Origin of the sequence: Streptomyces sp. NPDC048637 (genome assembly GCF_040650675.1) — a bacterium.
Taxonomy (GTDB): domain Bacteria; phylum Actinomycetota; class Actinomycetes; order Streptomycetales; family Streptomycetaceae; genus Streptomyces.
In genome coordinates this window covers 1-110,971 of sequence record NZ_JBEZHQ010000021.1, presented here as the reverse complement: position 1 = coordinate 110,971, position 110,971 = coordinate 1, and the positions used below count along the sequence as shown (strand labels likewise).

Genomic DNA, 110,971 nt, shown 5'->3' with positions numbered 1-110,971 from the left:
GCGAGCGGGCGCGGGTCCCGGGCGCGAGTCTGCTGCTGTCCATGACGGGCCTGCTGACCCGCCATTGGGCGACGGGCCAGAGCGTGCTGGAGGACCAGCACCTGGGCGCGCTGCTCTCCTGGATCGACCCGCCGCCGGGGTTGTCGGGCCGGGAGGCGGCCGAGCACGCGGAGTCGGCACGGGACGCGGACGGCCAGTTGCGGTGCCCGCCGGCCGGCCCGGCCACCGACCCGGCGTTCGACAACCGGCTGCTCGCCCCCGCGATGGCCCGCTACGACGCCGGGCTGCCGGGCGCCGAGGACGCGCTCCGCACCCTTGTCGAGGGGCAGCTGCGGCCGGCCTGGGACGCCGTCTGGCACGGCATCGACCTGCTGCGGGCGCTCCCCGCTGGCACCCGGGTCCCCGATCGCTGGAAGCGCGACCGCTGGTCGTACACGGCGCACCGGGACCGGATCCGCGCCGGGGAGCCCCCGCAGCCCAAGCAGGACGACGCGGTCACCGCCGCGCAGAAGCTGTCCGCACGGGAGACCGCACAGGCCCAACTGGAATCCCAGGAAGCCCTGGACGACCCGCTGGTGATGGCGGGGCGCCGGCTGGCCGGCGAGGCGTTCCAGGGCACGGTCACCGCCGTCGAGATGGCCTACTCCGAGGGCCGGCGGCCGATGCCGCGCCCGCTGGTCACGCTGTGGACGGCCGACCGGCCGCAGCTGTCCGAGGGCGGCAAGCTCTACCGCCCCTTGGCGGACGGCAAGACCCAGACCGCCGAATTCGTGGTGCATACGGCCGGGGAGCCGGGGACGCTGGTGGTGCGGCTGACGGGCGGGATGGGGCGCGGGAAGACGCCGGAGCCCGGTTCGGTACCGGAGCCGGACGACGCGGTGTGCTGGACGCTGTTCGAGCACGCCCCGCGCGGCGGCCCGGAGCTCCCGGACCCCGAGGACACCCCGTGGACCCATGGCGGTCCGCCGCCCGGCGCCGCGGACGCACCGCACGCCGCCCCCGACCCCGTGACCGCGGAGGACTTCCTGTGACCCGCGCCCGGCCCTCGACCGCACTGGAGAACACTCCCGTATGACGGCCACTCAGGAACCACGGGGGTACCTCCCACGCCCTTCAGGCAGTGGGGGACCCACCACGTCCGCCCCCTTCGACCCCGCTGCCGCGGCCGCCGCGGCGACCGACGCGATCCTGCGGGACACCCTGCACGGCACCCGGCGCGGTGTGGTCGTGGACTCCCCGCCCGGCGCCGGCAAGTCCACCCTCGTGGTGCGGGCGGCCCGCGAACTGGCCGCCGCCGGACGCCCGCTGATGGTGGTCGCGCAGACCAACGCCCAGGTCGACGACCTCGTACTGCGGCTCGCCGAGAAGGATCCGCAGCTGCCGGTCGGCCGGCTGCACAGCAGTGAGCCCGGCGCGTTCGACCCGGCGCTGGCCGAGCTGCCCGCGGTCCGTACGTCCGCGAAGATCGCCGATCTGGCCGGGATGGACATCGTGGTCTCGACGGCCGCGAAATGGGCGTACACCAAGGTCGACGAGCCCTGGCGGCACGCCATCGTGGACGAGGCCTATCAGATGCGCTCCGATGCGCTGCTGAGCGTCGCCGGGCTCTTCGAGCGGGCGCTGTTCGTCGGCGACCCGGGCCAGCTGGATCCGTTCAGCGTGGTCGGCGCGGAGCAGTGGGCGGGGCTGGCCTACGACCCGTCGTCGAGCGCGGTGTCCACCCTCCTGGCGCACAACCCCGATCTGCCGCAGCACCGGCTGCCGGTCTCCTGGCGGCTGCCCGCCTCGGCGGCGCCGCTGGTCTCCGCCGCGTTCTATCCGTACACCCCGTTCCGCAGCGGCACCGGCCACGGCGACCGCCGGCTGGCGTTCGGGGTGCCGGGCGACGGCTCGGGCGTGGACCGCGTCCTGGACGAGGCCGCCGGGTCCGGCTGGGGCCTGCTGGAACTCCCCGCCCGCCACACACCGCGTACGGACCCGGAGGCGGTCCGCGCGGTGGCCCAGGTCGTGCGCCGGCTCCTGGACCGCGGCGGCGCCACGACCAGCGAGGCCCACGGGGCCGCGGAGCGGGCGGCGCCCGCCCCGGCGCCGCTGACGGCCGGCCGGATCGCGGTCGGCACCGCCCACCGTGACCAGGCGGCGGCGGTCCGCGCCGCGCTGGCCGGTCTGGGGGTGACCGGCGTCGCGGTGGACACCGCCAACCGTCTCCAGGGCCGCGAGTTCGATGTCACGGTCGTCCTGCATCCGCTGTCCGGCCGGCCCGACGCCACCGCCTTCCATCTGGAGACCGGCCGGCTGTGTGTGCTCGCCTCCCGCCACCGGCACGCCTGCATCGTGGTCTGCCGGGCGGGCGTCGCCGATCTGCTGGACGAACACCCCTCGACCGAGCCGGTCCGCCTCGGCGTCACGGTCAAGTTCCCGGACGGCTGGGAAGCCAACCACGCCGTCCTCGCCCAGCTCGCGGAACACCGGGTGACCTGGCGTCCTTAAGGAGGTGTCCGACGGGCCTGCCGGACGGCGGCCCGGCAGGGCGTACGGCCACTGCCCGGGGCGCACTTGCGCGCAGCGGGACAATGGAATGCGGCACACGATCTGGAGGTAGGTACATGTCCGAGCCGCGACCGGCTCCCGACCCGCGTGGTACGGCGCCCGGACCACGGCGGATGAAGCCCGCGCAGCTGCTCTTCGAGCCGCCCGAGGCCGTCGCCGACCCCGAGCACTTCTTCGGCCTGGAGTCGATGGAGGACCCGCGCGAGCTGCTCGGCCGCGCCACGGAGCTGACCCTCGCCTTCCGCGCCGCGGCCGACCGCGCCACGGAGTTCCAGGCGCTGGCGGCGGCCCAGCTGTCGGACCCCAGCCGGTTCGACCGGCTGCCGCTGGCCGCGCTCGCGGAGCAGGCGGAGTGGACCGAGGACTATGCGCAGAAGATGATCGAGTTCGGCCGCAGCCTGATGCGGAGCGGCGGCACCCTGCCGGGCGATATGGACTGACCGCCCCGGCCCCGCCCACCGGCCCCCAGGAACCCCGCCCGCCCGACGCGCCCCACGACGGCTCATGGTCCATGATCATGAGCCGCTGGCATATGCAAGGGGGGAAAGATAGCGGCTCCCCCACCGCCCCGTCCCGGTTTCCGCCAATCGGCCAAGTCCCGTGTCCCGGCTGGGTAGACCTGTCTCCATGAGCGACTGGCTGCCTGAGACCCCCCGCACCCTGGCCTTTCCGACCGCGGCATATGTCACCCTCGCGGGCGCCGACTGGCTCGCCTCCGCCAGCCCCCATCCGGACGAGATGCACACACTGTGGGCCACCCGGCCGGCCGCGCCCAGCGTGCTGCCCTGCGGCACCGCCTTCGACGTGATCAACGCCCCGGCGCTCTTCGGGCGGCGCATGGTGGACCGCTTATGGTCCACCGGCCCCGGTTCGGGGCCGGTGGCGGCGCACCGCGGCAGGATCCTGCTGTTCGCCGCCCCGGGCACGGCCCAGCGGCTGCCGGCGCTGCTCGTCTGGGAGGAGTGGGCCACCGCCGTCCCGCCGCTGCTGTGCCACGGCAGCGGGGACGCGGTGACCGTCCCGCCGCTGCACCCCCGCCTGAGCCCCGCCGCGGACCGGGCCGCGGGCGCCGGCACCCCGGCCGACGAGGACCCGGCCGGCCCGTCCGTCTCCCGCTGGCTGGTGGCACCGGATGTCCGCAGCCCCTGGCTGCCCGGCCCCGACGTACTCCTCTGGGCCTGTGTCCGCGAGGCCCGCTCAATGGCCGGCCCGGTGCAGGAATCCGCAGCTCAGCACCCCTTTTCGCTGCTGACCGCGGGCTGAGACAAACCGATTTTTGTCCTCCCCGACCAGGATGCTAATGTTTTCCCCGTCAGCAGGCGCCGCTAGCTCAGTTGGTTAGAGCAGCTGACTCTTAATCAGCGGGTCCGGGGTTCGAGTCCCTGGCGGCGCACAGACGGTCGAAGGCCTCCACTCCGGTGGGGGCCTTCGTCGTTCCGGTGTACGGCGCGGTCAGCCGCGGTTCACCTTCACCGCCCAGTCCCCGTCGGCCGTCCGGCCCTCGACCTGGATGCGCAGGCCGTCCTCGGCGTCGTCCATGCTCTCCCCCACGCCCAGCGGCGCGTCCGCGAGCGGCGGGTAGACGGAGGTGCCCCAGCAGGCCGAGGTGGCCGGGTGCCCGTCGAGCACCTGCACGGGGCCCGACCCGGAGGCCGTCCGGCTGTGCACGCGGTAGACGAGGACGCCCTCGGTGCACAGGGAGCGGTCGTTGCCCATGGCACCGCGTGCCTCGATGACCAGTGCGCTCTCGGGGCCCGTACGGACCACCAGGAGCCGCGGCCGGCGCTGGGGGTGGGACTCCTCGGGGGCGGACAGGGTCCGCAGGGAGTGCATGGCGGGCCCGGTCAGATCGACGCAGTCAACCTGGCTGTCGGCGATCCAGCCGAGCTTCCACTTGTGCCAGGCGAAGGGGTCGGGCGCCAGTCCGAACTGGCTGCCCATGAGGTCCCAGTCGCCGACGTAGGTATCCCAGTCGCCCTTGCCGTCCTCCGGCCGGTGATAGAGGTCCGGCAGGTCGAAGACGTGCCCGGTCTCGTGGGCGAGGACATTGCGGTCCGGCGGGCTCTGCTCGAAGACGGTGACGAACCGGCTCAGATCGTGGTCGTCGGCGTGCATCGGCCGGTCGAGGTTGACGACCTTGGTGGCGTCCGAATCGACGCCGGGGGCGTCCGGGTCGGCGACGAAATAGACCACGTCGTAGCGGCTGAAGTCCACGGAAGGGTCGGCGGCGGTGACCGCGTCGCGCAGGTAGGACGAGCGCCGGCCGGCGTCCCAGTCGCGCTGTATCCCGTAGGAGGCGGACGGGCGCGGCATCCGCACCCAGTGGCGGTGGACGTGCGGGCGCAGCCGGAACTTTCCGTACGAGGCGCGGTCGAAGAAGCCCGAGGTGGCGGGGAAGTAGTCGTGGGACAGCTCCTGGGGCGCCGAGAGGGGCCGGGAGTCCGGGAAGGACAGGAAGATCATGACGGCGTTGAGGGTGCGGTCCGGGCGCGGATAGGACCCGTTCCAGCTGTCGACGCCCTCGGAGTGGTGCGCGTCGGTGCGTCCCAGGGCGCACGGGAGCACGGCCTCGGAGGCGGTGGCGGGTCCGGCGACGATCGAGGTCGCGATGAGTGCGCTCAGAGAGGTGGCGACGGCCGCGACCCGCCGCAGGCTGCGGCGATCCACCCCGTCGGGTGTCTGGGCGCGCGGCACACATACCTCCAGGGACGGATTCGGCGACCTCATCTACCCTGTGGCGATTTAATGCTATTCGTCCTGTTTTGAAGGTCCGGACGAGTGACCGGCGCGTCTTGGCCGTCTCGTAACGGAAAGTCACAAACGGCCAACGGGGCAATCCGTACGAACAGACCCGGGCAGAAATGGCTGAAGTTCCGTCATGCGCGCGGACGATCACGGCTGCGTCGCTGGATCGGCCGTCGTGCCAGCCTCTATGATCGCCACACTTTCCAGCGCGAGACCCCCCTCCATCACGAGACAGCGCCACGCGGGAGCGAGCAGTGAGCGGACACCCCGACAGCCCGGGCCGCACGCCCGGAGCGACGCTCCCCTCAGTGACGGAGCGTGATGAAACGACCAAAGAATCCGCCGAGGCCCGGCCCGCCCCCGGCGGGCACTGCGACGACACCGCGGCCTCGCTCGGCGACTACCGCGCCACGTTCTACGCGGCACGGGTGGCGATGGCGGTCCTCAACCGCGACGGTCTGGTCCTCGCCGCCAACCCGGCCTTCGGTGAGCTGGTCGGCGCCGACCCGGCCGAGCTGGTCTCCGCCACCGCGGCGGACCTCACCGACCTCGGCGCCGACCCACGGGTGTGGACCGCCTACCGCGAGGTGCTGTGCGGCCGCAGCGACCGTCTGCGCTGCACCCGCCGCCTCAAACATCCCGCAGGACACTCCGTCTGGGTGGAGGTGACCGTCGAGCCGCTCACCCCGGAGCCGCTCAGCGGCGAGGAGCGGATGCTGCTGTCGGTGGCGGACATCAGCGACCGGCACGATCTGCTGGCCCGGCTGCGGCATCTGCAGATGCACGATCCGGTGACCCGGCTGCCCAACCGGGCGCTGTTCTTCGAGCGGCTCTCCTCCGCCCTGGAGACCGCCTCCTTCGAACCGTCCGGCACCGGCCGCATCGGGCTGTGCTACCTCGACCTCGACGGCTTCAAGGCCGTCAACGACACGCTCGGGCACCGCGTCGGCGACCGGCTGCTGAGCGCGGTGGCGCAGCGTCTGACGCGCTGCGCGGAGAGCGCCGCGGACCGCGGGCCGGGCCGGGCCGGGCACCTGGTCGCCCGGCTCGGCGGTGACGAGTTCGCTCTTTTGGTGGAGGACTCCACCGGCACCGACCAGCTCGCCGAGCTGGCCCAGTGCGTCCTGGACGCGCTGCAGCGCCCGTTCGACCTGGCCGGGCAGCGGCTGTCGGTGTCGGCGAGCATCGGCGTCGTGGAGCGGACCGCCACCGGCACCACCGCCACCGGCCTGATGCAGGCCGCGGACACCACGCTGTACTGGGCCAAGGAGGACGGCAAGGCCCGCTGGACGCTCTTCGACCCGGAGCGCAACGCCCACCGGATGACCCGGCAGGCGCTCTCCAGCACCCTGCGCCCGGCCGTGGACCGCGGCGAATTCACCCTGGAGTACCAGCCGCTGGTCGGGCTGGGTGACGGCCGGGCACAGGGGGTGGAAGCGCTGGTGCGCTGGCGGCATCCGCAGTTCGGGATGCTGTCGCCGAATCGGTTCATCGCCCTGGCGGAGGAGAACGGCGCGATCGTCGAGCTGGGCCGCTGGGTGCTGGAGCGGGCCTGCTATCAGGCGCGCGCCTGGCAGCTGGCGCACCCCGGCGAGCCGCTGTTCGTCAGCGTCAATGTGGCCGTACGTCAGGTGTGGGACTCCGACCTGGTCGCGGATGTCGCCGGGATCCTCGCCGAGACCGGGCTGCCGCCGGAGCTGCTGCAGCTGGAGCTGACCGAGTCGGCGGTGATGGGCTCGGCCGGCCGGCCGCTGCAGGCCCTGCAGGCGCTGAGCGACATGGGTGTACGGATCGCCATCGACGATTTCGGCACCGGCTACTCCAACCTCGCCTACCTCAGCCGCCTCCCGGTGTCCGTGCTGAAGCTGGACGGGTCCTTCGTCCGCGGCTTCCGCTCGCAGGAGCATCCCAACCCGGCGGACGAGATGATCGTGGAGGCGCTGGTGGCGCTGGCGCACCGGCTCGGCCTCACGGTCACCGCCGAGTGTGTGGAGAGCGCCGAGCAGGCCGAGCGGCTCCGCCGGATCGGCTGCGACACCGGCCAGGGCTGGCTCTACTCCCGCCCCGTCGCCCCCGACCGGGTCGAGGCCCTGCTCGACGCGGGCCGGCACACGGGCGCCTGAGGACTCCCCATACGGAAGGCGCCGGTGCGGGCGGAACCTCGTTCCGCCCGCACCGGAAAGGGAATCCCGCCGCGACGGTGCGCACCCCCACGGCGAGGGTCCGGCGGAATCAACGAGAGCCGGCCACCACCACGTACGCCGCCCTCACCCCGGCAGGCCGTATGCGTCCGCGATCAGCTCGTACGAGCGCAGCCGGGCCGCGCCGCCGTGGGCGTTGGCGGTGATCATCAGCTCGTCGGCGCCGGTGCGCTTGGCGAGATCGTCCAGGCCCTGGCGGACGGCGTCCGGGGTGCCGTGGACGACATTGCCGAGCCAGCTGTCGACGAAGTCCCGCTCCAACTCGTTGAAGCGGTACGCCTCGGCCTCCTCGGGGCTCGGGACCAGGCCGGGGCGGCCGGTGCGCAGCCGGACCATGGACAGCGCGCCGGTCAGTACCTGGCGGCGGGCCTCGTGCTCCTCCTCGGCGGCCAGCGCCGCGACCCCGATCAGGGCGTACGGCTCCGACAGCACCTCGGAGGGGCGGAAGGACGCGCGGTAGAGGTCCAGCGCGGGGACGGTGTTGGCCGCGGAGAAGTGGTGCGCGAAGGCGAACGGCAGACCGAGGGAGCCGGCGAGCCGGGCGCTGAAGCCGGAGGAGCCCAACAGCCACAGGGGCGGGCGGTGGGCGGACTGGACACCGCCGGGCGAGGTGGCCTGGACCGGGCCGGGAACCGCGTGGATCTTGGCGTACGGGTGGCCGTCCGGGAAGGAGTCGTCGAGGAAGCGGGTCAACTCGGCCAGTTGCTGCGGGAAATCGTCCGCACCTTCATGCAGCCTCTCGGTCCTCCGCAGCGCCGCGGCGGTGGCGCCGTCCGTGCCCGGCGCGCGGCCCAGGCCGAGATCGACCCGGCCGGGGGCCATCGCCTCCAGGGTGCCGAACTGCTCGGCGATCACCAGTGGGGCGTGATTGGGAAGCATGACGCCGCCGGAGCCGAGGCGGATGCGCTCGGTGTGGGCGGCGAGGTGGGCGAGCAGCACCGCGGGCGAGGACGAGGCGACGCCCGGCATGGAGTGGTGCTCGGCGACCCAGTAGCGGTGGAAGCCGCGGCGTTCGGCTGTGCGGGCGATGTCGACGGCCGTGCGCACCGCGGCGGCGGCGGTGCTGCCGGCGCCGACCGTCACCAGGTCGAGCACCGACAGCGGGACCGGTGCGGTGCCCGGGGCGGTGCCCCGTATCCCGTCACCGGCCGTCTCGCCGCTGCCCCGGATTTCCTCGTCTTCGCCGCTCACGGTGCGGGTCCTCCTCGCGTCGGTGGTCTGCGAGGAGGACAACCGGAGAGGATCTCCACTTATTCCCGGGTCAGATCCCCGGCGCGGCACCGCGGTCGGCGGGGCCGCCGGACCTCCCTCGTCCGGGGCTCTACGTGTGCGCCGTCCGCGAGAAGAGGGTGCCGAGCGCCGGACAGCTGAGCGTGCGGTCGAGCAGCCGCAGTCCCTCCCAGGCCGTCACCTGATTGGCGGTGAGCACCGGCTTGCGCAGCTCCGCTTCGAGGGCCGGCAGATGTTCGGCGGTGTGCAGTGCGGTGTCGGGCAGCAGCACCACCTCGGCATCCGGATGGTCACCGGCGCGGGCGAGCGCCAGCACCTCCGCAAGGCCCCAGGTGCCGACCTCGGCGGCGGTGATGATGCCGCTGCCGCGGGTCGAGACGACCTCCGTCCCGGCGGACTTCAGGAAGGCGTGGAAGCGCTCGGCCACGTCGTCGGGGTAGGTGGCGGCGATCGCGACTTGCCGGGCGCCGAGCGCCTGGACGGCATGGGCGAAGGCGAAGGACGTACTGGAGGCGGGCAGGCCGGCGGTGGCGGACAGCTCCCTGACCTGTTCGTGGGCGCCCTCCCAGCCGAAGACGAAGCTGGCGCTCGTACAGGCCCAGACGACGGCCTCGGCGCCGCGCTCCTTGAGCTCCTCGACGCCGGCCGCCAGCCGCCCGGCGGAGCCCATCTCCAGCAGCGCGTCGACGCGGTGGGCGTCCTCGCCGATATCGGTGTGGACGAGCGGCAGGCGGACCGCGCCGCCCAGGAGCGTTTCGAGCCGGGGGTAGTCGTCCTCCGCGGAGTGGCCGGGGTAGAGGAAGCCGACCGATGCCATGCAGTTCTCCCTTGCGTGTACGGCTGCGGGTGCAGGGGCGTTCGTGGGTGCGGATGCGCTCACGGGTGGTGCGGTGACGCCGGGCAGGAGCGCTGCCGGCGAGCGTGACGACGCCGGCAGCTTCCAGGGTGGAGGTCAGGTGCGGACCCCTCTTCAAACCGGGGGCAGACCTCCCGTGTCATCGGGCGGATACGGCGGCGGATCAAGGCCGTCGAGGGGGTCCCCGTCCGGTGGGGCAGGCGGGCCGGCGAAAGCCGCCTCGGGGGTCGCCCGCGGTAGCCCTCCTTCCGGTCCTTCCGCCGTTCCGGTCATCGCGGCCGGGCCGCGCCGCGCCACCGGATCGAGCAGCGCCTGGTACGGGCCCACCGCCTGGACCCCGATGGCGCGCAGCGCGGCCCACATCGTGACCTGGTTGGCGGACAGCACCGGCATCCGCAGCTCCGCCTCCAGCTGCGGGATGACGTCGTAGGTCGGCAGGTTCGTACAGCTGATGAAGAGGGCATCGGTGGCGCCGACCACGGCCGCGCGGGCCATGTCGACGACATCGCGGTACGGCACTTTCCAGATGTGCCGGGTCAGCCCGAGGTAGGCGCGGCCGGTGACCGTGATGCCTGCCTCACCGAGATAGTCCTCCAGTGAGTCGGTGACCGATTTCGTATAGGGCGTGACGACGGCGATGCGCCGGGCGCCGATCTCGCGCAGTGCTTCGATCAGTGCGCCCGAGGTCGTGAGGGAGGGAACCTCCCCCGCCTGGACCATGGCAGCGCACATGGCCCGCTCGCCCGCGACCCCGCCGACGAAGCTGCCGGAAGTGCAGGCATAGGAGATGACCTGCGGTGATACCGCACACAGCGCCTGGACGGCGGCGTCCAGGGTTTCGTGCTCGCTGACCAGACGGGCCAGATCGAGGCTGACCTCGACGGGCACAAAAGGGGTGCGGGTGAGGTGGAGGGACACGTCGTCGGGCACCCAGCGCCAGAGCTCTCGGTCGAGCGCGAAGTCGAAGGGAGCGACGACACCCACGCCGAGCTGCGGCTGTGGGCCACCCAGAAAAGAGACGTCCATGAAGGCCCCTAGAAGAAACGAAGGGCTGGAAGGCCAGGCCAGTGGCCGGGGATGAGGTGCAGCCGGATCAAGCCGGGACGTCGGGACAGAGCCGTTGTTGACACGGTAGATACGACTTCCTAGCGTGGTCAATCCTCGCATCTCAGGCATCTGTCGGCGCCCCTTTCCATGGAAAGGGGCTCACGTTTCAGAACGGTTTCTGGCTATGTCCAAAAGCACCGTCCTCGTCCTCGGTTCCGACCCGCCGCCGAAGCTGGACCGGCTCACCGGCCGCGCTCGGGTGATCTTCACCGACGAGGACTCGCTCGCCGACCGACTGCCCACCGCCGACGTGCTGTTGGCCTGGGACTTCACCTCCGATGCGATCCGCAGAGCCTGGCCGGAGGAGGGGCCCAGGCCGCGCTGGGTGCACACCGCCAGCGCGGGTGTGGATCAGCTGCTGTGCCCGGCGCTGGTCGCCGACGACACCCTGGTGACCAACGCCCGGGGCGTCTTCGAGCAGCCGATCGCAGAATATGTGGCCGGGCTGGTGATCGCCATGGCGAAGGACTTCTACGGAAGTTGGGAGCTGCAGCGGCAGCGGCGCTGGCAGCATCGCGAGACGCTGCGGCTGGCCGGCAGCCGGGCCGTCGTGGTGGGCTCCGGGCCGATCGGCCGGGCCATCGGCAGCACCCTCCTGGCACTGGGTGTCAAGGTCGATCTGGTCGGCCGCCGGGAGCGCTCGGACGATCCGCAGTTCGGCCTCGTGCACGCGAGTGACGCGCTGAACGGCCTACTGCCCCAAGCGGATTGGGTGATCTGTGCGGCGCCCCTGACCGAGGCCACCCGCGGCCTGTTCGACAAGGCGGCGTTCGCCCGGATGCCGCCGCGGGCCCGGTTCATCAACGTCGGGCGCGGGCCCCTGGTGGTCGAGGACGCTCTGATGGCGGCGCTGCGCGAGTGGCGGATCGCGGCGGCGGCGCTGGACGTCTTCGAGGAAGAGCCGCTCACCGCGGACAGCCCGCTGTGGGACGTCCCGCATCTGATCGTCTCGCCCCACATGAGCGGCGACACCCTGGGCTGGCGGGACGCCCTCGCCGAGCAGTTCCAGGACAACTTCGAGCGGTGGTCGGCGGGCGAGCCGCTGGACAACCTCGTCGACAAACGGCTCGGGTACGTGCCGGTGCAGTGACGGGGCCGGCTGCCGGGCCCCGGCGCGGCAGCCGCGCTCCCCCGCCGCCGCCCCGCCCGGGGCGGCCAACGCTCGGAGGACGCATGACCACCGAACCGACCCACCTCGCCGACCTCTCCGCCACCCGGCTCACGGCCGGGTACGCGGCCGGCGAGTTCTCCCCCGTCGAGGCGGTCCGGGCGGTGCTGGAACGCGCCGAGGCCGCCCAGTCCGCGACGAACTGCTTCACCCGGATCGACGCGGACGAGGCGCTGTCCGGCGCCAAGGAGTCGGCGGAGCGCTGGCGGGCCGGGGAACCGGCCGGGCCGGTGGACGGGGTGCCGGTCACCGTCAAGGATCTGATCCTCACCCGGGGCACCCCGACGCTGCGGGGTTCGCGCACGGTGCGGGCCGAGGGTCCGTGGCAGGAGGACGCCCCGTCGGTCGCCCGGCTGCGGGAGTCCGGTGCGGTGTTCGTCGGCAAGACCACCACCCCGGAGTTCGGCTGGAAGGGCGTCACCGACAGTCCGCGGCACGGGGTGACGGGCAATCCGTACGACCCGGCGCGCACCGCGGGCGGCTCCAGCGGCGGCAGCGCGGCGGCGGTGGCGCTGGGCGCGGGCCCGTTGAGCCTGGGCACGGACGGCGGGGGCTCGGTGCGTATCCCGGCGTCGTTCTGCGGGATCTTCGCGCTCAAGGCGACCTACGGGCGGGTGCCGCTCTATCCGGCGAGCCCCTTCGGGACGCTGGCGCATGTCGGGCCGATGACCCGGGACGCGGCGGACGCGGCGCTGATGATGGAGGTGATCTGCGGGGCGGACTGGCGGGACTGGTCCCAGCTCGGTCCGGCCGCCGGCTCGTTCCGGGAGGCGCTGGCCGGTCCGGTCTCCGGGCTGCGGGTGGCCTTCAGTCCGTCGCTCGGCTGGGACGTGCCGGTGGCGCCGGAGGTCGCCGCGGCGGTCCGGTCGGCCGTCGACACGCTGGCCGGGCTCGGCGCGGTCGTCGAGGAGATCGACCCCGGCATCACCGACCCGGTGGAGGCCTTCCACACGCTGTGGTTCAGCGGCGCGGCGCGGGTGGTGCAGCCTCTCGACGACGCGGACCGGGCGCTGCTCGACCCGGGGCTGCGGGAGATCTGCGAGCAGGGTGCGCGCTACAGCGCGCTGGACTATCTGGCCGCGGTCGATACGCGGATGGCGCTCGGCCAGGCCATGGGCCGCTTCCACAGCGCCTACGACCTGCTGGTGACGCCGACCGTGCCGCTCACCGCCTTCGAGGCGGGCGCCGAGGTCCCGGCCGGCTCCGGTCACACCCGCTGGACGGGCTGGACGCCGTTCACCTACCCCTTCAACCTCACCCAGCAGCCGGCCGCGACGCTGCCCTGCGGGGCGGACGCGGACGGGCTGCCGATCGGTGTCCAGCTGGTCGGCGCACGGCACGCCGACGCGCTGGTGCTGCGCGCCGCGCATGCCCTCTACGAGGCGGGGACCGCGGAGATCCCCGCGCCGTCTGCCCCTAGGCCCGCCGGAAGTTGAGGGTCTCCCCCAGGGCTCCGGCCCGCCAGAGGTCCTGACAGGCATCGGCCATCCGGTCCAGGCCGTCGACGACACTGCCCCACACGATGCCCGGCACCCAGCCCGCGTCACCGTTGATCAGTAGATTGTTGCGCTCGTAGAACAGCGCAAGATCGACGACGGTGGTGCGGCCCTGGTGTGCGGCCTGGGTCTCGTACCCGTAGGACTTGGTACCCAGTTGGGTGTCGGTGAAGGTGAAGTAGCACAGGTCGCCGGGGATCGGGGTGATCGTCGGATTCTCCAGCGGCGGCTCCTCGGGAGCGAACGGCGCCAGCAGGGCGTAGATCTCGTTGCGTGCGTACTTGGCGTGGTAGACGTCGCCGCCGAGTGGGAGGGCGTCCCATACGGCATTGCAGGTGATCGGCGCGCGGTCGTCGAGCAACTTGGCCGTGCAGCTCACGCCGCGCTTGTCCAGGGAGACTTCGATGAAGCGATCGGTCATGCCCCGATCGTAGGTGGGCAATACCGGCGTACGGAACAAGTCCGCGGCGCTTCTATCAAGGGCTGGAAACGATTGGCATATGTGTGAGGCGTTCGGGTAGCCGCGCGCCCATGGCTCCACCACAGGAGAACACCACAATGATCAAGAGAAAATTGGCAAGCGGCATCCGCCGCCGCTCGCTGCTCGCGGGGGTAGCGGCGCTCGGCACAGCGGGTGCAGTGGGAGCGGCCACGGGCTGCTCCCGGGTCGATGTCTCGGGCGCCACCGGCGGCGGACATCTGCTAGAGGATCTGCGCAAAAAAGGCACGGTCCGCATGGGAATCGCCAGCGAACCGCCCTACGCATCCATCAACAGCAAGGGCGAGCTGACCGGCGAGGCCCCGGCCGTCGCCAAGACGATCTTCCGGCGGCTGGGGATCAAGAATTTCGAGCCGGTGCCGGTCGAATTCCAGGCCCTGGTGCCCGGTCTGCATTCCTTCCAGTACGACGTGATCGTCGCGGGCATGTTCATCAACAAGGCCCGGTGCGCGGCCGTACTCTTCTCCGACCCGGACTACGAGAGCAAGGACTCCTTCCTCGTACGCAAGGGGAACCCGGACAACATCCATTCCTATGCGGATATCGCCAAGGGGAAATTCCGCATGGGTTCCGGTATCGGCTATGCCGAGATCGACTACGCGGTCGGCAACGGTGTCCCGAAGAGCACCATCCAGACCTACGGTGACCAGATCGCCGGCATGGAGGCCCTGGAGGCGGGCCGTATCGACGTCTTCGCCGGCACCGCGCTGACCATGATCGAGGCGCTGAAGACCGGTGCCCACCCCAAGGTGGAGATGACCAGGCCGTTCACGCCGGAGGTCGACGGGAAGCCCCAGCGCGACGGCGGCGGCTACGGCTTCCGGCTCGGTGAGACCAAGCTGCGGGACGCCTTCAACGCCGAGCTGCAGAAGATGAAGAAGAGCGGCGAACTCCTGCGCATCGCCAAGCCGTACGGCTTCACCAAGGAGTTCATGACCGACCTCACGGCGAAGGAGCTCTGTAAAAAGTGACCGGCGCGCTGTGGGAACTTTTCTTCGAAGGGCTGTGGATCACCGTCCAGCTGATGGTCTACAGCGCCGCCCTGGCCGCTGCCGTCGCCTTCGGCATCGGTCTGGCACGCACCTCGCGGTTCCGGACCGTCCGCTTCCTGTCGGGTGTCTATGTGGAGTTCTTCCGCGGCACCTCGGCACTGGTGCTGATGTTCTGGCTGTTCTTCGCGCTGCCGCTGCTGGGCTGGCAGCTGGTCGGCATCTGGGCGGGCACCCTGGCACTGGGGCTGTCGTACGGCGCGTACGGCTCCGAGGTCGTCCGCGGCGCGCTGCAGGCGGTGGCCCCCGCCCAGCGTGAGGCGGCCATCGCGCTGAGCTTCACGCCCTGGCAGCGGCTGCGGAAGGTGATCCTGCCGCAGGCCGTCCCCGAGATGATGCCGCCGTTCAACAACCTGCTGATCGAGCTGCTCAAGGGCACCGCGCTGGCGTCGCTGCTGTCCATCGGCGAACTCACCTTCCAGGCCAAGCTGGCCCGGCTGTCGACCGGCCAGAGCGCCGAGATCTACGGAATCATCCTCGTCCTGTACTTCGCGGTCGCGTTCGTGATGACCCGGATCATGCGGGTGCTGGAGCGCCGCGCCAAGGCTTCGGTCGGCCGGGCGGTACCCAAGGGTGAGGGCTGGTTCTCCCGCAAACTGCCCGTCGAGAAGCAGGGCCCCGAGGCGCTGGCCACCGGAGGAAAGCCGTGAACAACTGGTCATGGAGCTACATCGGGGAGATCATGCCCGAGATCCTCAAAGGGCTGTGGATCACCATCCAGGCGACGTTCTACGGCTCGCTGGTGTCCTTCGCGCTCGGGCTGGTGTGGGCGATGGCCCTGCGCGCGCGCAGCCGCTGGGTGACCTGGCCGGTCAGCATCTTCGTCGAGTTCATCCGCAACACCCCGCTGCTGGTGCAGCTGTTCTTCCTGTTCTTCGTGCTGCCGGGCTGGGGGCTGGCCTTCTCGCCGCTGACCACCGGTGTCATCGGGCTGGGCCTGCACTACTCGACGTACACCTCCGAGGTCTACCGCGCCGGTATCGACGGCGTACCGCCCGGCCAGTGGGAGGCCGCCACGGCGCTGAACCTGCCGCGCCGGCGCACCTGGATCGCGGTGATCCTGCCGCAGGCGTTCCGCCGGGTGGTGCCCGCGCTCGGCAACTACGTGATCGCGATGTTCAAGGACACGCCGCTGCTGGCCGGTATCACCGTCGCCGACATGCTCTTCCAGGCGAACAGCATCAGCGCCACCACCTTCGACTACCTGGAGCCGATCACCGTCGTCGGCATCCTCTTCGTGGTCATCTCCTACCCCACTTCTCTCCTCCTGCGAGCCCTGGAGCGTCGTCTTGTCCGCTGACAGCAATCACCCGAAAGACCACGCCGGAGAAACGGCCAACCCGGCGGTGGACGGTACCGAGCTGATCCGCTTCGACCACGTCACCAAGCGGTTCGGGACCAACACCGTTCTGGATTCCCTGGACTTCACCGTCTCCTCGGGCAAGCACGTCACCCTCATCGGCCCTTCCGGTTCCGGCAAGACCACGATTCTGCGGCTGCTGATGACGCTACTGAAGCCCGACGAGGGCACCATCAAGGTCGGCGGCGAATATCTGACGCACGAGGAAAAGAGCGGCAAGCTCGTACCGGCCGGGGAAAAGCACATCCGCGAGGTCCGCAAGAACATCGGCATGGTGTTCCAGCAGTTCAACCTCTTTCCCAACATGAAGGTGCTGCGGAACATCACCGAGGCGCCGGTGCACGTCCTGGGAATGGAAAAGGACGCCGCCGAGGAGCGGGCCCGTGAACTCCTCGACCTGGTGGGTCTGACCGAGCACCTCGACAAGTACCCGACCCAGCTCTCCGGCGGCCAGCAGCAGCGGGTCGCCATCGCCCGCGCACTGGCGATGCGCCCGCAGGTGCTGCTGCTGGACGAGGTGACCTCGGCGCTGGACCCGGAGCTGGTGGCCGGGGTGCTCGACGTCCTGCGGGACATCGCACACACCACGGACATCACCATGCTCTGTGTCACCCATGAGATGAACTTCGCCCGGGACATCTCCGACGACGTCCTGATGTTCGACGCCGGGCGGGTCATCGAATCCGGCTCCCCGGAGAAGATCTTCACGGAGCCGGAGCACGAGCGCACCCGGGAATTCCTCAGCGCCGTGCTCTGAACGGCACCCAGGAAGCAGTGAGTTCGGGTGGTGGGTCCCCGTTCGGGGGGGGGCGCACCACCCTTTCTCCTCTCCGCGGCGCCCGGGGACCGTACGAAGCGGGAGCCGCTGATGCCCCGGCACCGTGACCTTGGCATATGCCAAGGTCGTGAGCCCCAGGACAGATGACCGGGGCGCGCTTCTTTTCAGTCAAGACCCCCTCCATCGAGGGCCGTTGACCGCTATCGTGAGGGCAGCCCCGTTGTCCGGGACCGGCCGCACGCAAGCCCCGGCCGTGACCACCGGCGGCGGTCACGACGCAAGCGGTAACAACCTGCTAGGGGGACACCGTGGCGCTGAAGCCCGAGCCGACCGCGCCGTTCCATTCGGTGCAGTACGCCCTTCGCGTGCTCGAAACGGTCTCCAGGCACGCCGAAGGCGTGACCGATGCGCAGATCGCCCGCGAGACCGGCCTGCCCCCGGGCCAGCTCGGCCACATGCTGTCGATGCTCCGGCGCGAGGGCTATGTCGAGCAGGTCACGGACGGGGCGTATGTCATCGGCGAATCGCTCCTGCTCCTGGGCTCGGGCGGCGACCGCGACCAGGCCCTGCGCGACAAGCTCCAGCGCACCCTCGACCAGCTGCGCGACTCGGTCGGCGCGGCGGTCTACATCAGCCGGTACATCGACGGCGAGGTGAAGATCCTCCACTACGCCGACGGACCGCTGGCCCCCAAGGTCAACGAGTGGGCCGAATTCCACCGCACGGCGCACGCCAGCGCGATCGGCAAGTGCCTGCTCGCGCAGCTCGACCACGACGGCCGCAAGGACCACCTCTCGCGCCACAAGACCGCCCGGCTCACCTCGCGGACGATCACCAACGAGAAGGTCCTGTTCCACAAGCTCGACAGCCAGCCGCCCACGGTCCCCGTACTCGACCTCCAGGAGTACGCCGTGGGCACGGTCTGCGCGGCCGTCCCGATCACCGCCGGTGCGACGGTCGGCTGCCTCGCCCTGTCCATGCCGCTGGAGCACGCCCACCGGCTGCGCCAGGCCGCCGACACCCTCAACCGTCAGGCCGCCCCGGTCCTGCTGTCGCTGGCGATCTGAGCCGGGGCGCGGGCAAGGGCGGCGGGGCCGGAGCTCAGGCAAGGGCGTGGCCGGGCCGCGGGCAAGGGCGGCGGGGCGGGAGCCCGGGCAAAGGCGGGAGCCGGACGGCACCGCCCCGTGGCCGTGGTCCTGAGCACCCCTCTCGACCAGGTAGTATTTCTTTCGTCAGCGCGCGCCGCTAGCTCAGTTGGTTAGAGCAGCTGACTCTTAATCAGCGGGTCCGGGGTTCGAGTCCCTGGCGGCGCACGTATCGAGTGGGCGTTTCCGGTTCTCCGGGAACGCCCACTTCGTTGTGTCCGGGCCCGCGGACAAGGGCACCGGCGCGGCGGCCGCCTCTTCCGTCCCCTCCGGCACGTGACCCGGCGGCGGCGTTGGGCACGTCAGCATGGCCATACCAAGGTCCGGCCAATGTCCGTACCGAGGGCGTGCCGCGGGCGGAGGGCGTGCCAGGGCGGAGGGGGTGCCGCGGGCGCGCCAAGGGCCGTGCCGAGGGCGACCGGAGGCACGGCACGGGCGGGCGTGGGCAGTGGGAGCGCCGCGGGTCAGGCCGCCCTCGTGAGCGGAGGCGTCGTGGGGCAGGCGGCGGCCTGTACCAGTGCCGTGTAGGTGCGGCGGAGGGCGATCAGGGACTCCTGGGCCTCGCGGTAGACGGCGGCATCGGGGCCGCCGCGGTGGGCGAGGGTGCGCACGGGGGCGCAGTGGCGGTCCATCGCGCTGAGCCAGGCACGGTGCTGCGCCGGGAGATGGCGCCGCAGCAGCTGCCGTCGGCCCTCCCGCATGCGCCGGGCGCCGATGCCCAGCACCGCGTCGGCGGCCTGGAGCACCGGCGGTTCCAGGGCGCCCTGTCCGGCGAGCGCTGCGAGCACCGCGCGCTGCTGCGGGGTGGCCGGCGCGGCCGACAGCTCCGCCGCCTCGGCGAGGAGCTGGGAGCGCAGCGCATGCTGGACCCGGACCAGCCGGCGCAGCGCCGTCGGGGTGGAGGAGTCGTCGGGTGACCGTCCCGCAAGGGTTTCGGCGAGCCGGAAGAGCCAGATCCCATGCGCCTCCAGGCGGGTCGCGGCCAGCATCAACCGGTCCAGCCGGCTGAGCGGTTGGCCTTCCGGGGCCCACCGGACTATCGGCACAAGCGTCTCGGTGCGGGCCAGTTGGTCGATGGGGATATGGCGGCGCGGTTTGCGCTCCGGGGCCCAGTTGTGGAGGGCGAGGGTGGGCAGCGCGACAAACTGGTCGTGGTCGATACGGTGCGCGATCGCCGCCCAGAGGTCGAGAAATGCCTCGTCGGCGACCTCGCGCGCGGCCGGTGCCTGAGGGTCGAGCCCGCACCAGCCGCAGGACACCGCGATGACCGCGATCCGCATGGCGGCGGCCTCCGCGTTGCGCAGCGAGAGCCGGGAGACGCGTTGCCGCAGGGCGGCCAACTCATCGGCGCGGTGGGCCCGTTCCACGAGCGCGACGGCGGCCTCCCGGTCGGGCGCGACCGCGGCCGCGCGTGCCATGGCGTCCAGCCGGGTCCAGGTTCCGATCAGCGAACGGACGGGCGGCCGCTCGGGCAGAAAGCCGTGCGCACAGGGGTCATGCGGGGCGGCCGTGTCGGGGTCGGCGGGACCGTCCGCCGCCACGTCGGCACGCCCCGGCCGAGCGGTGGCGGCCGACTGCCCCTTGCCCTCCCGGCCGGCCGGCTCCGCGTCCCCTTCCCCCCGGCCCGAGCCCATGGCGCGGCGCGCGGCCGGCAGGGGGGTGGCGGGGGTGGCGTCGGCATCGGCATCGGACGGGGTGCCAGTGCGGGGTGGGGCGGCGCTGGCGTCGGAGCCGGCATCGGACGGGGTGCCGGCGCGGGGTGGGGTGCCAGGGCCGGACGGGTTGCCGTTGGCGGACGGGTTGCCGGGGCCGGACGGGGTATCGGGGCCGGACGGTATGGCGATGCCAGGCGGTATGCCGACGCCGGGCGGAATGCCGGAGGCAGGCTCCGCGAGGGCGGGCGTCACTCCGGAGCCCGCCTTCGGGGCGGCGGATGCGTTGGCCGGGCGGGAGGGGCCGGGCGCGCCGGGCCCTGCCGTCGTCACCGGCCCTGCCGTCGTCACCGGCCCGGCCGTAGTCGTCTTCATGATCGCCGTGTCCCCCATCAGCACTTCCCGGCGAACAGCCGGGCCAGGTGTGTGTCCATGTCGAGGTAGCCGCCCTCGTTGCCGGGCGGCACGATCGCCGCGGTCTGCTCCAGCCAGGCGGTCAGCTCCGTCGCGCGTACCGACAGCTCGCAGACGCTGTCGTCGGTGGACAGCTCGATATGGACGCGGCGCGGTTCGCCCGGCCGGCGGAAGGGCCACACCCGCACATCGCCCTCCCCTGCTTCGTCATGCAGCCCGGCCAGCAGGAGGTCGCGGGCGAACAGCCAGGTGGCGACCGTCTGGCCGCGGCTGATGAAGGCGACCTCGACCTCGTACGGGCGGTCGCTGCGGTAGCTGAACCGGCCGGCCACCGGAACTGCTTCGTCCGGCCCGAGGAGGAGCCGCATCTCAAGGGTGCGCTTGGCTGTCGACACCACGACGATCAACCTTTCCGACGGAGGGGCGAGTCCCGGGGACCCGGTCCGGGGCGCGCGTCCTGGCAGACGCTGCTGTGGAGGGTGGGGTTGCAACAGGTGCAAGAGGAGTGACGGACGCCATGGCCGTTGCCCTCTGGACGATGTTCAGTTCTTGCGTCTCAGCGCTCGCCTCAGCCTCTCAACCGGCAGGAGATATCGCATGTTGACGGGGCAACTGATGATCTATCGGGAGAGGGCGTGAGAATCTGCCACATTCGGAATCATTCGGGCGGAGTGTCGGCCGAAGACCAGGAGATCAAGTGGCTTTTGCCCTTTATGCACGGACATCTCCCCCGAGGCGGGGCAAGTGAACAGGCGGGCGCCGCGAGTGGCAGGGATCACATGGGCCGAGTGCGTGAGCGGCGCGGCCTCGGGTACGGAGCACCCTCCGAGTTCGTGTAAAGTTCTTCAGGTCAGCGCGCGCCGCTAGCTCAGTTGGTTAGAGCAGCTGACTCTTAATCAGCGGGTCCGGGGTTCGAGTCCCTGGCGGCGCACGTCACACTGAGGCCCCTCGCCATGCGAGGGGCCTCAGTCGTATGTCGGGCCGAAGCGGGGCAGGGCGCAAGATCAGCCGCCGCCATCAGGGCACACGGGCGGCGGTCACCCGGGAGGAGTAGCGGCACAGCTCCCCCCTACAGCCGGCCGGGATCGACGCCGACCACCGCCGGCCGCGAGCGCGACCGCAACCGGGACCAGGACCAGGACCGCGAGCAGGCAAGAGGGCACGTTTGTGCGAGTTTGCGGACTTGCGGGCCTGCGGGCCTGCGACTCCATGGCGACATGGCCGCGGTGCAGAGAGGGACGGGCGACGCGGGAGCGGGGACGTCGGGCCCCGTCGCCGGGAAGGCCGGCGCTCGCCGGCCCGGACGAAGACTCGGGCCCGGACGACCCTCGGCACCTCCGGGCGGACCCACCCGGAGACGAAAGCGGTGCCACCGGCCGACGGGACGCCGAGAGGGTGGCGCAGTTCTCGGACTACTGGGCCTGACGTTCAGCCAATTCGCCGTACTCGCAGGTCACTTACGGGGACTCGGCGGTTCATGTCGAATCCGTGGCGGATCCGCCCATCCCCTGTTTTGCGGGTGAATTCCTTCAGATACTGATCCAAATCGCACGCACGGCCACAAAGTTCCGGCCGGCCACTCGGTCGCACCGCTTCGGAGCGCAAATCGCCGCGCCCCGTACGCCCGTTTCCGCCGACTCTCCTTATTGCATTGCCAGTTGCTGAAGGGCTTTGCAAACGAGGGGCGTTTCCTTTGCCGGAAGGGTAACTCTGCGCTCACGGAGCATGCCATTCCAGTTAACCTGCAGCCAACTGCCAACAAGCGGGAAATGAGCGTCCGTTCCAGGTCAAAGCGATGCGCGCGGCGCCATATGGCGTCCGGATATTGCCTCTTCCAGCCCCATACCTCGTGATCAGCCTTGCAATCAGGAGGGTCGTTCGGCACTCTGACCTGGGAACTCGGCCGGAATACGGCGGGGTTACCAGGAGTGAGAGCAAAGAGATACGCCGGTTGGCGTGATGTGAACGCGGGGAACCCGCTGCTTGGCAGGATTACGGGGCGTTCCTCATACCACCGGAACATGGCCGTCACCGTCTGACGATGCGGACGGCCGAGACCAGTGAGCCCGAGTCGGTCGAGGGGGACCGAGAAATCGGGCTACCAGCACACGGCACGCAGCCAGTTGCGTGCGGGGGGATGGACCCATGACGTCGCCACCTGACGGTGCCCGACCGCAGCACCCGTACGATTCGTCCGCCACCGCGCGCCTGCGTGTGCCACGCCAGCACTGGCAGCGGCGCACCCAGCGCAAGCCGCTGCCGCGCTACGACTACGAGCACTACAGCAGGCTGGCCGGGCCGCTCACCCAGCCCGACCCGGACAAGCCCTACAAGGTCCGCTATCGCTCGCTGCTCGCCGACGAGCCGCACCGCATCCGGGCCGCCCTGCTGCTCGGTGCCGCGCCGCTGCTCTCGTTCGGGCTGCTGATCTGGCTGATGCAGCCGGCCCACTGGACCGAACGCGACTACCCCGCCTACGAATTCCTGCCGGTGCTGGACGTCGTCATGCTGGTCGCGATCGGGCTGATCGAGTTCTTCCGGTGCATGAACGTGCTGTCCAACGCGCATGCCACCCTCGTCGCCCGCGACCCCGTCCCGGTCATACCCGAGAGCGGCACCCGCGTCGCCTTCCTCACCTCCTTCGTGCCGGGCAAGGAACCCCTCGCCATGGTGACGAAGACGCTGGAGGCGGCGGTCAAGATACGCCACCGCGGACTGCTGCACATATGGCTGCTGGACGAGGGCGACGACCCCGAGGTCAAAGAGGTCTGCCAGCGCCTGGGCGTGCACCACTTCACCCGTAAGGGCATCCCGGAGTGGAACCAGCCCAAGGGGCCGCACCGCGCCAAGACCAAGCACGGCAACTACAACGCCTGGCTGGCGGCACACGGCGACGACTACGACTACTTCGCCTCCGTCGACACCGACCATGTCCCGCTGCCCAACTACCTGGAGCGGATGCTGGGCTTCTTCCGCGACCCGGACGTGGGCTTTGTCATCGGCCCCCAGGTGTACGGCAACTACGACACCTTCGTCACCAAGGCCGCCGAGTCCCAGCAGTTCCTCTTCCACGCGCTGATCCAGCGGGCCGGCAACCGCTACGGCGCGCCGATGTTCGTCGGCACCTCCAACGCCGTACGCATCAGCGCGCTCAAGCAGATCGGCGGGCTGTACGACTCGATCACCGAGGACATGGCGACCGGGTTCGAGATACACCGGCACCGCAACCCGCAGACCGGGAAGAAGTGGCGCTCGGTCTACACCCCGGATGTGCTCGCGGTCGGTGAGGGGCCCACGGCCTGGACGGACTTCTTCACCCAGCAGCTGCGCTGGTCACGCGGGACGTACGAGACGATTCTCAAGCAGTTCTGGAAGGCGCCCTTCACCCTGCCGGTGGGCCGGCTCGTCAACTACACCATGATGGTGATCTTCTACCCGATGTCGGCGCTGAACTGGATTCTGGCGGCGCTGAGTTGTGCGCTGTTCCTGGGTCTCGGCGCCTCGGGCGTGGAGATCGACCCGTCGGTGTGGATGATGCTGTACGGCAACGCCTCGGCGCTGCAGATCGGCCTGTACATCTGGAACCGGCGGCACAATGTCTCCCCGCACGAGCCGGAGGGCTCCGGCGGTGTCGGCGGCATGGTGATGTCCGCGCTGTCCGCGCCGATCTACGCCCGGTCGCTGTTCGATGCGGCGCTGCGCCGCAAGAGCAAGTTCGTGGTCACGCCGAAGGGCGACTCGTCCAGCCCGGACACGCTCTTCGGGACCTTCCGGGTGCATCTGTTCTTCCTGGTCGTCTTCGGGGGCTCGCTGATCGCCTCGTTCGTGCTGGGGCACAGCCATCCGGCGATGGTCATCTGGGCCATCCTCGCGATGCTGATCACCGCCGCACCGATCGTCGCCTGGCGGCTGACCGTGCGCGAGGAGAAGCAGAAGCGGAGTGCGGGCGCCGCCACTTCCGGTGCCACTTCCGGTGCCACGGCTAATGCTTCGGCTGGTGCTTCGGCCGGTGCCACGGCCGGTGCTGCGGCCGGTGCCGGGAGTCCTCCGGAGCAGGCCGACGGCGGGGGTGCGCCCGCGACGGCCGCTGACGAGGCCGCCGCTCCGGCCGGCGACCCGGCTGCCGACCCGGCCGCCACCACCGAACAGACCATGCAGATCGCCCTTGGGGGACGTCACACATGAAGTACCGTCCGAGCCGTCGCACCCGCAGAGTGGCGATAGCAGCGGCGGTGGTGCTCGCACTGGCCGGGATGAACGGGCCGGCTCTCTACGGCTTCGCCTCCGAGCAGTACCACCAGTACAAGATCAACAAGGCTGAGTACAAGGCGGAGAACGGCCACTGGGATGTCGTCAACGTCCCGGAGAAGTACCGCATCAACACCATCCACGCGGCGCTGCTGCACACCGGGAAGGTGCTGCTGGTCGCGGGCTCCGGCAACAACGCGGCGAATTTCAAGGCCAAGTCGTTCCGTACGGTCCTGTGGGATCCGGAGAAGAACACCTTCAAGAACATCCCCACCCCCAAGGACCTCTTCTGCTCCGGGCACACCCAACTCCCGGACGGCAAGCTCCTGGTGGCCGGCGGCACCCAGCGCTACGAGAAGCTGAACGGCGATGTGAAGAAGGCCGGCGGCCTCATGATCATCTACAACGAGAACCCGGACGGCCCGAAGACGTTCCCGGCCGGCACACTCTTCACCGGCAAGAAGAACGGCAAGACCTTCACCTCCAAGGACCCGGTCGTGGTGCCGCGGGCGAAGAAGGTCACCGACCGGGCGACCGGCAAGGTCACGGTGGTGCACAGCGAGGCCCGGGTCTACGTCGAGGCCCTCAAGAACGGCCCCTCGCACTCCACGGGCGCCCAGGACAACTACCGCATCCACGGCCTGACCGGCGCGGATGCCCGTAACTTCTACGGCATCGCGCAGAAGCTGTCCTTCGACAAGAAGGACTTCCAGGGGATCAAGGACGCTTTCGAGTTCGACCCGGTGGCCGAGCGCTACCTGCCCGTCGACCCGATGAACGAGTCCCGCTGGTACCCGACGCTCACCACGCTGCAGGACGGCAAGGTCCTCTCCGTCTCCGGGCTGGACGAGATCGGGCAGGTGGTCCCCGGCAAGCAGGAGGTGTACGACCCGAAGACGAAGAAGTGGACGTATCTGCCCAAGAAGCGCTTCTTCCCGACTTACCCGGCGCTCTTCCTCACCGACCAGGGCCGGATCTTCTACACCGGCTCCAACGCCGGCTACGGCCCGGACAACATCGGCCGCAAGCCCGGCATCTGGGACCTGAAGACCAACAAGTTCCAGGTCGTGCCCGGGATGAGCGACCCGAAGATCCTGGAGACGTCGATGTCGGTGCTGCTGCCACCGGCCCAGGAACAGCGGTACATGGTGCTGGGCGGGGGCGGGGTCGGCGAGGACCCGAAGGCCACGGACAAGACCCGGATCGTGGATCTGCACGCGCCGTCGCCGCGCTTCAAGGACGGGCCGCCGCTGTATGCGAAGGCCCGCTACCCCAGCAGCGTGATCATGCCGGACGACACCGTGCTGACCACGAACGGCTCCGGTGACTACCGCGGGCGCAGCGACTCCAACGTCCTCAAGGCGGAGCTGTACGATCCGGCGGCCAACACCGCCCGGCAGGTGGCCGATCCGCTGGTGGGCCGCAACTACCACTCCGGTGCGCTGCTGCTGCCCGACGGCCGGGTGATGACCTTCGGCTCCGACTCCCTCTTCGCCGACAAGGACAACACCAAGCCGGGCGTCTTCCAGCAGCAGATCGACCTCTACACCCCGCCGTACCTCTACCGGAAGTCGCGCCCGGAGCTGACGGGTGGGGCGACGCAGACGCTCTCGCTCGGCGACCGCGCCACCTACGGCTCCCCGCACGCCACCGCCATCAAGAAGATGCGGCTGATGCGTCCCGGCTCGTTCACCCATGTCACCAATGTCGAACAGCGCTCCATTGCACTGGACTTCACGGTGGCGAAGGACGGGAAGGGCGTGACCGTCACCCTGCCCAAGGACCCCTCGCTGGTGCCGCCCGGGTGGTACATGCTCCATGCGGTGGACAGCGAAGGGACGCCGTCGAAGGCGGTGTGGGTGAAGGTCGAACCCGAGCGGAAGTAGCTCCCTCCTGCGTGGTGGCCCGGTGGATTTGTCGTCCGCCGGGCCTTTGCGGTGGGGGGGCGTGCCGGGGCGGCGGGCTGTTCCCGCGTGCGTGCCGGGGCGGCGGGCTGTTCTCGCGGCGTCGCGGCGTCGCGGCGTCGCGGCGTCGCGGCGTCGCGGCGTCGCGGCGTCGCGGCGGGGGATTCTTGCGCCGGGGCGGCGGGGGGTTCTTGCGCAGGGGCGAGGGGGGACTCGTCTGCCTGGGCGACGAGTCGGCAGTCGTCTGCCGGGGCCGGGGCCGGGGGCTTCCTTCGCCGTGGCGGCGGCGGGAGGTGCCATCGCCGTGGCGGCGGGAGGTGCCTTTGCCGTTGTGGCGGTGGGAGGCCCCTTTGCCGTGACGGCGACCGGGGCGTGGTCGCCGTCACGGCACGGCAGGGCGCGGTGCCTACTTCGCGCTGTGGGCCAGGCCGAGGGCGTACTTGGGCCACCAAGTGCCCGCCTTGGGGCCGCCCTTGCAGGTGCCGTCCGACTCGCCGGGGCGCTTGATCCACAGGTAGGCGGCTATCTGCGGGTCGTCGGTCTTGGTGGTGGGCGGGGTGCCCAGGGCACGGCCGGGTGGGTTGCACCAGTTTTCCGGGTCGTCGCCGCCAGGGGCCGGGCCGTTGCCGTTGCGGCTGGTGTCGATGACGAAGCGCTTGCCACCGACCATGGCGGACAGCTTCTTGCCGTACTTCGTGTTCTCGGCGGTGGTCTGGTAGTTGGAGATGTTCAGCGCGAAGCCGTCGGCACGGTCGATACCGGCCCGCTTCAGCGGTTCGACCATCCGGCCCGCGTCCTTGATCCAGTGGGGGTTGCCGGCGTCCAGATAAACCTTGGTGTGCGGCAGCGCCTTGAGCTTGCCGACCGCCTCCGTCAGCAGGGCGTAGCGCTCCTCGTGGAACTGCTGCGGGGTGCACTTGTCCTCGATGTGCGGCAGTGCGTCGGGCTCCAGGATCACGGTGGTGGCGCGGTCGCCGATGCCCTTGCGCACTCCGTCCAGCCAGGCGCGGTACGCGTTGCCGTCGGCGGCGCCGCCCTTGGAGTAGCTGCCGCAGTCGCGGTGCGGGATGTTGTAGAGCACCAGCAGGGCCTCACGGTCGGCCTTGGCGGCCGCCTCGGTGAAACCGCGGGCCTCCCCCTCCGGGTCGTCGATGCCTATCCATTCGGCGACCGGCTGCGCCGCGATCTTGTTGACCAGGCGGGCGTCGCCGGATTTGCCCTCCTTGCCGTACGCGGACACCTGACGGGCCGCCTTGCTGTCCGGGTTGACCCAGAACGGGGTGACGGCCTTGGGGCGTTGGCCCGGTCTGTCCGGCACATTGCCGTCGCTGTCGCTGCCGGACGAGGAGCAGCCGGCGAGCAGCAGCAGCGCCAGCGCCCCCACCGCCGCCCGCGCCGAAGCCACACCGGCATGCGCGGAGCGCCGCCGGCCGTCGCGGGACCCGCCCGGCGAACCGACCCCGGCCATCCGTCGCAGATTGCCGTACATCCACTCCCCCCTCGGAGCATGAACACGGAAGAGCATGAACACGGAACACGGTCGGCAGGGGACCACCGGCCGCATCCATCGTGGCACACGCCCGACGTGCCAGGTCGGCCTGTGGACGGCCCGAGCACCGGTTGTCCACAGGCCGCCGGCGCGCTCGCCTGCCGGCGGCCGTGGCGGCTTCAGCCGTGCCCGGCGTGCAAGGGATCCTGATAGGACGTCAAGTAGGCCGACACCACAGCCACGTTGGCCGCGTTGCCGCCATGCCGTCCGGAGGTACGGTCGCGGCTGCCGCCGTCGGCGATGAGGCGGAGTTCGGAACGGCCCCGGTCGTGGGCGGCATAGGCCTTGTGCGGGTCGAGGCGGTGGCGGTCGTAGAGCCTGATGTCCTCGACGGTGAAGCGGGCGGTGCTGCCGTCGGCGCGCTGGATGTCCACCTGCTGCCCCGGCTTGAGGCGGGTCAGACGGTGGAAGAGGGACCGCGGGGCGCCAGGGTCGCGGTCGGCGCCGGCACGCGCCACGAGCAGCGCCGCGCCCGCCTCGCCGGGTTGCGGCCCTTCGGCGTACCAGGCGAAGGGTTCCGGGGAGGTGTACGGGGGCGGCGTGAGGATGCCGTCCCCGTCGAGGCCTCTTCCGGTGATACCGGCCCCCCGTACGCCGAGCGCATCGATGGTGATCCGGACGGGCCGTGCGGTGGTGGCGGCGGGTACCGGAGCGTGCGCATGCGGGGGTGCCTGTCGGCCCAACGGGCGCCCGGCGGCGGCGACATCACCGGTCGTGGCGAGCTGCGCGGCCACCCCGTCCGACAGCTCGCGGCCCCACAGCCACAGCCCCAACAGCAGCACCGCCCAGGCCACACCGGCGAGGAGCTGCCCAGGACGGTGGGCGAGGCCCGTGTCACGGGCAGGGCCAAGACCCGTACCGGGTGCGGGGGCGGGGCTGGTGCTGGTGCCCCTGTCGGGGCCGGGGCCGGGGAAGGCATGGGTGACGGGTGGGGCAAGGGTGTTGAGCGCCGTATGGGCGCCATGGGGGTCATAGGGGCCATGGGGAACCTGGGTGCCATAGGAACCCTGGTTGCCATGGTGGCCCTGGGGACCCTGAGCGCCATGGTGACCCTGGAGGCCCTGAGCGCCATGGTGACCCTGGAGGCCCTGAGCGCCATAGTGACCCTGGAGGCCCTGAGCGCCATGGGAGCCCGGGGGACCCTGCATGCCAGACGGGCGGGATACGACCTGCCGTCCGGGCACGCTCGCCACGGTGCCTGTGCCGTGTACGCCGCCGCCCGGGTCGGAGACACCGGGTCTGGCGGTCACCTCGACCGCAACCGCCCGCCCCTCGTCGTCAGCGCTCATCGGCGTCGCCCCGGCGTTCGCGGCGCAGTCTCAGCCGGAGCCGTAGCAGCTGTCCCGCGATGACCAGAATGGCGCCGCCGGCCAGCACCAGGCCCACGGCCGAGGTGCTGCTCAGCTCGTTGCTGGAGGCGGCCTTGGCGGCCTGCACCGCCCGCCCGGCACGGACGCCCGCCGTGTCGGCCTGCACCAGCCGCCCAGCACGCACGCCCGACACACCGGCCTCCACCGGCCCCGCAACACAGACACCCGACACACCAGCCTCCACCGGCCCCGCAACACGGACAGCCGACGCACCGGCCTCCCCCGGCCCCGCAGCGTGCGATCTCCGGACGGTGCCGCCAGGGCAGGCTGCGGTGCGCGGAGGCGTGCCGGGTGCCGAGCCGGAACGGATTCGGCCGGCGCCCTCGGCCAGGCCCCCGGCGGTCCCGGTGAGCGGCGGTGTGCCGTGGAAGGTTGCCGATCGGGCGGTGGCCCGCCCGGTGGTGCAACCGGTGCTCCGCAAGGTGACCGCGCCGCGCGGGGCGGTCAGGGCGGGGTGGGCCAGGACCGTTGCGGTTCCGGTGTCGCGTTCGTCCCCGCCGTACGCGGGCGCCGTCGTCACCGCGCACGCCGCGACCGCGGCACAGAGAGCAAGTTGCCGTGAGCGCATGGTGAACCTCCGATAACTCCGAAGGTCCGCCCACGCGAGCCCGGTCGCATCCGGTGCGGTCCGAGGCTGCGCCGTTCGGGTGGGGCTCCCGGGCCGCCGGCGGTCCACGGCCGGAGCGGGCCGCGGACCGGACAGCGGGGCCCGGCCCGGTCACACCAGGTCGATGAGATCCGCGATGGAGTCCACCACACGGGAGGGCCGGAACGGGTGCCGTTCGATCTCCTCGGGGCGGGTGAGCCCGGTCAGGACGAGGAAGGTCTCCATGCCCGCCTCCAGACCGGCCAGCACATCGGTGTCCATGCGGTCACCGATCATCGCGGAGGTCTCGGAATGGGCACCGATGACATTCAGTCCGTGCCGCATCATCAGCGGGTTGGGCTTGCCGACGAAGTACGGGTCGATGCCCGTCGCCTTGGTGATCAGCGCGGCCACCGACCCGGTCGCGGGCAGCGCGCCCTGCGGCGAGGGGCCGGTCTCGTCGGGGTTGGTGGCGATGAACCGGGCCCCGTCGTTGATCAGCCGGATCGCCTTCGTCAGGGCCTCGAAGCTGTAGGTGCGGGTCTCTCCGAGGACCACGTAATCCGGGGAGTGGTCGGTCAGGACATAGCCGATGTCGTGCAGGGCGGTGGTCAGGCCCGCCTCGCCGATGACGTAGGCGGTGCCGCAGGGGCGCTGGTCGTCCAGGAACTGGGCGGTGGCCAGCGCGGAGGTCCAGATCGACTCCCACGGCACGTCCAGGCCGATGCGGTTCAGCCGGGCGTGGAGATCACGCGGGGTGTAGATGGAGTTGTTGGTCAGGACGAGAAAGGGCTTGCCCGATTCGCGCAGCCGCTTGATGAAGGCATCCGCCCCGGGAACCGGAACACCCTCGTGCATCAGGACGCCGTCCATGTCGGTGAGCCATGACTCGATCGGCTTGCGCTCTGCCACTGCCGGACTCCTGCCGTGCGTGATGACCAGGGGCGCCGACCGCCTCCCGCACGCGCCGTGGACCACGCGAAAGGACCCGCGCGTCGTGCGTACGGCCGACGCCCCCACCCTAAGTCAGCCGCCGTGCCCCTGACCCTGGCGATCACCGCGGTCTTCTGCCGCCTTGCCCCTACCGGGACCGGGCCACGGAAGCGGTCGGGCCTGTTGCCGGTGCGAGAGATGGATGGTCGGCCACCGCCGCACTTCGGGCTGTGCACGCACCTCGGCCAGGAGATATCGCTCTTCGCGAAGAGCAGTAAGAAGTAGCCCGCCCTCAGGCTTGTCGCTGGTTCCGTAAGGCAGCACAGTTGTCGGGTGGGAGGACCGGCGACCGTGCCGGAGGATGCCGTGAACAGTGCCGAATGGGTCACCACGTCCGTGCCGTACCTGGCCCCGCGTGCACCGGGACAGCGTGATGCGTGGAGCGCCGAGACCGCGGCCAAGGGCCGCCGGGGCAGCCAGCGCATCGTGCAGGCGGGGGAAGTGGCCGCCCCCGGCGAGATCGCCGAGCTGCTGGGCGTGGGGCCGGGTGACCACGTCGTCGTGCGGCGCCGCATCATGTATCTCGACGGGCAGCCCTGCGAGTTGACGGACACCTACTATCCGCTGGCCATCGCCCAGGGCACCCGGCTCGCCGGGACGGCGAAGATCGCCGGCGGGGCGGTCACGCTGCTCGCCGAGCTCGGATACGTCGGCGTACGGGCCCGCGAGGACGTCACCGCGCGGCTGCCGAGCGAGGAGGAGGCCGCGGCCCTGGAGGCGGAACCCTCGCAGCCGGTACTGCAGTTGCTCCGGCTCACCCTCGATACCCGGGACCGGCCCCTCCAGGCGGACAGAATGGTGATGCCCGCGCAGCGCCAGCGACTGCGCTACGACGTGAGAATCGGATGACCGACGTGACCGGCGACAGCACCGACAGCTTCGACATCCGCCCTCTGCACGAACGTATCGCCGCCGATCTGCGCGACGAGATCATGAACGGGGACCTCGCGCCGGGCGCCAAGCTGCCGTCCACGGCCCGGCTCAAGGAGCGGTTCGCGGCCTCGAATGCCACGGTGCAGAAGGCGCTGGGGCTGCTCAAGGAAGAGCGCCTGGTCGTCGGACGCGCCGGAGCGGCTGTGACGGTACGGGAGCACCGGCAGCGGACCATGCGGCCGGCCGCGTACATGGCTCCGGCGGACGACGGCGACCGGTACCGCTGGCTCACCGAGGCGGAGAAGCTCGGAACGCGGGCGCGCAGCAAGCTGCTCCGGGTGGCGGAGGTCGTGCCGCCCGCCGAGGTGTCCGCGGTGCTCGGTCTCCCGGAGGGCGGCACGGCTCTGCTCCGCCAGCAGGTGCTGCTGATCGATGACGAACCGGTCGAGCTGGTCAGCTCCTACTACCCGCCGGCGATCGCCCGGGGCACGGCCATTGCCAAGCGTCAGAAGATCAAGGGCGGGACGCCGGTGCTGCTCGCCGGGCTGGGGTACCCGCCCCGGCGCAGCGTGGACCGGGTCTCGGCCCGGGTGCCCACCCAGGAGCAGTTCAGCGCGCTGCGGCTGCCGGGTGATCTGCCCGTGCTCCGGACGCTCCGGGTCGTCCGCAGCGACGGCGACCTTCCCATCGAGGTCACGGTGATGGTCAAGGCGGGCCATCTCTACGAGTTGCAGTACGAGTTCATGGCGGAAGAGTGAGGACCGTGCCCCTCGCCCGGGAAGGCGAGGGGCACGGGCGCGGTCGGCTCAGCCCCCCGTAGCCGCCTGCCACTGGTCCACATGCGCATCCAGGTTCTTGTCGATGTCGTTCCAGTCCGGCCGGAAGATCTCGACGTTCTTCATGATCTTGGCGAGTTCGGTGGCGTGGGGGTCGGTGGCCTTGATGTCCGTGCGGGAGGTGAAGCCGCCGCCCGCCGAGGAGACCTGGCGCTGGACGGGGGCGGAGAGCAGATAGTCGAGGAGCTTCTTGGCGTTGGCGCTGTGGGGGGCCTGCTTGACCAGGCCGGCCGCGTAGGGGAGAGCGAAGGTGGTGGGCCTGGCGCCGGGACGGGGGGCGGGGAAGAAGATGCCCTGGTTGGGCATCGACTTCATGTTGGCGTAGTTCATCTGGACATCGCCGTTGGCCACCAGGAGTTCGCCCTTGTCCGTCTTGGGGGCGAGCTGGCCGGTGGAGGAGGACGGGCCGACGTTGTTGGCCTGGAGCTTTTTGAGGAAGTCCATGGCGGGGCGTTGGCCGCCGAAGTCGTGCAGGGCCTTGATCAGGACGGCGGTGCCGTCGCCGGCGACACCCGGGGTGGAGTACTGGAGCTTGTTCCTGAACTTGGTGTCCAGCAGGTCCTGCCAGGTGGCGGGGGCCCGCTTCAGCTCCTTCTTGTTGTAGATGAAGCAGAAGTAGTTGTTGACGATCGAGGTCCAGTTTCCGGAGGGGGCCTTGTCCGCGGCGGCGACCTGGTCCGCGCCCTTGGGGCGGTAGGTGTCCAGGAGGCCCTTGCCGTCGGCCTGCTGGATGAACGGCGGGAGGGTGACGAGCACATCCGCCTTGGTGTTGACCCGTTCGCGGGCCAGTCGCTGGACGGCCGCGCCGGAGCCGCTCTCGACGTAGTTGACCTTGATGCCGGTCTTCTTCTCGAAGTCCTTGAAGACCGTGTCGTAGAACCCGTCGCCCTGCTCACTCTTGAGGCCGTCGGCGCTGTAGACGGTGACCTCCTTGGCGTGGGGGTCGGCGGTGGAGGCGCCGCCGCAGGCGGTGAGCGGGAGGCCGAGGGTGAGGGCGCCGCAGCAGGCGGCGAGCGGCTTGCGGAAGGGGCGGGGGCGGGACATGGCGAGGTAACTCCTCAGGAAGGTGCGGGTGTTGGGGAGGGGGTCGGGGGGTGTCCGGTGGAGTCCGGTGGAGTGCGGCCGGGCGCGCCTCAGCGGTAGGAGGCCTTGGTGCGGATAAGGGAGACGCCGAAGAGGACGAGCAGGGTGGCGGTCATCAGGGTCACCGCCAGGGCGGCGCCGGCGAAGAGGGCGCCGCGGTCGGTGGCGGCGAAGATCTGCACCGGCAGCGGCAGCCAGTCCGGGGGATACAGCATCATCGTGGCGCTCAGCTCGCCCATGGACAGGGCGAAGCACAGGCCCGCGGCCGCGGTGAGGGACGGCAGCAGCAGGGGCAGTTTGACCCGCCACAGGACGTAGGCGGGGCGGGCGCCGAGGCCGGCCGCGCTCTGCTCGTAGGCCGGGTCGAGGCGGGTCAGTGCGGCCGTCACGGACTGGTAGGCGAACGCGGTGACCAGCACGGTGTGGGCGAGGATCACGATCTGCGGAGTGCCGTTGAGCAGGAACGGGGGCCGGGAGAAGGCCACGAGGAGGGAGAGGCCGACGACCACCGAGGGGACGGCGACGGGGAGCAGGAAGAGGGCGTCGAGGAGGCGGCGGGTGCGGCGGCCCAGCTTTTCGGCGGCCAGGGCGGCCCAGGTGCCGGCGGTGAGCGCGGCGAGGCTCGCGGCCAGTGCGGTCAGGACGCTGGTGAGCAGGGCGTGCAGCGCCTCACCGTGCGCGATGTCCTGATAGTGCGCCAGGGTCGCGCCGGAGGGCAGGGCGCCGCTCCAACTGCTCGCGAAGGACGCGGCGACGATCACCAGCAGCGGCAGCGCGAAGACGGGGAGGAAGAGGACGAGGAAGAGGATGTGGAGGGCCCGGCGGGCGGGCCTGCTATGCACCAGCACGGTGGGGCACACCTCCTGAGCGCGGCCCGGCGCCGCCGCCCGTACGGGACATCACGGTCCGGTAGAGGGCGTAGAGCGCGACGGACAGCACAATGTTGACGACGGCGACGACGCAGGCTCCGGTGTAGTCACCGTCGAGCATGGCCTTGGTGTAGACGAGCACCGGGAGCGTGACGACGTCCTTGGCGCCGGTGAAGAGGACGATGCCGAACTCGTTGAGGCACAGCACGAGGACCAGCGCGCCGCCCGCCGCGAGCGAGGGCAGCGCCTCCGGCAGGATCACCGTCCGCACGATCCGCCACGGCCGGGCGCCCAGCGAGGCGGCGGCCTCCAGCTGCCCGGTCTCCATCTGCGAGAAGGCGGCGAGCAGCGGCCGCATCACGAACGGGGTGAAGTAGGTGACCTCGGCCAGCAGGACGCCCCAGGGGGTGTGGAGGAAGTCCAGCGGTCCATGGGCGGCGCCGGTCAGATCCGTCCACAGGCCGTTGGCCATGCCGACGGTGCCGTAGAGGAACAGCAGGGCGAGGGTGATCAGGAAGGACGGGAAGGCGAGGAAGAGGTCGATGAAGCGGCTGAGCGCCCGGCCTCCGGGGAACGGGACGAAGGCGATCACGAGGGAAAGCGCCAGCCCGAGCAGCAGCGCGCCGAGGGTGGCGCCGACGGCGATCAGCACGGTGTTCGTCAGGGCGGCACGGAAGGACGCCTCGGCGAGGACCTCGGCGTAGGGGGCGGTGGACCGGCCGCCGTCCTCCGGGGTGAAGGACTGCCACACCACCAGGGCCAGCGGATAGAGGAAGACCAGGGCGAGGGCGGCGACGGGTGGCAGGGCCCAGAGGGCGGCCCCGGTGCGGCGGGGGCGGGCCGATGGGCGGTCCGGCGGGCGGGCCGACGGGCGGGCCGATGGGCGGTCCGGCGGGCGGGCCCCCGCCGCGCCCCGGACCGGTGCGGCCGTCGCGGCGGTGGCCGCCGTATCCGTCCTAGGCATCAGGAGCACCGCCCTCGGTGAGCCCCGCCGGAATGAGGGCGGCGTCCTCGGGCGCGAAGTGCAGCGCGACCTCCTCGCCCAGCACCGGCGTCGTGCGCAGTTCGCGGACGTCGGCCAGCACGCGGTGGCCGTCGACCGCCACGTACAGACGGTGCGTCGCGCCGCGCCACTGCACGTCGGTGAGCGTGCCGCGCAGCGTGTTGTGGGGGCTGCCGGTCTGCGGGCCCTCGCCGGGCCCCCCGGTCTGCGGGCTCTCCCCCAGGCCGACGAGGTGCGGGCGCACGCAGAGGGTCGCGGTGGCACCCTCGGCCACCTCGTCGCCGACGGGCACGGTCAGCGGCCGGCCGGCGAAGTCGACGCCGTCGCCCTTGCCGTCGCCCTTGCCGTCGCCGCCCCGGCGCACCGTCACCGGCAGCAGATTGGCGGTGCCGACGAAGGAGGCGGTGAACTCGGTGCGCGGGCGCCGGTAGAGCTCCTGCGGGGTGCCGCAGTCCTGCAGCCGGGCCCGGTCCAGCACCGCGATCCGGTCGGCCAGGGTCAGTGCCTCGATCTGGTCGTGGGTGACATAGAGGATGGAGACATCGGGCAGCTCGCGGTGCAGCCGGGCGAGTTCGGCGAGCATGCCGGAGCGCAGCTGGGCGTCGAGCGCGGAGAGCGGTTCGTCCAGCAGCAGCACCCCGGGACGGATGGCGAGCGCCCGCGCGAGGGCGACCCGCTGCTGCTGCCCGCCGGACAGCTCCCTCGGATGCCGGCCGGCGTAGGCGGCCATGCCGGTCATCTCCAGCGCCTCGGCGACCCGGCCGGGGATCTCGGCGCGCGGCGTCTTCTGCGCCTTGAGGCCGAAGGCGACGTTCTCGGCGACCTTCATGTGCGGGAACAGCGCGTACTGCTGGACGACCATGCCGATGCCGCGCTTGTGGGGCGGCAGCGCGGTCACGTCCCGGCCGCCGATCAGCACCCGCCCGGAGACCGGCCGGACGAATCCGGCGACCGCCCGCAGCGCGGTGGTCTTGCCGGAGCCGGACGGGCCGAGCAGGGCCATCACCTCGCCCGGCTCGACGGTCAGGTCGAAGGAGTCCAGGACGGTGTGCTCGCCGTGCTTCCCGTGGGCCACGGACACCTGGTCGAAGCGAATGCCCGACGCAGCCGGGGCCGGGGCCGCGGACCGGGCGCCGGTCCGGGCGGGTGCCGTGGCGGCTGAGGCGGACATCTCACACCACTCCCAGCAGCGCGGGCAGTTCGGCGACCGAGCCGAGGACATGGGTGGCCCCGGCCGACTCCAGCTGCGCCCGGTCGTGCGCACCGGTCAGCACACCCGCGACGACCGAGGCGCCGGCCCGCCGTCCGGAAAGCATGTCGTACGAGGTGTCGCCGGCCACCGCGATCCGCCGGACGGAGTCGGTGGCCCGGGTGCGCAGCAGCGCGGTGAGCACCATGTCGGGGTAGGGGCGGCCGCGACCGCCCGCGTCGGCCGGGCAGAGGGTGAGCGGGACCAGGTCCTGCCAGCCGAGCGCGTCGAGGAGGGCGTCCTGGGTGACCCGGGCGAAGCCGGTGCTGAGCACGACGGTGCGTCCGGCGGCCTGCAGCGCCTCGATCGCCTCGCGGGCGCCGGGGACGGGCGCGATCCGGCCGCCGTCGACCAGCTCCCCGTAGGCCGTCTCGAAAGCGGTGTTGGCGCGCCGGGCGGCGGCCTCGTCGCCGAAGAGGTGCCGGAATACCGAGATCTTGGACTCGCCCATGGTGGCCCGTACGTAGGCGAGCTTCTCGGCGTGGCCGGCGCTGCCCGGTTCGACGCCCAGGTGGCGGGCGGCGACGTCGAAGGCCTGCTCCACGAGGCCGCCGTCGGCGACGGTGGTGCCGGCCATGTCGAGGACGATCAGTTGGCTGTTGTGGGCGTCGGATGCCATGCCGCTCTCACGGGGGTCGGGGGCGGTGTCCGGGTCGCGCGGGTCGGGTGCCCGGTCTCGGTCGCGCGGGTCGGGTGCCGTGTCGGGGTGTGTCAACTTCCTCACCAGCCCAGTTCGTTCGCGGTGGTTTCGGCGATGGCCGGGGCGCAGGTCATTCCGCGTCCGCCGGGTCCGGTGACCAGCCAGACGCCGTCGCGGGCCTGCTGCCGGTGCACGACGCGGGACGTGTCGGTGCACTGGGCGTAGACCCCGGCCCAGCGGTGGCGGATGCGGGGCAGCGGGCGGCCCAGGACGGACTCGACGACACCGGTCAGGTGCTCGTACGGCTCCTCGACGGTGTCGAAGGCGAAGGGCGCCTCGTATTCATGGGTGTCTCCGATGGTCAGTCCGCCGTCGGCACGCTGGACCATCAGCAGCTGCATCTTGTGCGCGGCGGCGGTCGGCGCCTGCGCCTGGCCGGCGTTGAGCGCGTCCAGGGCGTCGCTCCGGTAGGCCGGGTAGTAGCGGAAGCTGTCGGCGTCGGCGACGGAGGTGGTCAGCGGCTCGCCGAGCGGGTCGGTCTGCATCATCTGCAGCCGCACCCGGCGCACCGGCAGCTCGGGGAAGAGCTCGCGGACCAGGCCGCCGAGCCAGGCGCCGGTGCACAGGACGACGGCGTCGCCGTGGTGGACCTCGCCGTGGTCGTCGCGTACGGCGCGCTCGCCGACCACCTCGCGGACCTCCCGGCCGCCGAGATAGCGGTACCGGCCGGACTCCAGCAGCGCCGCCTTCAGGGCGCGCTGGGCGGTGCGCGGCTCGACGGCGGCGTCCCGTTCGCACCACAGGGCGCCGGTGAACGCGCCGCGCAGGGCGGGGTTGAGGGTGCGGGCCTGCTCGGCGTCCAGCAGCCGGTAGCCGCGGGCGGCGGCGTCGGGACGGCGGGTCGCGGCCTCGGCGACCGCCCGCTCGGCATCGTTCTTGACGACGGTCAGCGAGCCGATGGCCCGGAAGCCGATGCCGGGGACGCGGGCGCCGATCCCCTCCCACAGCTCCCGGGCGCGCAGCGCGGTGTTCAGCTCCTCCCCGCCGGCCCGGCCGCTGACCCAGATCTGTCCGAAGTTACGGACCGAGGCGCCGCGGGCCTCGGCCTCCCGCTCGATGTGCAGGACCTCATGGCCCCGCTCGACTGCGTGCCAGGCGTGCATGGTTCCCAGCACACCGGCTCCGACGACTATGACTCGCATGCCCCAGACGGTCGCGGCGGTGGGTGGCCCGCAGGGGGTGGCCCGGCGACGCAAGGGTGAACAGGGTGGCAAGCTTGGCCTAGACCCGTTATCTTCTCGTGACCTTTCGGGGGTGGGGTCAGGCGCCGGGCAGGGGGCGGCCGCGCAACCGCGGGAAGGGGCGCGGCCGGGCCACCGCGGAAAGAGTGGCGGCCGGGCCACCGCATGAAGGGGGCGGCCGGGCCGCCTCAGCCCGGCGCCGGGGTTCCCAGGTGGGTGGTGAAGGAGAACCGGTCGCCCCGGTAGAGGGAGCGCACCCGCTCCAGCGGGCGGCCCCCGGTGTCCCGTGACAGCCGGTGGATCAGCAGCATCGGCAGCGCGCCCGGCGTGCCGATCAGCAGCGCCTCGCGCGGCGTGGCCAGTACGGTCTCCAGCCGCTCGTCCGCGTCGCCGAAGCCGATACCGAGCCGCTCATGGAGGTAGGCGTAGAACGACGAGTCCGGCACGAAGCCGGTGGCCAGGTCCGGCGCCCGCTCGACCGCGACATAGGTGCTCTCCAGCCCGACCCGCTCGTCGTCGGCGAGCAGCACCCGCTCCATGTGCCATACGGCGTCGCCGACTTCGAGCCCCAGGTCACCGGCGAGCGCCGCCGGGCACGGGAAGCGGTCCAGGCCGACGAGGTGCCGGCCGGGCTTGCGGCCCTGGCCGCGTACGCCCTCGGTGTAGCTGGCGAGGGACAGCGGCTGCTCCAGCTTGGGGCCCGCGACGACCGTGCCACGCCCCAGCCGGCGCAGCCGTCCCTCCAGGATCAGCTCCCGCAGCGCCTGCCGCAGCGTCTCGCGGGAGACCTCGAAGCGCAGCGCCAGTTCACGCTCGGTGGGCAGCACCTCACCCTCGCCCAACTCGTCCAGCAGCGCGGCGATTTCGACCTTGGCCGCGTAGTACTTGGGAATGCGTCCGTGCTCGGGGATGCCGGACCTGATGGGTGCGCCAGGATCCTGGCCGTACGGGAACTCCACGGCGTGATCCTCGCATCCCGGGCCCGGCCGGGCGGCAGCGGCGGTCCGTACCGGCACGGTCAGGGGGCGCCGGACCGCCGGACCGCCGGACCGTCGGAAGATCGCCCGCCCGGAAGGCCGCACATCCGGAAGGCCATCCGCCGAAGCCCGTCCGAAGCCCGTCCGAAGGGCGCCCGTCCGAAGCCCGCCCGAAGGGCGCCCGTCCGAAGCCCGCCCGAAAGGCGCCCGTCCGAAGCCCGCCCGAAAGGCGCCCGTCCGAAGGGCGCCCCGCGGCTCCCCTCAGGGCGCCAGGGCGGGCTGCCGCGTCCCGAACAGCGGCGCGAGCACCAGCTCCGCCGCCCCGTCCGCGACCGCCCGTGCGCCACCCCGGGCGAGCGCCACCGGGACCGCGGCCCTGCCGCGGGCGCGGGCCTGGGCGTCGAGGGCGGCGGCCACACCGGTCCGGAACCCGTCGGGGTTCTCCAGTACGGTGCGCCCGCCGAGCAGCACCCGGTCGATGTCCAGCAGTTCGACGAGGTTGGCGGCGCCCGCCCCCAACACCGCTGCCGCACCCGGGAGATCGCCGCGGGCCACCGCCGCCAGGCACAGCGCCTCGATACAGCCACGCCGTCCGCAGCTGCACCGCGGCCCGTCCCACTGCACGGTCTGGTGCCCGAATTCCCCGGCGCCGGTGCGGGGGCCGCGGTAGAGGCCGCCGCCCAGGACGAGCCCGGCGCCCAGGCCGGTGCCCAGATGCAGATACCCGAACGAGCCGGCGCCGGACGGCATCCCCTGGGCCAGGCCGAGCGCGGCCGCGTTGGTGTCCTTGTCGAGCACGACGGGCAGGCCGAGGCGTTCGGCGAGCGCGTCCCGCAGAGGGAAGCCGTCCCACTGGGGCGCGCCGGTGACCCGGTGCAGGACGCCGGAGCTGTGGTCCAGCGGCCCGGGGCAGGCGACCCCGGCACCCAGCACCGGCGGCCCGCCGGCCTCCGCGCGCAGCGCCGCGACCTCCCGTCCGGCGGTGTCGAGCACCTGCCCGGCGCCCGCCTCGAAGGCGAGCGGGGCGCGGCGTACGGCCACCGGGGCGCCGGTGAGATCGGCGAGTACGGCGGTGAGCTCATCGCGGTCCAGGTGCAGCCCGACCGCGTGCCGGGCGCCGGGCACCAGCCGCAGGACGGTGGCGGGCTTCCCGCCCGTGGACGCCCGGCGGCCCGCCTCGGCGGCCAGGCCCTCGGACCGCAGCCGGGCGGTGATCTTGCTGACGGCCTGCGGGGTCAGCCCGGTGTGGGCGGCGAGCTCCAGCCGGCTGACCCCCTGTTCACCGGCCGAACGGAGCAGCCCGAGCACCAGCGCGGCATTGTGCCCGCGCAGTGCGGGGAGATTGACGCCCGGATTCCCGGGGGTGGCCGGGGGCGCGGCGGTGACCGCAGGTCCGGGGGTGGCCGGAGGCCCGGGGGTGGCCGGAGGCCCGGGGGTGCCCGCAGGCCCGGCGGTGGCCGGAGGCCCGGGGGTGCCCGCAGGCCCGGCGGTGGCCGGAGGCCCGGGGGTGCCCGCAGGCCCGGCGGTGGCCGCAGGTCCGGCGGTGGCCGGAGGCCCGGCGCGGCCCTGGGAGATGTCGTTGCTGCTCACCCACCCATTGTCCGCATCGCTTGCACTTTGGCAACAGCGTTGCTTAAGTGGGAGCCATGAGCGAGATGAGCGACGACCCCACCGGCACCCTTGCCCCGCACGGCCCGCTCCGCGTCGGCCTCATCGGTTACGGCCTGGCCGGTTCGGTCTTCCATGCCCCCCTGATCGCGGCCACCGAAGGCCTGCGTCTCGACATCGTCTCGACCTCCGATCCGGAGCGGCAGGCACAGGCCCGCGCCGAGCATCCCCAGGTCCGTACGGTCGGCACCCCGCAGGCGGTGCTCGACCGCGCCGCGGACCTCGATCTGATCGTGCTGGCGTCGCCGAACAAGACCCATGTGCCGCTCGCCACCGCCGCGTTGGAGGCCGGTCTGCCGGTCGTCGTCGACAAGCCGCTGGCCGCGACCGCCGCCGAGGCCGAGCAGCTCGCCGCGCTCGCCGACGACCGCGGTCTGCTGCTCTCCGTCTTCCAGAACCGCCGCTGGGACAACGACTTCCGCACCGTCCGCAAGCTGGTCGAGGAGGGCACGCTCGGCGACATCCAGCGCTTCGAGTCCCGCTTCGAGCGCTGGCGCCCGCAGCCCAAGGGCGGCTGGCGCGAGTCCGGCGACCCGGCGGAGATCGGCGGGCTGCTCTACGACCTCGGCAGCCACCTCGTCGACCAGGCGCTGACCCTGTTCGGCCCGGTCGTCTCGGTCTACGCCGAGTCCGACATCCGGCGGCCGGGCGCGGAGGCCGACGACGACACCTTCCTCGCCCTCACCCACGCGGGCGGTGTCCGCTCCCATCTGTGGGTGAGCGCCACCACCGCCATGCTGGGCCCGCGCTTCCGGGTGCTGGGCAGCCGGGCGGGCTATGTGAAGCACGGCCTGGACCCGCAGGAGGCCGCACTGCGCGAGGGCCTGCGGCCCGGCACCGAGGGCGTGGAGTGGGGTGTGGAGCCGGAGTCCTGCCGGGGCCGGCTCGGCGCCGGGGCGTCCCCGCGGGCCGGTGGCGGTGAGCTTGTACCGACGCTGCCGGGCGACTACCCCGCGTACTACGCCGCGATTGAACGGGCGCTCCGGGAGGGCGGCCGGCCGCCGGTCACCGCCACCGAGGCTGCGGCCGCGCTGCGCGTCCTGGAGGCCGCGAAGCTCTCCGCCGCCGAAGGCCGTACGGTCCGGATCGAGGCGCGCGCATGAGTCCGGCCGGTCCGCGCCCGGCGGACGACGAGATCCGCGAACTGGCCGCGCAGGAGGAGCGACTGGTCCTCGACACCTTCAGCAACGAGGACGCCTGGCACCTGGGCTCGCTGCTGGTGGAGCTGGCGCAGGAGCGCGGCGCCGCGGTGACGATCGGCATCCGGCGCGGCGCCCAGCAGCTGTTCCACTGCGCGCTCTCCGGCACCTCCGCCGACAACGACGCCTGGATCGCCCGCAAGTCCGCCGTCGTCGAACGCTACGCCGAGTCCTCGTACCTGGTCGGCGCCCGCTTCCGCGCCAAGGGCCGCACCTTCGAGGACTCCTCCCGGCTGGACCCGGACCGCTACGCCGCGCACGGTGGCGCCTTCCCGGTCCGGCTGCGCGGCACGGGCGTCGTCGGGGTGGTCGCGGTCTCGGGCCTGCCCCAGGCCGACGACCATGCGCTGGTGGTCGAGGCACTGGAGCGCTATCTGGCGACGGGCTGACGCAGAAGCGGGGGACGCAGAAGCGGGGGACGCGGAAGCGGGGGACGCGGAAGCCGAGGCACCACGGCGGAGGCGAAAACGCGGAAGCGAAGGCGCGGAAGCAGAGGCACCGCGGCGGAAGCGAAGACGCGGAAGCGAAGGCGCGGAAGCGAAGGCGCGGAAGCGAAGGCGCGGAAGCGAAGGCGCGGAAGCGAAGGCGCGGAAGCGAAGGCGCGGAACGCCGCTTGGGACACCGCCGAGGGGCCGGCGGCCGGCCCGCCCCTCGGTGCCCGTCCCCTCAGGCGTCCTTGAGTTCCTGGCGCTGGCGGCCCAGGCCGTCGATCTCCAGCTCCACGACGTCGCCGGACCGCAGATACGGCTTGGGCTCCGGGCGGCCCATGGCGACGCCGGCCGGGGTGCCGGTGTTGATGACGTCGCCCGGGTAGAGGGTCATGAACCGGCTTACGTAGCGGACCACTTCGGCCACCGGGAAGATCTGCTCGGCGGTGGTGCCGTCCTGCTTGAGTTCCCCGTTGACCCACAGCCGCAGGCCGAGGTGCTGCGGGTCGGGTACCTCGTCGGCGGTCACCAGCCAGGGGCCCAGCGGATTGAACGTCTCGCAGTTCTTGCCCTTGTCCCACTGGCCGCCGCGCTCGATCTGGAACGCCCGCTCGGAGACATCGTGCGCCACCGCGTAACCGGCCACCGCCGCCAGCGCCTGCGCGTCGCTCTCCAGGTAGCGGGCGGTCCGGCCGATGACGACCGCGAGCTCCACCTCCCAGTCGGTCTTCACGCTGCCGCGCGGGACCAGCACGGTGTCGTCGGGGCCGACGACCGTGTCCGGGGCCTTCATGAAGAGGATCGGCTCCCCGGGGGGCGCAGCCCCCGTCTCCCGGGCGTGGTCGTGGTAGTTCAGCCCGATGCACACGACCTTGCCGATCCGGGCCACCGGCGGACCGGTGCGCAGCCCGGCCGGATCGAGCCTCGGCAGCTCACCGGAGGCGGCGGCGGTGCGGATCTGCGCCAGTTTCCCCTCGTCGGCGAGCAGCGCTCCGTCGATGTCCGGCACCAGGCCCGACAGGTCCCGCAGAGCCCCGGTCCCGTCGAGCAGCGCCGGGCGTTCCGCCCCCACCATGCCGACACGCAGCAGCTTCATCGGTTCAACTCCCGTGGTCGAAGGTCGGCCCGGGAACGATGTCCCGGGCCGTCCGATGGGGGACGGCCATCGAGCGATTTGGCTGATCGTCCAAGAACGGGGTCCGGTCCGCAAGACCCCGTTCACGGACTGGACCGCTACTGAGGGGTAGTGACGGTGTGCCCGGGAGCCTTGCCGCCGGACCGCGAACCCGCCTCGCCGGACCGCAAACCCGCCTCGCCGGCCGGGCGGGACCGAGCCTGGGACCGGGCCTGCGAGTTGGCCTGTGGATTGGCCTGGGAATTGGCCCTGGCACGGGCCGCCCGCTGCCGGGCCGCGCGGCTCTTCGGCGTGCGCCGGTCCGCCCGCTGCCGGGCCGGGTGCTGCCGCGGGGTGCGCTCGCCCGACGCCCCGTCAGCCGGTGCCGTCGCCGCCGCCGGTGCCCCGGCCGGGGACGTCTTCTCCACGGCGGGCGCGGCCTTCCCCTTCGCCGGGGCAGTCTTCCCCTTGGCCGCGGACGTCTTCCCCTTCGCCGGGCCGGTCCTGCCCTTCGCCGGAGCTGTCTTCCCCGTGGCCGGGGCCGCCGCGGCGCCCGCCTCCTGTGCGCCGCGCCCGCGGTCCCGGTGCAGCAGCGCCCGCTCGAACGCCGTCCAGGTCGTCGTCGTGACCGTGTAGAGGCCGGCGGCCAGCGGCACCACCGCCACCGTGATCAGCATGCCGAAGGACAGCAGCGGCATCACCTTGGCCATCGAGGCCATACCGGGCAGTGCGGCGTTGCCCGCGGCCGGCTGCGGGGCCTTGGCCATCGTGGCCCGGGCCCGCCGGAAGTTCCAGGTGGCGACCGCCGCGATCAGCACGAACAGCCCGAGGTAGACCAGCCCCTGCGGCCCGAGCACCCCGCCGTCGGCGAGCGCCTCGGTCCAGTGCCCGCCGAGCGGCGCACCCAGCAGCGTGTGGTTCAGGAGGTCGCCGCTGCCGGTCGAGAACAGGTGGTACATCACGAAGAAGGCCGGCAGCTGCAGCAGGTTCGGCAGACAGCCGGCGAGCGGCGAGGAGCCGGTCTTGGCATACAGGTCGGCCATCGCCTTCTGCAGCCGCTCGGGGTTGCCCTTGTGCTTGCGCTGGAGTTCGGCGAGCTGCGGGGCGAGCGCCGTACGGGCCTTCTCGCCGCGGGCCGCGGCGCGGGCGAGGGGGTGCAGCGCGGCGCGGACCCCCAGGGTGAACAGCACGATGGTGGCGGCCATGGCCGCGGAGCCGAAGAGCGGGGCGATCGCCTGGGCGCCGTGCGCCAGCGCCTCGCCGAGGAAGCCGAACATGGACATGGGTGAGCCCTCCACGGGTCTCGTCGTGCCGGGATGTGGATTCGGCGTGACGAGCCGCGCGGACGCGGAAAGCGGTGCGGGGACCGGACCGTGCGCCTACGCGGCCGTCGGGAGGGGACGGCCCGGTGCTCGGGGGCGCGGCCGGCCGGCCGCGTCGGGATCACGTTGTGGCAGGAAGGCCGTACGCCGCTCGCGGTCGCGGATGGCCGTACGGATCCGGCCCGGTGGCATCGGCCGCGCGCAGGCCGCGATCAGGAAGGCGCGGCACAGGAGCAGCAGCGCGGTGGTGGTCGCGGCGGCGGTCAGGGCCGTGGTGAGACCGGTCTGCGTGAGCAGGAATCCGGCGAGGACGAAGAAGAGCGCTGAGGTGTACAGGCGCCACGAGTCGACGATGCGGTACATCCAGCGCCCTCCTCAGGTTGTCCGGTCGTCAAGACTTGTCGTCTTCCGCTCAAGAGTAGCCACACATCTGGGCAGCCGGGAGACCGGCCGGTAGCTTGCGCCTCCCTGCCGTCGGGGACGGCGGGGAGCAGGGGGAATTCAAGGGGGAACACCTAGGAGGTGCTGTGCGCGACATCAGCGTCCCGGCCCTGGCGGCTCAACTGCGGACCGGCGGGCTGGCCGACTCCGTCTTCGACACCGCCGTCCACCAGCCGGATTTCGCTCAGCTCGCCCGCCGCGACGACCGGACACCCGGCAGCTGGCAGGAGGTGTCGGCGGCGGAGTTCCGCGACGAGGTCATGGCCCTGGCCAGGGGGCTGCTGGCGGACGGGATACGGCCCGGCATGCGGGTCGCGCTGATGTCCCGTACGCGCTACGAGTGGACCTTGTTCAGTTATGCGCTGTGGGCGATCGGCGGGCAGCTCGTCCCGGTCTATCCGACCGCCTCGGCCGAGCAGCTGCGCTGCATCCTCGCCGGGGCGAAGGTCACCGCGATCGTCGTGGAGAACGAGGCGCAGGCCATGACCGTGGCCGAGGCCTGCGACGAACGGGCCATGCTGCGCCGGCTGTGGCAGCTGGACCTGGACTGCGTCCGGCGGCTGACGGAGGAGGGCACCCGGCTGACCGAGGCCGATGTGCACCGGCTGCGGCATGCGGTCACCCCGGACACCGTCGCGGCGATCGTGTACACCTCGGGCACCACCGGGCGCCCGCGCGGCTGTGTGATCACCCATGCCAATCTCGCCGCGGGGTGCGACACCCTCTACGCGGGCTGGGGCGGGCTGCTGGCCGCGCCCGGCGAACGCCCGTCGCTGCTGGCCTTCCTGCCGTTCGCGCACATCTACGGGCTGATGGTGCAGGTGGCGTGTCTGCGCGGCGGGGTGAAGCTCGCCCATCAGCCCGATGTGACCTCGGACGAACTGCTGCCGGCGCTCGCCTCGTTCCGTCCGACGTTCCTGTTCGCGGTGCCGTACGTCTTCGAGAAGATCTGCGCCCGCGCCCGGCAGGCCGCGGAACAGGCCGGCCGGCGGCGGACGTTTGACGCGGCAATGACGGTGGCGGTGCGCTACGCGGAGGCCCTCGCGGCGGAGGCGCAGGGCACCGGGCGCGGCCCCGACCCGTTCCTGCGGGCCCGGCACGCGCTCTACGACCGGCTGGTGTACTCCCGCATCCGGGAGCTGCTGGGCGGCCGGGTGCGGACCGCGGTCTCCGGCGGTTCACCGCTGTTCCGGGAGCTGGGCCTGCTCTTCTCCGGCGTCGGTATCACCGTCTACGACGGCTACGGCCTGACGGAGACCAGCGGCGCGATCACCGCACAGCCGCCCGGCAGGGTGCGGTTCGGGACGGTGGGCCTGCCGCTGCCGGGCAGTTCGGTGCATCTGGCGCTGGACGGCGAGGTGTGGGTGCGCGGTGCGGTGGTGTTCGCCGGCTATCTCGACGAGGACGAGGACGCACCGGGCAGCGGGCTGTACGACGGCTGGCTGGCGACCGGCGACCTGGGGCATCTGGACGAGGACGGCTATCTCGTCATCACCGGCCGCAAGAAGGACATCATCATCACCAGCAACGGCAAGAGCGTGGCCCCGCAGGGGCTGGAGCAGCGGCTGTGCGCCCATCCGCTGATCTCGCAGTGTGTGGTGGTCGGCGACAACCGGCCGTATGTGACCGCGCTGATCACGCTGGACCCGGAGGCCCTGGACCACTGGCACAAGCTGCGGGAGGCCCCCGGCACGGACAGCAGCCCACCGACGCCGGAGGAGCAGCTGCAGGCGGAGGTGCGGCGGGCGGTGGCACGGGCGAACGCGTCGGTGTCCCGGGCCGAGTCGATCCGCGCGTTCCGGGTGCTGCCGGGCGAGTTCAGCCAGGAGTCCGGGCTGGTGACGCCGTCGCTGAAGCTGCGGCGGGCGGCGATCGTCCGGCAGTACGCGGCCGAGATCGACGCCCTGTACGCCCAGGGACAGCGTGAGGAGCCCGAGACCCGGCAGGACCGGCGCAGATGGGCGGCGGCGGGCCTGTACGCGCGCTGAGGGCGCAGAGCACACCACCTGTGGACGGGCCCGGCCGGGCATACGGCAGCCGGCGCACGTCACCCGCATCCGGCCGGGCCCGCCCGCGGCACCGTAGCAGTGCCGCGGCGGGCCCGGCCGTTATTTGTCCAGGCGTGAGGACCCGCGACCGTGGGCCCGTCACGGCACTTAACGTCCGGTGGCATTCCAGTACGGACGATCCGGGAGGCCGTGTGCGGTCCATCCTCAGCAATTCCGCAACATCCGGGCGGACCATCGCCACCGGACTGGTGGTAGCGGCGCTCGTGGCCACTCTCGCGGCACTGCTGCTGCCCGTGCAGCTCTTCGGTGAGACCGCGTCGGCGGCGACGAACACCGTGACGTACGACGACGACGGCGGCGGCACGGTGAACACCCGCTACGGTCCGCTGACCGCCATGGACCGGGACTTCGTACGCAAGGTCAGACTGGCCGGCCTGTGGGAACTGCCCGCGGGCCGCCAGGCGCAGGAACGCGGGCAGACCGCGGCGGTCCGTTCCGCGGGCGCCATCCTCGTCGCCGGGCACACCGAGCTGGACCGGCGGTCGATCGAGGCCGGGCGGGCGCTGGGCATCTCCCTGCCCAACCAGCCCAACGCCGATCAGCAGGGCTGGCTGGCGCAGATGAACGCCGCCCAGGGCGACGACTTCGCCCCGACGTTCGCCGAGCTGCTGCGCCGCGCCCACGGCAAGGTCTTCGGCCTGGTGGCGCTGGTCCGCGACCAGACCAAGAACTCGATGGTGCGCGCCCTGGCGAACCGGGCCAACGACGTCGTCCTGCAACACATCACGGCGCTGGAGAAGACCGGTGGCGTCGACTTCAACACCCTGCACAGCAGCTAGGCGACGGAGCCCTGGCATGCCACGGCGGCGCGGTCGCCGGCCCGGACGACGCCGGACAGCTCCGCCCACGGCGGGGGACGCCCCCCGCCCGCCCCCATCCGCGAACCGGAAAGAAACGACCCCCGCACCCACCGACACCCCTCACATCGGACGAAGCGAAGTGATCTCATGAGGCAACGGCAACAGGCCCATAAACGCTCGCGTTTGACGAACAGAATGCTCATCGGCGCCACCGCCCTGCTCCTGGGCGGCGGCGGCCTCGCCGCCTACGCCACCACGGCGCTGGCCGGCAACAACACACCGGACGCGGCAGCCGGCCATGCCCAGCACACCGCGAGCGCCTTCACGCTCTCCTGCCCCGATGTGGGCGAACGGCTGCGCCAGGTACCCCGCAGCGCCAAGCTCCCGGTCTCCAAGGGGCTGTCGGCGCTCGACAAGCAGGTGCACGACGCCTACCACAAGATGATGGGCGGCACCGGCGACAGCGTCCTCAACGGGCTGAAGACGCAGCGGCAGAAGACCATCAAGATGATGGTCACCGCGATCGCCAAGGACACCAAACGGCCCAGCTACCTGCTCAAGATGAGCGGCTGCACCATGAAGTCCGTCAACGAGGGCGCGGGCGCGGGCGGCAACGACTCCACGAAGTCCGTGCAGGACGGCTGGTACCAGGGCCAGACCCAGAACCAGACCCAGGGTCAGGACCAGAACCAGGACCAGAACCAGGACCCCGGTCAGGTGCAGGGCCAGGATCCGGGCCAGCAGCAGGGCCAGGACCAGAACGGCGGGCAGCAGCAGGGCCAGGCCGGCGGCCCCTCCCCCGACGACTTCGTCGACATCAACAACGTCCAGCCGAACGCCGACGCCCCGCCGTTCGCCGCCCCCCAGGGAGGCAACGCCTCGACCGGCACCTTCGTCACCGAGTGCGGCCGCAATGAGGACGGCCACTTCAACTCCGACAACGTCATCGTGACGCCGGGCGTCAGCAACGGCGCCCACCACACCCACGACTACGTCGGCAACAAGGCCACCGACGCCTTCTCCGACGACAACAAGCTCGCCGCCTCCGACACCACCTGCAACAACGGCGACCAGTCCACCCACTACTGGCCGGTGCTGCGCAAGCTGGACGGCAACGCGGAGCAGAAGCCGGGCGCCGCGCAGGACGCCAACGTCGGCACCACGCTGACCCCGGCGACGGTGACCCTGACCTTCCGGGGCAGCCAGTCGGGCGAGGTCCGGGAGATGCCGCGCTTCCTGAAGATCATCACCGGCGACGCCAAGGCGTTCACCAACGGCACCAAGAACGCCAACGCCTCCTGGAGCTGTACCGGCTTCGAGGACCGGCAGCTGAAGGACAAGTACCCGCTGTGCCCCCAGGGCTCGCAGGTCGTGCGTACCTTCGCCTTCCAGAACTGCTGGAACGGCCGGGACATCGACAGCGGCAACCACCGCGACCACATGGCGTTCTCCGACCAGAACGGCACCTGCCCGCAGGGCTTCCAGGCGGTCCCGCAGCTCGTCCAGCGGATCACCTACGACGTCCCGCAGGGCAACAGCTTCGCGGTGGACAGCTTCCCCGAACAGCTGCACAAACCGGTGACCGACCACGGTGACTTCATCAACGTGATGCCGGACAACCTGATGCGCGAGGCGGTCGACTGCATCAACAACGGCCAGCAATGCACCTGACGGGCCCGCGGCCCTGAGGCCTACGGCCCACAGGCCCCTTAGGGGAGACGTCCCCTAAGGGGCCTGTGGGCCCCCTGGACCGGACAACGCAGTGGCCCCGACCTGGATTCCCGGGTCGGGGCCACTGTTCTGCGCCGAGGTGCTGTCGTGGTGCCGGCGGTACGCCGTCGGACCGGCCGGCGGTCAGCTCAAGGGGCGCGGTGGTTCATCCGTCGGTTCCTCAAAGACCGTTGACGCGGGCCTCACGGGCCATGCCAAGGGGGCGTATGGAGGACGCGACGGCGCGGGCGCGGCGGCCGGCCCGCGCGCGGTAGCTGCGGACATGGGCCATCAGACGCCGGCTGCGCAGCGCCATCTCCAGCTCGAAGCGGGTACGCGGGTCACGCAGCACCGGACCGAAGAGCTTCTCGATCTGGCGCAAGCGGTACCGGACCGTCTGCGGGTGCACATGCAACAGCTTGGCCGCCTCGGGGGCACCTCCTCCTTCCAGCCACGCCAGCAGCGTGACTTCGAGCCGTTCGCTCTGCCGGGGTGTCAGCTCCTCCAGCGGGCCGAGCCAGCGGGAGGTCAGGGCATCCGCCAGCGACTCGTCCTGGAGCAGCAGCAGCGCCGAGAGATGGTCGTCGACGAACGCGGGCCGCGACTCCGGGCCGACCCGGCTCGGGGCCAGCGTGAGCAGGTACCGGGCCCAACGCAGCGAGGACGCGGTGTCGGTGGCCGGCACCACGTGCCCGACGGCCGCCGGGCGGCCCTTGAGCGCCGCCTCCAGGCGGGCCCGGGTCTGGGTGGCCGGGTCGGGCACGAACAGACAGGTGTAGCCCTCGACATTGCCGATGAGGGCATGCCCCAGTGCCGCGGCGAGTTGGGCTGCCTCGGCGGGGGTGGCGAGAACGACGGCCTGGAGGGTGTCGGGCACCGGCCAGCCCGCCGCGCGGGCCAGTTCGTGCACCCCCTCCTCGGGTACTTCTCGTTGGCCGGCGAGCACGTCGAACAGGTCCTGGCGGGCCCGGGCCACCGGCATCGGTGTGACAACTGAGGGTACTGCCGGAGGTTTACTTTCCGACTCTTTTTGGTACCCCAGAACTGTCAGCAAGGCCTGTTCAAGCGCCCAATGTGCGTCTTCTACGGGAGTATCCCCGAGAAGTGCGGACAATGCGGGAAATCCGCGTTGCAACTCCGCGACCAACTTCTCGGCGAGATCCGGGAGTTCATTTCTCACTACCCGGTTCCACTCGCCGCGGGGACGCGACCAGATGCGGTTCAGGAGATCACACATCGCTACCTCGATCCTGGCGGGGATGCGGTTGGTACAGGGGATTGGCGCCCCCCCGTGCGCCTGAGTCGGCATCATCCGGAGTCCCCCCGCGCGACCGCGATGCCAGTGCAGGAATTTGTCACAGCGCGATAAACCTTACGAAAGCCTGAACACGTTCGGAGATGCTTTTGCACATCCGGATTACGGCCCTGCGTATCCACCCGGTTACAGAATGTTTAGTGTTACCGGGGGTCACCCGAACAAAAGCCCCGGGCAAATAGCACCCCCGGGAGATTTCATAGAAATTCGCATCCCGCACCCGTGCCCCGACACCGGGAGGTCCGATGTCCGCACCGCGTTTGCAGAGCCGGCAGAGCCGCCGCGCCGCACACCGCGCCCGGCCCTCGCCCACCGTGCCCCGCCCCCGGCGCCCTCCGAACGAACCCGGCCCGCCGGACCGGCGGGCCCCCGGCGGCAGCTTCGCCGGAACTGCCGTGCTCCGTCCGGCGCTTCCGGCTGCCCTGCTGCTCTTCATCGCCGTCACCCTGCACTCGGGCGCGGCGGATACCCTCATGCGCTTCCTGGACTTCGGTGCCGGGGTCCTCGCGCTGGTCTCGCTGTCGGTCACCGTGCTGTGGGGCCTGGCCGCCACCGACCGGATGGTGCTGCACTCCGGCCACCGGCTGCTCGCCCAGGCCGTGCACCGCGGCACCGCGGTCGCCGGCCTCGGCTTCCTCGGCCTGCACATCTGGGTGAAGATCGCCGAGGGCCACACCGACACCGCGGCCGCCGCGGTGCCGTTCACCGACGGCGCCCGGCCGGGGCTCATCGGCCTCGGCACCCTCGCCGCCTACACGTTCATCGCCGTCGCGGTGACCGGCGCGGTGCGCGGCGCCTTCACCGGCCTGACCGGTGCCCGCTGGTGGCGGGCGCTGCACATGTGCGCCTATCTCGCCTGGGGACTCGCCCTGGTGCACGGCCTCAAGTCCGGCCGTGCGGCGGCCGGCTGGGCCATCGCCGGATATGCCATCTGCCTCACGGCGGTGGCCGTACGACTCGCCCTGCGGCTGCGCGACGCACGCAGGAACACAGGAGAACTCCCATGACCGCCCCCGCCCCCACCCAACTGCTGCCGGCTCTCGCCGAGGCCGAGCCCGTGCCGACGCTGGCGTCCTTCGGACCGCCGCGGCTGCTGGCCGGCCTCGACGAGATACCCCGCATGGACCGGGTGGCCCATCTGTCCCGGCACGGCAGCCTTCCCCAGCTCACCTCTCAGGAGCTGGTGGCGCTGGCCGAGGACACCGATCTGCGCGGCCGCGGCGGGGCGGGCTTCCCCTTCGCCCGCAAGCTGACCGCCGTCATCGACGGGATGAAGCGCGCGGACGGCAAGGGCGCGGTGGTCGTCAACGGCAGCGAGGGTGAGCCCAGTTGCCTCAAGGACACCGCGATGCTGCTGCACGCCCCGCATCTGGTGATCGACGGCGCGCTGCTGGCCGCCGACGCGCTCGGCGCGCAGGAGGTCGCCATCGGAGTGACCCGCACGGACGTCCTGAACTCCGTGCAGCGCGCCATCGACGAACGCGGCCCGGTCCGGCCGGCTTTACGGGTCACCCTGCTCACCGAACGGTTCGTCACCGGTGAGGGGTCCGCCATGACGAACGGGCTGGGCGGCGGTCCCGGGCTGCCCTCCGGCCGCAAGATCCGCTCCAGCGAGCGCGGCCTCAACGGTGTGCCGACCCTGCTGTCGAACACCGAGACCTATGCGCAACTCGCCGTGGCCGCCCGCCTCGGCGCACTCGGCTACCGCACCGCGGGCCTGCCCGCCGAGCCCGGCACGCTGCTGCTGACGGTCGCCGGCAGCCGGGTGGTGGAGGTCCCCTACGGCGTCTCGCTGGCCCGGGTCCTGGCACTGTGCGGTATGGACCAGGGGCAGGGCGTGCTGATCGGCGGCTACCACGGCACATTCGTGTCCCCGACGGACGCGCTGACCGCGAACCTGTCCAAGGAGTCGCTGGCCGAGTACAACGCGGTGCTCGGCGCCGGGGCGGTGCTGCCGATCCCGTACGACACCTGTCCCGCCGGCGAGACGGTACGCGTCGCCCAGTGGATGGCCGCCGAGTCGGCCGGCCAGTGCGGCCCCTGTGTGCTGGGCCTGCCCGCGCTCGCCGACCAGCTCGACCGTGCCGTACGGGGCGGCGGGGAGAGCGCCCTGGAGGCCGTACAGGCCCGGATGCGGGCCGTGGAGAAGCGCGGCGCCTGCAGCCACCCGGACGGCACCTCCCGCTTCGTCGCCTCGGCCCTCAGGTCCTTCCCCGAGGAGTTCGAGCGGCATGCGAAGGGGTTCGGCTGCGGCCGCCCGGTGACCGGTGCCCTGCCGGTCACCGGGAACCCGCCGCTGGCGGTCACCGCCCCCGCCCCCACACCGGAGCGGGTGTCCGCACCGCCGCAGGAACGGCTGCTGGTCGACTGGACGCTGTGCCGCGGCCACGGCCTGTGCGCCGATGTCGTACCCGGCGTCGTGAAGCTCGGCGCGGACGGCTATCCGCAGTCCGCCAGCATGCCGCTGCCGGCCCGGATGCGGCGCCGCGCCCAGCTCGCGGTGCGCCGCTGCCCGGCGCTGGCCATGCGGGTGCAGGGCGGCAACTGACGTGCCGCACGGGCTTTTTGCGCCCGGAGAAAATTCTTCGGCGGCGTTGAACGCCCGGCCCCCCGCAGCGCGTATTCCCCGGGCGACGGCACCCCGCCGGCGCCCGGACGGAAACGGAACGGGCGACCGGACCAGCAACTCGGTCACCACCTCAGCAAGACGGAACCACCCACCGGCAGAGGAGACATCATGATCAATCGACGTCGTGCGGCATTCGCGGCCGCGGCGGTCGCCACCCTGGCGCTGACCACCGCCTGCGGCAGCAGCGGCACCCAGAGCGCCGGCGCCACCACCACCGACAACGTCCAGCCCGCCGGCCAGGGCACCAGTGACTACGGCTACGGCTCCTCCGGCGGCGGTTCGGGCGACGGCGGCCAGGCGGGCGGCACCACCGCCGCCGGCGGCAAGGCCCCGAAGGCCGAGCCCGCCGGGAAGCTGGCACTGCACCAGGACGCCAAGATCGGCACCATCGTCGCCGACTCCAAGGGCATGACCCTCTACCGCTTCGACAAGGACACCCCGGACCCCGCCAAGTCCAACTGCGCCGGGTCCTGCGCCACCACCTGGCCGCCGGTCCCCGCCGACGGCGCCACCGCCCCGGCCGGCATCGACAAGAGCAAGCTGGGCTCGGTCACCCGCGCCGACGGCGTCAAGCAGCTCACCATCGCCGGCTGGCCCGCCTACCGCTACATCAAGGACACCAAGGCCGGTGACACCAAGGGCCAGGGCGTCGGCGGCACCTGGAACGCGCTGGCCCCCGACGGCAAGAAGGCCGGCACCCAGGAGCCCAGCGACGTCTCGGTGTTCAACCACCCCGACCTCGGCGGCATCCTCGTCGACGGCAAGGGCCGCACCCTCTACCGCTTCAACAAGGACAGCGCCTGGCCGATGAAGTTCGGCTGCAACGACGCCTGCCTGGAGACCTGGAAGCCCGCCAAGCCCGCCGACCGCTCCAAGCTCAACGGCATCGCCCCCAAGCTCATCAGCACCGTCACCCGCCCCGACGGCACCCGTCAGCTGGCCGTCGACTGCTGGCCCGTCTACTGGTTCACCGGCGACGAGCAGCCCGGTGACATCAACGGCCAGGGCAAGATGGGCCTGTGGTTCGCGGTCTCCAAGGAGGGCAAGAAGATCACGACGACGCCGGAGGGCTGACCCGCCCGTCCTGCGACGCCACACCGTCCCGCGGGAACTCGTCGTCCAGCGCCAGCACCTCGGCGTCCGGCCTCTCGTCCGCGGCGCGCGGCCCCAGCCAGGTGACCGCCAGCGCCACCACCACGTTCACGGCGAGACCGACGATCCCCGCGTTCATCCCCCAGACCGGGTCGTGTCCCCCGAACACCAGGACACAGACCAGCGTGAAGCCCGCCACCAGGCCGCTCACCGCGGCGTGCAGCGTCAGCCGCCGCCACACCAGCCCCAGCAGCAGCATCGGCACGAGCTGCGCCATGCCCTCGTACGAAATCAGGGACAGCCGGACGAGGGTGTCGGGGGCGGTGTAGGTCAGCAGCAGTGCCAGCGCCCCGGCCACCACCACGACCAGCTGCGACCACAGCTTCTGACGCCCGCCCGTCGCCCCTCCCCCACCGTCCCCGGAAGCCGCCCCGGCCGCCCCCTTGTTGAGACGGGGGATCGCGCCCAGCACACTCCTCCCCCACATCGTGCCGATGACCAGCATGAACACGGCCATCGGCACGATGGAGGAGAGGGCGGCGGCCACCCCGACCAGCCCCACGGCCCAGGCCGGAAGGGAGTCCACCACCATCTTGAACAGCGCCAGATTGGAGTCCGCGCCCACCAGGCCGGGCACCACGAACAGCGCCGCCATACCCAGCAGCACCGGCACGAACAGCAGCACGTTGTAGAAGGGGAGGTACAGGGCGTTCCGGCGCAGTGCCTCGGCGTTGCGGGCACCGAGATAGCCGGCCACGGTCGTCGGGAAGATCACCACGGTCAGGGAGTTGACGAGGGTGGTGGTGACGAACCAGACCTGGCCCAGTCCGCCCGAGGCGTGTCCGGGGAAGGTCAGCCACTGCGGCTTCTCGGCGACGAGCCGGTCCAGGAACGGCCCGTAGCCGTCGAAGTAGTGCAGCGGCACATAGACCGCGAGGAAGCCGAGGGTGCCGATGACGAGGACGTCCTTGAGCACCGAGACCCAGGCGCTGCCGCGCAGCCCGCTGATCACCACGAAGCCGGTGGTGACGGCGAAGCCCAGGAAATAGGCCCAGTTGATGCTGATGGCACCGTAGGAAATGGTGGAGACGACCACGCCCATGCCGGTGATCTGCAGCTGGATGTACGGCAGCAGACAGACCGTGGCGAGGAGGGCGACGGCGGCCCCGAGCCAGGGCGCGCGGTAGCGGTGCGCGATCATGTCGGTGATCCCGACCAGACCGTGCCGGCGGGCGTAGGCCCACAGCATCGGCCCGACGACGTACCCCAGCGCATAGCCGCAGGACATATAGGCCACGACATAGAGCACCGGGGCACCGGAGTTGTAGCCCCAGCCGGCCGCACCGAGGTAGCTGAAGCTCGTATAGCTCTCGCCGGCCATCAGCACCCAGATGAAGACCGTGCCCAGGCTCCGGCCGCCCACCGACCACTCCGAGAGCCCGGCGGGCCGCCCCTTCTCCGTGCCCTTCCGCCGCACCGCGAGCAGGCCGAGGACGACGGTGAGGACCATGAAGGCGCCGAAGATGCCGGTCGAGACCGCGGCGTTCATATCCGCCCCCGTGCGCGGTCGCCGCGCCGGGCCAGCCACACCGCAAGCGGGGTGGCCAGCGTCGCCAGCAGCATCCAGAAGAACAGGAACGGCAGACCGAGCACGGTCGGGGTCACCCGGTTCACCAGCGGCAGCACCACCAGGAACAGCACATACGGCAGCAGCAGCCACAGCAGCGCGGGACGCCTTCTCGAACCCGGGGACCGGCCGGCGCCGGCGGACTGGTTTCTCACGAGCCGAAAGCCTAGGGCCTGTCCGGCGGATCAGGGTCGGAGAGGCCCCGCCGCGGACCCGGCCATGATCCGCCGGACAGGCCCTACCGGACAGGCCCTGGGGGACGCGGCGCCGCGGTCACCTGGACTGTGTCGACCGCAACACGGCCCAGACCACCAGCCGGTAGGCGGAGGTGTACTCCGGCGTACAGGTCGTCAGGGTCAGATAGGCGTCCGGCGCGGTGAAGCGGTAGGCGGGGTGCACGCTGCTGTACGGGACCGCGGCGAGGACCGTGCCGTCGCCGGGTGTGGTCCGCGGCAGGGTGCGCCGCACGGCATAGGTGTAGCGGGCCTCGGCGGTGTCGATGAGGACGGTGTCGCCCGTGCGCAGCCGGTCCAGACGGCGGAACGGCTCGCCGTGGGTGTTGCGGTGCCCGGCCAGCGCGGCATTGCCGGTCTGGCCGGGCTGCGCGCTGTGCGGATAGTGGCCGGCATAGCCCTTGTTGAGGACCGCGGCCTTGCCGACGCCCTGGGCGATGGGGACGGTGAGACCGATCCGGGGGATGCGCAGGACGGCGTACGCCAGATCCCGGGGAGGCGCCGGTGTCCGGCTCCCGGCGCGGTGGGCGGGCGGGCCGGACGGCGGGGTGCTCGGCGCGGTCCGTGCCCCCGGACCGCCGTCCTCGGGCGCCGGGGCCGGGCCGGGGGCCGGCGGCCGGGCGTCCCACTGCCGCTCCAGCCGGCCCACCTGGTCCCGCGCCGATTGCTGCGCCTGACGGTTGGTCCACCACAGCTGGTGGACGACGAGCAGCAGCAGGACGGCGCCGAGCGTCACCGCCAGCTCCGCACCCGTCCACAGCGCCCGCACGGCAGACGGGCGACGGGTGCGCCGCCCCTGTACAACTACCGGTATCCGCTCCCGCACGCGGGCACCGTAAGCCCTGCGGGCACAGGTCACCAGAGGCGCGCAGGACCGGCCGGCGGACGGGGGGTCAGCCGCCGAAGGCCTGCGAGACGGCGTAGATGGCGAGCCCGGCCAGGGCGCCGACGACGGTGCCGTTGATGCGGATGAACTGCAGATCCCGGCCGATGTGCGCCTCGATCTTCTTCGAGGTCTGCTCGGCGTCCCAGCCGGCGACGGTGTCGGTGATCAGGGAGGTGATCTCGCTCTGATAGGTCGTCACCACATAGACGGCCGCGCCCTCCAGCCAGCCGTCCACCTTGCCCTGCAGCCGCTCCTCACCGGCCAGCCGCCGGCCCAGGGACAGCAGCGCCGCCCGTACCCGCAGCCGCAGTTCGCTGCGCTCGTCCTCGGCGGCGGCGACGATCATCGCGCGGACCGAGCCCCAGGCCGAGGCGATCAGATCCTGCACCTCGCCGCGCCCCAGCACCTCGGACTTCAGCCGCTCGACCTTGGCCCGGGTCTCCGGGTCGTGCTGCAGATCGCCCGCGAAGTCCCGCAGAAAGCGGTCGATCGCCCCGCGCGCCGGATGCTCGGGCATGTCCCGCATCTCGGTGACGAAGCGCAGCAGTTCCTTGTAGACCCGGTCACCCACCTTGCGGTCGACGAACCGCGGGGTCCATCCCGGTGCGCCGCCGGAGACCGCGGTCATGACGGAGTCACCGTGCTCGACCAGCCAGTCGTGGGCGCGGGAGACGACCAGATCCACCGCCCGCCGGTGGCCGCCCTCCGCGACGATCTTCTCCAGCAAGGTGCCGACGCCGGGCGCGATCTCCTGGGCGTGCGCACGGCGGGTGATCGCCTCACCGACCACCGCCTGCACATCGGAGTCGCGCAGCACGGTCAGCGCACCGCGCAGCGCGGTGGACAGCTCATCGGTGACCCGGTCGGCGTTCCGGGGTTCGGCGAGCCAGCCGCCGAGCCGCCGGCCGATGCCGACGGAGCGCAGCCGGCGGCGGACGACCTCGCCGGAGAGGAAGTTCTCCCCGACGAAATCACCCAGACTCTGACCCAGTTGGTCCTTTTTGGTGGGAATGATCGCGGTGTGCGGGATCGGCAGCCCCATCGGCCGCTTGAACAGCGCGGTGACCGCGAACCAGTCGGCCAGCGCACCGACCATCCCGGCCTCCGCGGCCGCCGCGACAAACCCGGTCCAGCCGCCCGCCCCGGCGGATCCGGCCCATTTCGCCAGTACGTAGACCAAGGCGACCGCCAGCAGCATGCCTGTGGCCAGCGTCTTCATCCGGCGCACCCCGCGCCGGCGCTCCTCGTCGGCGACGCCGTGGACGAACCCGCCGCCCGGCACGGCACCCGCCGGCGCCGCGCCCGCCACCGGCGCCCGCTCCGCCCGAGGCGCCGTGTCCGCTCCTGTGCGTTCCATCCGCTCCACCGCTCCCACCGTGCCCCCGCCGTCCATACGGCCTATCGTGCTCCGCACGCCGGCCACCGTTCCGGCCGTACGTCCCACTGTGTCCTACTCGTGGAACGAACCACGAGTTCCCCGCGTCCATGCCGTGGAGGCATCGAGCGGGGCGCCGGGCGGCTGCCCCGAGGTCCGTGGGATCATGAGGGACCGATCGGACCGCAACGGTGCCGCTGATCATCCGCTGCCCTTGCCCGCCCGGAGCGTGCTGCTCCGCTTTACCCAGGAGACCTCTCCCGCATGAAGAAAAGTGTGGGTTACTCCCTGCTCGCCGGTCTGGCGGCAGTGGTGGTGCTGATCTCGACCGCGATATTCGTCGGCTTCGGCGGCGAGGGCGGCGGACCGGGCAGTTCCCCGCACAAGCCGCGGAACCCCGCGGACCCCGCGGTCTCCGGGCAGTGGGTCGGCACCTGGTCGGCGGCCGCGGCGGCGGCCGAGCCCGGCACCCTGAACGGCTACGCGGGGATGTCGATACGCAACGTCGTGCACACCAGCGTCGGCGGCTCCGGCGTCCGTATCCAGCTCTCCAACCTCTACGGCACCCGGCCGCTGGTGGTCAGCCACGCCTCGCTGGCGCTGGCCGCGGCCCCCAGCAACCCCACCGCCGCGAGCGGCACCATGCGGCGGCTGTCGTTCGGCGGCAAGCCCGCGGTGACCATCCCGGCGGGCGGCGCGGTCACCAGCGACCCGACCCGGCTGAAGGTGCCCGGCGACGCGGACCTGCTGATCACCACCTACTCGCCCTCCTCCTCGGGCCCCGCCACCTACCACCCGTACGCCCGGCAGACGTCCTACCTGGCGCGCGGGGACCGTGCCGAGGACGCCACCGGCGCCGCCTACACCGAGCAGAGCCCGTACTGGCGGTATCTGACCGGCGTGGACGTGTGGAGCACCGAGGCCCGCGGCGCGGTCGTCGCGATCGGCGACTCGATCACCGACGGCATCACCTCCACCGCCGGCGCCAACCACCGCTGGACGGACTTCCTCGCGGCGCGGCTGCGCAACGAGCCCGGCGCGCCCCGCTACGGCGTCCTCAACCAGGGCATCAGCGGCAACCGGCTGCTGGTCAACGGCAGCCGGTTCTCGCCGAACAACGGGCCCAGTGTGCTGTCCCGTCTGGAGCGCGACGCGCTGTCCCGTACCGGGGTGAAGGCGGTGATCGTCGAGATCGGGCTGAACGATCTGTTCAAGTCCCCGCGCCAGCTGGACCCGCAGAAGATCGTCGCGGGGATGCGGGAGATCGTCCGGGAGGCGCACGCCCGCGGTCTGCGCGTCACCGGCAGCACCCTTACGCCGTTCGGAGGGCACCGCGGATACTCCACACAGCTGAATTCGGTCCGCGAACAGGTCAACCGCATCATCCGCTCCGGCACCGTCTACGACGAGGTCGTGGACTTCGACAAGGCGCTGCGCGACCCGTCGGCGCCGGTACGGCTGCGCCCCGCGTACGACTCCGGTGACCATCTCCACCCGAGCGACGAGGGCTTCCGGGCGATGGCGAACGCCGTCAACCTCGCCCACCTCAAGCAGGCGGCACCCGCCGCGCTGTAACGCCAACGGAGCAGGCCCGCCGCCCCGGGTTCCGACCGGCGGGCCGGGCCGCTCGCGGCCCCTAGTCGTCCAGTTCCTTGCGCCCGTCGTCCGCGATGCGGCGCCGTTCCTCCTTCACACGGCGCCGCTCGGCCCTCGGCAGCTTGCGCTCCACGCTGACGCCGCCCATCAGCGCCAGGCCCCTGACCACCACACGGGGCGCGCCGGGCTCACCCGGTGCCCCGTCCTCCCGCGCGTCGAAGCCGCCCATGATGCCGAGCCCGCGCACATCGACCTCGACGCCGGGCGGCACCACGATGTTCACCCCGCCCATGAGCACCCAGCAGCTGATGACGACTTCGGGCCCGGCGAAATTCGCCTCGCGCAGATCGATCTGGCCACCGCCCATGAGGCAGGCGGCCGTGAAGCGCCGCCCGATCGTCCAGCGGCCCTTGCGCTGGAAACCCCCCATGAGGGAGAGGCCGACCGCCGACCCTTCCGTGCCGCTGACGATGCGCTCCGCCCACCGCGCGGGCGCACCGCTCTCCTTGCGCAGCGACAGCGGCGCCGACCCCGCCGCGGCCGGCGGAAGATCCGCGGTGAGCGGCTCCAACTCCCCGTAGGTGCGGGCCTTGTACGTCGCGTCGAGCCGCTCGTCGAACTCCTCCATCGCCAGCCGTCCCTCCGCGAGAGCGTCCCGCAGGATCTCGGCGACCCGCTCACGGTCGGTGTCGGAAGCGCGCAATTCCGGGAGGTCTTCAGTCATAAGGACACATTAAAGGGAGTCGCCCGCCTTGCCCCCGTTCCCCGCGGCATCCCGCCGTATTCCGTCACCCGCATACAGCTCGGCGATCAGGGTCTCGATATCCGGCTCCCGCACCGACAGGTCCACCAGCGGATAGCGTTCGGCGACCGCCGCGACCAGCGGCGCCGCGCTCTGCGACGCCGGGAACGCCAGCCACTGCCGGGGCCCGTCCACCCTGACCGTACGGGCGCCCGGTACGCCCTCGATGGGCGGCAGTTCCCGCGCCAGGTCCACCACCAGCGTCCGCTCGCCGCCACCGGCCGCCCGCAGCCCGTCGAGGCCGCCGTCGTAGACCAGATGACCGTGGTCGATGACCATCACCCGGCGGCACAGCTGCTCGATGTCGGTCAGGTCATGGGTGGTCAGCAGGACCGTGGTGCCCCGCTCGGCGTTCACCTCGCGCAGGAACCCGCGCACCTTCGCCTTGCTGATCACATCGAGGCCGATGGTCGGCTCGTCCAGATACAGCACCTCGGGGTCGTGCAGCAGCGCCGCCGCGATATCGCCGCGCATCCGCTGCCCCAGCGACAGCTGCCGTACGGGCACGGCCAGCAGCGGGCCCAGGTCCAGCAGTTCGACACAGCGCACCAGGTTGGCGCGGTAGACGGGGTCCGGGACCCGGTACATCCGCCGCACCAGCTCGTAGGAGTCCTTCAGCGGCAGGTCCCACCACAGCGTGGTGCGCTGCCCGAAGACCACCCCGATCCGGCGGGCGAGCCGGGTCCGCTCCCGCGCCGGGTCGAGGCCGGCGACCCGGAGCCGGCCGCCGCTGGGGACGAGGATGCCCGTCAGCATTTTGATGGTGGTGGACTTCCCGGCGCCGTTCGGCCCGATGTAGCCGACCATCTCGCCGCGCGGCACCCGGAAGGAGATGCCGTCGACGGCCCGGACCTCCTGCCGCACCCGCCGCAGCCGGCCCGCCTTGCGCCGCACCGAGAAGACCTTCTCGATGCCGTCGACCTCGATCAGCTGCTCCGCAGCGGCCGCACCGCTCACCACACCCACTCCTCCGTCGTCCCGTTCACGGCCCGCCCCATGAGGCTCCCTCAGCTGCCGGTGCTGCGGTACGCCCGCAGCCCCAGCCGCCACGCCAGCCCGGCCCCTGTGCACATCAGCACCGCCACCACCGGCCCCAGGAAGTCCACCCAGCCCGGCAGCCCCAGCGGGTCGGGGTGGCCCAGCAGCCGCAGCGCGGGCAGCCAGTTCACAAAGGCCAGCGGAACGAGGAAGGTGACCCCGCGCACCAGCTCCTGGGCGAACACCGTCGGCGGGTACTGCAGCAGCGCATTGCCGCCGTAGGTGAAGGAGTTCTGTACCTCGGCCGCGTCCTGCGCCCAGAACTGGAAGGCGGCCCCGGCGGTGAAGACCGCCGCGAAGATGGCGGTGCCGCACACCGCCATCATCGGCACCATCAGCACCCGGCCCACCGTCCAGTCCACCTCGACACGGGGCAGCGCCCAGCCGAGCACCAGGAGCGCCTGGGTGACCCGGCCCACCCGGCGCAGCGCGAAACGGTCCGCCGCGATCTGCGCGAACACCGGTACGGGGCGCAGCAGCAGCGTGTCGAGGGTGCCGTCCCTGATCCGCCGGCCCAGCCCTTCGATGCTGCCCAGCAGCAGATCCGCCAGGCCCAGCGCGATGCCGGACGTCCCGTACAGGAAGGCCACTTCGGGCAGTGAGAAGCCGCCGAGGGCATCGATCTGCGAGAACATCAGCATGATCGCGACGAAGTCCAGGCCGTTGGCCGCGAAGCTGCCGACCGCCATGATCACGAACGAGGTCCGGTAGGCGAGGGTGGAGCGCATCCACATCCGCACGATCAGCCCGTACGCGGACAGCCCCTGCGCCACCGCCGCCGCCCTGCCGTGCCCGGCCCGCTCCGGCGCCTGCTCGCTAGCCACCGTGCACCACCACCTTGCGGGTCGCCGCCGACTGCACCAGGCGTCCCAGCACCAGCAGCGCCACCGCCCACACCGCCTGGAACACCAGCCCCCGCACCAGCTCTCCCCCGCTCCGGACACCCATCAGCACATCGGCCGGCACCTGCAGGACCGCCGCCCACGGCAGCAGCTGGACGACCTCCCCGAACCCGCCGGGGAACACCCGCAGCGGCAGCACCATCCCCGTGAAGAACATGCAGGCCAGCCCGCTGATCAGGGCCAGGCCCGAGCCGTCCAGGAGCCAGAACGACGCCAGCGCGACGAGGTACCGCAGCGCGAAACTCACCAGCACCCCGAGCAGCACCGACAGCAGAAAACAGCCCCACGTCAGCGCATCGCCGGGCAGCGCCAGCGGGAAGGCCAGGGCACCCACCGCCATCGGCACCACCCCGCGGCCGACCAGCTGCAGCCCGGCCCGCCCCAGATCCGCGGCCAGCCACCACAGCTGCAGATCCGCGGGCCGGTAGAGGTCCACCGCGATATCGCCGCTGCGGATCCGCTCCTGGAGCTCGTCCAGCCCGCCGCCGCCCATCAGCGCCGCGGTGGCCAGCAGCGCCTGCGCGGTCCACACGAAGGTCAGCGCCTGCGCCTGGTCGTAGCCCCCCAGATGCGGCCGCTCGTCCCACAGCGCGATATACGTGTAGGCGACGATGAAGCCGAAGACGGTATTGGTGAACACCCCCGCCACGGTGGCGATCCGATAGGTGGCGTACCGCCGGAAGCTGCCGGCCGCCACCGCCGCGTACACCACGCCGCGTTCCCCCCAGCCCCGTTCTCGTCGGACGCAAAGCACCGGAGCCTATGTCGCGGGCACGGCGGGCACCATCGAATTATCACCGCTTCGGGTGAGCCGTGGGCGCCATTCAGCCGGTCAGGTGGCGGTCTCCGGTGCGCGCCACGCCTGCTGACCGGGACGCATGATGCGAGAGTTTCCCAGCGGGCGGCAGTTGCTCTTCCGGCGTACCGCGCGCAATCCCCCGACACGACACCGTCCGCCGCAGTACAACCTCCGGCGGCGGCCGAGGAGTCCATACCGACATGAGCGGACAACGCACAGGCTGGCGCCGTGTCATCCCCACCTGGCGCACGGTGCTGAGCACCGTGCTGCTGTTCCTGCTGCTCGTCGTCGGCGGGATGATCGCCGGCTATCTCCTCGTCGGCATCCCGCCGGCCAACAGCGCCGCCAAGGCCCAGAGCAACATCTATCTCTACTCCGACGGCTCCGAGCTGGCCCACGACGGCGAGGTCAACCGGCAGAACGTCACCCTCAGCCAGATCCCCAGAAGCGTCCAGCAGGCCGTACTCGCCGCCGAGGACCGCGACTTCTACGCCGAGTCCGCGGTCGACCCCGCCGCGATGGTCCGGGCCGCCTGGAACACCGTGACCGGCAAGGGCAAACAGTCCGGCTCCACGATCACCCAGCAGTACGTGAAGAACTACTACCTCGGCCAGGAACAGACCCTCACCCGCAAGGCCAAGGAATTCTTCATCGCCATCAAACTGGACCGCGAGGTGAGCAAGGACAACATCCTGGAGGGCTACCTCAACTCCAGCTACTACGGCCGCAACGCCTACGGCATCCAGGCCGCCGCCCGCTCCTACTACGGCCGCGACGCGGAAGCGCTGACCACCGCCCAGGGCGCCTACCTCGCGTCCCTCCTCAACGCCCCCAGCGCCTACGACCTCACCGCACACCCCGAGAACCGGGAGCGGGTGCTGGCGCGGTGGAACTACGTCCTGGACGGCATGGTGACGAAGAAGTGGCTCGACCCCGGCGAGCGGGCCACGCTGGAGTTCCCCACGACGAAGCCCGCCAGACCGTCCCCCGGACTGTCCGGGCAGCGCGGCTACCTCGTCGAAGCGGTCAAGAACTACCTCACCGACCACCACATCCTCGACGAGGACACCCTGCGCGGCGGCGGCTACCGCATCACCACCACCATCAGCAAGAAACGCCAGAACGCCTTCGTCAAAGCGGTCAACACCCGGGTGATGGACCGGCTCGACGACTCCCGGGACGTCGACCGCCACGTCCGGGCCGGCGGCGCCTCCATCGACCCCGAGAGCGGCCGGGTCGTCGCCCTCTACGGCGGTATCGACTACGCCAAGCAGTACGTCAACGGCGCCACCCGCAGCGACTACCAGGTCGGCTCCACCTTCAAGCCGATCGTCTTCGCCTCCGCCGTGGAGCACCGCTCCACCACCCAGGACGGCACCCGGATCACCCCGAACACCGTCTACGACGGCACCAACAAGCGGATGACGGTCAGTCACGGCCGCGCCACCGGCTTCGCGCCCGCCAACGAGGACGACCGTTCCTACGGCCCGATCACCGTCACCGAGGCCACCGACAAGTCCGTCAACGCCGTCTACGCCCAGATGGGCATCGACGTCGGCCCCGCCAAGGTCAAGGCCACCGCCGTCGCCCTGGGCATCCCCGCCGACACCCCCAGCCTCGCCTCCTCCCAGGGCGCCGTCTCGCTGGGCACCGCGACCCCCAGCGTCCTGAACATGACGCAGGCCTACGCCACCCTCGCCCACCACGGCAGCCACCGCCCGTACACCCTGGTCGACAAGGTCACCAGGAGCGACGAGGAGATCGAGCTGCCCGAGCGCGAGGAGACCACCGCCATCCCGAGGACGGCCGCCGACACCACCACCTCGGTCCTGCGCGGCGTCGTCGACGGCGGCACCGGCACCGCCGCCCAGGGCGCCGGGCGGCCCGCGGCCGGCAAGACCGGCACCGCCGAGGAGGACAAGGCCGCCTGGTTCGCGGGCTACACCCCCGAACTCGCCACCGTCGTCGCGGTACTGGGCCAGGACCCGGAGAGCGGCACACAGGAGCCGCTGTACGGCGCGGGAGGCCTGTCACGGGTCAACGGCGGCGACTACCCCGCCCAGATCTGGGCCGACTACACCGCGGCCGCGCTGAACGGACGCCCGGTCCGCGACTTCGACCTGCAACTGGCGGAGGGCGCGGAGCCGACCTCACCCGAGCCGTCCAGCAGCGATTCCCTGTCACCCGGCGCCTCGGACACACCGTCGGCCGGCCCGAGCGGATCGCCCACCGTCCCCGTCCCGCCCACCGCCGCCCCCACCCGGCCGACCGCCGAACCACCGACCCCGACCCTCCCCACCGAGCCCTCCCCGACCACACCGCCGACCCAGGACTTCCCCACGGTGCAGCCCCAGAGCGACGAGCTGGAGCGGCAGATGCAGTGGCGGTGGGGCGGATAGCGGCGCGCGCCGGTGCCGCCCACGGGAGCGCGCCGCGCAGGGGCGGCTGCCGTCCGGGCGTCAGTGCCCCGACGTCGCCTTGAGCCCGACCACCGCCACGAGCAGCAGACAGATGAAGAAGATCCGGGCCGCGGTGGCCGGCTCGCCGAGCACCACCATGCCGACCACCGCCGCACCGGCCGCCCCGATGCCGACCCACACGCCATAGGCGGTACCGATCGGCAGGGTCCGGGCCGCGTACGAGAGCAGCAGCATGCTGACGACGATGCCCGCGCCGGTGAACACACTGGGCCACAGCCGGGTGAAGCCGTCGGTGAACTTCATACCGATCGACCAGCCGACCTCCAGCAGACCGGCGACCATGAGCAGGATCCAGGCCATGACGGCACCTCCGCGAAAGAGCTTCAACAGGGGTGCGTCGTCTTGTCCTGACCCGGTACGGCGCGTCTCGTCGGGTGCTTCCCGAGGCTAGCAAAAGGCAGCAGAACGGGCGGTGACCCCGGTCACCGCCCGTTCGGGGAGCTACAGATACAGCCCGGTCGCGTCCTCCGCGCCCTCCAGCCGCTCCGCGGCCACCGCATGCAGATCGCGCTCCCGCATCAGCACATACGCCACGCCGCGCACCTCGACCTCGGCCCGGTCCTCCGGGTCGTACAGCACCCGGTCCCCGACCTCCACGGTCCGCACGTTCTGCCCGACCGCGACCACCTCGGCCCAGGCCAGGCGACGGCCGACCGCCGCGGTCGCGGGAATGACGATGCCCCCGGTCGAGCGGCGCTCGCCCTCGGGGATGTCCGTCCGGACCAGCACACGGTCGTGCAGCATCCGGATCGGCAGCTTGTCGTGGGTGTCCTTGGTGTTATTCGGGCTCACGGCATGACCGTACCTGCCCGGCGACGCCCGGCACGCACCGCGGGCCGCCCCGGGGCCGGCCCGCGGCGGTCACCGTCGCCCGTTCCCGGACGAGCCCTAGCCGCGCCGCCTGGCGCGCAGCGTCAGCAGACCCACCACGGCCACACCGATCATGGCCACCGGAACGATCCGCTCCAGCCGCGGCGCCCCGTCCTCCGACACCAGCTGTGCCCGCACGTCCGACACCGCACGATTGGCGGCCACATAGGCCCGCCCCGCCGTACGGTCCACGACGGCCGCCGCCCGCGCCTTGGCATCATCCATGATCGTCTTCGGGTGCAGCCGCACACCGATCTCGTCGAGCGTGACGGCGAGCTCCTGCCGCCTGCGGACGATGTCCGCCTCGATCTGCGTCGGGGTCCTGGCTTCCGCCACCGCGCTGCCTCCGTCGTCTCGCGCCGATGCGTACGGGGCCGGGCACGAGGCCCCGTACGGAACCGGCCACACCACTGACTGCCGATTCGTGATGGACAGTCTGTCAGCTCACACCCCCACGCGCCCCACAGCACCCCCGTTTCGCACACCCGAGGCGCCCCCAGCACCGTTCCGTGCCCCGGCTGGCTAATGTCGGGGCGTACGGATCCACGCTAAGGAGAGTCATGAGCGAGCGACTGCAGCCCGGCGACACCGCCCCCGCCTTCACCCTGCCCGACGCGGACGGCAAGCAGGTCTCGCTCGCCGACCACAAGGGCCGCAAGGTCATCGTCTACTTCTACCCGGCCGCCCTGACCCCCGGCTGCACCAAGCAGGCCTGCGACTTCACCGACAACCTCGACTTCCTCGCCGGCCACGGCTACGACGTCATCGGCATCTCCCCCGACAAGCCGGAGAAGCTCGCCAAGTTCCGGGAGAAGGAAGAGCTCAAGGTCACCCTGCTCGGCGACCCCGACAAGCAGGTCCTTACGGCCTACGGCGCCTTCGGCGAGAAGAAGCTCTACGGCAAGACCGTCACCGGCGTCATCCGCTCCACCGTCATCCTCGACGAGGAGGGCAAGGTCGAACGCGCCCTCTACAACGTCAAGGCCACCGGCCACGTCGCCAAGATCATCAAGGACCTGGGGCTGTAACCACGGGAACGGGCACCGACCGGTCCGGCAGTTCCAGCACCGCTTCGGCGCCGCCCTCCGCGGCGGCGCCGAAGTCCAGCCGCGCGCCCAGCACCTCCGCCTGACCGGCCGCGATCGTCAGCCCCAGGCCGTGCCCGGTCCCCCGCTCCGGCGCCGCCGTACGGAACCGCCGCGGCCCCTCGGCGCACAACTCCGCCGGATAGCCCGGACCGTGATCGCGCACCAGGATCCGCGAACCGGCCACCACCACCTCGATCGGCGGCTTGCCGTGCTTGGCCGCGTTCGCCAGCAGGTTCACCAGCACCCGCTCCACCCGCCGCCGGTCCGTCTCCACGATCCGCGGCTCCCCCTCCACGGTCACCGACACCTCGTCCACACCACGCTGCCCCGCCGCCCGCTTCACGATCCCGCGCACCAGCGACGGCAGCTCACAGGCGTCCAGATCCGCCCGCTCCACGCCCGCGTCCAGCCGCGACACCTCCAGCAGATCCTCCACCAGCCGCCGCATCGCCTGCGCCCGGTCCCGCACCAGCTCCACCGCCCGCGGCTGCGGCAACAGCTCCGCGGCCGCCACCAGCCCGGCCACCGGCGTCCGCAGCTCATGCGCGACATCCGCGGTGAACTCCCGCTCCGCCTGCGCCTGGGCCGCCAGCGACGTCGCCATGTGATGCACACTGCGGCCCAACTCGGCCACCTCGTCCCGGCCGTTGCTCGCCAGTGCATCCGCGTCCGGCGCCGCACCCGCCGCGATCCGCCGCGCCGCCGCCGCACTCATCCGCAGCCGCCGCGACAGCCGCTGCGCCACGAACCACGACACCCCGGCCATCAGCGTGACCGTGCCGCACCCCGCGATCAGCAGCGCCCGGTCCAGCGCCACCTGCGCCGGATCGTCGTCCGGATACGCCGCCGACACCGACAGCGACCGCGTCGGCGGTCGCCCGTCGCCGCCCCCGACCCCGGTCGCCGCCCACACCCGCGGATCCTCACCGCCGCTGACATACGTCCCCGACTGGTTCGTGAACACCGCGTCCCGCAACGGCACCGGCAAGGCCGCATCGTCCAGCTGCGCCCCCAGCGCCAGCGTGCCGTCCCGCTCGTAGATCTGCAGCGCCGAACTCAGCCGGTCGTCCTGATACGTCCGCGCCGACCGCTCCCGCTCCGCATCCGCTATGTGGTGCACGGCAAACCCGAGCACCACCACGGCCAGCGCGGTCATACAGGAAATGGCCAGGGCGATCCGGCCTCGAATGCCCATCACGCGAGGTTGTACATCTCCGTCGTGTCCCCGAGCGGCGTAGAGCCCTCGTACGTCACCTCAAGGCCGGTGAAGGCCAGCGCCCCGCCGATCCGTTCCGGGTCACGGAGGCGGAAGGTGGCCGGGAAACCGGCGTCCGCGCCCACCCCGGCATCCGTCTTCTCCACCTGCACCACACCCACGCCCAGCGCCTCCCGCGCACCGTAGTACTTCCACGTGATCGCGGTCGCCACCATCTCGGCATCCTCGCAGGTCAGCGTAATTACATGCGGTTTGATCTCCGGCCGCCCGTGCCCGCAGTCCCGGACCCCCGGCAGCCCCCCGGACGGCTTGCCGTCGTCCTTCACGTCCTGCACCGCCGCCGTCTTCGGCGCGGCATCCACCGCCGACGCACGGTCCGACGCCTGCCCGAACCACACCCCGCCGGCCGCCAGCGCCGTCACCAGCCCAAAAGCAGCCAGCGCGGTACGCCCCCGGACCCAGCGGGCCCCTTCGCGGTTCGTCATCACGCTCTCCTCCCGGGGACGACGCCCCGTACCCCCACAGCAAACACGAATGCCGCGCCCGGTACCGCCACTCTCCCGTCCCCGCCACACAGGCTGATTGCCTGAACGCTGCGGTGACCGCTCGGCTGTGTACCAGTCCTGTAACAAGGCCCGCCCCGCCTCTGGCGCGTCCCCGCCACAGCCCTGTCACCGCCCCGCTCCGGTGCACCGGACTGCCCGGCCACGCGTGACGTACCTCATTTCCTCCGGCCAGGGTGGTTTGATCCGCGCTCCACTGCGCAGACGCACCTGTCGTATCCCACGGCGCACCGCGCGCTGACCGACCGAGAGGACCGCCTCGTGCCGACCGGCAGCACCGAAGCCGACCCCGCTCCCGAACAGGACCGGGAAGCGCTCAAGCGCCACCGGGTGCTCTTCCGTGCCGTCGCCCGGCGCAAGAACCCCAAACTGCGGCGCACCGACATCACCGTCACCGACGAACGCGTCGTCAAGCGCGCGGTGAAGGCCGCCGCGCTCGGCAACGCCATGGAATGGTTCGACTTCGGGATCTACAGCTATCTCGCGGTCACCATCGGCAAGGTCTTCTTCCCCGGCGGCAGCGACACCACCAGCCTGCTGTCGTCCTTCGCGACCTTCGCCGTGGCCTTCCTCGTACGCCCCCTCGGCGGTGCCTACTTCGGCCCCCTCGGCGACCGCGTCGGCCGCAAGAAGGTCCTCGCCCTCACCATGATCATGATGGCGCTGGGCACCCTCTGCATCGGGCTGATCCCGTCCTACGCCACCATCGGCTTCTGGGCGCCCGTCCTCCTCATCCTCTTCCGCCTCGTGCAGGGCTTCTCCACCGGCGGTGAGTACGGCGGCGCCTCCACCTTCATCGCCGAGTACGCCCCCGACAAGAAGCGCGGTTTCTACGGCAGCTTCCTGGAGATGGGCACCCTCATCGGCTACACCGGCGCCGCCGGCATCGTGCTGCTGCTCAACACCACCCTCGGCGACGAGGCCATGCTCAGCTGGGGCTGGCGCCTGCCGTTCCTGATCGCCGGACCGCTCGGCCTGGTGGGTCTCTACCTGCGGGTCAGGCTCGACGAGACCCCCGCCTTCCAGAAGTTCGAGGCCGCCCAGACCCACAGCGCCGGCGGCTCGGCCGTCGAGACCGAGGCCGAGTTCTCCCACCTCTCCGAGAACGCCCCCAAGAAGAAGATCGGCGAGATCTTCACCCAGCAGTGGCCCACCCTCATCCTCTGCATCGCCCTGGTCGGCGCCTACAACATCACCGACTACATGCTGCTGTCGTACATGCCGACCTACCTGACGGACACCCTCCACTACGAGGAGTCCCACGGCCTGCTGATCCTCCTGGGCACCATGGCCGTCCTGATGTGCATTCTCAGCACCGTCGGCAAGCTCAGCGACCACTACGGCCGCAAGCCCCTGCTGATGACCGGCATGGTCGGCTTCTTCGTCCTCGCGATCCCGGCCTTCCTCCTGGTCAAGCAGGGCAGCATCCCCGCGGTCTGCGCCGGTATGGCCCTCCTCGGCCTCTCCCTGGTCTGCCTCCTGGGCACCATGTCCGCCGCCCTCCCCGCCCTCTTCCCCACCAACGTCCGCTACGGCTCCCTCTCCATCGGCTACAACCTGGCCGTCTCCCTCTTCGGCGGCACCACCCCCCTGGTGATCACCGCCCTCATGGACGCCTTCGACAAGAACGTGATGGTCCCCGCCTACTACACGATGGGCGCCGCCCTCGTGGGCGTCTTCGCCGTCGCCTTCATGAAGGAAACCGCCCAACAGCCCCTCGAAGGCTCCCCACCCTCCGTGGCCACCAAGGAAGAAGCGGTCGAACTCATCGAGTCCCAGACACCGGAACCGCGCTTCTGACCTGCGGCACCTGACGCGAAGGGGCCTCGGGAAATCCTTCCCCGAGGCCCCTTCGGCCTTTTCCGCCACCCGCCGTAACCGGCCCCGCGTTCGATCGTTGTTCTGTTCGAGCGGCGCGCGAGGGTGGGCCTGGTGCGCGGAATGGGGGAAATCATGCCGGCCAAATACACGCCCGAGCGGCTGGCGGAGGCCGCACGCGCATCCTCGTCGTTCGATGAAGCCGTGCGATGGTTCGGCGGGACACCGACGCCGGGCAGCAGACGCTACCTGCGCGCAAGGATGCGGGAGGCCGGCGTCGACACCACGCACTTCGCGCGCCCTGGCGTACGGCACACCGAGGCCCGGTTGTGTGAGCTGGTGGCCCGCTCACACAGCATCGCCGAGGTCGTACGCCGCCTCGGCATCAGCCCGGTCGGCGGAAACCAAGCACACATCGGCCGCCGCATCGCCGAACTGGGCATCGACACCTCGCATTTCACCTCAGCGCGCCGCCAACACCCCAAGGCCCCCGCACACGACCGTCTGGTTCTGGGCTCCCCGGCCGACGGCCGCACCGGAGGCGAGCGCCTTCGCAGAGCGTTGCTGCGCAGGGGAGTTCCGGAACGGTGCGCGCTCTGTGCCACGGGCACGAAGTGGAACGGCAAGCCGCTGCGCCTGGAAGTCGATCACCTCAGCGGTGACTGGTGGGACAACCGACCGGCCAACTTGCGTTTACTGTGTCCCAACTGCCATGCGGTGACCGACACTTACCGCGGCCGCAAGCCCCGACGGAGGTGAACGCCCCGCCCATGGCTTCACGCGTCGCCTATACCCGTGACCTGCTGACCCGTACGGCCGCTGACTCCACCAGCCTGGTCGACATGCTGCGCCGACTCGGAACGCCCCTGGGCAGCGGTCCGCGCAGGTACTTGCGCGCCCGGTTGAAGCACTACAGCGTCGACACTCCACACTTCGTCGACGAGCCGCTCCCCCGAAGGCCACCCCGTTCGTACACCCGGGCGCTGCTCTCGGAAGCCGTCGTGCAGTCCCACAGCATCCGGGAAATGCTGGATTACATGGAGGTTCCGCCATACGACAGCGCGTACACGCACCTCCGCAGGAAGCTCGACCAATTCGGTATCGACACCTCCCACTTCACCCGCCGGAGGCACGGCGTCTCCCTGCTCCCACGCCGTGAGGCGGAAAGGGCCGTGGCCGCCTCACAGAGCCTCGCCGGAGCCCTCACATGCCTCGCCCTGACGGACAACCGCACGTCACGGAGGACGCTGAAACGCAGTATCGAGGCATACGGCCTGTCGACGGACCACTTCACGGGTCAGGGCCATCGGCGTGGGCTGCCTTCCCCGAACCGCCGGTCGGCCGACCAGATCCTGCGGCAGCGCGAACCGGGTTCCCGACGCGAGAAGACGGTGTTCTTACGCCGTGCCCTCGAGGAGAAGAAGGTGCTTCGGCGGTGCGCGGAGTGCGGCCTCGGGGACACCTGGCAGGGCAACCGGCTCGTCCTGGAGATCGACCACATCAACGGCGACCGGCTGGACAACCGCCTCGGTAACCTCCGCTACCTGTGCCCCTCGTGCCACAGCCAGACGAGGACTTTCTCGTGCCGCTCGGCGCACTCGGCCCTCCCCACACAGCCAGGCGGCCGGGCACAGTAAGGTAGGCGCGCGGGCCCGTACCCCAGCTGGCAAGAGGGCGCCGGTTTAGGTCCGGTGTGTCGTGGGTTCGAGTCCCACCGGGCCCACCCGCACGTACGGCCTCCCAGCCTTTGGACCGGGAGGCCGTTTTTGCTGCCCGACGTCAGCCCACCAACTCCCGCACCACCGGTGCCAACGCCCGGAACGCCTGCCCGCGATGGCTGATGGCGTTCTTTTCGGCGGGGGTCAGTTCGGCGCAGGTACGGGTGTCGCCGAGGGGCTGGAGGATGGGGTCGTAGCCGAAGCCGCCGGTGCCGGTGGGGGTGTGGCGGAGGGTGCCTTCGAGGGTGCCCTCGACGACGCGCTCGGTGCCGTCGGGCAGGGCGAGGGCGGCGGCGCAGGCGAAGTGGGCGCCTCGGTGTTCGTCGGCGATGTCGCCGAGCTGGGCCAGGAGCAGGGAGAGGTTGGCCCGGTCGTCGCCGTGGGTGCCGGCCCAGCGGGCGGAGAAGATGCCGGGCGCGCCGCCGAGGACGTCGACACAGAGGCCGGAGTCGTCGGCGACGGCAGGGCAGCCGGTGGCCTTGGCGAGGGCGTGGGCCTTGAGGAGGGCGTTCTCGGCGAAGGTGACGCCGGTTTCCTTGACGTCGGGGATGTCGGGGTAGGAGTCGGCGCCGACGAGTTCGATGTCGAGGTCGGCCGCGTCGAGGATGGCGCGGAGTTCGCTGACCTTGCCGGCGTTGCGGGTGGCGAGGATGAGGCGGCGGGGGTGTGCGGAGGGTCCGCCGGTGTGAGTCTGCATGGGACCCGATTATCCCGGCTATCCCGGGGTGCAGATCTTGGTCATCTGGCCGGCCCCGTCGACGATCGGCTGGATGTCGGGGGCCTTGTTGTTGTCGAGGTCCTTGCGGGCGGCCTTGATGCCGTCGTTCGTCTTGTCGATGGCCTTGGACAGGTCGGGGTCGTTCGCCCCGTCGCGGAGCTTGCGCAGGTCCGCGTCGATGGCGTCGAGGGCCTGCTGGGTCTTCTGCGGGTCGCTGACGGCGGTGTCCGCGGCCTGCTGGAGCTTGTCGACGGCGTTGACGACGGAGGAGGCGGTGTTGGCACAGTCCATGGCCTTCTGGACCGCTCCGCAGGCGGAGAGCAGCGGTATCGCGAGGGTGGCGGCGGCGAGCGTGACGAGTGCGGTGGCGGCGGGGCGGCGCTGCGGGAGCGTGCGGGGGGCCATGGCGCGGGTTTCCTTCCCTTGGCAATGTGCGGGCAAAGGAAGAAACGCGGGGCGGGGTTGTTTTGGTTGCGCCCAGGGGCGACATCCGTCGGAGGCGGCGCGGCGCGGCCCCTCCCCCGGCGGCCCCTCCGTCAGAGGAGGCCGGTCTGGGTGAGCAGCATGGCGAGGACGACGACCAGGGTCCAGCCGAGGACGTGCTCCAGGAGACGGGAGTCGTCCTTGGGCCCGCCGGTGCGGGCGCGGGACGCGGTGGCAGCGGTGGTGGACATGGCTCCACAGTGCGGGCGCCGCGGTGGCATTTCCAGACCCGGAGGCCCCATGAGAAAAGGGTCACAGGGGTGGCAGAGGCTCAGGATCGCAGGGGGCCGGGTCCTCCCCCGTGACGCGGGGCCCCGCGCGGCCCGCCCTCCCAACGGCGAGGCACACACCCGCCCGCGCTCCAGGCGGAACGCACACCGGCCCGCCCTCCGAGTCCCCGGAGCGCGGGCCGGTGTGCACCGCTGTGGTCGCTCAGAGCGTGCGGGCCAGCGCCGCCCGCTGGGTGCCGTCGAGTTCGGCGCAGCCGGCGACGGCGAGGTCGAGGAGGGCGTTGAGTTCGTCGCGGGCGAAGGGCTCGGCCTCGGCGGTGCCCTGGACCTCGACGAAGCGGCCGTCGCCGGTGCAGACGACGTTCATGTCGGTCTCGGCGCGGACGTCCTCCTCGTAGCAGAGGTCGAGGAGCGGCGTGCCGTCGACGATGCCGACGCTGACGGCGGAGACGGTGCCGGTGAGGGGCTTGCGGCCGTGCTTGATGAGCTTCTTGCCCTGGGCCCAGGTGATGGCGTCGGCGAGGGCGACGTAGGCGCCGGTGATGGCGGCGGTGCGGGTGCCGCCGTCGGCCTGGAGGACATCGCAGTCCAGGACGATGGTGTTCTCGCCGAGGGCCTTGTAGTCGATGACGGCGCGCAGGGAGCGGCCGATGAGGCGGCTGATCTCGTGGGTGCGGCCGCCGATCTTGCCGCGTACGGATTCACGGTCGCCGCGGGTGTTGGTGGAGCGGGGCAGCATCGAGTACTCGGCGGTGACCCAGCCTTCGCCGGTGCCCTTGCGCCAGCGCGGGACGCCTTCGGTGACGGAGGCGGTGCAGAAGACTTTGGTGTCGCCGAAGGAGATGAGGACAGAGCCTTCGGCGTGCTTGCTCCAGCCGCGTTCGATGGTGACCGGGCGGAGTTGTTCGGGGGTGCGGCCGTCGATGCGAGACATGGCGTAGACCCTATCGGGAACGGCGAGGGCCCCACTCCGGGGCGGTGGATCGTCCGGGGCGGGGCCTTCGGGAGCGGCTTGGCGGCCGGCTCGTCAGCTCACATCATGTCTTCGATCTCGGCGGCGATGGGGTCGGCGTCGGTGCCGATGACGACCTGGATCGCGGTGCCCATCTTGACGACACCGTGGGCGCCGGCGGCCTTGAGGGCGGCCTCGTCGACGAGGGAGGAGTCGACGACCTCGGTGCGGAGGCGGGTGATGCAGCCCTCGACCTCCTCGATGTTGTCGAGTCCGCCGAGCCCGGCGACGATCTTCTCAGCCTTGCTGGCCATGTCCACTCCTGCTTGTCTCGGCCGCCGGCGATCCCGCCGCGCGGTTTTCACACCGTAACGCACGTTCAGCCCAACTATGTGGGCGTTTGTCCGCTGTCTGGCGAAGGATGGCGATCACCGGAGTGCGCGCCGGACAGCCGCGAGAACGGCCGCGGTGCGCACCCCAAGTGGTCTACACCACCAGTATGCGGCAAGCACCAGAGCGGCTGTCGACGGGCCGACTGCCGGGAGGACAGGGATGAGTGCGAACGCAGCGGCGGCGGCCCCGAGGAGGAGCTGGGCGTCGAACCTCTTCCAGGGCCTGCAGAAGATGGGGCGCAGTCTGCAGTTGCCGATTGCCGTCCTGCCCGCCGCGGGGATTCTCAACCGTCTTGGCCAGCCGGATGTGTTCGGCGCGGACGGGCTGGGCTGGGACGCCGTCGGCAAGGTGTTCGCGGCCGCGGGCGGTGCACTGCTGGATTCGGGGCTCGGTCTGCCGCTGCTGTTCTGTGTCGGTGTGGCGATCGGTATGGCCAAGAAGGCGGACGGGTCGACGGCGCTGGCGGCGGTGACCGGTTTCCTCGTCTATTTCTCGGTGCTGCACGCGTTCCCGTCGGGCTGCGGCGCGGGCCAGACGTATACCCAGGCCGGTCTGTGGAGCGGTGTGTGCCTGGACCGGACCAACACGGTCACGCAGGCGGAGTTCCAGAATCCGGGGGTGTTCGGCGGCATCGTCATGGGATTTCTGTCCGCGTGGCTCTGGCAGCGCTTTCACCGGGTGAAGCTGGTGGACTGGCTGGGGTTCTTCAACGGCCGCCGGCTGGTCCCGATCATCATGGCCTTTGTCGGTCTGGTCTTCGCGGTGCTGTGTCTGTTCGTGTGGCAGCCGGTCGGTGATGCGCTGACGAGCTTCAGTGAGTGGCTGTCGGGGCTGGGGGCGTGGGGTTCGGGGATCTTCGGTGTCGCCAACCGCGCGCTGCTGGTGATCGGCCTGCATCAGTTCCTGAACACCTTCGTCTGGTTCCAGTTCGGCAGTTTCACCAAGCCGGACGGCACCGTCGTCCACGGTGACATCAACCGGTTCCTGGCGGGCGATCCGGATGCGGGGCAGTTCACCACCGGGTTCTTCCCGATCATGATGTTCGCGCTGCCGGCGGCGGCGCTGGCGATCGCGCACTGCGCCAAGCCGCACCGCCGTAAGGAGATCGCGGGCATGATGCTGTCGGTCGGCCTGACGTCGTTCGTGACGGGTGTGACCGAGCCGATCGAGTATTCGTTCCTGTTCGTCGCGCCGGCGCTGTACGCGATCCACGCGGTGCTGACGGGTGTGTCGATGGCGGTGAGCTGGGCGCTGGGGGTGCACGACAGCTTCAGCTTCTCGGCGGGGCTGATCGACTACGTCATCAACTGGGGGCTGGCGACCAAACCCTGGCTGATCATTCCCATCGGTTTGTGTTTCGCGGCGGTCTATTACGCCCTCTTCCGTTTCGTGATCACGAAATTCAATCTGGCGACGCCCGGCCGCGAGCCGGATGAGGTGGGGGACGCGATGGAGCGGGAGAACATCAAGTAGGACCCGGCCCGGAACACCCGCCGGAAGTGGCCGCGGAGGCCGCCGCCCGGCCTTCCGGGACGCTTTTGCCGGCCCCTGAGTCCGCTGACCAGGGGCCGGTCGCCATGTGGTCCACACCACTTGGAAGAATGGATTCCTTTATGTCAGGGCTACGTGCTAAGAATGGTCTAAACCACTAGTGGTGTAGACCAAGGTGTAGACCAAGCGCGGGCCGTCCCCCCTTCGAGTGCCCGCCTCACCAGGAGGAATCCGATGAGTTCGGCCACCGCCACGAAGGCGGCCCCCGCGAAGAAGCGGGGCTCCGGCCTGTTCCAGGGCCTGCAGAAGATCGGCCGCAGCCTCCAGCTGCCGATCGCCGTACTGCCCGCCGCGGGCATCCTCAACCGCCTCGGCCAGCCCGATGTGTTCGGCGAGAAGGGCCTGGGCTGGATCGCCGTCAGCAAGGTCTTCGCCGCCGCCGGTGGCGCGGTCTTCGACAACCTGCCCATGCTGTTCTGCATAGGCGTCGCCATCGGCTTCGCCAAGAAGGCCGATGGCTCGACGGCGCTCGCCGCCCTGGTCGGCTTCCTGGTCTACAGCAATGTCCTCAAGGCGTTCCCGGTCACGGAAGGCCATATCGAGAAGGGCGAGTGGGTCGAGCCGGTCCTCAACAACCCCGGCGTCCTCGGCGGCATCATCATGGGGCTGCTCGCCGCGGTCCTGTGGCAGCGCTACCACCGCAAGAAGCTGGTGGACTGGCTGGGCTTCTTCAACGGCCGCCGGCTGGTCCCGATCATCATGGCCTTCGTGGGCACCGCCGTCGGCGTGCTCTTCCTGCTGATCTGGGAGCCCATCGGCGACGGGATCTCCGCCTTCGGCGAGTGGATGACCGGTCTGGGTGCCGGTGGCGCCGGACTCTTCGGCCTGATCAACCGCGCACTGCTGCCGATCGGTATGCACCAGTTCGTCAACACCGTCTCGTGGTTCCAGCTCGGTGACTTCACCGATGCCGCGGGCAAGGTCGCGCACGGCGACATCGGCCGCTTCTTCGCCGGTGACCCGTCCGCCGGCCAGTTCATGTCCGGCTTCTTCCCGATCATGATGTTCGGCCTGCCGGCCGCCGCCCTCGCCATCGCGCACACCGCCCGCCCCGAGCGCCGCAAGGCCGTCCTGGGCATGATGATCTCGCTCGCGCTGACCTCCTTCGTCTGCGGTATCACCGAGCCGATCGAGTTCTCGTTCATGTTCATCGCGCCGGTGCTGTACGCGATCCACGCGGTGCTGACGGCCCTGTCCATGGCCCTCACCTGGGCGCTCGGCGTGCACGACGGCTTCACCTTCTCCGCCGGCTTCATCGACTACGCGCTGAACTGGAACCTGGCCACCAAGCCCTGGATGATCATCCCGATCGGCCTGGTCTTCGCAGCCGTCTACTACGCGCTGTTCCGCTTCGCGATCACCAAGTTCAACCTCACCACCCCGGGCCGGGAGCCCGAGGAAGAGGTCGAGGACCTGACGAAGGCGTAAGGGCACCGTCCACGGCACAGGCGAGGGCCCCGGAACCGCACCACGGTTCCGGGGCCCTTCGCCGTTGCGCCGGGCGTGCCGCCTCCGCGTCAGATCTCGTAGACCGCGCCTGCCTTGGCGGCCTCGACCGGGCCGTCGTAGACCTTCTGGGCGTCACGGATGCTGATGTCCGGGTCGGTCCACGGCGGGATGTGGGTCAGCACCAGCCGCCCCACACCGGCCCGCTGGGCGCTCTCGCCGGCCTCCCGGCCGTTGAGGTGCAGATCCGGGATGTCTTCCTTGCCGTACGTGAAGGACGCCTCGCACAGAAAGAAGTCGGCGCCCGCGGCGAGCGACTCCAGCGCCTCGCAGGGTCCGGTGTCCCCGGAGTAGGTCAGGGTCCGGCCGCCGTGCTCGATACGGACGCCGAAGGCCTCCACCGGGTGACTGACGTGTTCCGTGCGGATCGTGAACGGCCCGATGGTGAACGTGCCGGGTGTCAGGGTGCGGAAGTCGAAGACCTCGCTCATCGCGCCGTCGTGCGGCACATCGGCGTGGGCGACGGTCAGCCGCCGCTCGGTGCCGGCCGGCCCGTAGACCGGCATCGGCGCACAACGCCCGCCGTCCGGGCGGTAATAGCGGACGACGAAATAGCCGCACAGATCGATGCAGTGGTCTGCATGCAGATGCGACAGGAGTACGGCATCCAGGTCATAGAGGCCGGAGTGGCGCTGCAGCTCGCCCAGGGCGCCATTGCCCATGTCGAGGAGCAGCCTGAAGCCGTCGGCCTCCAGGAGGTAGCTCGAGCAGGCCGATTCCATGGAAGGGAACGAGCCCGAGCATCCGACGACAGTGAGCTTCATACGGGCGTGAACCTCCGTGGGCGGGGGCGGCGGTCTAGGGGCCTCCCCTGCTCGAACGCAGAGGAGAGCTGGGGGGCTGGTCCCTGCAGGTTCCCGGCGGGCCCTGCCGGGGTGTTGCCGGGGTGTTGCCGGGTCCTTGGCGGTCTGTGCGGTGCCCACGAGCGTAAGCCGCAAAAGGTCCTGTGGCTCCTCCAGCGGGGCGAGCTGTGGGCGGAATCACCAGTCTGGGCTGTCGCCCCGTACGCCCGTACGCAGGGGCCGCTCCCGTCGGGTGTGTGCCGTGCCCCATCCGCCCGCGAGGTGCCCGGCGCCGTTCACGGAGTGCCCGCCACCGTTCACGGAGCGCCCGCCGCCGCTCACGGACCGCCCCGCCGCTCGCGGAGTGCCCCCGGCCTTCGCCGGGGGCGTCCCTGGCCCGCCAGCCCCTGGAGGGAGACACCCCCTGCACCCAGAGCCGGCCCTGCGCCCGAAGCTGGCCCTACGCCCAGAGCTGGCCCTGCAGCGTGGCGATGGCTGCCTCGGTCGATTCGGCGGTGTAGACGCCGGTGGAGAGGTACTTCCAGCCGCCGTCGGCGACGACGAAGACGATGTCGGCGCTCCGGCCCGCCTTGACCGCCTTCTTGCCGACGCCGATCGCGGCATGCAGTGCCGCGCCGGTGGAGATACCCGCGAAAATGCCTTCCTCGGCGAGGAGTTCGCGGGTGCGGCGGACCGCGTCCTCGGAGCCGACCGAGAAGCGGGTGGTGAGCTGGGACTCGTCGTAGAGCTCGGGGATGAAGCCCTCGTCGAGGTTGCGCAGACCGTAGACGACATCGTCGTAGCGCGGTTCGGCGGCGACGATCTCGATGCCGGGGACCCGCTCACGCAGATAGCGGCCGACGCCCATGAGCGTGCCGGTGGTGCCCAGACCGGCCACGAAATGGGTGACGGAGGGGAGGTCGGCGAGGATCTCGGGGCCGGTGGTGGCGTAGTGCGCACCGGCGTTGTCGGGGTTGCCGTACTGGTAGAGCATCACCCAGTCGGGGTGCTCGGCCGAGAGCTCCTTGGCGACCCGGACGGCGGTGTTGGAGCCGCCGGCCGCGGGCGAGGAGATGATCTCGGCACCCCACATGGCGAGCAGCTCGCGCCGCTCGGAAGAGGTGTTCTCCGGCATGACGCACACCATGCGGTAGCCCTTGAGCTTGGCCGCCATGGCGAGCGAGATGCCGGTGTTGCCGCTGGTCGGCTCAAGGATGGTGCAGCCGGGGGTGAGCCGGCCGTCCTTCTCGGCCTGTTCGACCATGTGCAGCGCGGGCCGGTCCTTGATCGAGCCCGTGGGGTTGCGGTCCTCCAGCTTCGCCCAGATGCGGACGTCGTCGGAGGGCGAAAGGCGCGGGAGGCGGACGAGAGGGGTGTTCCCGACCGCCGCCAGCGGGGAGTCGTAACGCATCAGCGCATGCCGCCGGCCACGGCCGGGAGGATCGTCACGTTGTCGCCGTCGGCGAGCTTGGTGGAGATGCCTTCCAGGAAGCGGACGTCCTCGTCGTTGAGGTAGACGTTCACGAAGCGGCGCAGCTGCTCGCCGTCGACCAGGCGCTCGCGGATGCCGGTGTGCCGGCTCTCCAGGTCGGTGAAGAGGTCGGCGAGGGTCTCTCCGCTGCCCTCGACGGCCTTCTGGCCGTCGGTGTAGGTGCGCAGGATGGTCGGGATTCGGACCTCGATGGCCATGGGAGTGCTCCTGTCGGAGTGCGGTGGCGGATGCTGTGCGTCCCGGGTGCGCGGCGGTCGGCAGGCCGGGAGGGCGTCGGATGACGCGGGAGGTGCGGGGGTCGCGCGGTACGTGCGCCCGTACGGGCCGGGTCAGGCGCCGGCGCAGCGCGGACAGATGGCGCTGGAAAGGCGGCACAGATCCACGTGCAGCCGTGCGGCTCCGCAGCCGAAGGCGCCGAGCAGCGCGGATGCGGAGCGACGCGTGGCGAGCGGAGCGTGCAGCAGCATGCCCGTCCTCTTCTCGCTCACGTCGTGGTCAACCATGCGGTCATCGTATCGATTCCCGGTCCGGGTATTGGAACCTCGTCCCATGATGCGGACGATCGGTGTACGCCAGGTGGGACGCGCTCAGGAGTACGCCGCCACGACCTCGACCTCTTCCTCCGTGACCACACCGTCCACGATCCTGAACGAGCGGAACTGGAAGGGCCCGGCGTCGTCGGTGTCGGCGGTGGAAACCAGGACATAGTGAGCACCGGGCTCGTTCGCGTAGGAGAGGTCGGTGCGCGAGGGGTAGGCCTCGGTGGCGGTGTGCGAGTGGTAGATGATCACCGGCTCCTCGTCCCGGTCGTCCATCTCGCGGTAGAGCTTGAGCAGGTCGGAGGAGTCGAATTCATAGAAGGTGGGCGAGCGGGCGGCGTTCAGCATCGGGATGAACCGCTCGGGGCGGCCGCTGCCTGCCGGGCCCGCGACCACGCCACAGGCCTCGTCGGGGTGGTCCTGGCGGGAGTGCTCGACGATCTGGTCGTAGAGGGCCTTGGTGAGGGTCAGCATGGCGCCAAGAATAGCCAGCGGGCCCGTACGTACCGAAGAGTGGTACATACGGGCCCGCATGCTGGACAGCCGGGCGGCTCCGCCGGCCGTCCGGGGTGCTGCCTCAGCGTTTGGCGTCCTTGGCGGCGGTTTCCTTCGGTGCCCCGCCGGCCGCCAGGACCGCCGCGTCCCGCCGCTTGATGCAGAGGTAGCCGACGGCCAGGACCAGCGCCCACACGGGCGCCGCGTAGAGCGCGGCCCGGGCATCCTTGTCGACACCCATCATCACGATCACCATGCCGATGAAGGCCAGCGCGAAGACCGAGGTGAAGGGGCTGCCGGGGGCCTTGAACTCGGACTGCGGCAGCTCACCGCGGTTCGCCTTGGCGCGGTAGCGCAGCTGCGAGGCCAGGATGACGATCCACGCCCACATACCGGAGATGGTGGCGAAGGAGACGACGTAGTTGAACGCCTCACCGGGCCACTTGTAGTTGATGTAGACGCCGAACAGCATCATCGCGACCGAGACGCCGGTGCCCCAGGTGGGCAGGCCGTTCTTGCTGAGCTTGGTGAAGAACTTCGGCCCCTGGCCGTTGAGCGCGAGGTCGCGCAGCATCCGGCCGGTGGAGTACATGCCCGAGTTCGCCGAGGAGAGCGCGGCGGTCAGCACGACGAAGTTGACGATGCCGGCACCGGCCGGCAGACCGATCTGCTGGAAGGCGGCGACGAAGGGGCTGACGCCCGGCTTGAACGCCGTCCAGCTGACGACGGACAGGATGATGATCAGCGCACCGATGTAGAAGAGGCCGATCCGCCACGGCACGGTGTTGATCGCCTTGGGCAGGACCTTCTTGGGGTTGGTCGCCTCGCCCGCGGTGACGCCGACGAGCTCGACGGCGAGGAAGGCGAACATCACGATCTGCAGCGTCATCAGCGTGCCGCCGATGCCCTTGGGGAAGAATCCGCCGTCGGACCACAGGAGGCTGAAGGAGGCGGTGTCACCGGCGTCGGAGAAGCCGAGGGTGATCACGCCGAGGCCGATAAGGATCATGCCGATGATCGCGGTGACCTTGACCATCGAGAACCAGAATTCCAGCTCACCGAAGATCTTCACGGAGATCAGGTTGATACCGAAGAGCGCACACGTGAAGACGAGTGCCGAGGCCCATTGCGGTATGCCCTTGTTCCAGTGCTGCACATACGTGGCGGCGGCGGTCACTTCGGTGATGCCGGTGACGACCCAGAACAGCCAGTACGTCCAGCCGGTCACAAAGCCGATGAACGGGCCGAGGAATTCGCGTCCGTACTCCGAGAAGGATCCGGAGACGGGCCGGTACATGAGCAGCTCGCCCAGGGCCCGCATGATGAAGAAGATGACCAGACCGACGATGGCGTAGGCGAGGATGATGCTCGGCCCGGCCATCGAGATCGCCTTGCCGGCCCCGAGAAAGAGACCGGTACCGATGGCGCCGCCAATGGCGATCATCTGGATCTGACGGTTTCCCAGACCCCGCTGGTAGCCCTCTTCGGGGGCCGTCCCAGCCTCACTGCCGTCATGCTGCTTGTCGACCTGCACAGAGGTCATGAGTGGTGCGCCTTTCTCCATTCCGACCCGGTCTGTCCGGATCGGGTCCCGATCCCCCCGGATGGAGTTCCTGCACGCCGACGGTCGGCCGGCTCAGCGCTCCCGCGGCGACAGGGGTGGCGTCGCTCACGGCAGGTCGTGAACATTTAACACGCGCCGTTGAAGATCGCCTAGAGATGGCGTGAACCGAACCACAAGGAAAACAGGACAAGTTCCGCAAACGACCGCAAGTCGCAGCGCGGCAGTGATGCGATCGTTATTCGGATTTGAGCATCCGCTGAGCGAACACCAGGCAAACACTCGGGGCAGTACGCCCGGATTTCAGCCCATCAGTGACTCGACGAGAGTCTCCTGAAGCCCGCCGAGCCAGAGGTATGCCATCACCATCGGCTTGCGGGGGTCGCTGTCCGGCAGCCGCAGCAGCTCGCCGCCGTCCTCCTCATCGGTTACTTCAAGCCGCGTACCGATGGCCAGCCTCAGGTCGTTGAGGGCCCCCAGCCACTGCCGGCACTCGGCGGGCCGCAGCCGCAGTTCCGCGCTGCCGCCCTCGGGCGCCAGGGTGTCCAGCGCGCGGATCAGCGCGAGGGCGTCCTCGCGCTTGCGGGAGCGCAGGTCGTTCTCGGTGTAGCGGCGGAATTCGGCGGCGGCGGCGCGGACGTCGTCATCGGGGACGAGGTCGGGTCCGCCGTAGGCGTCGGGGAAGAAGCGGGCCAGGACCGGGTCGGCGGGCGGCTCGCTGGGGCCGTCGTTGAAGACGGACGCCAGCAGATCGTCGCTCTCGCTCTCCCCGGCCTCCTCGCCCGGACCGATCAGCTCCATCAGCTGGACCGCGAGGCTGCGCAGGATGGAGATCTCGACCTCGTCGAGGGGGACGGCGGCGCCGCCGTCGGGCAGCGGCTCGAAGTGCCCGCTCATTTGCGGTCCTGCTGGAGGGTCGCCCACAAGCCGTAGCCGTGCATGGCCTGCACGTCGCGCTCCATTTCCTCGCGGCTGCCGCTGGAGACCACCGCGCGGCCCTTGTGATGGACGTCGAGCATCAACTGGTGGGCCTTGTCCTTGGAGTAGCCGAAGTACGACTGGAAGACGTAGGAGACATAGCTCATGAGGTTGACCGGGTCGTTGTGGACGATCGTGACCCACGGGACGTCGGGTTCGGGGACCTCGAAGGGAGCCTCGCTCGACTCGGGACGTTCGATCTCGACCGGGACACTGAGCGTGCAGCGATGCGGCCGGAGCGTGGTCGTGGGTGACGGGTGGGCGCTCACAGGCCCCATGCTGCCACCCGGGGGCGGGCGACGCACAAATGCCCCTCGCGCGGGCCGCGTCGGCGAGCCGCGCACCGCGGCCGCGGGCGGCCTTTTGTCGCTCCCGGAGCACTATCGTCAAAGTGACGAGTATCAGGGGTAGCATCTCCCCCATGAACACAGCAGACCTGGGGCTGCCGGTGGCCGTGCCGTCGACTGCGCTCTTCACCGACCAGTACGAACTCACCATGCTGCAGGCCGCGTTGCGGTCCGGCACCGCGGACCGGCGCTCGGTCTTCGAGGTCTTCACCCGCCGCCTCCCCGAGGGCCGCCGCTACGGCGTGGTCGGCGGCACCGGCCGGGTGCTGGACGCGGTGGAGAACTTCCGCTTCGACGAGACCATCCTCGGCTTCCTGCGCGAGCGCGGCATCCTTGACGAGCCGACGCTTCAGTGGCTGGCCGACTACCGCTTCCGCGGCGACATCTGGGGCTACCCGGAGGGCGAGGTCTACTTCCCCGGCTCCCCGGTCATGCGGGTCGAGGGCACCTTCGCCGAGGCGGTCCTCCTGGAGACGGTGATTCTCTCGATCCTCAATCACGACTCCGCGGTGGCCGCCGCGGCCTCGCGGATGTCGGTAGCGGCCGGCGACCGCCCGCTGATGGAGATGGGCGCCCGCCGCACCCACGAACTGGCGGCGGTGGCCGCGGCCCGCGCCGCGTACGTCGGCGGCTTCCACACCACCTCCGACCTGGCGGCCGGCTTCCGCTACAACATCCCCACCGTCGGCACCAGCGCCCACGCCTTCACCCTGCTGCACGACACCGAGCGGGACGCCTTCACCGCACAGGTCGACACCCTCGGCAGCGGTACCACCCTGCTCGTGGACACCTTCGACGTCACCGAGGCGGTGCGCACCGCCGTGGAGGTGGCCGGCCCGGGGCTCGGTGCCGTCCGGATCGACTCCGGCGATCTGCTGCTGATCGCCCACCGGGTGCGCCAGCAGCTGGACGAGCTGGGCGCCGGGCAGACCAGGATCGTGGTCACCAGCGATCTGGACGAGTACGCCATCGCCTCGCTGGCCGCCGCCCCGGTGGACGCGTACGGCGTCGGCACCCAGCTGGTGACCGGCAGCGGGCACCCGACCTGCTCGATGGTCTACAAGCTGGTCGCCCGCGCCGACAGCGAGGAGCCCGGCGCGCCGCTGCGGCCGGTCGCGAAGAAGTCGATGGGCGCCAAGACCTCGCTCGGCGGCCGCAAGTGGGCCGCGCGCCGGCTGGACGCGGACGGTGTGGCCGAGGCCGAGGTCATCGGCACCGGGCCGGTCCCCGCCGGGCTGGCCGACCGGCAGCTGCTGGTGCCGCTGGTGAGCGCCGGCAAGGTGGTGGCCCGCGAGCCGCTGGACGCCGCCCGCGACCGGCATATCGCCGCCCGCGCCACGCTGCCGCTGTCGGCGACCCAGCTCTCCCGCGGTGAGGCCGTCCTGCCCACCGAGTACGTCTGACCGGGCGCCGCTGACGGGGCGCCGCTGACGGGCGCGGAGTGCCGGGCGGCGGCCCCCGTACGCCGGGCCCGGTATCCGCCGCCCCACCGGGCTCCGCCCCTCTCCCGCAATCCCCTTCCGGTGGCTACCCTCGGTCACACCACCACTCGCGCCCCTCCCCGATTCCCAGCCGGAAGGCACGCACCATGCACCGGGCATTGATCGTCGTTGATGTGCAGAACGACTTCTGCGAGGGCGGCAGCCTCGCGGTGGCGGGAGGTGCGGATGTCGCGGCGGCCATCACCGATCTGGTGGGCCAGGCGGCCGGCAGCTGCTACCGCTATGTCGTGGCCTCCCGGGACTACCACATCGACCCCGGCGATCACTTCTCCACCACCCCGGATTACGAGCACTCCTGGCCGGTGCACTGTGTGGCCGGCACAGAGGGCAGCGGATTCCACCCCAATTTCGCCCCGGCGCTCGCCTCCGGCGCCATCGACGCGGTCTTCGACAAGGGTGCCCACACCTCCGCGTACAGCGGTTTCGAGGGTGCGGACGAGAACGGCACCCCGCTCGCGGACTGGCTGCACGCCCACTCCGTCAGCGAGGTCGATGTGGTCGGTATAGCCACCGACCACTGTGTCCGCGCCACCGCCCTGGACGCGGTCAGCGCCGGGCTGCGCACCCATGTCCTGCTGGACCTGACCGCCGGCGTGGCCGCGCACAGCACCGAGCGGGCGCTGGAGGAGCTGCGCGCGGCGGGCGCCGAGCTGACCGGCAAACCGGTCCTCCTCGGCGGCTGACGGGACCGTCAGGCGGCCGGGCGTTCGTTCCCTTCGGCCGGTTCGGCCACCGCCGGGCGGGCCGGCTGGGGCCGCAGCAGCGCCCGTATCGGATGCCACGACTCGGTGTCGTCCTCCGGGGCCTCGCGCCAGACCAGGCCGTCCGGATGGTGCAGCACGGCCGTGATCTCGTCGGGTGTGGGCGGCTCGGTGTTGCCGCGCAGGTAAACGGACCGCAGACCGAGGTTGCGCAGCCTGGTCAGGGCGCGCTGGCGGTTCACGGCATGGACCAGGACCCGGACCCGGCATCCGCAGTCGTAGAGGCCGGACCGCGCGCCGTGCGGCGGTCTGGGCAGCGAGAGGGCGACCACCACGCTTCCGCCGGGAAGCCTGATGAAACCACCACCGGACATCTTCATATCTCCCCCGTGAGACTTCGCGTCAACAAGGAACTGTAGAACGCATCTAAACGCGAATCGGCCGCCGCCCGCTAGGGGGCGGCGGCCGAACAGCATCTGACCTGTGGTTTTACCTTTTACTTACCGGCGGAGCCGACCTGAAGCGTCACCGTGGAGCCGTCGCCGGCCTCCTTGGCGATCTTGATCCGGGTGTTGGTGTCAGGAACGATCACCGCACCGGTCGGGTTCGCCTTGTCGTAGTAGACGCCGTGCCGGTCGTCGAAGAGGGTCACGCCCGGCTTCGACTTGATCTTGACCTGCTTGCCGTCCTTGTGGAGCGTCAGGGCGTCGGTCCGGAAGCGGGTGAAGGTCGAGTCGTAGGACTGGAAGCGGTTGCGCATCAGCTTGCCGTCCGCCCAGCGCTCGGCCTTGGGGTGCGCGTCGACCGGGAGGATCTGCCCGTGGCCCGGGTGCCGGCCGACGTTGTTGTCCGCCTGCGAGGTGTCCCACAGCCAGATCAGCACACCGTTCTGGTACGGGAAGTGCTCCACCCAGCCCGGCTTGGCGGTGGTCCAGCCGAAGTTGTACGGGCCGGCCTTGAGGGTCTTGTCGTACGACACGTACTGGCGGTTCTCGGCGATGTAGTACTGCGGGTAGTCCTTGGTGAAGGACGCGCCGATGCGCGAGAAGCCCTTACCGGTCCAGCCGTTGTCGCCGCCCTCGGCGTTGTCACTGAACAGCGGCTTGCCGTCGGCGACCACGCTGACGGTGTCGGCCGCGAAGCCCTTTTGGGCCGCGCCGCCGTCGGTCTGGTAGCGGAAGCGCAGGTCGATCTTCTTGCCCGCGTAGGCGTCCAGCGGGTAGGCGAGGTCCTGGTAGGCGGCCACGGTGCCGGTCAGGGCGGGCTTATCGCTGCCGTCGCGCGGGATGGCCTTGCCGCCCGCGGTGCCGTCCAGGGCCGTCCAGTTGCTGCCGCCGTCGGTGGAGACCTCGGCGTAAAGGTAGTCGTAGTCCTTCTCGATGTCCCACCAGCCCTTGAGCGTCAGCGACGCCTTGGCCTTACCGGTGAGGTCCACCGGCCGGGACAGGGTGTTCTTGAGGTCGTCGCCCATACCGCTCCACCACTGCTTGGAGCCTTCCGCGGGCTGGACGATCTCGGTCTTGACCGCCTTGGCCGGCAGCTCGACGACCACCGCCTGCTTGTTCTTGGTGTTGTACTCGGCGACACCCAGCTTGTGGGTGGACTTCTTCGCGGCCTTCGCCTTGCCGTAGTTGAGCCAGCCCAGCTGCAGCTTGTCCCAGGCGCTCATGTCGCCGGGCAGGTCGCCGATGGAGTCCTTGCCGGTGCCGAGCCAGGAGCCGCCCGACATCAGCGACCAGAAGTCCACGGAGGACTCGCCGGTGCCGCTGGTGTCGTACTCGTCCGGCAGGCCCAGGTCGTGACCGTACTCGTGGGCGAAGACGCCGAGTCCGCCGTTCTCCGGCTGCATGGTGTAGTCGCCGACCCAGATCCCGGTGTCGCCGATCTGGGTGCCGCCCGACCTGTTCTCACCGGGGCCGGTCTTGCCGGCGTCGGTGCCGTACGCGTACCAGCGGTGCGCCCAGATGGCGTTGGTCTTCTGGACACCGCCGCCCGCGGACTCGTCCTCACCGGCGTGCACGATCTGGAAGTGGTCGATATAACCGTCGGGCTCGTTGAAGTTGCCGTCGCCGTCGTGGTCGTAGCGGTCCCACCGGTCGTACTTGGCCAGGTCGGTCTTGATCTGCGCGTCGGTGCGGCCGGCCGCCTTCTGGTTCTTGGCCCACTGGTTGACGCCGTCGCGGATCAGGTCCCAGGCGCTGGCGCAGTTGGTCTGGCCGCAGTAGTTGGAACCGTAGCGGGCCTCGTTGTAGTCGACCTTGACCCAGTCGGAGACCTCGCCCTCGACGGAGTAGCGGCCCGAGGACTGCTTCTCGTAGTACTTGGCCAGCGACTGCTTCTTCTTGTCGTGCGAGAAGTAGAGGTCCTGGAAGTGCTTTTGGTGGTAGTCCTTCTGCCAGGCCGTGCTGTTGTCCTTCGCACGGTCCGGCTTGGCTATCTGGTTGTGCGCCGGGCCGGGGTCGCCGCCGTACTTCTTCACCGGGGGCTTGGGACCGTCGCCGTCCGGGTCGAACATCGTGGTGTCGTCGACCTTGTCACCGAAGTCCACGAGGACGGTGAAGATCTTGTCGGTCTTCTGCCGGGCCAGCTCGACGTACTTGCTCTTGCCGAGCTTGACGACCTGGGAGCCGTTCCGCTCGGTCGCCTTGGCGTCGCCGGAGATGACCTGCTGCAGCGCTTCCTTGCGCTCGGCCGCCTCCCGGGCGCTGAACGGGCCCTTGAGATCGTGGTCCACGGCCCGCTCGGGAGCCGGGTCCTGACGCTTGGCGGCCGGCGACGGCCCCTGCGCGTCGGCCGTCGCCACCCCCGAAGACAAAGCGGCCGCCCCGATCGCGGCAATTGCCGTGGCCAGGGCGGCCGATCTGAACACCCTTCTGCTGTCTCTCACTTGGCGCTGTCCTCCCCATCGAACCGGTCACTGTTCGAGGGCATTCGACCGGAAGTACGATGAAAAAGACAGATCTTGACTTGGGCACGTCAGCGAAGTACGTTACTCGGTCCGCGAGTTGCGGCTATCGGACATCGGGCGACGGCATCGTGCCGGGCACCGGATCATCGGGCAGGGGCCCGGTGTATATGCCCGCGGGGCATGCGCCCCCGCCCCCAGCAGCCATGACGTCATGCCGCCCGCGCAGCCGCGGCGGCGTTGTGCGCCCCCTGCGCCCCGAACCGTGGGTTAGGTCACGCTTACCCGGCGTTCCGCCCGGGCAATAACGACCGTAGGCTCCTCTGTCGGCGCCCTGACCGACACCCCCTGCCGACCCTCCGAGGACGGATCCCGCCATGCCTCGTCCGACCGCCGCACAGCTCGCCTACGGTTCGGCCACCGTCTTCTTCTCCACCCTCGCGATGCTGCTGCTGTCACAGACGCAGACCGGAATCGGGGTCGCGGTCATCGCCATCGCCGGGCTCGGGCTCGGGCTGCTGGTCGCCATGACGGTGCCGATGCCCGGGGCGTCACGGGTGGTCCGCCGCCATGTCGTACGGAACGGATCGCCCGCCGCGCCCGCCCCGTTGCGGGCCGTTCCGACGCCGTCCGAGCGCACCCGGCCCACGGGCGGGCCGCACCGCACCGCCTGGGGCGGCTTCAGCGGGGCGGCCGGCGCCGGCGAGGCCCGGATCGGCGAACACTCACGCTGAGCCGGTACGCGGCTCCGTCTCCGTGGACACCACCACGGTCTTGGCCGCCTTGTCGTGCAGACACTGCTGGTACGGCTTGTCCCAGGTACACCACAGGACGTTGATCAGCCAGAAGATGAAACCGCAGCACGGCACGATCTCCGGCAGCGTGTAGACCGCGGCCCGGACCCAGGACGCCTGGCCGGTCGGGATCGCACCGTCCGAGAGCATCGCCACCCGGATCTTCATCGTCATCTTGCCGACGGTCTGGCCGCGGCTGCTGATCATCAGCCCCTCGTAGATGAGGTACGCCACCATGGTGACGCCCGAGACCGTCGACTGTCGGCCGGCCTGCTCGCTGCTGGTGCTGAAGTAGTCCACCCCGCCGACGATCAGGGTCATGATCACCCATACCGGCACCCCGACGATGATCGCGTCGATGATGCGTGCCACGAGCCGGCGGCCGCGGTTGGCCAGCGGCGGCATCCCGGCCAGCGGATCGGCTACTCCGTACTGCCCGCCGTAGGGGTCGCCGGCATACGGGCCGCCGGCAGACGGGCCGCCACCGTACGGGCCGCCCGCAGGGGGTGGCGGGGCGCCCCCGGGCGGCGGCTGTCCGCCCGGGGGTGGGGCACCGCCCTCGCCCCCGCCCGTACCGCCGCTCCCCGTATCGCTGCCGTGCGGAGCGTGGTTACGGGGCGAGCCGTTCTCCCGGGGAGAGCTGTTGCGGGGAGCGCCGCCCGCAGGGGGTTCCTGCGGCTTCTTCAGGAACGGGTCGTTCTCCGGTGGCTCACCGGGGCCGGGCCGGGGCTGGTCGGTACTCATGGCCCGAGTCGACCCCTTGTCGCGGCCCGCCGCATCCGGCGACGTCCGTTCGGGGGAACGGATGCCGCGGCCCGCCCCGGCGGCCGGCGGTCAGCCGGCCGCGACGAAGGTCCGTGCCAGCTTGTCGTGCCAGCACTGGCGCCACGGCCGGTCGAACAGGCACCAGACGACGTTCAGCACACCGATGACGAGGATGCCGAGCACGCTGTAGAGGAACCAGCGCTTGAGCGCGGCGCCGAGGGTCGGGCTGTCATGGCTCTCGATGTCGAGGACCCGTACGCCGCACAGCTTCTTGCCCAGGGTGCGGCCCCACTTGAGGGTCGGCAGCGCCTCGTAGAGCGCACCGCCGATCAGCAGGACGGCCAGGATGGCGGCGAAGACCGGGGTGGTCGTGCCGTCGATCAGATAGACCGTCACCTGGCGGCCGGACTGCTTGGCCGCCTCGACCTTGGCGTCGAGGTGGTCGGTGACCGTGCCCCACAGGGGGACGGCGACCGCGGCGGTGAGCGCGCCCAGCACCAGCGTGTCGATCAGCCGGGCCGCGAACCTGCGGCCGAGACCGGCCGGGTGGCCCTGCGCGGCCTGCGCCATGGCCGCGAAGGGGTCGGCGGCGGTCGGCGGCTTCCAGGGGATGACCCCGTCGGCGTCGGCGCCCTGCGGACCGGGCCGGGCCGGTGCGGCACCGCCCTGCGGCGGCACACCGGCCGCGGGTGCGGACGTCTGCTGACCGGCCTGCGGCTGAACCGGGGGCCTGGGGGCGGGATGCTGCGGGGCCGGGCTCTGGGGCGCCGGGGTCTGCGGGGCCGCGGTCTGCGGAGCCGGGGTCTGCTGCGGGGTCTGGCTCTGCGGGGCAGGGCGGCTCTGCTGCCGGTCGCCGGCGGCCGGGGGCGACTGCGCGGAGCCGTCCTCGGGCGCGGCGGACGGGGTGCGGCCGCCGCCCGCGACGCGGATCGCCATCGTCTCGTTGCCCTTGGCGGGCTTGCCGCCGTCGGGCCGGACCGCGCGGATCGCGGTGGTGCCCTGGTCGCCGGAGTTCCCGCGGCGGGCGGCCGGGTTCACGGCACGGATGGCGACGGTCCCGTCGCGGGGGACCCCCGTCCCCTGCGGGTCGGGCGAGGCGGGCGCGGCGGTGCCGGGCGCCTCGCCGGCCCCGGCGTCGGCATCCTGCCCCGCACGCTGCGGCGGCACCGCGCCCCAGGAGGCGGCACCCGACGGCGTACCGGCGGGGGCCTGGTCCGGCGAACCCCAGGAGATCCGGCGGTCGGGCTCGCCGCCGAATCCGCTCTGCCGGGAGGCATCGGCCTGCCAGGCGGCGGCCGCCTCGGGGCTGGTGCCGTGCAGCCGGGCCGGGTCGTCCCAGCTCACGGCCCGGGAGGCGACCTCACCGCGCTGGCGTACGGCGGGCACCGCGGAGCCGCCAGCCGCCTCCTCCTCGTCGAAGAAGACCGGGCCGGTCTCCTCGACCGTGGGGGAGGGCGACGGGGCCACACCGGGCGGTGGGGCGGGCATCGCCTCGCCGTCGGCGGGGGCGGGCCGGCTGGTGCCCGGCACCCATGCGGCACCGTTCCAGTACCGGATGTAGCCGGGGATGGACGGGTCCGGGTAGAAGCCTGGCGTGGGGCTACCGCCGGCGGATCCTGAGGTAGGGGCGCTCATATCCGAAGTCCCGTATCTGTACTCGGCCTGGTGGGTGTGGGGTGCAGTCTGCCGCAACGCGGCGTCCACATCTATCAGACCCCGGGTTCCCGCGGTGCCCGTGCCCGCCGACGACCACCTGGAAGAGGCGCGGGAAAAAAGTTGTACGAAGTCGTGTAAGAGTTCGGCGCCTGGCGGCTCTCTCTCCGTGCGGGCCCGGTATCGGGGGCCCGCAGGGAGCGAAGAGAGGCGGACGCCATGCACACCGTGGTGGAACGAGAGCTGGAGCTGGGCCTGGTCCTGTCGCCGGAGCACAGCATTCCGGTGCCGGCCCGGCTGAGGTACCGGACGGATGACCCGTACGCCGTCCATGTCACCTTTCACATCGGTTCGGACTCCCCCGTCAGCTGGACGTTCGCCCGCGAGCTGCTCGTCGAGGGCGTGTTCCGGCCGTGCGGCGACGGCGATGTGCGGGTGTGGCCGACGAAGCTGGACGGCCGCAGCCTGGTCTGCATTGCGCTGGACTCGCCGGACGGGCAGGCCCTGTTGGAGGCGTCGGCCGCGGCGGTCTCGGCGTGGCTGGAGCGCACCCTGCGGGTGGTCCCGCCGGGGGCCGAGCAGGGGCATCTGGGCCTCGACAAGGGGCTGAGCGAACTGTTCGCGATGGCGTCCGGGGACGAGCTGCGGCCGGGCGGCCCCTGGCCGGCGGAGGAGACCCCGGAGCCCGGGGCGTAGGGGGTGACGGAGCGGGGGTCGCTCCGCCCAACTGCGGTGTGCGGAGGCCGGGTTGCGAGGCGTTCTGGACGGCGGCCCGGTCGGGGCGTACGCGCGTCTGAGGCCCGGCCGCGCCCTGGAGTGCCGGGGCCGGGCCGACGAGGCCGCCAGGCAGCTGCGGACCGCCGCGGCGCCGGGCGCGGACGGCGCCTGACCCCGTACGGCCCGGCGCCGCCTCAGCCCCGGTACGCCTCCAGCAGCCGCAGCCACACCTCGCTGATCGTGGGGTAGGAGGGCACCGCGTGCCAGAGCCGCTCGATGGGGACCTCACCGGCCACCGCGACCGTCGCGGAGTGCAGCAGTTCACCGACGCCGAAGCCGACGAAGGTGACGCCGAGCAGCACCTCACGGTCCAGGTCGACGACCATCCGGGCCCGGCCGCGGTAGCCGTCGGCGTACAGGGACGCCCCGGCCACGGCCGCCAGGTCCTGGTCGACCACCCGGGTGCGGTATCCGGCCTTCTCGGCCGCGGCGGCGGTCAGGCCCACCGAGGCGGCTTCCGGATCGGTGAAGACGACCTGCGGGACGGCGAGGGTGTCCGCGGTGGCGGCGTGCGCGCCCCAGCGGTCGGACTCCAGGATCGGGACGCCCCGGGCGCGCGCGGAGATCGCAGCACCGGCGATCCGGGCCTGGTACTTGCCCTGGTGGGTGAGGAGCGCGCGGTGGTTGACGTCGCCGACGCCGTAGAGCCAGCCGCCGGTCACCCCCGTCACCCGGCAGCTGTCGTCGACGTCCAGCCAGGAGCCGGGCGTCAGGCCGACCGTGTCCAGACCGATGCCCTCGGTGCGCGGGGCCCGGCCGGTGGCGATCAGAAGCTCATCGGCGACGATCTCGTCACCGGAGTCCAGCAGGACGGTGACCGGGCCGCCCGGGGCTTCCCGGCGTACCTCGCGCACCTCGACACCGGTCCGCAGGAAGACGCCCGCCTCGGCGAGCGACTCGGCGACGAGGTGGCCGGCGAACGGCTCCATCCGGGGCAGCAGCCCGTCGCCGCGGACCAGCAGTGTCACGGACGCGCCCAGGGCCCGCCAGGCGGTGGCCATCTCGACGCCGACCACGCCGCCGCCGACCACCACCAGCCGGCCCGGCACACTCTTGGCGCTGGTCGCATCGCGGCTGGTCCAGGGCCTGGCCTCGGCGAGTCCGGGGATGCCGGGCAGTACCGCGCGGCTGCCGGTGCACACCGCGACCGCATGCCGTGCGGTGAGCACCCGGCCGCCGTCGACGACCACGCGCCGGGGTCCGGCGAGGCGCCCCTGGCCGCGCACCAGGTCGATACCGAGCGAGTCCATCCAGCGGACCTGCCCGTCGTCCTTCCAGTAGGAGGTGAAGGCGTCCCGACGGGCGAGTACGGCGGGCGCGTCCAGCGGTACGTCCGCGGCGTCCTTGATGCCGGGCACCCGGCGGGCCTCGGAGCGGGCGGTGACCGGGCGGAGCAGGGCCTTGCTGGGCATACACGCCCAGTAGGAGCATTCGCCGCCGACCAGTTCGCTCTCCACGACCACGGCGCTCAGCCCGGCGGCGTGCGCCCGGTCCGCGAGGTTCTCACCGGTCGGCCCCGCTCCCAGCACAATGACGTCGTACTCATCAGCGGCTTTGGTGGCTTCGGTCGCTGCCATCGGCTCTCGCTTCCTGCGTGGGCATGAGGTGGCCCGCTGGGGCCCGGCGGGTCCTTCTGGCCATCCTCAGCCCAACGGGGCGTCAGCGCATCCGGCGTTCGACCGCTTCCTTGGCCTCGGCGAGTCCGGAGCCGGTCACTTCGCGGTGCACCTTGATCGCCTGGATCTTCTTGCCCTGCGTCAGGAGCTGGTCGATCTCGGCCATCCGGGCGTCCTGCGGCTCTTCGATGCCGGCGTGCACCAGCAGCAGGTCCACCTTGCGTTCCAGCTGCCGGAGCCGGAGCTCCAGGGTCTTGGAGCGGCGGTCGGTGGCCGAGACCAACATGATGGTGGCCAGCACGAGAAGGGCTATCACTACGGGTAGCACGGAGTCCATGGCGGTCACTTTACGAGGCGGCCGCGCGTGCCATGAACACGGCAGTCGCGGCCGGGCCGTGCACGGTGCCGCGGACGGCCGGTGCGCCGTCCGTCAGGATCTCGCATTCGGCGTAGGCGTCCGGTCCGTCGAGGGTGAGGGTCAGCATCGGCATGGCGCCCACTCCGCGCGCGTCGGTCACCACGAACCACGGCAACTCCGGCCGGGTCACCTGCTCTTCGCTGCCGGAGTCCCCCGGCGCCTGGACGGCGTAGGTGATGTCGTCGACGCCCTGGCCGGTCACCCGGAAGGTGACCATGCCCTCGCCGGGTCTGTGCGGATCATTGATCATCATGGGGGCAGTCAACCGTCCCTCCCCCTGCCGTGTACATCCGGGGCGCGGGCCGGGCGGCGGCGCCCGGGGGCGCCGGGTCAGGGCAGATGCCAGATCTGGGTCGTCACGAGGTAGAAGACCCCGGCCCAGAACACCATCACCGCGGCGACGAGGCCGAGGCCGACGAGGCGGGTCGTCGTCGCCGGTGCGTCCGGGGGCGGCCGCAGCCACCGCCGGAGCAGCGGGTTCACATAGAAGGGCATCGTCAGGAAGCTCATGATGAAGCTGGACAGCAGGTTGCCCACGAGCAGCCCGAGCCAGAGCGGCAGCTGCAGGGGTGACAGGGCGAGCGTCAGCAGCACCACGGTCGGGTACAGGCCGACCCAGACCGCGACGGAGGTCTTGGTCTCCGAGGGCGGCGGCACTTCCCTGCCGTTCTCCTCGAAGGCGAACCAGCTGCCGAACGAGTTGTCGATCGTGCGCATTCCGAAGTCGTGGAACTTCTCGCCTTCAGCGAGGACTTCTTTCCGCTCGGGCGAGGTCAGCCAGGCATCGAGATGCTCGGCACTGTCGAAGCGGTAAAGGGTGGTCCATTCGTCCTGGAGGCCCTCGATCGGACGGAAGAGCTCGGTTCCGCGAAAGCCTTCGAAGGTGCTCTCCTGCTCGCTCATCTGACGCTGCCAGGCGAGAAAGGCGTCGACGTGGTCCGGGTGGACGCGGTGGGTGACCACCACGGTCACCAGCGGGTCCGGTTGCTGTGTGCCGCCGCTGACCACCTGCTGGGTGGCGGGACCGTCCAGATATCTGCTGCCGCTGTCGAGAAAGCTCTGGCGGGTGGCGCTGTTGATCCACGCCTGGAGATGGGCTATCGAGTCGAATCGGTAGACGACCACCCAGTCGGGCTGCAGGGGTGTCGGCGGGGAGATCTCGGCGCCGAGGAATCCGGCGTAATCGGCGGCAGCGGTGTTGACGCCCTCCTGCCATGCCTCGAACTCCCGCTCCAGTCCGGGCCGGATCTTCTGCCCGATGATGACCGTCGCCTCGGCGCCCTGGGGCTTTTCGGTGGTCATGTGCGCAGGCCCGTCGTGACCGACGTGCTTTCGTTGAGCCGCCGGTAAATGCGTTCCGGGGTCAGGGGCAGCGCCCGGTAGCGGACGCCCGTGGCGTCGTGGAGCGCGTTCGCCAGTGCGGGGGCCACCGGGTTGATACAGCATTCCGCTATCCCCTTCGACCGGAGGGGCCCGGCGGAATCCGCCGAGTCCACCAGGAGCACATCGGTGCGGGGGATGTCGGCGTAGGCGGGGATGCGGTAATTACGGAACCAGTCCGCGCCCGGCCGGCCGGACGGTCGCCGGACGACTTCGGTGATGGTGTTGAGGTCCATGGGATGGGGTCTCCCTCACGACGAACATCGTGGGCGCGGGAACGGCGCAACCTCAAGCGACGGAATACGGAATTCATATGGCGGCCCCCGCGGTCGCACCACTCAGGGAAGGACCGGCGGGCGCAGATATTCGTGTTCAGGATAGGCAGGAAGGGCCGGCCTCGCCACGGCAGGATCAGGAAGGGCAGGCCTCGCCACGGCAGGATTTCGGCGGAATTCGTGATATCTGCAGGCGCCCGCAACGGCGGGTAAAATGCGCAGGCACCCGGCCGGCGGCATTTCCGGGTCCCGTGACTCAGAAAAGCTTGCCGGGGTTGAGAATGCCCAGCGGGTCGAAGACGTCCTTGATGCCGCGCTGCAACTCCACACCCACCGGCCCCAGTTCGCGCGCCAGCCACTCCTTCTTCAGGACACCGACGCCGTGCTCCCCGGTGATGGTGCCGCCCAGCTGCAGCCCGAGCGCCATGATGTCGTCGAAGGATTCACGGGCCCGGCGGGACTCGTCCGGGTCGGCGGCGTCGAAGCAGACCGTGGGGTGGGTGTTGCCGTCCCCGGCGTGTGCGCAGACGCCGATGGTGAGGCCGTACTTCTCGGCGATGGCGGCGGTGCCGTCGAGCATCTCGGCGAGCCGGGAGCGCGGTACGCACACATCGTCGATCATGGTGGCGGACTTGACCTGTTCCAGTGCGGTCAGGGTCAGCCGGCGGGCCTGCAGCAGCAGGTCGGACTCGGCGGCGGTCTCGGCGGGCACGACCTCGGTGGCGCCGGCCGCGGTGCACAGTGCGCCGACGGCGGCGAGGTCGGCGGCCGGCTCGGGGGTGTCGAAGGCGGCCAGCAGCAGCGCCTCGGTGCTGTCCGGGAGACCCATCTGAGCCATGTCGTTGACCGCGCGGATGCTCGTACGGTCCATCAGTTCCAGCAGCGAGGGGGCGTGGCCACGGGCCATGATCTCGCAGACGGCCGCACAGGCCGCCGCGGTGGAGGGGAACTCGGCGGCCAGCGCGAGCTGTTGCGGCGGCTCCGGCTTGAGCGCGAGGACGGCGCGTACGACGATGCCCAGACTTCCCTCGGAGCCGACGAACAGCCGGGTGAGGTCATAGCCCGCGACGCCCTTGGCGGTGCGCCGGCCGGTGGTCAGCAGCCGCCCGTCGGCGAGAACGATGTCCAGACCGAGGACGTACTCGGCGGTGACGCCGTACTTGACGCAGCACAGGCCGCCGGAGGCGGTGCCGATGTTCCCGCCGATGGAGCACTGCTCCCAACTGGAGGGGTCGGGCGGGTAGTAGAGCCCGTGCTCGTTCACCGCGCGGGACAGCACGGCGTTGATGACCCCGGGTTCGACCACCGCGATCCGGTCGACGGGGTTGATCTCGATGATCCGGTCCATCTTGACCAGCGAGAGCACGAGGCAGCCGTCGGAGGCGTTGGCAGCGCCCGACAGCCCGGTGCGCGCCCCCTGCGGGACGACCGGGACCCGCAGCTCGGTGGCCGTCCGCATGATGTGCTGGACCTGCTCGACGGTGCGCGGCAGGACGACCACGGCGGGCGTCCCGGCCTCGCAGAAGCTCGCCATGTCGTTGGCGTAGGAGCCGGTGATGTCGGGGTCGGTGAGGATCGCTTCACCCGGGAGTCCGGCGCGCAGACGTGCGATGAGGTCCATAGCGTCCAGCGTCGCACCCGTGGGCCGCACACGGAAGATCACCGGGCGAACGGGGACGCCACGGACGGCCGCCGTCCGCCCCCGGCTCCGGCCGCCGGGGGCGAGCGACGCCGACGGCGTCAGAGGTTTCCGCGCCGCTCCTGCTCCCGCTCGATCGCCTCGAAGAGGGCCTTGAAGTTGCCCTTGCCGAAGCCCATGGAGCCGTGCCGCTCGATCATCTCGAAGAACACGGTCGGCCGGTCCTGGACCGGCTTGGTGAAGATCTGCAGCAGATAGCCGTCCTCGTCGCGGTCGACCAGGATCTTCAGCTCGCGGAGCGTCTCCACGGGCACCCGGGTCTCGCCGGCCCACTCGCCGAGGGTGTCGTAGTAGGAGTCGGGGCTGTCCAGGAACTCCACGCCGGCGGCGCGCATCGCCCGGACGCTGGCGACGATGTCGTTGGTGGCCAGCGCGATGTGCTGGACGCCGGGACCGCCGAAGAACTCCAGGTACTCGTCGATCTGCGACTTCTTCTTCGCGATCGCGGGCTCGTTGATCGGGAACTTGACCTTGAGCGTGCCGTCGGCGACGACCTTCGACATCAGCGCGCTGTATTCGGTGGCGATGTCGTCGCCCACGAACTCCTTCATGTTGGTGAAGCCCATGACCTTGTTGTAGAAGGCCACCCACTCGTTCATCTTGCCGAGTTCCACGTTGCCGACGCAGTGGTCGATGGCCTGGAAACGGCGCGGTCCGGTCTCCACCAGGGGCTCGGCGGCGGCGAAGCCGGGCAGGTAGGGGCCGTCGTAGCCGGTGCGCTCGACGAGGGTGTGCCGGGTCTTGCCGTAGGTGGCGATGGCCGCGAGGACGACGGTGCCGTGCTCGTCCTTGAGGTCGTAGGGCTCGACAAGGCCCGTGGCGCCCTGGGCGACGGCGTGCTCGTAGGCGGCGCGGGCGTCCGGGACCTCGATGGCGAGGTCGATGACGCCGTCGCCGTGGGCCGCGACATGGTCGGCGAGGAAGTGGCCCCAGTCGGTGGTGGGCTTGATGACGGAGGTGAACACGAACCGGGCGCCGCCGGATTCGAGCACATAACTCGCGGTCTCACGGCTGCCGTTCTCCGGACCGGAGTAGGCGACGCGCCGCATACCGAAGGCCGTCGCGTAGTAGTGCGCGGCCTGCTTGGCGTTCCCGACGGCGAAGACGACCGCGTCCATCCCCTTGACCGGGAAGGGGTCCGCCTGCCGGGCCGAGCTGGGGGTGGTGGGCTGAGTGTGCATCGTGGTGTCTGCCATGGCCGCAGAGTCTCTCCGATCCACAAGGTGCGCAATAGTTCGCGGATCTCCTGGGCATTATGCCTAGCAAAAGGGCCCCATTGCCGGGCTATCTGTACATGATGACCATCGAAAAGGAAGGGACGACCCATGGCGATCGATCATTTGGACGGGGCGCTGCTGGAGCTGCTCGCCGAGGAGCCGCGGATCGGCGTCCTGGAGGCGTCCCGGCGGCTGGGGGTGGCGCGCGGCACGGTCCAGGCCCGGCTCGACCGGCTTCAGTCGAATGGAGTGATCAGGGGCTTCGGGCCGGAGGTGGACCCGGCGGCGCTCGGCTACCCCGTGACCGCATTTGCCACGTTGGAGATCAAACAGGGTCAAGGGAATGACGTACGCGCCCACTTGACGACCGTTCCTGAGGTGTTGGAGCTGCATACAACGACGGGACATGGGGACATGCTCTGCAGGCTTGTTGCCCGTTCCAACGCCGATCTGCAGCGGGTGATCGACCGGGTTGTGGGCTTTGATGGCATTGTGCGGGCTTCAACGGCAATCGTGATGGAAAATCCGGTTCCGTTGCGGATCATCCCGCTGGTGAAACAGGCATCGGGAGACTGAACCGAGGAGACCGAGTGAGCTTCTGGGAGTACGTCGGCACCCGGCACGCCCAACTGCTGACGGATACGTATCAGCACGCCAGCGCGGTCTTCCAGTGCATGGTGCTCGCCACCTTGCTGGGGGTCTTCATCGCCGTGGTGACCTATCGCAGCGAGTGGGCGGGCAATCTCGCCACCACCTCCACCGCCACCATCCTCACCATCCCCTCCCTGGCCCTGATCGGTCTGCTGATCCCGATCGTCGGCCTCGGCGTCCCCCCGACCGTGATCGCCCTGACCCTGTACGGGCTGCTGCCGGTCGTCCGGAACGCCATCGTCGGGCTGCGCGGGGTGGACCCGGATCTGATCGACGCGGCCAGGGGCATCGGGATGTCGCGCACCTCCCAGCTCTTCCGCGTCGAACTGCCGCTGGCCTGGCCGCCCATCCTCACCGGCATCCGGGTCGCCACCCAGATGCTGATGGGCATCGCCGCCATCGCCGCCTTCGCCTCCGGCCCCGGCCTGGGCAACGAGATCTTCCGCGGGATCGCCTCGCTGGGCAGCGCCAACTCCCTCAACCAGGTGCTCTCCGGCACCCTCGGCATCGCCATCCTCGCTCTTCTCTTCGACGCCGCATACGTCCTGATCGGACGCCTGACCATCTCCAGGGGGATCCGTGCCTGAGACAGCAGAGACCACCCCGGCCTCCGGGGCCAGAATCCATCTGGAGAACCTGACGAAGATCTACGCGGGGAACCCCAGTCCCGCGGTGGACAACGTCAATCTGGAGGTCAAGGCCGGCGAGATCGTGATCTTCGTGGGCCCTTCGGGCTGCGGCAAGTCCACCTGTCTGAAGATGATCAACCGGCTGATCGAGCCGACCTCCGGACGGATCCGGATCGGCGACGAGGACGTCACCGACATGGACCCGGTCAGGCTGCGCCGCAAGGTGGGCTACGCCATCCAGGCGTCCGGCCTCTTCCCGCACATGACGGTCGCCCAGAACATCGCCCTGGTCCCGAAGATGATCGGCTGGTCCAAGAGCAGGGTGAACAACCGGGTCGAGGAGATGCTCGACCTGGTCGGCCTGGACCCGCGCGAATTCCACGGCCGCTATCCGCGCCAGCTCTCCGGCGGCCAGCAGCAGCGCGTCGGGGTGGCCCGGGCCCTCGCCGCCGACCCGCCCGTCCTGCTGATGGACGAGCCGTTCGGCGCCGTCGACCCGATCACCCGCGACCACCTCCAGGACGAGCTGATCCGGCTCCAGCACGAGCTCCACAAGACCATCTGCTTCGTCACCCACGACTTCGACGAGGCCATCAAGCTCGGCGACCGCATCGCGGTGCTCCGCGAGCACTCGCACATCGCCCAGTTCGACACCCCCGAAGCCATCCTCACCAACCCGAGCGACGATTTCGTCTCCGGTTTCGTGGGCGCCGGGGCGGCACTCAAGCGGCTGAATCTGACCCGCGTACGGGACGTGGGCGTGGTCGACTTCCCCACCGCCAGCCTCGATGACCCCCTGGAGACCATCTTCGACCGGCTGCGCTCCGGCTCCCACAACGAACTGCTGCTGCTGGACCGCAACCGCCGCCCGTACAAATGGCTGCGCCGCGGCGATCTGGCCCGCGCCAAGGAGTCGCTGGCACGGGCCGGGACCCTGGTCCAGCACACCGTGTCCCGGGACGCGACACTGCGCGATGCGCTGGAGGCGGTGCTCACCGACAGTGCGGGCCGGGTCGCGGTCACCGGGCGGCGCGGCGAGTACATCGGCGTGGTCGACATGGAGACGCTGATGAACAACGTCCATGAGCTGCTGGAGGCGGACCACCTCGAAGCGGTCGAGCACCAGCACCAGCTCCAGGAGCAGCGCGCCCGCCAGACCCAGCGGGAGCAGGAGGGCCTGGCCGGTGCGGGCGGCACCGAGGGCGGCCCGGGAGGCAAGGCATGAGCCCCCGCGACGGGAGCGGCGACAGCCCGCGCCGGCCCGAGCGGCACCCGAGCGACCACGAGGCGATGGCCTTCAAGGACGAAGTCGAGATGGGGCAGCGGGAGTTGGCGGCCGGTGAGGCGCCCGTCCCGTCCGCACCGTCCGGTGCGCGCCGGATCAGCTGGCAGAAGTGGACCTTCATGCCGGTCTTCCTGGTGCTCGCGCTGCTCGCCACCTGGCTGTGGTTCCGCGGCGCCCGGCTGGACTCCATCGCCCATCAGGCGGTGGACAACGGCAAGGTGTGGCTGGCGCTGCGGCAGCACATCCAGCTCACCGCGATCTCCACCTTCTTCGTACTGATCATCGCGATCCCGCTGGGCATCGCACTGACCCGGTCCAAGCTGCGCCGGGCCACCCCGGTCGCGATGGCCTTCGCCAACCTCGGGCAGGCCATCCCGGCCCTGGGTCTGCTGATCCTGCTGGTCATCTGGCTCGGCATCGGGGCCCGGTCGGCGATCGTCGGCATGGTCATCTACGCCGTGCTGCCGGTGCTCGCCAACACCATCGCCGGACTGCGCGGTATCGATCCGACGCTGACCGAGGCCGCCCGTGGCATCGGTATGTCCGCGACGGGCGTGCTGACCAAGGTCGAGCTCCCCCTGGCCGTACCGCTGATCCTGGCCGGTGTCCGCACCGCGCTGGTGCTGAACGTCGGCACCGCGACGCTGGCGACCTTCGGCGGTGGCGGCGGTCTCGGTGACCTGATCTCGGCGGGGATCGTCACCCAGCGGATGCCCGTACTGATCCTCGGTTCCGTGCTGACCGTGGCGCTCGCCCTGCTGGTGGAGTGGCTGGCCTCGCTGGCCGAACTGCTGCTGAGGCCGCGCGGCCTGGAGGTGACGGCATGAGCAGGCTCCAGCGCCCGGCCGGGCAGCGCCACCGTGGCCCCCGCCGGGCCGCCCGCTTCACGGTCGCCCTGCTCGCCGCGGTCGTCCTCGGCGGATGCGGCCTGGTCAGCGGCAGCGCGATGTCCGACAACGTGCTGCCGGGCCCGAAGGCGGGCTATCCGGACCGCCCGCTCACCGGGGCGCATCTGACCGTGACCTCGAAGGAGTTCACCGAGCAGATCATCCTCGGCCAGATCATGGGGCTGGCCTTTCAGGCGGCGGGCGCCCTGGTCATCGACAAGACCAGCATCCAGGGGTCGATCGGCGCCCGGGAAGCCGTCAAGACCGGCACCGCGGACGCCGCGTACGAGTACACCGGAACCGGCTGGATCACCTACCTCGGCCACACCAAGCCGATCGTCGACCCCCAGAAGCAGTGGAAGGCGGTCCGCGACGAGGACAAGAAGAACGGCATCGTCTGGCTGCCGGCCTCGACGCTGAACAACACCTACGCGCTGGCGCTGAACTCCGCGAACTTCAAGAAGCTGGGGGTGCGCAACCTCTCCGAGGTCGCGGCGCTGTCCCACAAGAACCCCGCCGCCGTGACGATGTGCGTGGAGAACGAGTTCGCCACCCGCAACGACGGTCTGCCGGGCATGGCGAGGGCGTACGGCATGAATGTGCCGTCCGCCAACATCCGCAAGATGACCGGCGGTGTCGTCTACACCGAGACGCAGAACGGCACCTGCGCGTTCGGGGAGGTCTTCACCACCGACGGCCGGATCAAGGCGATGCATCTGCATGTCCTCGCCGATGACAAGCACTTCTTCCCCAACTACAACGTCGCTCCGGAGATCAACGCCAAGGCCCTGAAGAAGTACCCGGCGATCGCCGAGGTGCTGGCCCCGGTCACCAAGGCCCTCAACAACACCGTCGCCCAGGAGCTGAACCGCAAGGTCGACGTGGACGGCGAGGACCCGCACGAGGTCGCGAAGGACTGGCTGCTGCGGGAGGGGTTCATCAAGGAGGGGTGAGGGGCGGCGGGACACCGCCGGGCACCCGGCCCGCGCCGCCCGGCCAGCGTCCGCCGTCCGCCGCTCCCCGCCTCAGCAGCTGGGAACCTTGTCCCCGGTCCGCAGCGCCTTCAGGGCATCCACCGCGCCGTCGAGCGTGCTGACCGGGATCAGCCGCATTCCCTTCGGCAGCTCCGCCCGCGCATCCCCGCACTCCTTGCGCGGGACCAGGAAGACCGTGGCGCCGTCCCGCCGCGCGGCCTGCGTCTTCAGCGGGACGCCGCCCACCGCGCCGACCTTGCCGCCGGCCGTGATGGTCCCGGTGCCGGCGATGGTGCGCCCGCCGGTCAGGTCATGGCCCGCGCCGTCGCCGTCCAGCTTGTCGACGATGCCGAGGGCGAACATCAGCCCGGCGCTCGGCCCGCCGACGTCCGCGAGGCTCAGCTTGACCTTGATGTCCCCCGCGGACCTGCCGAGCTGCCCGAGCGCGGCGCTGGTGGCCGTGTCCTGGGACTTCCGCATCTGCTGTGCATTGTGCTCGGCGATCTCCTCGGTGTTCTCGCCCACCGGGTAGACCGCCTCCCGCGGCATCACGGCCTCGTCCGTACGGAACCAGCCCTGGACGATGTCGGGCAGATGGACGGCGGCCTCCGGGCCGGTGGCCACGATCGAGGTCATCCGCAGCTGCCCGTTCGTTTTACGGGTCCCGGCTCCGGTAATGGTGATCACCGGCTTGCCCTTGTCGTCACCGAGGACATTGGCCGTCATGCCCGGATAGGCGAGCGAATACGGCAGCGGGGCGAAGACCGCGGTGACGAGGAGGGCGAGAACGAGGGCGGTGCAGACCGCCAGGGCTCGGGTGCGTGCAGACACCCCGCCACCCTAATTGACCCCCGCCTCACCAGGGCCTTACGGCGCTGCCGCCTCACGACACGGCCACGGCCCCTTCACACGCTGAGGCCCCGGCCGCCCCAGGGCCTCAGCGGAGCGCCTCGGACACCTCCCGGGCCGCGTCGACCACCCGCGGTCCGACCCGCTCGGAGACGGTGTCGGCGAGCATCACCACGCCCACGCTCCCCTCGATGCCGCTCACCCCGAGCAGCGGGGCCGCCGCGCCACTCGCACCGGCCTCCAGCTCCCCGTGCGTCAGGGCGAGCCCGGCGTCCTGGGTCCGGCCCTGCCGGGCCTTGAGGATGGCCCGCCCGGCGGCTCCCCGGTCCAGCGGATGACGGAAACCGGCCCGGTAGGCCACGTGGTAGTCGGTCCAGGTCGGCTCCACCACGGCGACCGCCAGCGCCTCCGTGCCGTCGACGAGGGTGAGGTGCGCGGTGGCCCCCACATCCTCGGCGAGCGCCCGCAGCGCGGGCAGGGCGGCCTCTCTGACCAGCGGATGCACCTGACGGCCCAGGCGCAGGACGCCCAGGCCGACCCGGGCCCGGCCGCCGATGTCGCGGCGCACCAGAGCGTGCTGCTCCAGCGTGGCCAGGAGACGGTAGACCACGGTGCGGTTGACGCCGAGCTTGTTGGACAGCTCGGTGACGGTCAGCCCGTGATCGGTGTCGGCGAGAAGTTTGAGGACGCGCAGCCCTCGGTCGAGTGTCTGGGAGGTCTCTGCGGTCACGACGCCCCTCCTGGGTGAGTGGCGGCATCGGGCGCGACGCGCTGCGGGTCCCGGAGCAGCGCGCGCTAGAGGCCGCCGGCCGCATGGCACCGGCTGCGCTCCGCGGCGGCGCTGCCACGGGGCGTGTGCGTGACCGGGACAGTAGCGAGCCGGTTCGGTCAGCGGAAGGGTCCGTCCAGAATCCGGTCGCTCACGCCTGAAATATCCCAGTACGTCCACCCAGAGCGCCCCGTTGTGTTCCGTGTGGTGTTTCAAGGAGGGCTACGGCGTTATCCGTGCGTTACGGAAACGGACGGATCCGACATGCCGTCTCGACGGACGGATCCGGGCGGACGGCTGCGTCGCGGGAGCGATCGGATCCGGGCGACCGGTCGTGTCACAGGAGCAATCTGATCCGGCGGGCTGTCCCGTCGCGGGAGCAATCGGATCCAGGAAGGTCCCCGCGTCGCGGACGCAAACGGGCAAGGCGGGGCGTCTCCTGCCGGGAGGGCGGCGGGGGCGGAAGAGGGCGGGTACGGAGGAGGGCAGATACGGAAGAGGGCGGCACACCGTCCACACGGCACACCGCCCCACGGGCCCCGGGCGGACTCACTTCATCCGCGTAGCCCACTCCCGTACCTTCTTGATCCGCTCGTTCAGCTGCCCGGCCGTGGCCTCCGCGCTCGGCGGCCCGCCGCACACCCGCCGCAGCTCGGTGTGGATCACCCCGTGCGGCTTCCCGCTCTGGTGCACATATGCCCCCACCAGCGTGTTCAGCTGCTTTCGGAGCTCCAGCAGCTCCTTGTGCGTGACCACAGGACGCCGCTCGGCCGGCAGCTCCAACAGATCCGCCTCCGCATCCGGCCGCTTCTTGCTGTGCGAGATCTGCCGCGCCTGCCGCTTCTGCAACAGCATCTGCACCTGGTCCGGCTCCAGCAGCCCGGGGATGCCCAGGTAGTCCTGCTCCTCCTCGCTGCCCGCGTGCGCCTGCATGCCGAACTCGGCGCCGTCGTACAGCACCCGGTCGAAGACCGCCTCCGACTCCAGCGCCTCGAACGAGAACTGCTCCTGCTCGCCGGTGTCCTCGTCCTGCTCCTTGTTCGCCTCGTCCATCTCCTTCTCGGACTCGGCGTACGGGTCTTCCTCCCCGTCCTTCTTCGGCTTGTCGAGGACGTGGTCGCGCTCGACCTCCATCTCGTTGGCGAAGCCGAGCAGCATCGGAACGGTGGGCAGGAAGACAGAGGCGGTCTCACCGCGCTTACGGGAACGCACAAAACGTCCCACGGCCTGCGCGAAGAACAGCGGCGTCGAGATCGTGGTGGCATACACCCCGACCGCCAGCCGCGGCACGTCGACGCCTTCGGACACCATCCGGACCGCGACCATCCAGCGGTCCTGGGAGTACGAGAAGTCATCGATGCGCTGCGAGGCCCCGGTGTCGTCGGACAGCACCAGCGTGGCGCCCTCCCCGGTGATCTCCCGGATCAGCTTGGCGTACGCCCGCGCCTGCTCCTGGTCTGAGGCGATCACCAGCGCACCGGCGTCCGGAATGGACTTACGGACCTCGCTCAGCCGCTGATCGGCCGCACGCAGCACATTCGGCATCCAGTCACCGCGCGGATCCAGCGCCGTACGCCACGCCTGCGACACCGCGTCCTTGGTCATCGGCTCGCCGAGCCGGGCCGCGATCTCGTCGCCCGCCTTCGTCCGCCAGCGCATATTGCCGCTGTAGGAGAGGAAGATGACCGGCCGGACGACGCCGTCGCCCAGCGCGTTCCCGTAGCCGTAGGTGTAGTCGGCCGAGGAACGCCGGATCCCGTCGTTGCCCTCCTCGTACGTCACGAACGGAATCGGGTTGGTGTCGGACCGGAAGGGCGTACCGGTCAGCGCCAGCCGCCGGGTGGCGGGCTCGAACGCCTCCAGGCACGCCTCGCCCCACGACTTCGAGTCGCCGGCGTGGTGGATCTCATCGAGGATCACCAGCGTCTTGCGCTGCTCGATGCGGTTGCGGTGCAGCATCGGCCGGACGCCCACACCGGCATAGGTGATCGCGACACCGTGGTACTCGCGGCCCAGCGGCCCCGCGCTGTACTCCGGGTCGAGCTTGATCCCGAGCCGCGCCGCCGCCTCCGCCCACTGCTTCTTCAGATGCTCGGTCGGTGCGACGACCGTCACCTGCTGCACGACATGGTGATGCAGCATCCACGAGGCGAGCGTGAGCGCGAAGGTCGTCTTACCGGCGCCCGGCGTCGCGACGGCGAGAAAGTCTCTCGGCTGGCTCTCGATGTAGCGGTCCATGGCCGCCTGCTGCCAGGCACGCAGCTTGTTCGCGGTACCCCAAGGGGCCCGTCCCGGGAAGGCCGGGGACAGGTGATGGTTATTGGTGGCGCTGGTGGTGGTAGTCACGGTCTCCGTCGGCTGGACTCGGGGATCGGCAACCGCGCCACCCTATCGCTGCGCCTGAGTTGCTTCCCACGGAGTCGGCTTTCCCGCCGCGGGGGCTTCTCACCGCTGCGCCTGGCGGCGGGCCGGTCCGCTGCGCTTTGCCTCGGCCCCACGTTTTTGGCTGTCTCGCCGTTGCGCCTGGCGGCGGGCGGGTCCGCTGCGCGGGGCTGTCGGGGTGCGGACCGCTGCGCGGGGCCTGCCTCCCACGTGTTCGGCTTACTCGCCGTGGCGCCTGGCGGCGGGCCGGTCCGCTGCGCGGGGCTGTCGGGGTGCGGACCGCTGCGCGGGGCCTGCCTCCCACGTGTTCGGCTTACTCGCCGTGGCGCCTGGCGGCGGGCCGGTCC

The 110,971-nt window shown here is 71.1% G+C and carries 105 protein-coding genes, 4 tRNA genes and 1 riboswitch (1 of these 110 cut by a window edge); of the genes, 46 read left to right on the top strand and 63 right to left on the bottom strand.

Annotated elements, in window-relative coordinates; genetic code table 11:
* The 5 genes from AB0C46_RS24870 to AB0C46_RS24850 form a co-directional block, all read left to right on the top strand.
* A protein-coding gene (locus tag AB0C46_RS24870) for a hypothetical protein (RefSeq protein ID WP_362830375.1) crosses the window boundary here: on the top strand, positions 1-1,031 show its 3' portion. The gene continues 520 nt to the left of window position 1, outside the view; 1,031 of the gene's 1,551 nt are visible here — the last part of the coding sequence; its start codon lies off the left edge, out of view; it ends in the stop codon at positions 1,029-1,031.
* Between the two features lie 40 nt (positions 1,032-1,071).
* The gene (locus AB0C46_RS24865) at positions 1,072-2,490 is read left to right on the top strand and encodes an AAA domain-containing protein (protein WP_362830374.1); all 1,419 of its coding nucleotides are present in this window, start codon (positions 1,072-1,074) and stop codon (positions 2,488-2,490) included.
* A gap of 116 nt (positions 2,491-2,606) precedes the next feature.
* On the top strand, positions 2,607-2,990 hold the full coding sequence (locus AB0C46_RS24860; protein ID WP_208683990.1) for a hypothetical protein: 384 nt from the start codon (positions 2,607-2,609) through the stop codon (positions 2,988-2,990).
* Positions 2,991-3,177: 187 nt separating this feature from the next.
* Positions 3,178-3,813, top strand: a complete 636-nt coding sequence (locus AB0C46_RS24855) for a bifunctional DNA primase/polymerase (protein ID WP_362830372.1) — start codon at positions 3,178-3,180, stop codon at positions 3,811-3,813.
* Positions 3,814-3,869: 56 nt separating this feature from the next.
* A tRNA-Lys gene (locus tag AB0C46_RS24850) sits at positions 3,870-3,943 on the top strand.
* Positions 3,944-4,002: 59 nt separating this feature from the next.
* On the opposite strand, the gene AB0C46_RS24845 is transcribed toward AB0C46_RS24850, so the two are convergent.
* Positions 4,003-5,244: a M6 family metalloprotease domain-containing protein gene (locus tag AB0C46_RS24845; protein WP_362830370.1), complete on the bottom strand. Its 1,242-nt coding sequence runs from the start codon at positions 5,242-5,244 to the stop codon at positions 4,003-4,005.
* A gap of 359 nt (positions 5,245-5,603) precedes the next feature.
* On the opposite strand from AB0C46_RS24845, the gene AB0C46_RS24840 reads away from it, so the two are divergent.
* A complete protein-coding gene (locus AB0C46_RS24840; RefSeq protein ID WP_362830368.1) occupies positions 5,604-7,418 on the top strand; it encodes an EAL domain-containing protein in 1,815 nt (604 codons plus the stop codon).
* A gap of 144 nt (positions 7,419-7,562) precedes the next feature.
* Here AB0C46_RS24840 and AB0C46_RS24835 read toward each other — a convergent pair whose 3' ends face one another.
* The 3 genes from AB0C46_RS24835 to AB0C46_RS24825 form a co-directional block, all read right to left on the bottom strand.
* Positions 7,563-8,687 (bottom strand): LLM class flavin-dependent oxidoreductase, encoded by a 1,125-nt coding sequence (locus AB0C46_RS24835; protein WP_362830367.1) that lies wholly within the window; start codon positions 8,685-8,687, stop codon positions 7,563-7,565.
* A gap of 130 nt (positions 8,688-8,817) precedes the next feature.
* Entirely contained in the window at positions 8,818-9,543 is a 726-nt protein-coding gene (locus tag AB0C46_RS24830; RefSeq protein WP_362830366.1) for a decarboxylase, read from the bottom strand.
* A gap of 153 nt (positions 9,544-9,696) precedes the next feature.
* Complete coding sequence (locus AB0C46_RS24825; protein ID WP_362830364.1) at positions 9,697-10,608, bottom strand: decarboxylase; 912 nt, start codon at positions 10,606-10,608, stop codon at positions 9,697-9,699.
* A 205-nt stretch (positions 10,609-10,813) separates the two neighbouring features.
* Between AB0C46_RS24825 and AB0C46_RS24820 the strand changes: the two genes are divergently transcribed.
* A complete protein-coding gene (locus tag AB0C46_RS24820) occupies positions 10,814-11,779 on the top strand; it encodes a D-2-hydroxyacid dehydrogenase (RefSeq protein ID WP_362830362.1) in 966 nt (321 codons plus the stop codon).
* Between the two features lie 83 nt (positions 11,780-11,862).
* Positions 11,863-13,293, top strand: a complete 1,431-nt coding sequence (locus tag AB0C46_RS24815) for an amidase (RefSeq protein ID WP_362830360.1) — start codon at positions 11,863-11,865, stop codon at positions 13,291-13,293.
* Here the strand turns inward: AB0C46_RS24815 and AB0C46_RS24810 are convergent.
* Positions 13,274-13,774, bottom strand: coding sequence for a DUF3830 family protein (locus tag AB0C46_RS24810; RefSeq protein ID WP_362830359.1), 501 nt, complete (start codon positions 13,772-13,774; stop codon positions 13,274-13,276). The two genes, AB0C46_RS24815 and AB0C46_RS24810, sit on opposite strands and share 20 nt — an antisense overlap.
* 137 nt (positions 13,775-13,911) lie before the next feature.
* Here AB0C46_RS24810 and ehuB point away from each other — a divergent pair, with 137 nt between their 5' ends.
* The 6 genes from ehuB to AB0C46_RS24780 all read left to right on the top strand — a co-directional run bounded on the left by ehuB (position 13,912) and on the right by AB0C46_RS24780 (position 18,352).
* The gene (gene ehuB, locus AB0C46_RS24805) at positions 13,912-14,823 is read left to right on the top strand and encodes an ectoine/hydroxyectoine ABC transporter substrate-binding protein EhuB (RefSeq protein WP_362830357.1); all 912 of its coding nucleotides are present in this window, start codon (positions 13,912-13,914) and stop codon (positions 14,821-14,823) included.
* Positions 14,820-15,551 carry an ectoine/hydroxyectoine ABC transporter permease subunit EhuC gene (gene ehuC, locus AB0C46_RS24800; RefSeq protein ID WP_362830356.1) on the top strand — a complete coding sequence of 244 codons (732 nt, stop codon included), beginning with the start codon at positions 14,820-14,822 and terminating at the stop codon, positions 15,549-15,551. The genes ehuB and ehuC overlap by 4 nt, the downstream gene beginning before the upstream one ends.
* Positions 15,552-15,583: 32 nt before the next feature.
* Positions 15,584-16,201, top strand: a complete 618-nt coding sequence (gene ehuD, locus AB0C46_RS24795) for an ectoine/hydroxyectoine ABC transporter permease subunit EhuD (RefSeq protein WP_362830417.1) — start codon at positions 15,584-15,586, stop codon at positions 16,199-16,201.
* Positions 16,191-17,018 carry an ectoine/hydroxyectoine ABC transporter ATP-binding protein EhuA gene (gene ehuA / locus AB0C46_RS24790; protein ID WP_362830355.1) on the top strand — a complete coding sequence of 276 codons (828 nt, stop codon included), beginning with the start codon at positions 16,191-16,193 and terminating at the stop codon, positions 17,016-17,018. The genes ehuD and ehuA overlap by 11 nt, the downstream gene beginning before the upstream one ends.
* A 329-nt stretch (positions 17,019-17,347) precedes the next feature.
* On the top strand, positions 17,348-18,106 hold the full coding sequence (locus tag AB0C46_RS24785; RefSeq protein ID WP_362830353.1) for an IclR family transcriptional regulator C-terminal domain-containing protein: 759 nt from the start codon (positions 17,348-17,350) through the stop codon (positions 18,104-18,106).
* Positions 18,107-18,278: 172 nt separating this feature from the next.
* A tRNA-Lys gene (locus AB0C46_RS24780) sits at positions 18,279-18,352 on the top strand.
* 296 nt (positions 18,353-18,648) lie between these two features.
* Here AB0C46_RS24780 and AB0C46_RS24775 read toward each other — a convergent pair.
* Both AB0C46_RS24775 and AB0C46_RS24770 read right to left on the bottom strand, forming a co-directional pair.
* Positions 18,649-20,211 (bottom strand): hypothetical protein, encoded by a 1,563-nt coding sequence (locus AB0C46_RS24775; RefSeq protein ID WP_362830351.1) that lies wholly within the window; start codon positions 20,209-20,211, stop codon positions 18,649-18,651.
* 17 nt (positions 20,212-20,228) lie between these two features.
* Entirely contained in the window at positions 20,229-20,648 is a 420-nt protein-coding gene (locus AB0C46_RS24770) for an SsgA family sporulation/cell division regulator (protein WP_362830349.1), read from the bottom strand.
* Positions 20,649-21,107: 459 nt separating this feature from the next.
* Between AB0C46_RS24770 and AB0C46_RS24765 the strand changes: the two genes are divergently transcribed.
* From AB0C46_RS24765 to AB0C46_RS24755, 3 genes are all read left to right on the top strand, one after another.
* A tRNA-Lys gene (locus tag AB0C46_RS24765) sits at positions 21,108-21,181 on the top strand.
* 1,214 nt (positions 21,182-22,395) lie between these two features.
* A complete protein-coding gene (locus tag AB0C46_RS24760) occupies positions 22,396-24,435 on the top strand; it encodes a glycosyltransferase family 2 protein (protein ID WP_362830348.1) in 2,040 nt (679 codons plus the stop codon).
* Entirely contained in the window at positions 24,432-26,384 is a 1,953-nt protein-coding gene (locus tag AB0C46_RS24755; RefSeq protein ID WP_362830347.1) for a kelch motif-containing protein, read from the top strand. Before AB0C46_RS24760 ends, AB0C46_RS24755 begins: the two co-directional genes overlap by 4 nt.
* Positions 26,385-26,808: 424 nt before the next feature.
* Here AB0C46_RS24755 and AB0C46_RS24750 read toward each other — a convergent pair whose 3' ends face one another.
* From AB0C46_RS24750 to AB0C46_RS24735, 4 genes are all read right to left on the bottom strand, one after another.
* Entirely contained in the window at positions 26,809-27,891 is a 1,083-nt protein-coding gene (locus AB0C46_RS24750) for a glycoside hydrolase family 6 protein (protein ID WP_362830345.1), read from the bottom strand.
* Between the two features lie 179 nt (positions 27,892-28,070).
* Positions 28,071-29,240, bottom strand: a complete 1,170-nt coding sequence (locus AB0C46_RS24745) for a hypothetical protein (protein ID WP_362830343.1) — start codon at positions 29,238-29,240, stop codon at positions 28,071-28,073.
* The gene (locus AB0C46_RS24740; protein ID WP_362830341.1) at positions 29,230-29,454 is read right to left on the bottom strand and encodes a hypothetical protein; all 225 of its coding nucleotides are present in this window, start codon (positions 29,452-29,454) and stop codon (positions 29,230-29,232) included. The genes AB0C46_RS24745 and AB0C46_RS24740 overlap by 11 nt, the downstream gene beginning before the upstream one ends.
* Before the next feature lie 585 nt (positions 29,455-30,039).
* The gene (locus tag AB0C46_RS24735) at positions 30,040-30,819 is read right to left on the bottom strand and encodes an HAD-IIA family hydrolase (RefSeq protein ID WP_362830340.1); all 780 of its coding nucleotides are present in this window, start codon (positions 30,817-30,819) and stop codon (positions 30,040-30,042) included.
* A gap of 387 nt (positions 30,820-31,206) precedes the next feature.
* Between AB0C46_RS24735 and AB0C46_RS24730 the strand changes: the two genes are divergently transcribed.
* Positions 31,207-31,749: a UTRA domain-containing protein gene (locus tag AB0C46_RS24730; protein ID WP_362830338.1), complete on the top strand. Its 543-nt coding sequence runs from the start codon at positions 31,207-31,209 to the stop codon at positions 31,747-31,749.
* Positions 31,746-32,531: a GntR family transcriptional regulator gene (locus AB0C46_RS24725; RefSeq protein ID WP_362830336.1), complete on the top strand. Its 786-nt coding sequence runs from the start codon at positions 31,746-31,748 to the stop codon at positions 32,529-32,531. The genes AB0C46_RS24730 and AB0C46_RS24725 overlap by 4 nt, the downstream gene beginning before the upstream one ends.
* 48 nt (positions 32,532-32,579) lie before the next feature.
* Here the strand turns inward: AB0C46_RS24725 and AB0C46_RS24720 are convergent, their stop codons facing one another.
* The 8 genes from AB0C46_RS24720 to AB0C46_RS24685 all read right to left on the bottom strand — a co-directional run bounded on the left by AB0C46_RS24720 (position 32,580) and on the right by AB0C46_RS24685 (position 41,003).
* Complete coding sequence (locus AB0C46_RS24720) at positions 32,580-33,653, bottom strand: 2-aminoethylphosphonate ABC transporter substrate-binding protein (RefSeq protein ID WP_362830335.1); 1,074 nt, start codon at positions 33,651-33,653, stop codon at positions 32,580-32,582.
* An 89-nt stretch (positions 33,654-33,742) separates the two neighbouring features.
* Complete coding sequence (locus tag AB0C46_RS24715) at positions 33,743-34,540, bottom strand: ABC transporter permease subunit (protein ID WP_362830333.1); 798 nt, start codon at positions 34,538-34,540, stop codon at positions 33,743-33,745.
* The gene (locus tag AB0C46_RS24710) at positions 34,527-35,534 is read right to left on the bottom strand and encodes a 2-aminoethylphosphonate ABC transporter permease subunit (RefSeq protein WP_362830331.1); all 1,008 of its coding nucleotides are present in this window, start codon (positions 35,532-35,534) and stop codon (positions 34,527-34,529) included. The genes AB0C46_RS24715 and AB0C46_RS24710 overlap by 14 nt, the downstream gene beginning before the upstream one ends.
* Positions 35,518-36,735 (bottom strand): ABC transporter ATP-binding protein, encoded by a 1,218-nt coding sequence (locus AB0C46_RS24705; RefSeq protein WP_362830329.1) that lies wholly within the window; start codon positions 36,733-36,735, stop codon positions 35,518-35,520. The genes AB0C46_RS24710 and AB0C46_RS24705 overlap by 17 nt, the downstream gene beginning before the upstream one ends.
* A gap of 1 nt (position 36,736) precedes the next feature.
* On the bottom strand, positions 36,737-37,432 hold the full coding sequence (locus AB0C46_RS24700) for a phosphonatase-like hydrolase (protein WP_362830416.1): 696 nt from the start codon (positions 37,430-37,432) through the stop codon (positions 36,737-36,739).
* 101 nt (positions 37,433-37,533) lie between these two features.
* Positions 37,534-38,655 carry a TIGR03364 family FAD-dependent oxidoreductase gene (locus AB0C46_RS24695; protein WP_362830327.1) on the bottom strand — a complete coding sequence of 374 codons (1,122 nt, stop codon included), beginning with the start codon at positions 38,653-38,655 and terminating at the stop codon, positions 37,534-37,536.
* 227 nt (positions 38,656-38,882) lie between these two features.
* On the bottom strand, positions 38,883-39,653 hold the full coding sequence (locus AB0C46_RS24690) for a GntR family transcriptional regulator (RefSeq protein WP_362830326.1): 771 nt from the start codon (positions 39,651-39,653) through the stop codon (positions 38,883-38,885).
* A 279-nt stretch (positions 39,654-39,932) separates the two neighbouring features.
* Complete coding sequence (locus AB0C46_RS24685; RefSeq protein ID WP_362830415.1) at positions 39,933-41,003, bottom strand: ROK family transcriptional regulator; 1,071 nt, start codon at positions 41,001-41,003, stop codon at positions 39,933-39,935.
* A 323-nt stretch (positions 41,004-41,326) separates the two neighbouring features.
* On the opposite strand from AB0C46_RS24685, the gene AB0C46_RS24680 reads away from it, so the two are divergent.
* Both AB0C46_RS24680 and AB0C46_RS24675 read left to right on the top strand, forming a co-directional pair.
* Positions 41,327-42,442, top strand: a complete 1,116-nt coding sequence (locus tag AB0C46_RS24680) for a Gfo/Idh/MocA family oxidoreductase (RefSeq protein ID WP_362830414.1) — start codon at positions 41,327-41,329, stop codon at positions 42,440-42,442.
* Positions 42,439-42,927, top strand: coding sequence for a heme-degrading domain-containing protein (locus tag AB0C46_RS24675; RefSeq protein WP_362830325.1), 489 nt, complete (start codon positions 42,439-42,441; stop codon positions 42,925-42,927). Before AB0C46_RS24680 ends, AB0C46_RS24675 begins: the two co-directional genes overlap by 4 nt.
* Positions 42,928-43,204: 277 nt before the next feature.
* Here the strand turns inward: AB0C46_RS24675 and AB0C46_RS24670 are convergent, their stop codons facing one another.
* The 3 genes from AB0C46_RS24670 to AB0C46_RS24660 form a co-directional block, all read right to left on the bottom strand.
* Entirely contained in the window at positions 43,205-44,062 is an 858-nt protein-coding gene (locus AB0C46_RS24670) for a fumarylacetoacetate hydrolase family protein (RefSeq protein WP_362830324.1), read from the bottom strand.
* A gap of 137 nt (positions 44,063-44,199) precedes the next feature.
* Entirely contained in the window at positions 44,200-45,363 is a 1,164-nt protein-coding gene (locus tag AB0C46_RS24665; RefSeq protein ID WP_362830323.1) for a YidC/Oxa1 family membrane protein insertase, read from the bottom strand.
* Between the two features lie 96 nt (positions 45,364-45,459).
* Positions 45,460-45,765, bottom strand: a complete 306-nt coding sequence (locus tag AB0C46_RS24660; RefSeq protein ID WP_362830321.1) for a DUF6412 domain-containing protein — start codon at positions 45,763-45,765, stop codon at positions 45,460-45,462.
* A gap of 164 nt (positions 45,766-45,929) precedes the next feature.
* On the opposite strand from AB0C46_RS24660, the gene AB0C46_RS24655 reads away from it, so the two are divergent.
* The 3 genes from AB0C46_RS24655 to AB0C46_RS24645 all read left to right on the top strand — a co-directional run bounded on the left by AB0C46_RS24655 (position 45,930) and on the right by AB0C46_RS24645 (position 50,383).
* Entirely contained in the window at positions 45,930-47,831 is a 1,902-nt protein-coding gene (locus AB0C46_RS24655; protein ID WP_362830319.1) for an AMP-dependent synthetase/ligase, read from the top strand.
* Between the two features lie 212 nt (positions 47,832-48,043).
* Positions 48,044-48,691, top strand: a complete 648-nt coding sequence (locus AB0C46_RS24650) for a DUF4142 domain-containing protein (RefSeq protein ID WP_362830317.1) — start codon at positions 48,044-48,046, stop codon at positions 48,689-48,691.
* Between the two features lie 216 nt (positions 48,692-48,907).
* Positions 48,908-50,383, top strand: coding sequence for a DUF1996 domain-containing protein (locus AB0C46_RS24645; RefSeq protein ID WP_362830413.1), 1,476 nt, complete (start codon positions 48,908-48,910; stop codon positions 50,381-50,383).
* 220 nt (positions 50,384-50,603) lie between these two features.
* On the opposite strand, the gene AB0C46_RS24640 is transcribed toward AB0C46_RS24645, so the two are convergent.
* Complete coding sequence (locus AB0C46_RS24640) at positions 50,604-51,404, bottom strand: helix-turn-helix domain-containing protein (protein WP_362830316.1); 801 nt, start codon at positions 51,402-51,404, stop codon at positions 50,604-50,606.
* 578 nt (positions 51,405-51,982) lie between these two features.
* On the opposite strand from AB0C46_RS24640, the gene AB0C46_RS24635 reads away from it, so the two are divergent.
* From AB0C46_RS24635 to AB0C46_RS24625, 3 genes are all read left to right on the top strand, one after another.
* The gene (locus AB0C46_RS24635) at positions 51,983-52,744 is read left to right on the top strand and encodes a hypothetical protein (RefSeq protein WP_362830315.1); all 762 of its coding nucleotides are present in this window, start codon (positions 51,983-51,985) and stop codon (positions 52,742-52,744) included.
* Positions 52,741-54,285, top strand: a complete 1,545-nt coding sequence (locus AB0C46_RS24630; RefSeq protein WP_362830313.1) for an NADH-ubiquinone oxidoreductase-F iron-sulfur binding region domain-containing protein — start codon at positions 52,741-52,743, stop codon at positions 54,283-54,285. Before AB0C46_RS24635 ends, AB0C46_RS24630 begins: the two co-directional genes overlap by 4 nt.
* Positions 54,286-54,474: 189 nt before the next feature.
* A complete protein-coding gene (locus AB0C46_RS24625; protein ID WP_362830311.1) occupies positions 54,475-55,440 on the top strand; it encodes an SCO0930 family lipoprotein in 966 nt (321 codons plus the stop codon).
* On the opposite strand, the gene AB0C46_RS24620 is transcribed toward AB0C46_RS24625, so the two are convergent.
* The 4 genes from AB0C46_RS24620 to AB0C46_RS24605 all read right to left on the bottom strand — a co-directional run bounded on the left by AB0C46_RS24620 (position 55,418) and on the right by AB0C46_RS24605 (position 59,561).
* Positions 55,418-57,007 carry a sodium:solute symporter family protein gene (locus tag AB0C46_RS24620; RefSeq protein ID WP_362830309.1) on the bottom strand — a complete coding sequence of 530 codons (1,590 nt, stop codon included), beginning with the start codon at positions 57,005-57,007 and terminating at the stop codon, positions 55,418-55,420. The genes AB0C46_RS24625 and AB0C46_RS24620 overlap by 23 nt on opposite strands.
* The gene (locus AB0C46_RS24615) at positions 57,004-57,240 is read right to left on the bottom strand and encodes a DUF3311 domain-containing protein (protein WP_362830308.1); all 237 of its coding nucleotides are present in this window, start codon (positions 57,238-57,240) and stop codon (positions 57,004-57,006) included. The genes AB0C46_RS24620 and AB0C46_RS24615 overlap by 4 nt, the downstream gene beginning before the upstream one ends.
* Positions 57,241-57,358: 118 nt before the next feature.
* Positions 57,359-58,087, bottom strand: a complete 729-nt coding sequence (locus AB0C46_RS24610; protein WP_362830412.1) for a class E sortase — start codon at positions 58,085-58,087, stop codon at positions 57,359-57,361.
* 124 nt (positions 58,088-58,211) lie between these two features.
* A complete protein-coding gene (locus AB0C46_RS24605) occupies positions 58,212-59,561 on the bottom strand; it encodes a DUF445 domain-containing protein (protein WP_362830411.1) in 1,350 nt (449 codons plus the stop codon).
* Positions 59,562-59,843: 282 nt separating this feature from the next.
* Between AB0C46_RS24605 and AB0C46_RS24600 the strand changes: the two genes are divergently transcribed.
* On the top strand, positions 59,844-61,154 hold the full coding sequence (locus AB0C46_RS24600; protein WP_362830306.1) for an SGNH/GDSL hydrolase family protein: 1,311 nt from the start codon (positions 59,844-59,846) through the stop codon (positions 61,152-61,154).
* A gap of 61 nt (positions 61,155-61,215) precedes the next feature.
* Here AB0C46_RS24600 and AB0C46_RS24595 read toward each other — a convergent pair whose 3' ends face one another.
* The 4 genes from AB0C46_RS24595 to AB0C46_RS24580 all read right to left on the bottom strand — a co-directional run bounded on the left by AB0C46_RS24595 (position 61,216) and on the right by AB0C46_RS24580 (position 64,629).
* Complete coding sequence (locus tag AB0C46_RS24595) at positions 61,216-61,899, bottom strand: DUF1707 domain-containing protein (protein WP_362830305.1); 684 nt, start codon at positions 61,897-61,899, stop codon at positions 61,216-61,218.
* Between the two features lie 9 nt (positions 61,900-61,908).
* The gene (locus tag AB0C46_RS24590) at positions 61,909-62,937 is read right to left on the bottom strand and encodes an ATP-binding cassette domain-containing protein (RefSeq protein WP_362830303.1); all 1,029 of its coding nucleotides are present in this window, start codon (positions 62,935-62,937) and stop codon (positions 61,909-61,911) included.
* 47 nt (positions 62,938-62,984) lie between these two features.
* A complete protein-coding gene (locus tag AB0C46_RS24585) occupies positions 62,985-63,749 on the bottom strand; it encodes an ABC transporter permease (RefSeq protein WP_362830409.1) in 765 nt (254 codons plus the stop codon).
* Between the two features lie 82 nt (positions 63,750-63,831).
* The gene (locus tag AB0C46_RS24580; protein ID WP_362830301.1) at positions 63,832-64,629 is read right to left on the bottom strand and encodes an ABC-2 family transporter protein; all 798 of its coding nucleotides are present in this window, start codon (positions 64,627-64,629) and stop codon (positions 63,832-63,834) included.
* A gap of 287 nt (positions 64,630-64,916) precedes the next feature.
* On the opposite strand from AB0C46_RS24580, the gene AB0C46_RS24575 reads away from it, so the two are divergent.
* Complete coding sequence (locus AB0C46_RS24575; RefSeq protein ID WP_362830299.1) at positions 64,917-67,115, top strand: transglycosylase domain-containing protein; 2,199 nt, start codon at positions 64,917-64,919, stop codon at positions 67,113-67,115.
* Positions 67,116-67,175: 60 nt separating this feature from the next.
* Here the strand turns inward: AB0C46_RS24575 and AB0C46_RS24570 are convergent, their stop codons facing one another.
* From AB0C46_RS24570 to AB0C46_RS24560, 3 genes are all read right to left on the bottom strand, one after another.
* Positions 67,176-67,496: an SMR family transporter gene (locus AB0C46_RS24570; RefSeq protein ID WP_362830298.1), complete on the bottom strand. Its 321-nt coding sequence runs from the start codon at positions 67,494-67,496 to the stop codon at positions 67,176-67,178.
* A gap of 31 nt (positions 67,497-67,527) precedes the next feature.
* A riboswitch (guanidine-III (ykkC-III) riboswitch) is annotated at positions 67,528-67,598 on the bottom strand.
* 39 nt (positions 67,599-67,637) lie between these two features.
* Complete coding sequence (locus AB0C46_RS24565) at positions 67,638-67,940, bottom strand: co-chaperone GroES (protein WP_260639972.1); 303 nt, start codon at positions 67,938-67,940, stop codon at positions 67,638-67,640.
* A gap of 144 nt (positions 67,941-68,084) precedes the next feature.
* Positions 68,085-68,402: a DUF3618 domain-containing protein gene (locus AB0C46_RS24560; RefSeq protein ID WP_362830297.1), complete on the bottom strand. Its 318-nt coding sequence runs from the start codon at positions 68,400-68,402 to the stop codon at positions 68,085-68,087.
* 224 nt (positions 68,403-68,626) lie between these two features.
* On the opposite strand from AB0C46_RS24560, the gene bcp reads away from it, so the two are divergent.
* Positions 68,627-69,094: a thioredoxin-dependent thiol peroxidase gene (gene bcp / locus AB0C46_RS24555; protein WP_359451236.1), complete on the top strand. Its 468-nt coding sequence runs from the start codon at positions 68,627-68,629 to the stop codon at positions 69,092-69,094.
* Here bcp and AB0C46_RS24550 read toward each other — a convergent pair.
* The gene (locus AB0C46_RS24550) at positions 69,075-70,349 is read right to left on the bottom strand and encodes a HAMP domain-containing sensor histidine kinase (RefSeq protein ID WP_362830295.1); all 1,275 of its coding nucleotides are present in this window, start codon (positions 70,347-70,349) and stop codon (positions 69,075-69,077) included. The two genes, bcp and AB0C46_RS24550, sit on opposite strands and share 20 nt — an antisense overlap.
* On the bottom strand, positions 70,349-70,855 hold the full coding sequence (locus AB0C46_RS24545) for a hypothetical protein (protein WP_362830293.1): 507 nt from the start codon (positions 70,853-70,855) through the stop codon (positions 70,349-70,351). The genes AB0C46_RS24550 and AB0C46_RS24545 overlap by 1 nt, the downstream gene beginning before the upstream one ends.
* A gap of 339 nt (positions 70,856-71,194) precedes the next feature.
* On the opposite strand from AB0C46_RS24545, the gene AB0C46_RS24540 reads away from it, so the two are divergent.
* From AB0C46_RS24540 to AB0C46_RS24525, 4 genes are all read left to right on the top strand, one after another.
* A complete protein-coding gene (locus AB0C46_RS24540; RefSeq protein WP_362830291.1) occupies positions 71,195-72,733 on the top strand; it encodes an MFS transporter in 1,539 nt (512 codons plus the stop codon).
* Positions 72,734-72,886: 153 nt separating this feature from the next.
* A complete protein-coding gene (locus tag AB0C46_RS24535) occupies positions 72,887-73,510 on the top strand; it encodes an HNH endonuclease (protein WP_362830290.1) in 624 nt (207 codons plus the stop codon).
* Positions 73,511-73,521: 11 nt separating this feature from the next.
* Positions 73,522-74,388: an HNH endonuclease signature motif containing protein gene (locus AB0C46_RS24530; RefSeq protein ID WP_362830289.1), complete on the top strand. Its 867-nt coding sequence runs from the start codon at positions 73,522-73,524 to the stop codon at positions 74,386-74,388.
* Positions 74,389-74,399: 11 nt separating this feature from the next.
* A tRNA-Leu gene (locus AB0C46_RS24525) sits at positions 74,400-74,474 on the top strand.
* A gap of 56 nt (positions 74,475-74,530) precedes the next feature.
* Here the strand turns inward: AB0C46_RS24525 and rdgB are convergent.
* The 5 genes from rdgB to AB0C46_RS24500 all read right to left on the bottom strand — a co-directional run bounded on the left by rdgB (position 74,531) and on the right by AB0C46_RS24500 (position 77,172).
* Entirely contained in the window at positions 74,531-75,166 is a 636-nt protein-coding gene (gene rdgB, locus AB0C46_RS24520) for an RdgB/HAM1 family non-canonical purine NTP pyrophosphatase (RefSeq protein ID WP_362830287.1), read from the bottom strand.
* 18 nt (positions 75,167-75,184) lie between these two features.
* Positions 75,185-75,592 carry a hypothetical protein gene (locus AB0C46_RS24515; RefSeq protein WP_362830286.1) on the bottom strand — a complete coding sequence of 136 codons (408 nt, stop codon included), beginning with the start codon at positions 75,590-75,592 and terminating at the stop codon, positions 75,185-75,187.
* 131 nt (positions 75,593-75,723) lie between these two features.
* Complete coding sequence (locus tag AB0C46_RS24510) at positions 75,724-75,861, bottom strand: SCO1431 family membrane protein (protein WP_107429536.1); 138 nt, start codon at positions 75,859-75,861, stop codon at positions 75,724-75,726.
* Positions 75,862-76,102: 241 nt separating this feature from the next.
* Positions 76,103-76,834, bottom strand: coding sequence for a ribonuclease PH (gene rph, locus AB0C46_RS24505; protein WP_362830284.1), 732 nt, complete (start codon positions 76,832-76,834; stop codon positions 76,103-76,105).
* A 98-nt stretch (positions 76,835-76,932) separates the two neighbouring features.
* The gene (locus tag AB0C46_RS24500) at positions 76,933-77,172 is read right to left on the bottom strand and encodes a PTS glucose/sucrose transporter subunit IIB (RefSeq protein ID WP_208683897.1); all 240 of its coding nucleotides are present in this window, start codon (positions 77,170-77,172) and stop codon (positions 76,933-76,935) included.
* Positions 77,173-77,404: 232 nt separating this feature from the next.
* Between AB0C46_RS24500 and AB0C46_RS24495 the strand changes: the two genes are divergently transcribed.
* Positions 77,405-78,718 carry a PTS transporter subunit EIIC gene (locus AB0C46_RS24495; RefSeq protein WP_362830408.1) on the top strand — a complete coding sequence of 438 codons (1,314 nt, stop codon included), beginning with the start codon at positions 77,405-77,407 and terminating at the stop codon, positions 78,716-78,718.
* 252 nt (positions 78,719-78,970) lie between these two features.
* A complete protein-coding gene (locus AB0C46_RS24490) occupies positions 78,971-80,224 on the top strand; it encodes a PTS transporter subunit EIIC (protein WP_362830282.1) in 1,254 nt (417 codons plus the stop codon).
* Between the two features lie 89 nt (positions 80,225-80,313).
* Here the strand turns inward: AB0C46_RS24490 and AB0C46_RS24485 are convergent, their stop codons facing one another.
* The 8 genes from AB0C46_RS24485 to clpS all read right to left on the bottom strand — a co-directional run bounded on the left by AB0C46_RS24485 (position 80,314) and on the right by clpS (position 86,418).
* Positions 80,314-81,066 carry an MBL fold metallo-hydrolase gene (locus tag AB0C46_RS24485; protein WP_362830281.1) on the bottom strand — a complete coding sequence of 251 codons (753 nt, stop codon included), beginning with the start codon at positions 81,064-81,066 and terminating at the stop codon, positions 80,314-80,316.
* Between the two features lie 478 nt (positions 81,067-81,544).
* Positions 81,545-82,495, bottom strand: a complete 951-nt coding sequence (locus tag AB0C46_RS24480; protein ID WP_362830280.1) for a cysteine synthase — start codon at positions 82,493-82,495, stop codon at positions 81,545-81,547.
* Positions 82,495-82,773 carry a MoaD/ThiS family protein gene (locus tag AB0C46_RS24475; RefSeq protein ID WP_362830278.1) on the bottom strand — a complete coding sequence of 93 codons (279 nt, stop codon included), beginning with the start codon at positions 82,771-82,773 and terminating at the stop codon, positions 82,495-82,497. The genes AB0C46_RS24480 and AB0C46_RS24475 overlap by 1 nt, the downstream gene beginning before the upstream one ends.
* Positions 82,774-82,905: 132 nt before the next feature.
* On the bottom strand, positions 82,906-83,079 hold the full coding sequence (locus AB0C46_RS24470) for a putative leader peptide (protein WP_362830276.1): 174 nt from the start codon (positions 83,077-83,079) through the stop codon (positions 82,906-82,908).
* Positions 83,080-83,163: 84 nt separating this feature from the next.
* Positions 83,164-83,589 carry a M67 family metallopeptidase gene (locus AB0C46_RS24465; protein WP_362830274.1) on the bottom strand — a complete coding sequence of 142 codons (426 nt, stop codon included), beginning with the start codon at positions 83,587-83,589 and terminating at the stop codon, positions 83,164-83,166.
* Positions 83,590-83,692: 103 nt separating this feature from the next.
* On the bottom strand, positions 83,693-85,153 hold the full coding sequence (locus AB0C46_RS24460) for an amino acid permease (protein ID WP_362830273.1): 1,461 nt from the start codon (positions 85,151-85,153) through the stop codon (positions 83,693-83,695).
* 321 nt (positions 85,154-85,474) lie between these two features.
* Positions 85,475-86,068, bottom strand: a complete 594-nt coding sequence (locus tag AB0C46_RS24455; protein WP_362830271.1) for a DUF2017 domain-containing protein — start codon at positions 86,066-86,068, stop codon at positions 85,475-85,477.
* Entirely contained in the window at positions 86,065-86,418 is a 354-nt protein-coding gene (gene clpS, locus AB0C46_RS24450; RefSeq protein WP_259670506.1) for an ATP-dependent Clp protease adapter ClpS, read from the bottom strand. The genes AB0C46_RS24455 and clpS overlap by 4 nt, the downstream gene beginning before the upstream one ends.
* A gap of 152 nt (positions 86,419-86,570) precedes the next feature.
* Between clpS and AB0C46_RS24445 the strand changes: the two genes are divergently transcribed.
* On the top strand, positions 86,571-87,899 hold the full coding sequence (locus tag AB0C46_RS24445; RefSeq protein ID WP_362830269.1) for a nicotinate phosphoribosyltransferase: 1,329 nt from the start codon (positions 86,571-86,573) through the stop codon (positions 87,897-87,899).
* Between the two features lie 185 nt (positions 87,900-88,084).
* On the top strand, positions 88,085-88,681 hold the full coding sequence (locus AB0C46_RS24440) for an isochorismatase family protein (protein WP_362830268.1): 597 nt from the start codon (positions 88,085-88,087) through the stop codon (positions 88,679-88,681).
* A gap of 8 nt (positions 88,682-88,689) precedes the next feature.
* On the opposite strand, the gene AB0C46_RS24435 is transcribed toward AB0C46_RS24440, so the two are convergent.
* Complete coding sequence (locus AB0C46_RS24435) at positions 88,690-89,079, bottom strand: hypothetical protein (RefSeq protein WP_362830266.1); 390 nt, start codon at positions 89,077-89,079, stop codon at positions 88,690-88,692.
* A gap of 116 nt (positions 89,080-89,195) precedes the next feature.
* Entirely contained in the window at positions 89,196-91,586 is a 2,391-nt protein-coding gene (locus AB0C46_RS24430; RefSeq protein WP_362830264.1) for an immune inhibitor A domain-containing protein, read from the bottom strand.
* Positions 91,587-91,981: 395 nt separating this feature from the next.
* Here AB0C46_RS24430 and AB0C46_RS24425 point away from each other — a divergent pair, with 395 nt between their 5' ends.
* Complete coding sequence (locus AB0C46_RS24425; protein ID WP_362830263.1) at positions 91,982-92,338, top strand: hypothetical protein; 357 nt, start codon at positions 91,982-91,984, stop codon at positions 92,336-92,338.
* On the opposite strand, the gene AB0C46_RS24420 is transcribed toward AB0C46_RS24425, so the two are convergent.
* Both AB0C46_RS24420 and AB0C46_RS24415 read right to left on the bottom strand, forming a co-directional pair.
* Positions 92,330-93,142: an RDD family protein gene (locus AB0C46_RS24420; RefSeq protein WP_362830261.1), complete on the bottom strand. Its 813-nt coding sequence runs from the start codon at positions 93,140-93,142 to the stop codon at positions 92,330-92,332. The two genes, AB0C46_RS24425 and AB0C46_RS24420, sit on opposite strands and share 9 nt — an antisense overlap.
* 90 nt (positions 93,143-93,232) lie before the next feature.
* The gene (locus tag AB0C46_RS24415) at positions 93,233-94,798 is read right to left on the bottom strand and encodes an RDD family protein (protein WP_362830260.1); all 1,566 of its coding nucleotides are present in this window, start codon (positions 94,796-94,798) and stop codon (positions 93,233-93,235) included.
* Positions 94,799-95,035: 237 nt separating this feature from the next.
* Between AB0C46_RS24415 and AB0C46_RS24410 the strand changes: the two genes are divergently transcribed.
* Both AB0C46_RS24410 and AB0C46_RS24405 read left to right on the top strand, forming a co-directional pair.
* Positions 95,036-95,512 (top strand): SsgA family sporulation/cell division regulator, encoded by a 477-nt coding sequence (locus AB0C46_RS24410; protein ID WP_362830258.1) that lies wholly within the window; start codon positions 95,036-95,038, stop codon positions 95,510-95,512.
* 52 nt (positions 95,513-95,564) lie between these two features.
* Complete coding sequence (locus AB0C46_RS24405; RefSeq protein ID WP_362830256.1) at positions 95,565-95,705, top strand: hypothetical protein; 141 nt, start codon at positions 95,565-95,567, stop codon at positions 95,703-95,705.
* A gap of 22 nt (positions 95,706-95,727) precedes the next feature.
* On the opposite strand, the gene AB0C46_RS24400 is transcribed toward AB0C46_RS24405, so the two are convergent.
* The 7 genes from AB0C46_RS24400 to hppD form a co-directional block, all read right to left on the bottom strand.
* Positions 95,728-97,170, bottom strand: coding sequence for an NAD(P)/FAD-dependent oxidoreductase (locus tag AB0C46_RS24400; RefSeq protein WP_362830255.1), 1,443 nt, complete (start codon positions 97,168-97,170; stop codon positions 95,728-95,730).
* Between the two features lie 82 nt (positions 97,171-97,252).
* A complete protein-coding gene (locus AB0C46_RS24395; protein WP_362830254.1) occupies positions 97,253-97,546 on the bottom strand; it encodes a ribosomal protein L7/L12 in 294 nt (97 codons plus the stop codon).
* Positions 97,547-97,556: 10 nt separating this feature from the next.
* Complete coding sequence (locus tag AB0C46_RS24390; protein WP_362830253.1) at positions 97,557-97,880, bottom strand: hypothetical protein; 324 nt, start codon at positions 97,878-97,880, stop codon at positions 97,557-97,559.
* Positions 97,881-97,957: 77 nt separating this feature from the next.
* Positions 97,958-98,929: an antibiotic biosynthesis monooxygenase gene (locus AB0C46_RS24385; RefSeq protein WP_362830252.1), complete on the bottom strand. Its 972-nt coding sequence runs from the start codon at positions 98,927-98,929 to the stop codon at positions 97,958-97,960.
* On the bottom strand, positions 98,926-99,243 hold the full coding sequence (locus AB0C46_RS24380; protein WP_362830250.1) for a hypothetical protein: 318 nt from the start codon (positions 99,241-99,243) through the stop codon (positions 98,926-98,928). The genes AB0C46_RS24385 and AB0C46_RS24380 overlap by 4 nt, the downstream gene beginning before the upstream one ends.
* A 295-nt stretch (positions 99,244-99,538) precedes the next feature.
* The gene (locus AB0C46_RS24375) at positions 99,539-100,903 is read right to left on the bottom strand and encodes an FAD-linked oxidase C-terminal domain-containing protein (RefSeq protein WP_362830248.1); all 1,365 of its coding nucleotides are present in this window, start codon (positions 100,901-100,903) and stop codon (positions 99,539-99,541) included.
* Between the two features lie 119 nt (positions 100,904-101,022).
* The gene (hppD, locus tag AB0C46_RS24370) at positions 101,023-102,177 is read right to left on the bottom strand and encodes a 4-hydroxyphenylpyruvate dioxygenase (protein WP_362830247.1); all 1,155 of its coding nucleotides are present in this window, start codon (positions 102,175-102,177) and stop codon (positions 101,023-101,025) included.
* A gap of 129 nt (positions 102,178-102,306) precedes the next feature.
* Here hppD and AB0C46_RS24365 point away from each other — a divergent pair, with 129 nt between their 5' ends.
* The 5 genes from AB0C46_RS24365 (at position 102,307) to AB0C46_RS24345 (ending at position 106,603) form a co-directional block, all read left to right on the top strand.
* Positions 102,307-102,774, top strand: coding sequence for an Lrp/AsnC family transcriptional regulator (locus tag AB0C46_RS24365; RefSeq protein ID WP_018091280.1), 468 nt, complete (start codon positions 102,307-102,309; stop codon positions 102,772-102,774).
* A gap of 14 nt (positions 102,775-102,788) precedes the next feature.
* Positions 102,789-103,436, top strand: coding sequence for an ABC transporter permease (locus tag AB0C46_RS24360; RefSeq protein ID WP_362830245.1), 648 nt, complete (start codon positions 102,789-102,791; stop codon positions 103,434-103,436).
* Entirely contained in the window at positions 103,429-104,703 is a 1,275-nt protein-coding gene (locus AB0C46_RS24355; RefSeq protein ID WP_362830243.1) for a betaine/proline/choline family ABC transporter ATP-binding protein, read from the top strand. Before AB0C46_RS24360 ends, AB0C46_RS24355 begins: the two co-directional genes overlap by 8 nt.
* Positions 104,700-105,590 (top strand): ABC transporter permease, encoded by an 891-nt coding sequence (locus AB0C46_RS24350; RefSeq protein ID WP_362830242.1) that lies wholly within the window; start codon positions 104,700-104,702, stop codon positions 105,588-105,590. Before AB0C46_RS24355 ends, AB0C46_RS24350 begins: the two co-directional genes overlap by 4 nt.
* A 119-nt stretch (positions 105,591-105,709) precedes the next feature.
* The gene (locus AB0C46_RS24345) at positions 105,710-106,603 is read left to right on the top strand and encodes a glycine betaine ABC transporter substrate-binding protein (RefSeq protein ID WP_362830407.1); all 894 of its coding nucleotides are present in this window, start codon (positions 105,710-105,712) and stop codon (positions 106,601-106,603) included.
* Positions 106,604-106,675: 72 nt separating this feature from the next.
* Here AB0C46_RS24345 and AB0C46_RS24340 read toward each other — a convergent pair whose 3' ends face one another.
* The 3 genes from AB0C46_RS24340 to AB0C46_RS24330 form a co-directional block, all read right to left on the bottom strand.
* Positions 106,676-107,455 carry a S16 family serine protease gene (locus AB0C46_RS24340; RefSeq protein ID WP_362830240.1) on the bottom strand — a complete coding sequence of 260 codons (780 nt, stop codon included), beginning with the start codon at positions 107,453-107,455 and terminating at the stop codon, positions 106,676-106,678.
* Positions 107,456-107,561: 106 nt separating this feature from the next.
* The gene (locus tag AB0C46_RS24335; protein ID WP_362830239.1) at positions 107,562-108,203 is read right to left on the bottom strand and encodes a helix-turn-helix domain-containing protein; all 642 of its coding nucleotides are present in this window, start codon (positions 108,201-108,203) and stop codon (positions 107,562-107,564) included.
* A gap of 588 nt (positions 108,204-108,791) precedes the next feature.
* Positions 108,792-110,588, bottom strand: a complete 1,797-nt coding sequence (locus tag AB0C46_RS24330; RefSeq protein WP_362830237.1) for a DEAD/DEAH box helicase — start codon at positions 110,586-110,588, stop codon at positions 108,792-108,794.
* Between the last annotated feature and the right edge of the window lie 383 nt (positions 110,589-110,971).

What these genes read in the sequence shown, in the direction of transcription:
- AB0C46_RS24865 (WP_362830374.1), top strand. Translation starts at nt 1,072, where the DNA reads ATGACGGCCACTCAGGAACCACGGGGGTACCTCCCACGCCCTTCAGGC.
- AB0C46_RS24860 (WP_208683990.1), top strand. Translation starts at nt 2,607, where the DNA reads ATGTCCGAGCCGCGACCGGCTCCCGACCCGCGTGGTACGGCGCCCGGA.
- AB0C46_RS24855 (WP_362830372.1), top strand. Translation starts at nt 3,178, where the DNA reads ATGAGCGACTGGCTGCCTGAGACCCCCCGCACCCTGGCCTTTCCGACC.
- AB0C46_RS24830 (WP_362830366.1), bottom strand. Translation starts at nt 9,543, where the DNA reads ATGGCATCGGTCGGCTTCCTCTACCCCGGCCACTCCGCGGAGGACGAC.
- AB0C46_RS24825 (WP_362830364.1), bottom strand. Translation starts at nt 10,608, where the DNA reads ATGGACGTCTCTTTTCTGGGTGGCCCACAGCCGCAGCTCGGCGTGGGT.
- AB0C46_RS24820 (WP_362830362.1), top strand. Translation starts at nt 10,814, where the DNA reads ATGTCCAAAAGCACCGTCCTCGTCCTCGGTTCCGACCCGCCGCCGAAG.
- AB0C46_RS24815 (WP_362830360.1), top strand. Translation starts at nt 11,863, where the DNA reads ATGACCACCGAACCGACCCACCTCGCCGACCTCTCCGCCACCCGGCTC.
- AB0C46_RS24810 (WP_362830359.1), bottom strand. Translation starts at nt 13,774, where the DNA reads ATGACCGATCGCTTCATCGAAGTCTCCCTGGACAAGCGCGGCGTGAGC.
- ehuB (WP_362830357.1), top strand. Translation starts at nt 13,912, where the DNA reads ATGATCAAGAGAAAATTGGCAAGCGGCATCCGCCGCCGCTCGCTGCTC.
- ehuD (WP_362830417.1), top strand. Translation starts at nt 15,584, where the DNA reads ATGCCCGAGATCCTCAAAGGGCTGTGGATCACCATCCAGGCGACGTTC.
- AB0C46_RS24775 (WP_362830351.1), bottom strand. Translation starts at nt 20,211, where the DNA reads ATGAAGACGACTACGGCCGGGCCGGTGACGACGGCAGGGCCGGTGACG.
- AB0C46_RS24760 (WP_362830348.1), top strand. Translation starts at nt 22,396, where the DNA reads ATGACGTCGCCACCTGACGGTGCCCGACCGCAGCACCCGTACGATTCG.
- AB0C46_RS24755 (WP_362830347.1), top strand. Translation starts at nt 24,432, where the DNA reads ATGAAGTACCGTCCGAGCCGTCGCACCCGCAGAGTGGCGATAGCAGCG.
- AB0C46_RS24750 (WP_362830345.1), bottom strand. Translation starts at nt 27,891, where the DNA reads ATGTACGGCAATCTGCGACGGATGGCCGGGGTCGGTTCGCCGGGCGGG.
- AB0C46_RS24745 (WP_362830343.1), bottom strand. Translation starts at nt 29,240, where the DNA reads ATGAGCGCTGACGACGAGGGGCGGGCGGTTGCGGTCGAGGTGACCGCC.
- AB0C46_RS24725 (WP_362830336.1), top strand. Translation starts at nt 31,746, where the DNA reads ATGACCGACGTGACCGGCGACAGCACCGACAGCTTCGACATCCGCCCT.
- AB0C46_RS24720 (WP_362830335.1), bottom strand. Translation starts at nt 33,653, where the DNA reads ATGTCCCGCCCCCGCCCCTTCCGCAAGCCGCTCGCCGCCTGCTGCGGC.
- AB0C46_RS24705 (WP_362830329.1), bottom strand. Translation starts at nt 36,735, where the DNA reads ATGTCCGCCTCAGCCGCCACGGCACCCGCCCGGACCGGCGCCCGGTCC.
- AB0C46_RS24700 (WP_362830416.1), bottom strand. Translation starts at nt 37,432, where the DNA reads ATGGCATCCGACGCCCACAACAGCCAACTGATCGTCCTCGACATGGCC.
- AB0C46_RS24695 (WP_362830327.1), bottom strand. Translation starts at nt 38,655, where the DNA reads ATGCGAGTCATAGTCGTCGGAGCCGGTGTGCTGGGAACCATGCACGCC.
- AB0C46_RS24680 (WP_362830414.1), top strand. Translation starts at nt 41,327, where the DNA reads ATGAGCGACGACCCCACCGGCACCCTTGCCCCGCACGGCCCGCTCCGC.
- AB0C46_RS24675 (WP_362830325.1), top strand. Translation starts at nt 42,439, where the DNA reads ATGAGTCCGGCCGGTCCGCGCCCGGCGGACGACGAGATCCGCGAACTG.
- AB0C46_RS24670 (WP_362830324.1), bottom strand. Translation starts at nt 44,062, where the DNA reads ATGAAGCTGCTGCGTGTCGGCATGGTGGGGGCGGAACGCCCGGCGCTG.
- AB0C46_RS24665 (WP_362830323.1), bottom strand. Translation starts at nt 45,363, where the DNA reads ATGTCCATGTTCGGCTTCCTCGGCGAGGCGCTGGCGCACGGCGCCCAG.
- AB0C46_RS24660 (WP_362830321.1), bottom strand. Translation starts at nt 45,765, where the DNA reads ATGTACCGCATCGTCGACTCGTGGCGCCTGTACACCTCAGCGCTCTTC.
- AB0C46_RS24645 (WP_362830413.1), top strand. Translation starts at nt 48,908, where the DNA reads ATGCTCATCGGCGCCACCGCCCTGCTCCTGGGCGGCGGCGGCCTCGCC.
- AB0C46_RS24640 (WP_362830316.1), bottom strand. Translation starts at nt 51,404, where the DNA reads ATGCCGGTGGCCCGGGCCCGCCAGGACCTGTTCGACGTGCTCGCCGGC.
- AB0C46_RS24635 (WP_362830315.1), top strand. Translation starts at nt 51,983, where the DNA reads ATGTCCGCACCGCGTTTGCAGAGCCGGCAGAGCCGCCGCGCCGCACAC.
- AB0C46_RS24630 (WP_362830313.1), top strand. Translation starts at nt 52,741, where the DNA reads ATGACCGCCCCCGCCCCCACCCAACTGCTGCCGGCTCTCGCCGAGGCC.
- AB0C46_RS24625 (WP_362830311.1), top strand. Translation starts at nt 54,475, where the DNA reads ATGATCAATCGACGTCGTGCGGCATTCGCGGCCGCGGCGGTCGCCACC.
- AB0C46_RS24620 (WP_362830309.1), bottom strand. Translation starts at nt 57,007, where the DNA reads ATGAACGCCGCGGTCTCGACCGGCATCTTCGGCGCCTTCATGGTCCTC.
- AB0C46_RS24605 (WP_362830411.1), bottom strand. Translation starts at nt 59,561, where the DNA reads ATGGAACGCACAGGAGCGGACACGGCGCCTCGGGCGGAGCGGGCGCCG.
- AB0C46_RS24600 (WP_362830306.1), top strand. Translation starts at nt 59,844, where the DNA reads ATGAAGAAAAGTGTGGGTTACTCCCTGCTCGCCGGTCTGGCGGCAGTG.
- AB0C46_RS24595 (WP_362830305.1), bottom strand. Translation starts at nt 61,899, where the DNA reads ATGACTGAAGACCTCCCGGAATTGCGCGCTTCCGACACCGACCGTGAG.
- AB0C46_RS24585 (WP_362830409.1), bottom strand. Translation starts at nt 63,749, where the DNA reads ATGTGGATGCGCTCCACCCTCGCCTACCGGACCTCGTTCGTGATCATG.
- AB0C46_RS24575 (WP_362830299.1), top strand. Translation starts at nt 64,917, where the DNA reads ATGAGCGGACAACGCACAGGCTGGCGCCGTGTCATCCCCACCTGGCGC.
- AB0C46_RS24570 (WP_362830298.1), bottom strand. Translation starts at nt 67,496, where the DNA reads ATGGCCTGGATCCTGCTCATGGTCGCCGGTCTGCTGGAGGTCGGCTGG.
- AB0C46_RS24565 (WP_260639972.1), bottom strand. Translation starts at nt 67,940, where the DNA reads ATGCTGCACGACCGTGTGCTGGTCCGGACGGACATCCCCGAGGGCGAG.
- bcp (WP_359451236.1), top strand. Translation starts at nt 68,627, where the DNA reads ATGAGCGAGCGACTGCAGCCCGGCGACACCGCCCCCGCCTTCACCCTG.
- AB0C46_RS24550 (WP_362830295.1), bottom strand. Translation starts at nt 70,349, where the DNA reads ATGGGCATTCGAGGCCGGATCGCCCTGGCCATTTCCTGTATGACCGCG.
- AB0C46_RS24545 (WP_362830293.1), bottom strand. Translation starts at nt 70,855, where the DNA reads ATGACGAACCGCGAAGGGGCCCGCTGGGTCCGGGGGCGTACCGCGCTG.
- AB0C46_RS24535 (WP_362830290.1), top strand. Translation starts at nt 72,887, where the DNA reads ATGCCGGCCAAATACACGCCCGAGCGGCTGGCGGAGGCCGCACGCGCA.
- AB0C46_RS24530 (WP_362830289.1), top strand. Translation starts at nt 73,522, where the DNA reads ATGGCTTCACGCGTCGCCTATACCCGTGACCTGCTGACCCGTACGGCC.
- rdgB (WP_362830287.1), bottom strand. Translation starts at nt 75,166, where the DNA reads ATGCAGACTCACACCGGCGGACCCTCCGCACACCCCCGCCGCCTCATC.
- AB0C46_RS24515 (WP_362830286.1), bottom strand. Translation starts at nt 75,592, where the DNA reads ATGGCCCCCCGCACGCTCCCGCAGCGCCGCCCCGCCGCCACCGCACTC.
- AB0C46_RS24510 (WP_107429536.1), bottom strand. Translation starts at nt 75,861, where the DNA reads ATGTCCACCACCGCTGCCACCGCGTCCCGCGCCCGCACCGGCGGGCCC.
- rph (WP_362830284.1), bottom strand. Translation starts at nt 76,834, where the DNA reads ATGTCTCGCATCGACGGCCGCACCCCCGAACAACTCCGCCCGGTCACC.
- AB0C46_RS24495 (WP_362830408.1), top strand. Translation starts at nt 77,405, where the DNA reads ATGAGTGCGAACGCAGCGGCGGCGGCCCCGAGGAGGAGCTGGGCGTCG.
- AB0C46_RS24490 (WP_362830282.1), top strand. Translation starts at nt 78,971, where the DNA reads ATGAGTTCGGCCACCGCCACGAAGGCGGCCCCCGCGAAGAAGCGGGGC.
- AB0C46_RS24485 (WP_362830281.1), bottom strand. Translation starts at nt 81,066, where the DNA reads ATGAAGCTCACTGTCGTCGGATGCTCGGGCTCGTTCCCTTCCATGGAA.
- AB0C46_RS24480 (WP_362830280.1), bottom strand. Translation starts at nt 82,495, where the DNA reads ATGCGTTACGACTCCCCGCTGGCGGCGGTCGGGAACACCCCTCTCGTC.
- AB0C46_RS24475 (WP_362830278.1), bottom strand. Translation starts at nt 82,773, where the DNA reads ATGGCCATCGAGGTCCGAATCCCGACCATCCTGCGCACCTACACCGAC.
- AB0C46_RS24470 (WP_362830276.1), bottom strand. Translation starts at nt 83,079, where the DNA reads ATGGTTGACCACGACGTGAGCGAGAAGAGGACGGGCATGCTGCTGCAC.
- AB0C46_RS24465 (WP_362830274.1), bottom strand. Translation starts at nt 83,589, where the DNA reads ATGCTGACCCTCACCAAGGCCCTCTACGACCAGATCGTCGAGCACTCC.
- AB0C46_RS24460 (WP_362830273.1), bottom strand. Translation starts at nt 85,153, where the DNA reads ATGACCTCTGTGCAGGTCGACAAGCAGCATGACGGCAGTGAGGCTGGG.
- AB0C46_RS24455 (WP_362830271.1), bottom strand. Translation starts at nt 86,068, where the DNA reads ATGAGCGGGCACTTCGAGCCGCTGCCCGACGGCGGCGCCGCCGTCCCC.
- AB0C46_RS24445 (WP_362830269.1), top strand. Translation starts at nt 86,571, where the DNA reads ATGAACACAGCAGACCTGGGGCTGCCGGTGGCCGTGCCGTCGACTGCG.
- AB0C46_RS24440 (WP_362830268.1), top strand. Translation starts at nt 88,085, where the DNA reads ATGCACCGGGCATTGATCGTCGTTGATGTGCAGAACGACTTCTGCGAG.
- AB0C46_RS24435 (WP_362830266.1), bottom strand. Translation starts at nt 89,079, where the DNA reads ATGAAGATGTCCGGTGGTGGTTTCATCAGGCTTCCCGGCGGAAGCGTG.
- AB0C46_RS24425 (WP_362830263.1), top strand. Translation starts at nt 91,982, where the DNA reads ATGCCTCGTCCGACCGCCGCACAGCTCGCCTACGGTTCGGCCACCGTC.
- AB0C46_RS24420 (WP_362830261.1), bottom strand. Translation starts at nt 93,142, where the DNA reads ATGAGTACCGACCAGCCCCGGCCCGGCCCCGGTGAGCCACCGGAGAAC.
- AB0C46_RS24415 (WP_362830260.1), bottom strand. Translation starts at nt 94,798, where the DNA reads ATGAGCGCCCCTACCTCAGGATCCGCCGGCGGTAGCCCCACGCCAGGC.
- AB0C46_RS24410 (WP_362830258.1), top strand. Translation starts at nt 95,036, where the DNA reads ATGCACACCGTGGTGGAACGAGAGCTGGAGCTGGGCCTGGTCCTGTCG.
- AB0C46_RS24400 (WP_362830255.1), bottom strand. Translation starts at nt 97,170, where the DNA reads ATGGCAGCGACCGAAGCCACCAAAGCCGCTGATGAGTACGACGTCATT.
- AB0C46_RS24395 (WP_362830254.1), bottom strand. Translation starts at nt 97,546, where the DNA reads ATGGACTCCGTGCTACCCGTAGTGATAGCCCTTCTCGTGCTGGCCACC.
- AB0C46_RS24390 (WP_362830253.1), bottom strand. Translation starts at nt 97,880, where the DNA reads ATGATGATCAATGATCCGCACAGACCCGGCGAGGGCATGGTCACCTTC.
- AB0C46_RS24385 (WP_362830252.1), bottom strand. Translation starts at nt 98,929, where the DNA reads ATGACCACCGAAAAGCCCCAGGGCGCCGAGGCGACGGTCATCATCGGG.
- AB0C46_RS24380 (WP_362830250.1), bottom strand. Translation starts at nt 99,243, where the DNA reads ATGGACCTCAACACCATCACCGAAGTCGTCCGGCGACCGTCCGGCCGG.
- AB0C46_RS24375 (WP_362830248.1), bottom strand. Translation starts at nt 100,903, where the DNA reads ATGGACCTCATCGCACGTCTGCGCGCCGGACTCCCGGGTGAAGCGATC.
- hppD (WP_362830247.1), bottom strand. Translation starts at nt 102,177, where the DNA reads ATGGCAGACACCACGATGCACACTCAGCCCACCACCCCCAGCTCGGCC.
- AB0C46_RS24365 (WP_018091280.1), top strand. Translation starts at nt 102,307, where the DNA reads ATGGCGATCGATCATTTGGACGGGGCGCTGCTGGAGCTGCTCGCCGAG.
- AB0C46_RS24350 (WP_362830242.1), top strand. Translation starts at nt 104,700, where the DNA reads ATGAGCCCCCGCGACGGGAGCGGCGACAGCCCGCGCCGGCCCGAGCGG.
- AB0C46_RS24345 (WP_362830407.1), top strand. Translation starts at nt 105,710, where the DNA reads ATGTCCGACAACGTGCTGCCGGGCCCGAAGGCGGGCTATCCGGACCGC.